The following is a 115,182-nucleotide window of genomic DNA, read 5'->3' on the forward strand; positions in this document are numbered from 1 at the left end:
ACCGCAACGACTTCAAAGGACTCGCGGAACTCGCCAAAGACCCCCGATTCCACCGCGGATACCTCATCTACACCGGCAATACGATCATGAAATGGACCGGCAACCTATGGGCACTGCCCGTCACCGCGCTATGGGACCCGACGGCCTTTCTCGATGCATCTTATCCCGTTCTGAACGTTGAGTCATAAAGCTATTTCGGCTCCGGATGAACGGCATTTTAGTCCATTTCAGCGTGTGGCGAGAAGTGAACGCCGGCCCGTCCTGCCCGGATGGGTTTCCTGAGTTGGCCGACACAAGAAGCCCGGCGTAAAGCTCGGCCTTCTTCTCTGCCGAACAGATTATGGTTTGAGGTCGCCGTCTGCAGCGAGGGATTCCAGGAGGTTGAGGTGTCGTATGCCGTTCTTCTGGCCCGGCAAAACAAATATTCACCCGTGGCTCGGATCGTTGCCGTGTCGTGCGGCAGACCGCGGAATCGTTGTGTCGCGAATACGCGGCGATACGGGACGGGGAGGAACGGTAGTCATGAACGTCATGGTCATGCCGGCCGCCATGCCGCGGCTGGACTCGCGTCTGTCGTTCGACGGGCTGACGCTGCCGGATGATGGCATCGGCCTGTTCGATTTCCCTCCGTCGTTGGACGATTGGGTGTGCGACAAGAAGGTCTGCCAGTATTTCAATGCCGGCGACGAGGCCGAGACCTGCGGCGCGGACCCGGAATACTTCATCCGCGCCAGTCATTGCTGGGACCCGGGATGCCACGAAGCGCACACCTGGTACTACTGCCTGCGAATATATTACATATTTAGTATGATACTTACAAGTATCATACTAATGGAGGTCTTATGTTTGTCGGGCGCGAGCATGAACTGTCGGTGATGCAGAATTTGTGGGAACGGGATGATTTCCAGATGCTCGTGGTGTACGGGCGCCGGCGCGTAGGCAAGACGGCGTTGTTGGACGAGTTCGCACGCGGGCGGGATACGTTGATGTTCACGGCGCGGCAACAGACATCCGCCGCGAATTTAAGGGATTTCTCTCGCGAAATATACCGTTTTTTCGGAGAACCGGCGTCACGCCCAGCGTTCGAGCTGTGGCAGGATGCGTTTGACTTCGTTGCAGACAAGGTTCGTCAGAATAGCTCACGACGCATTCTGCTCGTGTTTGACGAGTTCCCTTACGCGGCGATGAACGAGAAGGCGTTGCCGTCGATTCTGCAGGTGGCCATTGACCACGGTTTTCAGAACGCCAATATGATGATGGTGCTATGCGGCAGCAACGAGGGATTCATGGAAAGCGAGGTTCTCGGCTATAAGAGTCCGCTGTATGGTCGCAGGACGGCGCAAATGCGCGTCAAACCGTTTGACGTGTTTGACACGGCGCGCATGATCTCATTCGCCTCACCCGAGGATATTGTCCGATACTATGCCACGCTTGGAGGAACGCCATACTACCTCAAGCAGCTTCACGCAGACCGGTCGTACGAGGAGAACATCTCACGCCTCGCATTCGATACCAGTGGTTTGCTGTATGAGGAACCGTTGATGCTGCTGAGACAGGAGCTGCGCGATATCGCCGTATACAATTCGGTTATGGATGCCATTGGTTCGGGAGCCACACGTCAAAACGACATCGCCGGCAAGGCTGGCCTGGTCTCGTCATCATCGGCCAGCAAATATCTGAGCGTCCTGTCGGATCTTGGCCTCATCAAGAGGAACGTGCCGTTCGGAGAGGATGCAGCTCATTCCCGCAAAGGGTTGTGGTCGTTTGCAGATCCGTTTTTCGCGTTCTGGTACCGGTTCGTCGGGCCGAACACGGACCGCATCGAGCGCGGAGACGGCGATCTCGTCCTGTCGGATATATCCGGCCCGGCCCTGGACACGTACGTCGGCCAGCAATACGAAACCGTGTGCGGGCAATGGCTTGTACGTGCCAATCGGAAGGGACTTCTGCCGTTCCGAGCAACGACGTTCGGCAAATGGTGGGGCACCGATCCGATCGCCCGCGAACAGACTGACATCGACGCGATCGCCGCCAATCAGCAGGATAAGACGATCATGCTTGGCGAATGCAAATGGAAGAACAATCTCGACGTCGCCCAAACCATCACAACGCTCCGCTCACGCGCCGGGCTCATTCCCGGGTACGACAATCGGTATTACGCGCTCTTCGTCAAAACGGACGAACTCGCCCGGGCCGCCCGTTCACGCAACGAATCGAATCTCACCGTATGGTCGGCAAGAGACATGCTTGACGGAACGCTCGACTGACGGCGCCCCGGTTACCCGGTTAGCCGTCTCCATCCTGGAAGAAGCAGCAACGAATCGCTGAACTCGTCCGGCGGCACCGCCTCGGAGAAAAACACAAACTTGACACGCCACCTGCCCGCGCGTCGCGCGCTCCCGTCGCTCACCCGGCCCCCGTCAGCCAGCCAAGCGTTGCAACGATCACTAGAACCCGCCGTAGAAGGCTGTTGTGCCGAGGCCCACTAGGCCGAGCAAGCCGGTGGTTGTCGCTGCGTTGCCGATTGGAGCGTGCAAAGCAGCCCGCCATCGGCTTTTCACAGACAGTGTGCCATATACAGCGGTATGCGTATGCGTTCGCCGTCGACCTCCATTTGGCGTGGGTGGATCACGTATTCCTTGCCGAGTCGTTTGTTGCCGTAGAGTGCGCGGAATTTGTCGAGGGAGGACGTGCCGTATCGTTTGGTGGATTTGACCTCGACGGGGCTGATGCGCGGTTTCATGGCGGCGTTGTCGTATTCGCGCACGATGAGGAAGTCGATCTCCATCGTTTTGGCCGCGTCCTCGCGGTTGTTGCGTGAGAAGAAGTGGAGTGCGCGGCCGTTCGATCGGAACTGCTGGGCGACGGCGTTCTCGGTGAACATGCCTTCGTTGATCGCGAGCTTGCCGAACAGGATGTCTCGGTAGACGTTGTCCGGCGTGGTCTCGCGGTCGGCGAACATCTGCGAGACCAGTAGGCCGGTGTCGGCCATGTAGCATTTGAACGACGCGTTGTTCGCGTACAGGCCGAGCCCGACCGTCGGATCGGTCGAGTTGCGGCAGATGTTCACCAGTCGCGCGTCCTCGAGCCAGAAGAACGCGGCGTCGTATTCGCGCATGCGCGCGTCCGCGTTGACGGACGCGAGCGTGAACCGTTTCTCGTGTTTGGACAGTTGCCCGGGGATCTGCGCGAAGATGCCGCGCACGCGTCCCGCGTCGCCGCCGGCGAACTTGCCGATGTCGTCGCTGTACAGGCGCAGGATGCCGCGTTTGATGTCGTCCGCTTCGCCGAAGTCGCGGTGTTCGACGTATGCGGCGACGGCCTGCGGCATGCCGCCGACCAACAGGTATTCGCGCCATAGGCGCATCGCGCGCTTGTGCAGCGCGTCCGGCAAGGGGGAGAGCGTGTCGAACGCGATGCGGATGGCGTCGGCGAGGAGTTCCTCGTCCATGGCCCAGCAGAACTCCTCGAAGTCGAGCGGTTCCATGTTGAGCTTGCGCTCCTCGGAGGGGATGACGATGCCGGTCACGTTCTGTTTGATCGAGATCAGCGATCCGGTCTCCACGTAGTCGTACCGGCCGTCGGCCACGAGGTACTTGATGAGCTCGCGCGCCGGAGGATACTGCTGCACCTCGTCGAAGATGATGAGCGACTCCCGGGGGAACAGTCTGGTGCGGTAGTACGTGGACAGCATGAGGAAGAACGTGTCGAGATCGTCGCGTTGGTTCTCGAACAGGTCACGCACGTCGCGCGGCAGACGGGCGAAATCGACGAGGATGTGTGACCGGTACTGCGTGCGTCCGAACTCCTCGACGATGGTGCTCTTGCCCACTCGCCTCGCGCCCTCGACCAGCAGCGCCTCGCGGCCGTTCGCTTTGTGTTTCCAAGCGATGAGCTTGTCGAGCATCCTGCGCCTGAGCATCGCAACCACACTCCTTACACGAAATCGACGACATACGGATCTCTCATTTTACACGAAATCAACGGTATAGGTAGTGCCAAAAATACACGAAATCAACGGTCTGGGATGCGACATGATATGAAAGACCACGCTGATGATGGTATTTGTGGGACGCAGACAGCGACAATGATGCAAATCTGATTGTTGTATTGACTGGTTCGTTGCCGTTGCGCGATGATCGGGATCGCTGGCTTGCGTATATGAATGACGCGATTATCGGTCCGAGCATTCTCAACGATGTGATCGGACTGGAACGCATTACCAAACCTGCGCTCATGAAGGCATTGCTCTCGCTTGGTTCGGCATATTCGGCGCAGGAACTCTCCTACCGCAAAATCATGGGTCAACTCGATGATGTGGGCAATACGACGACCATCGCCCATTACCTTGACGTGCTTTCCGATGCGGGGCTGCTTACCGGAGTGCAGAAGTACAGTGACAAGACCATCAAGCGACGTGCATCCTCGCCGAGGCTGGCGGTGCATGACACTTCGCTGATGACCGTGTCCTATGGACCGACCCGGGATATGCTGCTGACTGATCACAACAAGCGGGGACATCTGGTCGAGAGTGCTGTGGACGCGTACCTGCTGCGTCGGTCTATCAGTGAGGGGTTCGGCGTCAGCCGGTCGGCTTACTGCAGCGAGACGATCGGGCCCCGTCCTGGATGGTGTAGCGGGGCGGCAGCTCGCCGTGCAGCATGAAGCGCTTCGTCTCCATCACCGGCATGCGGCGGGCCATCGGGTCGCGCAGGTACGGGATGTGGATCTGCTCGCGTTTGGGATAGTATTCGTTGACGATGCGGCTGCCGGTCGCATCAGTGACCGTGCAGTGACGACAGATGTTTATGAATTTTTATGATTTTTGTAGAACCGGTGTCGCAAGCGCGTTGGTGCGTCTGGGCGACACGGTGCACGGGCCGGAATTGGATGGCTTGTCGCCCGTCGACAAGACGTATTTGCTCGCTATGGCGCAGGACAACGGCCCCTCTTCTACGTCATCCATCGCGCAACGCATGGGCAAGGACGTTCGCTATGCCAGCCGGTACCGTGCTCGGCTGTTGGAGGCTCAGGTCATCGTGGAACGCGGATACGGCAGGGTTGATTTTGCCGTGCCGTATTTGCGCGAATACCTGCGCGAGCACGCTGCGTACGTGAGAATGACCTCGTCTGAGACTGACTGAATGGTCCTATCGCGATCCGATCGTCGTCACCTATCTGAACCTGTGCGCAAGGTTCGGTCGTTATGTTTGGCACGCCTGAAACGAAGCCGTTTTGCCGGTATGTTGGTGAATTGCCCGGTGGATTGGAGTGCTGGAGAGATGCCGTTATGGGGGTTATTGCCGAGTTTTTCGCAAAGATAACCCCCATAACTAGGTATTGATCCATTGCTGGGAAGGGGTGCTGCCATTCCTTTCCCGAGCAACCAAAACGGTCTGACTTTCAGCTCGGAAAACTAGTCCGGGCAGGACGGGCCGGCGTCCGCTTCTCACCACACGCTGAAGTGGACTAAAACCAGCCGCTTATCCGGGCGCCTTCCATACGCTCAACCCGAGGTCGAGTCCGCCGCATTTGTGAGTATGAAGAGTATGATGCGGTTGTAGACATGGTGGAAGCCGCTACTGGCGGTTTTGGAGCAGCCAGTCGATGATGTTGATCTGACGTATGCCGGCGTGGTTGCCGTTGCCGATGCGATCCATGGTCAGCAGGGTTTTCGGATGGTTATCGTTGATGGTTTGCAGGGGCCGCAGCTCTCGGGCCAGGGTACTTTCATCCATCACGGTGAGCGATACCTGATAATAGTGGTCGCCTTCCGGATCGGGCGTGTAGAAGTCGACTTCCGTGGACCCGACCTTGCCGATGTGTACGGTCTTGTACCGGCGCAACAGTTCAAGATAGATCACGTTCTCGATCCGATGTCCAAGGTCGCCGGAGGTTTTGCCGAGAAACCAGAAGCGAAATCCGGGGTCTCCCAGATAGTACTTTTCCAAGGTCTTGAGATAGGCCTTGCCTTTGATGTCGTACCGGTCGGCGCGGAACAGCAGGTAGTTCTCCCGCAGTGCGGCGATGTACTCACCGATCGTGGTGGGCGATATGCTGGGTCGTATCTGTCGCATCGCGTCGGCTATGCCTTTGATCGAGGTGATGTTGCCGGCGTTGTCGGCGAGGAACGATGCGACGTCGTTGAACGCGGCCATGTTGATCTTTGCATGGCGTCGGGCGATGTCCTTGACGAGGATCGTGTTGAACACCCCGCCCAGATAGTCGGCGATCGCCTGATCGTCGTTCAATGTCGCCGCATAGGGCAGTCCGCCGTAGAGCAGGTATCGTTCGAAGGATCGTTCTGCCGATTCGTTCTCCGGGCGTGTAGTTCGGTATTCGCGGAACGAGAGCGGCAGCATGCGCAGCTCCACGTATCGTCCGGTCAGCAGCGTCGCCAGCTCGCTGGACAGCAGATCCGCATTCGATCCGGTGATGTACAGATCAACGTCATCGCGTACGTACAGTCCGTCCACGCATTTCTCGAAATCCCGGACGTGCTGGATCTCGTCGAGGAACACGTAGTTGGTTCCGCCTTGTGCAAGCCGGGAGACGATGTAATCGTAAAGTGGCCGCGCCTGCGTCGGATACTTCTCCGCCATGCTTTCGAAATTGATCGAGATGATATGATCGGCTGGCACTCCTTCCGTGGCAAGTCGATCCCGATACAGTTTCAGCACGGTGGATTTGCCACAGCGGCGCAGTCCTGTGACGACTTTGATGACGTCTTTGCCTCGCCAGCGTTCCAGCCAGCGCATGTAATCAGGACGTTCAATGCGCATGCGCTTTCCCCTCCTTTGCCGAAAGTTCTCAGTTAAGTGGCATCTTTATGATAGATATAAAATTCTATCAGTTGATTGGGATAAGTCAATATATTTTATTAGTTTTGTAATGTAGAAAACATAGGGGGCTGTTGGCTGATGCTTAATATCTGACCGGTTTATGCCGCAAAGTGTGATTTGGGAGAGGCCATTCTTACGCATGTGGCATGCTTGCGTAGGCGCGGCACGGCGAACCGCTGCCCGTCGCCGCACTATGGAGTCGGCGGCTTTTCTCGACGAACTTCACGCGTGTATTCAATAGAAAGCGGGCAAAATACGCAAGATGACCGACAAAAATAGGCGGTAGACAGTTGATGATGACCGTCTGCCGCCTATTTCTTAATAAGGCTTGGCTGTGTTTCCCGTCGTCTGGCGGACTCCGCGGATGTTGGCGCGGGCAATATTCGTCAGACGGCGGAACCTAGCTTAATGAAGGGATATCAGCCTTCGATCGCGATCTGGTGCTTGGCTTCGACCTGCGGCTGGGCCTGCATCTTCGGAACCTGAATGCACAGCGTGCCGTTCTTGTAGCTGGCGTGAATGTCGGATTCCTTCACGTCCTCGCCGACGTAGAAGCTACGCGAGCAGGTGCCCATGTAGCGTTCGCGACGCAGCCACTTGCCCTCGTCGGAAGCGCAAGCGCACTTGCTGTCCTCACTGTTCTGCTGACCCGCAGCCTCCGGGCCGTGATCCTCGTGCTCGCCGCTGCGAGTCGCGGACACGGTCAGATAGCCGTTGTTCAGCTCGAGCTTGATGTCGTCCTTCTTGAAGCCCGGCATATCGATGTCCACGTCATACGCCTTGTCCGTCTCGCGCACATCCGTCGACATCATGTTCGCCGGCATCACGGCCGCCGCCGAACCATTATCCGTGTTGCGCCAACCCTCGAAGAACGGATCGTCGAACAGATCGGAGAACATCGTGTCATTCATCAAAGCCGGAAACATTGCCATAATCGGTACTCCTTACAAAAGCTGCATGGAGTGGAGCGGTTTGGCTCGCCGGAGCCTCCTCGGAATCCGCCTTGCGGGTCGTTCCGACTCGGCCTGCCGGCTATCGTCGCCGTTCCCGGAACCCCTTCCGGAGCTCCTGCCTTGTCCTTTCACCTCACACAATAGGCGTTCGGCGGAGGATGTTCCCGAGTTTTACCCACAGTGAAAAACTTGAGTGCGTGTCACTCAAGTTTTGCGTGCCGGTGAGGGTTGCCGGTCGGGTTGCGTATGCTGGAATCGGCAGAATACCAAGGATAAGGAGACCGGAATGACGCCGATTGAATTGGCGACGAGGCGGCGGGTGACCGGACTGACATCCGGCGAGTTCGCTCGGCTGTTCGTGACGTTGGAGCGCAAGGTCGACGGCGAATCCGCGCAGTGGGATGCGGCCGACGTGGAATCGTGGGAGATCGTCGGCCCGCCGGTGACCGCAGACCCGCACATCATCGAAACGCTCGGCGCGGCCAACGAGTTCGTCGCCGCGCTGGCGAAACGGTTGTACCGCATGATCATGCCCGCCGAGGAAGGCGCGGTGGTCACCGTGTTTCCCGACGACGCGACGTTCTGGGCCGACCAGCCCGACCTCGGTGGCATCCCGCACGCACTATGGAACATCGCCGCGTTACAGGCGATCGAATGGGTCAAGAACGAGACGGGCGTGGTGCTGACGCTCGACTCGCGCTCTCCGCTGGTGTGAGCGGTTGGTGAGAGCGACGAAAACGGCGAGAGTGGCTGCGGATCGCCGATGATGCGGCGCGCTTGTGGTTGTCGCGGCCTGACCGTGGTCGGTCAGGTAGCGGAAGACGCCTCTTGCGTTGATCCGTGATCGTGCGGCTGACGGATGCGGATCGGTGATCAGTGACCGGTTTCGAGATTGAGCCAGGCGGCCTGATCGGCGGTGAGCTCGATCTCGGTGGCGGCGGCGTTGGCGTCGATGATTGCGGGGGAGGAGCACGACGCAAGCGCGAACAGGTTCATGCCCTGATGCAGCGCCCATGCGATCGCGATCTGCGGCACGGTCGCATGCAACCGTTTTGCAAGGATCTCCGCACGATGCAAACGTTCGAGATTATCGTCGTACAGGAATCCCTCGCGGGCCGCACCGTCCAGCAGACGCTTCGCGGCGGCGCGGTCATCGGAACGAAACCGGCCGGACATCAGACCGCGGCCAAGCACCGAAAACGCGAACACTGGCATCCCGGTCTGCCTATACCACGCGCGGTCTGCCGCGTGTTCCGGCCCGGCGATCGTCTCGCCCACGCCCATCCACGGATTGCGTTCCTGCACGGCCAGACTGAAGTTCGGCGACGACACCGCGATCTGCTGCAAATCATGCAAACGCGCGTATTCATTCGCCTCGTGAATGCGCGCCACCGTCCAATTCGATACGCCGAACGCACGAATCTCGCCCGCCCGGCAGTGTTCGTTCAGCCACTCCACGATCTCGCCGGCCGGCACCCGCGGATCGTCGCGGTGCAGCAGATACACGTCGATGTACGGCGTGCGCAACTGTTCCAACGATTGCGCCAAGTCTGCATCCAGATCGCGTTTCGTCACGCGGTCGACCACACGCCCGTCGCGCATCGCCGGATGACAGCCCTTCGTCTCGATGATGAGTCGGTCTCGGTCGCCGCGCCGCTCCAGCCAACGGCCGAGCTGATCCTGCGCGTGCCCATACTCCTTCGCGCAGTCGAACACATTGATGCCGGCTTCGACCGCATGGTCAAGCAACGCGGACGGGTCGCCATTGCCGTCCAGAAACATGCCGAACGCCGTGCCGAATACGACGCGCGATGCCGGAACGGAGACGCCGGGGATGGATCCATATTGCATGCGAGCCGCCTTTCCTCACTGATCGATCGGGCTTTGCGACCACTGTAGCGCGGAGTTGCGAACGAGGGAGGCGGCGCGGGTAATCTCTCGCCGGCAACGAGAATCGAAAGTGAAGCGCCGAACCGTGAAAGCGCCTGTCGGCGCAAAGGCCGCTCGCAGCGGCAAAAAATGGAGCCCGGGGCTATGCACGGCCCGACGCGAGTATTCAGTATAGCGGGTGGGCGGCATTATCGATGTTGGTGTGTTGGGGCGCTACTCGAGCTTGCCGCGCCGCCACAGGTTCGCGCCGTGACGGAAATCGCGCGACGTGACCATCAGGTTGCTTGCGGTATGCAGCATCCGCGCGGCCCTGGTCGCCGGATGCGCGGATCGGGCCGTGGCGTCCGCCGCGTGGGCGTCCGTCGTCGGTCGATCGTCGGCGTCATGCTCTGTCGCGATCGCGCGTCCGTCGTGCATCTTGGCGGAAGCGTTCAGTCGTTTCGCCTCAACGCGCAATCCCAGCGCGACCACATCGGTGAATGCAGCCGCACGCTCCAACGCCACCGCGAAATCACCCACGAACGCGCCCGCCAGAATCGAATCCGCCGTTCGCGCGATATCGTCTTCGGTCGGCGCATCGTCCACGCCAGCGATCGCCGAAGCCGCCGTGGCCACCGGCTCGCCGAGCCGCCACAGCCGCGCGATCGCCGTATCCTGCTTGCGCATCCACGTGCGCAGCAGATACAGCCGCCACAGAATCCCGGGCAGCGAATCCGGCTCGGCATGGCTCCACAGTTCCGCGATCAGATCGATGCCCTCGTGGTCGACCAGCGTGAGCACGCGAGAAACGACCTCAGGATCGGCCGTGTGATGCACGCGATCAAGCAGTGCCGCCGCCGAGGTGTGGCTGATCTCGCTGATCACGCTCGGATCGGCGCCGCCCGCGATGCCCGCGACGATGGCCGGATCGAGCTGGCCCGGACGGTTCGGGCGCGGCGAACCGGTGGGCGTGAACGCGGTGCGGCTCGCGACGATCGAGCCGGAACCCTGATGCAAGCTAGTAGACAAGTGGCGAAACCTTCTGAATATCGATGATGCGCGGCCCCTCGGGCGAGGAGACGACAAACAACGATACCGCAGTGCCGGTCGGCATGTACGGCGTTTTCGCAATGAGCCGTTTGGCGAGCTGTTTCGACGCGCACAGTTCGCGCAGATGCTCGAACATGCCGCCGATCACCGGCCGATGCATGCACACTGCCACGGTTTCCCGGTGTTTCAGCGCGTAATCGACCTCTTCGAGGAAGCAGCGCCACGCTCGCTCGCCGTCCTCGGCATACGCGTCCTCGGTGAGTGCGTCCAGATGCACCATCGGACGGTTCGTCTGCCACGAGAACACGTGCAGCGTTTCGAGGCAGCGCATCCATGGCGACGTGGCGAGGCGCGTCGGGTTGTAGCAGGCCAGCTCGCGGTTGAGCGCGTACGCGGCGGCGGCCCCGCGTGGCGTGATCGGCCGGTTCTCGTCGGTGCCGTTCCACGTCTTGCGCGCCTCGGCCTTCGCGTGGCGCACGATGATCACGTTCTGCGCGTCCGCCGCGCCTTCCTGCACGCGGTCGACGAACAGCGCGAGCACGTCCTTGTCGGTCGAATGGGAGAGGATCTTGCGCGCCTCGGTGATCGACACCCAAAGGATGTCGTCAATTTCGCCGATGTCGGCGCGACGCACCGGGCCGAACGCGTCGATGAGCTGCTCCGCCTCGACGTCTTCCACCGGCGTGGCCATCCAGTACAGAATATGCTTCGTATCGACCGTGCGGTCCTTGGAATGACGGGTTTTGCTGCCTTCCTCGGCCAGCGGGTACTCGATCTCGCCCAAGTACGGGCCAAGCTCGATCGACATGCCGGTTTCCTCGCCGACCTCGCGCACGGCCGCGTGGCGATGCGATTCGTTGAGCTCGAGCTTGCCTTTCGGCCAGCTCCAGTCGTCGTATTTCGGCCGGTGGACGATGCAGACCTCGATGCGGTCGAGCAGATCGGCGATGCGGTCGGATTCGGGCTGGTCGGGGAGTGCGGCGGTGTCGGAACGGCCGTGCCTGGTCGTCGATGTCGCGGATGCGGCGGACGGCGATGCTGCCGTTGTGGTTGACGATGCGTCGATGTCGTGTGCGCCCTGCGCGGCGGCCTGCGTCGCGGACGGTGCGACCGGCTCCGTAGTCTGTGTGGTTTGCGTGGTTTGGGGAGCGATGCGGTAGAGGATACCTCCGGCCGCTTCCACAATGCGTCTCACTTTGCCCATCCTCCCATTGTATGGCCGTGCGTCAACGGATCGCGAGACGAGTCCGTCGCTTCGATCGCTACGTAGCGTGCTCCGAAACGACGATGGCCGACCCCGTCGTGGGATCGGCCATCGGACATCATTGAATTGTTAGCGCGAACAATCTTAGCACGCCGTGCAATGCGCGTGGTGCAACGCCGCGTACGTTTCGTGCCAAGCGCGTCAGTTGTTCGTGCGCGGACGACGCGTGTGCTTCTTGATGAGCAGTTCCTGGCTGTCGGCCAAGAGGCTGCCGTCCTCGGCGTGGGAGACGTGCAGATACGTGCCGTCCGGCTGCATGTGCCACGACGCGATCGTATCGGACATCTGCAGGTCGACGTACTTGATGAGCTCATCCACCTGCTCCGGGGCGGTGATGCGCACGAGCGCCTCGACACGGCGGTCGAGGTTGCGGTGCATCAGATCGGCCGAACCGATCCACACCTCCGGGCCGGACATCGGGCCTTCGCCGATCTGCGGGCCGTCCGAGTTGCAGAACGCGTAGATGCGGCTGTGCTCGAGGAATCGGCCGAGGATCGAACGCACGCGGATGTTGTCGCTCAGTCCCGGAACGCCGGGCTTGAGAGCGCAGATGCCGCGCTCGACGATGTCGATCTTCACGCCGGCCTGGCTGGCACGGTAGAGCGCGTCGATGGTCTTCTCGTCAACGATCGAGTTGACCTTGATCTTGATCCACGCCTCCTTGCCGGCGCGTGCGGCATCCTCCTCGCGGCGGATGCGCTGGATCAGGCCGGAGCGGATCGTACGCGGCGCGACCAGAAGACGGTGGAAGCTGGACTTCGGCGCGTAGCCGGACAGCTGGTTGAACAGACGGGTCAGATCCTGGCCGACGACCGGATCGCAGGTCAGCAGGCCCAGATCGGTGTACAGACGTGCGGTCTTCGGGTTGTAGTTGCCCGTACCGACGTGGCAGTAACGGCGCAGGCCGTCCTGCTCCTGACGCACGACGAGGCTGAGCTTGCAGTGCGTCTTGAGGCCGACGATGCCGTAGACCACGTGCACGCCCGCGCGTTCGAGCTTGCGCGCCCACATGATGTTCGCGTCCTCGTCGAAGCGGGCCTTGATCTCGACCAGCGCAAGGACCTGCTTGCCGGCGTGCGCCGCATCGACCAGCGCGTCGATGATCGGCGAGTTCGAGCTGGTGCGGTACAGCGTCTGCTTGATGGCTAGAACCTTAGGATCCGCCGCAGCCTGTGCCAGAAAGGCCTGAACCGACGTAGAAAACGAGTCGTACGGGTGATGCAGCAGGATGTCGCGCTCGCGGATGGCGGCGAAGATGTCCTGCGCGCGGCTCGACTCGACCTCGGCGATCTGTCGGTTCGTGGTCGGGATGAACGGCGAGTACTTGAGATCCGGGCGATCGAGGCTCTGCAGCTCGAACAGCAGCTTCATGTCGAGCGGCGCGGGCAGACGGTAGACCTCGTCCGCGCTCACGCCGAGCTGGTCGGCGAGCAGCTGGGAGAGGAACGGGCTGGTCGCGTCGGAGATCTCGAGACGGATCGGCGGCCCGAAACGACGGCGCAGCAGCTCCTTCTCCATCGCGTTGAGCAGGTTCTCGGCGTCGTCTTCCTCGACGTCGATGTCCTCGTTGCGGGTGACGCGGAACGAGCGCGCTTCCTTGATGATCATGCCCGGGAACAGGGATTCCAGGTGGGCGATGATGAGGTTCTCCATCGTGATGAAGCCGTAACGAACCTCGGCGGAGTCGTCCTCGGTCATGTCGTCGACCGGCACGAGACGGTTGAGGTTGCCCGGGATCTTCACGCGGGCGAAGTGCGACTTGCCGGAGGTCGGGTTCTCGACCAGCACCGCGAGGTTGATCGAGTTGCCGGAGATGTACGGGAACGGGTGGGCCGGGTCGACGGCGAGCGGCGTGAGGACCGGGAAGACCTGCTGGCGGTAGTAACGCGAGAGACGTTCCTGCTCGGCGGCGGTGAGCTTGTCCCAGCTCAGCAGCACGATGCGTTCGTTGGCGAGGGCCGGCAGGATGTGGTCGATCACGTAGTGCGCGTGCTCGTCCTGCAGACGATGGGCCTGATCGCTAATCGCGCGCAGCTGCTGACGCGGGCTCAGGCCGCTGGCGGACGGGACGGCGATGCCGGAGTTGATGCGGCGCTTCAAACCGGCGACGCGCACCATGAAGAACTCATCGAGGTTGGATGCGAAGATCGCGGCGAAGTTGGCGCGTTCGAGGATCGGCTGATCCTCGTCCTCGGCGAGCTCGAGGACGCGCTTGTTGAACTTGAGCCAGCTCAGCTCGCGGTCGAAGAAGCGGTCCGGCGGCAACGGCTGCTCGTCAGGACGCGCTTCGCGACGGTCGTTCTTGTCCGTTTCCGCGATATGTTCCGCGATCTGGCTGCGGAGTATCGCCTTTGAAGGTGCGTCAAATATCTGTGCCATACTGCCCTACTTTATGCGTTCGAATGTGCGCAACGCGAGAATATGTCTCATAATTCAACGGGCGTTCACGTTCGGCTCGCCGCGGCGGCTGCGGGACGCGGAGGTTCGCGGGTACGTGGCGGGAAACGCCCTTCGACACAGGTTGAGCGAGCGTTCCCCGCCACGCGCGGGCGGTTGTGCGACACGCCGCGCGGACATGCGAAACGAACAATATGGCACAGGTATCCGGTTCGAAGCGCGCACAGTCGCGCATTATTGCGGTCGGTGGATGTGCGATCGACCATTTCGGCAAAAAAACGAACATGATGTGCTTGCGGATTGCATGCCGAGCGGGCCGCGACTAGATTATGGAAGTACCAAAAGAACTGAACAGAGCAGAGCCCACAATGAGTGTATGGTCGCATAAGACTGTTACGTTGAACGGGCATTGGAAAGACTTACCGTTATGACGATGATGTTGTGCAGAGATTCTGCTCCAGCTGCTTTTGGAGAAAAGGCCCGCTTCGGCGGGCCTTTTCGTGTTTCGGGGCAGATGTCGCGCCGTGCGGATCAGGGCTCCCGGGCTTGCGGTCGGTTTGAGGGGTGAGAGTGGCCGTATGCCCGGGAGGTTGGTTGGCAGTTAGTTCTGTTCCCGGGCTTGCGGCCGGTTTGGGGGTTTGGGGCGGCCGTAAGCCCGGGAGCTTGCCTGGGAATCGGTTCGGTTCCCGGGCTTACGGTCGGTTTCGGGGTTCGTGGCGGCCGTATGCCCGGGTGCCCGTCTGGAAGTGGGTTCCGTTCCCGGGCTTACGCCCGGTTTCGGGCGTGGATACGGCCGTATGCCCGGGTGTTTGGTCGGAATCCGGTTCTCCTCCCCGGGCTTACGCCCGGTTTGAGGTGCGAAACCGGCCGTATGCCCGGAAGGGATGGTCTGAAAGAGGGCGGCAGCGGAGAGGATGGCGGAGGCTGGAAGGGGATGCCGGGGGCGGAAGGGGATGAGGGGGGGGATCCGGAAGTGGATGACGGGGTGGTTCGGGGTGTCAAGGTGTCTCGGGAGAGGATGCCCGGAGTTGCTTTGAAGGGGGCATGGCCGAGGAGGAGAATGGCCCCGGGGCGGCGGAATGCCGCGGAGGACCACTTCCTATTGACCGGATACAGAGGCATATGGCTCCGATATGGCCGAAATGTGGATAACCGGATATTGTCCACAAAAAATGTGGATAACACGCCGGGGTGTGGATAACCCATACCTTTCGACCACATACCCCGTTCTGGCTGGACTCCCGCGTGCGGATACGGTTCAATCGGCGCATGGACACTGCAACGCAACCTCGGTACTACACGCCATCCGCCCAGCCGTCGTATCGGCATCGGCCGGAAGAGCGTCACGCGGAAACGATCGCCGCAGCACGGCCCCAGCCGGCATACGGTCGCGACGGGCCGCCCGGATTGCCATCTGGGGTCTCAGTCGCCACGACATGCCATAACATCGTCGTGTGCACCGCGGCAAGCGGAGGCATCGGTCTGAGCGCACTCGCGGCCATCGTCTCACGGCGGTTGGCCGAGCGGGAACTGCCGTGTGCGTTGGTCGACGTCGATTTCGGCGCCGGGGGAATCGACGTGCTGCTCGGTATCGAAGGCGAGTCGGGCACGCGCTTCGAATCGCTCGATGCGCCGCTCGGGCAGATCGACGGTAAGGCGCTCGGTCGCGATCTGCCGGTCTGGGACGGCGTGCATGTGCTTGCCAGCAATCCGTGGAACGGCGCCGCTCCCGACTGGTGGCAGACACAGGCGGCCATACGTGCGCTGGCTGATACGAACCGTGCGGTCGTCGTGGATGCCGGTCGCGGGGAACTGATCGATACGATGCCGGAACTGGGTGCGGCGGCGCAGCTTGTGCTGGCTGAATTGTCGGTGCTTGGTCTGGCTCGTGCGAAACGCCATATCCGCAGGCTTCAACAAGGTGCGAACATCGAAGCCGACGACGCGCGAGGCGAGCGAGACGTCGGTCGGCGGCGGATGATGGTCGTTGGTGCGCAGCCGCATGGCACTTCTCGTCTTGCCGACGCGGTCTCACTGGATGACGCTGAAGAGTATTTGGGCGTACCTGTCGCAGGATGCGTGCGCGCGAACCCAAAACTGTGTTCCGATGTGCTGTCGGGGCTGGGCATCGGCGCATTGAACCGCAGCGGTCGACGCGTGGCCGATGGCATATGCGATTGGATCGACGGCCTGCTTGCGGGGGCGTCGTCATGACGACGCTGACGTTCGGCCCATTGGCATGGATCGTGGACGATCCGGAGGTGACCGATGTCACCGTGACCTGCGAGGGGATGGTGTGGGCGGATCGAGGTGACGGTCTGCGCGAGTGCCGTCTGCCGATCCCGTTCCGGTCGCCGCAGACCGTACGCGACTATGCGGTGCAACTGTGCGCTCAGCTTGGCCGCCGGTTGGACGACGCATGTCCGATCGCGGACGCATCGTCGGTGGACGGGCTGCGTGTACACGCCGTGATCGCGCCGATCGTGCCACACGGCGCGGCCATATCGATTCGTTTGCCACCGCGCTCGCCGCCGACGTTGGAATCCCTATGTGCCAACGGCATGATGCCGCCCATGTGGCTGCCGATATTGCGGACGCTGATGACTCGCCGTGCGACGATGCTGGTGACCGGTGGCACCGGAGCCGGCAAGACTACGCTGCTGAAGGCGTTGCTCGGGCTGTGCTCGGCGGACGAACGCATCGTCACCGTCGAGGAGGTGCGTGAACTGGGTGCGATCGGTGCGGGCAATCGCGTGTCGCTGGTCGCGCGCGAGGCCAATGTGGAAGGCGCCGGCGCGATCGGCCTTCCGGAGCTGGTCAAGGCCACGTTGCGCATGCGGCCCGACCGTGTGGTGCTCGGCGAATGCCGTGGCGAGGAGATCGCCGATCTGCTGCGCGCGTTCAACTCCGGGCATCGCGGTGGGTTGGTGACACTGCATGCCGACGATGTGTCGCGTGTGCCGATGCGCTTGGCCTCGCTTGGTCTTCTTGCGGGATTGCCGGTGGATGCCACGGCCATGCTCGCGCGTGACGCGTTTGACGTGGTGTTTCACGTGAAACGTGGCAATGGCGGGCGACGGCATATCGGCCAGATCGGCCGGTTGGTCGCTGCCGCCGACGGCAGGCGGGGCGGGGAATGCCCATTGGCGGGCGAGGTGATCGCGGTCTGGGATGGTGCGGGGCAGCCGATGGCCGGTCCAGGGTGGCCGGACTTTGCGCGTCGTTGGCTGCATTGAACCGTCCGGATTGAATCGTCCGGTTCGGCACAGTGGCCGGAACCGTCGGCCACTTCGGCACATGCCGTAAGACCTTGCACGAAAGAAAGGTGCCGTCATGATCGGTATGTATGCCACGTTGGCCGTGTTCACCGCGGTCGCCTGTACGGCAATGGTCGCCTGTCCGCATCGTCCTGCCCGCCGTCGTCTCTGGGATCTTGATAAGCCTGTGCAAGCTGGTGCCGGAACGTCTGCGGCGCGTCATAAGCCGCGCGTCGGCGTCGCCGCTGTAATCGCGGCCGCTTGTGCCTCGATGCGTAGCGGGGCGACGATGGAACAGGCCTTCGCACGGCAGTTGGACGAGAGCGCGCCGTCGACGCCGTTGACCGAATCCCGCATACGTGCCGTTCTCGCGCAACGAGCGATGCCCAAGGAGCGGGAACGGCAGATCGCGCGCGTCGCATCGGACATCGTCGCCGCGAGCCGGGTCAGCGCCGAGCTGGGATGCCCCGCCGTGCAGTGCCTGGAAGCGGTCGGCGCCGCATACCGCAGGACGCGGCTGCTGGACGATCTGCGCGCACAGGCGTTCGCCGTGCCACAGGCCACCGTAAAACTGCTGTCCGTGTTGCCTGCCGCCACCATCGTGTTCGGCGAACTGCTCGGCGCACGGCCTCTGGGCTTCCTCTTCGGCTCGCCGCAGGGGTTGCTGTGCCTGGGGTTGGGAATGGCCTGTTATGGGGGAGGCATGATATGGATGCGCGCGATCCTGCGTGATATGGGAGGTGATTGACATGTGGTACGCGCTGGCGGCGGCGATATGCGCATGTGCGATCGCATGGTGGGGAGTCGGCTGGCGTGCCGGTGCCGTCGCGTCTCGGTTGAAGTCGGAGGGACTGTCTTCGTCTTTTCGGGTGAGTGGTGAGGCTCCTGAACGCGGTGCCGGTTCGGGGGGTTCGCGGCGTGACGGCGGTGCCGCATCGTCCGCAGTGGTGTTGGCCCTGCTAATCGCGGCGGTGCGTCAGGGAGCGGCGATTCCCCGGGCCTTGGACGCGGTGGGCGGATCGGTCGGTGGCGTGACGGGTCATGGCATGCGCAAAGCGGCGTCGTCGTTGACGCGTGGCATCGCATGGGGTGATGCGTGGTTGGGCGCAGGATCGGAGAATGACGACGATAGGTGTCGTCCTGCTGGCAGCGTGTCCGGGACGGTGCCGCCGGAAGGCGCGACGGCTGACATGCTCGCCGTACTGGAGGATTCATTGGAACCGTCGTGGAATGACGGCGTCTCGCCGGTGAGCCGTCTGGAATCTGCGCTGGATCAACTCGATGCCGACGAACGTACCCGCATCGAGGAACTGGCCGGCAGGATGACCGTCCGTCTGCTGATACCCACCGGGCTGTGCTTTCTGCCTGCGTTCATATTCATCGGTGTGATTCCGTCCATCATGTCGTTCATCGTGTGAATGGCTTCGTATGCCGAGTTATCCACACGAAGTTATCCACACCGGCTCGCGACGTCGGAAAGTTATCCACAAAAAATGTGGATAGACACGCCGGCTGTGGATAACCCGGTACCTTTCGACCACATGACCCGTTTTTCGTCTGATCGCATCGCGGTTTCTGGCATAGTAACTGAACCACGACCACGGTGGTCGGGAAACTCGAGTGAAAGGAACGCTATGAGTGACGTAATACCAATCAATGTCGATGGCAAGGCCGGTCTGTTCCTCCACGCCAAACAGCGTGCCGCAGAGTTCTACGAGCAGGGGCGGCGGGAACTGTGCTGTCTGGACGCGAGAATGCGCACACTGGCCGCCGAGCCGGAAAAAGGTGCGGCGACGGCCGAATACGCGGTCGTGCTAGTCGCCGCGACCGGGTTCGCGGCCGTGCTGATCGCGGTGCTGAAGTCGGATGGCATCAAGACGCTGCTGACGAATCTTGTCAGAAAAGCGCTGAATGTCGGGTGACGATCATGACGCGGCGATTGATGCGGGCGGACTTCCCGACGACATGTCGATGCGGCGGGCGCGGAACGCTGTCATGCGGCGGGTGCGGCGTCGCTGCGGAGCGCATGCCTTATGACGATCAGCCGTTGCTGTGGCGCAGACATGTGCGGCGCCCGTCGATGCGGCACGCGTCCGTATTGCTCGCCGCATTGCGTCATGCGGACAGGGGAGCGGCCACGGCCGAATTCGCCGTGGTGCTTCCCGCCGTCGTGGCGGTGGCGGTGCTGTTGCTGTGCCTATCGCGCACGGTGGTCATATCGATGGACTGCCAGGATGCCGCTGCGTCGGCCGTACGGGAACTGGTGGTGGCCGACGGCGTAGATACCGACACCGACCTGCAATCGGTGGTGCGCGCGGTGGCGGGCGGCAATGCCTCGGCGATGGCGTCATACGGCGACGAACAGGTGACGGTCACCGTGCAATGCCCGGTGGTGCCCGATCCGTTGGGCGTGCTGCCGACCCGTGTGACCGGTCGGGCGACAGGGGTGATGCGATGAAAGGAGAACATGATGGATGCAAGGGCATGAATCGTGCCGACTGCGGTTCCGGCACGATGGCCGGCGTCGCGCTGATCATGCTGGTCGGTGTGCTGCTCGGCGTCGTCGCTTTGGCCGGCAACCTGCTGATCTGCCAGACACGTGCGAGAACTGTTGCCGATCTTGCGGCGATATCGGCCGCGCTCACGTTGTACGACGGAGGTGACGATGCGTGCGCGACGGCGCAGGCTGTTGCTGCCGCGAACGATGCCGGGCTTGACTCTTGTGCGGTCGATGGCGAGGATGTACAGATTGCGCTCGCCGTCGCCACGCAGGTGCCGTTCGCTCCATCGGTGACATACCGATCCCGGGCAGGGCCGGTCGAATGCGGGTAGACAGACGGCGGATGCGTATGCGCCGTGTATCGTGCGGTCATGCGGATTCGACATCCGCAAGTCGTGCATGTTTCCGCGAGACGCGTGTCGGTGAGGGATGCCTGACCGTGGGCAACGCCACAACGTGAATTCGTCGGTGACGCTGGCGCGCGCGGCAATGCATGGTTTATCGTGGCGGTATGAGTGATGAACGAGGTCTGCGTCCGGTGGTGGCGATGATCGGCAACCCGGTGTCCGACAAAGGCAGGGGAGCCAAGATCGATGCGCAGGTGATGGAGCTGCTGACCGATGAAGGACGCCGGCATGGGTTCGACGTGATCGACCTGACCGGAACGAGCTTCGATGATTCGCTGGCCAACGCGCGTGCGCAGGCCGACACGTACACGCATCTCGTGGTGGTCGGCGGCGACGGCATGATAGCGCTCGGCGCCAATGCGGTCGGGTGCAGCGGCAAGCCGCTCGGCATCGTAGCTACCGGTTCCGGCAACGATTTCGCGCGAGGACTGGGGCTGCCGGTCAACCGCATCCCGACGGCGGTCGAGGGCATCGTCGGCGCCATTGTGCGTGGCAGTCATATCGATGTCGATATGGGACGCGTGACGTCTCTTCCTGGTGGATATGCGGTCGATGCGGCGACTGGCAACCTGCTGGTGAATACGTCGGACGGAGTCGGTGTCGACGGGCAGACCGGTCATGCGCAGGAATCGGATGGTCATGCGTGGGAAGCGGATGACCGCGCGCAGGAATCGGTCGAGCTGCCGCCGATCGACCGGTACTACGGCGGCATGCTCAACTGCGGACTGGATGCGACGATCAACGACCGTGCCAATCATTCGCGCCTGCCCGGCGGGTCGCTACGCTACTTCGTCGCGGTGCTGATCGAGGTCATGCATCTCAAGCGGTATGGCTACCACATCAAGGCCACGCTGTCCGATGGCAGCATCGAGGAACGCGACATCATATCGCCGATGGTCACCGTCGCCAATTCGCGGCATATCGGAGGCGGATTGGAAGTGTCGCCGTATTCACGGTTCGCTGACGGTCTGCTCGACCTGGTGTGGATCGACCATATGCCGAACGTGTTCGAGATCGCCGATGCGATTTCGAAGGGATACAACGGCCGGTTGCTGGCTTCGCATGTATTCGGCTGGAAGCGTGTGCGCGAGGTTGAAATCACCCGTGCCGTGGACGGCGCCGAGCCGCCGGTGATGATGGCCGATGGCGAGTACATCGGCCATCTGCCGGTGCGGGTCGCGGCGCAGGACCGTGCGTTGCGCGTGCTGGTGCCGCCGGCGGTCGCGCACGATCATGCCGCCGATGACGGCAGCCGCACACTCGCGGCGATCGAACGCGACCATCGCGACCCGGTGACCGGCGAATTCGTTGACTGAGCGGTTCGATATCGAGTCGGAATACGACGGCGCCCCGTCCGATCGGTTATGACCAGACAGGGCACCATCCATGCGTTATCGGCGGTCTATCGTCCTAAGGACTCCTTCAGGTCGCGGTTGACGAACCGGTCATGCAGCACGCAGTATCCGCCGAACACGGCCAGCCACACGAGGCCCGCGATCGCGGAGCCGCGCGTGTCGTCGGCCAGGAACAATGTCGCATACACGAACACGAAGAACGTGATCGCGAGCGTGTTCGTGAACTTCCACGCCGGCATCACAAACCCATCCGGGATGAAGTCGGCCGAGCGACGGTACTTGCGGTGCGCGATCATCGTGAGCACGTAGATGAAGATGATCACGGCGGACGATGCGGATGCGAACAGCACGAACGCGCCGGAAACGCCTGGGATCGCGTTGATAACCGGCGACAGCAGGATCAGTGCCGCGGACACGAGGATCGCGCGTGCCGGCACCTGACGGTTCGACACCTTGCCGACCTTCTGGAACGTCGGCGACTCGGACTCGATCGCCAGCTGGTACAGATGGCGTCCGGCCGAGTACAGCAGCGAGTTCAACGCTGAAGACGCGGCGGTGATCACCACGAAGAACACAAGCGCGGCCGCCCACTTGAGGCCTGCATACTGGAACACCATGATGAACGGCGAGGCGAACGAGCCGTCCGCGTTCGGCTTGAACGTGGTCCACGGCACGATCGCCATGATCGCGAGCAGTGCGCCCACGTAGAAGATGAGCACGCGCACGATGATCTCGTTGACGGCCTTCGGCAGCACCTTGCGCGGGTTCTGCGTCTCGGAGACGGTGACGCCCACGAACTCGATCATCTCGTACGCGTAGAACACCATCTGGAAGCTCATGAGGAACGCGAGCCAGCCGTTCGGCGCGATCGAGAAGTTGTTCGTGATGTTGTCGATGCCCGCATGACCGCCCGGCGAGACGGCGTCCTGTCCGGTGATCTGTACGGCATCATAGTGGTAGCCGATCACGACCATGACCACGGCGGTGGCGATCATCGCGCAGATCAGCGTGATCTTGATCATCGAAAACCAGAACTCCGCTTCGCCGAACGCCTTGACGGCGATGAGGTTGATCGTGACGAGCGCGGCGAGGAAGCACAGCTCGATCAGCCATTTCCAGTGGATCAGGTTGATGCCGAACGTGTCGAAGAATGTGATGAAGTATGTGGAGACGGCCGTGATCTCGCTCATGCCGATGAGCACGAGCACGATCCAGTACGACCAGCCGGCGAATTTGCCCCAGCCGTTGCCGAGATAGCGTTTGATGAAGTTGATGAACGTGTGCTGGCTCGGGTCGCGGTACATGAGTTCGCCGATGGCCCGCATGAGCAGGAACATGATGACGCCGACCGCGATGTATACGAAGATGATGCTCGGCCCGGTCAGCGCGATGGACTTGCCGGAACCGAGGAACAGGCCGGTGCCGATCGTGCCGCCGATGGCGATGAACTGGACGTGGCGGTTGTTCAGACCGCGCGCCATCTGATTGTCTTTGTCGAGGCTCTCGACTGATGTGAGGGTGCCCCTGCCGTCGGATGATGAACCATCTGGCCGGGCGCTCTGGGTGTTGCTCATGTTCTACCTGCGCTTTCAATAACAGGTTCAAACTGTAGCATCGTGCATGTTACGAAAACAGGGGCGGTTCAATGATCCGACGTGACAATATCGTGAGCATTTCGCCAAAAAGTTCAATTCGTTGAACTTTTTGGAGATGGTTGTCTGTCACTCTACGGATTTGAGCGAGACGGCAGGGTCGATGCGGTCAAGGACGGGATTGGTGAAGAACTGCACGAGCAGGGCGAAGACGAGCGTGACCGCGGCGGCGATCGCGTAGCTTTGCCACCGCACGCTCACCTCGAAGTAGATGCCGGGCATGGCGAGTGCCGCCGTGAGCAGTCCGCCTATCCACCGTCCGACCGGTAGTCCGATGATCACGCCGATCACGGTCAGGATCATCATCTCGCGGTTCACGTACCGGTGTACCTCGCGGTCGTAGAAGCCCAGCACCTTGAGTGTGGCCATCTCGCGCACGCGTTCCGATACGTTCGTGTTCGCGAGCGTGAACAACACCACAAGTGCCAATCCTCCGGCCAATGCCACGATGAGCGCCACCACGGCCCCCATGAGCTCGAAGCTGAAGCTGCGCCGCAGGTCGGCCGTGCTCGCGACGCTCAGCACGTCCGCATCCTTGGCGAGCTGTTCTGCATAGGCGATCTGGTCGTCGTCGGAACCGTCATACCGCGCGAACACCGTGTTCAGTTCCACGCCATCGACCACGGTCTCCTCGTCATCGGACGAGTCGGCATTGGTCATGCCGTTGGCGGATCCGCTGTTACCGTCCGTCGTGCCGGCGTGCGTCGAACCGGATGCAGTGCCGGAATCATCGGCCGTGCCGGTATTGTCTCCGGCATCGCCGCCGGTTCCGGTATTCCCGCCGAAGAACCGCTGGTAGTCGGCGGTCATCACATACACGTCCGCGCCGATCACTGATCGGCTGACGTTCACGACGCGAACCTGCTTGCGCTGCGCCTCGCCGTTCTTGAGCGTGATCAGGTCTCCGGCTTTCACGCCCAGCGCGTTCGCCGCGCTCTGCGATACGATCACGCCGTTCGCCCGCCCGTTTTCGAACGTTTCCACGCGGATCGGCGAACCGTCCGAAGCCGAGCGCAGATCGACGATACGGTCCATCGCGAATGTATTCGGCACAGTGACGATCTGCACAGTCTCCGTCTCGTCCATGCCGGTTGTGATCTCGCCGTTCTCGACTCTTGCCAACGCAACAGACGTGGACGAGTCGTCAACCACGCCGTCGCTGCGCAACCGGTCGAGCACCGTCGTCACGTCGTTGTGATCGGCCACGACCATGAGATCGTACCGGTATATGTCGCGATACTGCGTGTTCGGCAGCGCATCCACTGTGTCGCTGATCGCCAGTCCGCATACGATGAGCGCGGTGCATCCGGCAACGCCGCCGACTGTCATGACGAGCCGCGATTTGAACCGCACGAGGTTGCGCACGGTGATCTTGTTGAGGAATTTCATACGTTTCCACACCGGCGTGGCCCGTTCCAGGAGTACGCGCGAACCGGCTCGTGGCGCCTTCGGCCGCATGAGTTCGGCCGGTGTGAGTCGCAGTTCGCCCACGCATGCGACTGCCGTGGCCGCGACCACGCCTACCACGAACAGTGCGATGCCCGCCGACCCGTACAGCCAGTCGTATTCGAACCGCACGCCGGGTACGGTGTACAGTCCCTGCAACACGATCAACAAGAACGCGGGGATGCCAATGAACCCGGCGATCAGGCCCAGCCCGCCGCCGATCAGGCAGGCGAGTGCGGCGAACAGGACATACCGCATCGAGATCGCGACCGGGCCGTAGCCGAGGCCAACGTAGGTGCCGATCATCCCGCGTTCCTCTTCGACCATGCGCGTCATCGTGGTCAGACTCATGAGCACGGCGACGAGCAGGAACACGACCGGGAACGCGCGTCCGATCGATTCGATCGAGCTCAGATCGGATTTGATCGCGCTGAATCCGCCGATCGCGGATCGTGTCTGCACGTACCAACGGGCCTGTGCGATGCCATCGACGCGTTGCTGCTGTTTGGCGAACTCGGCGTCCGCATCCTTCTTGCCCTGCTCGAGCTTGCGTTGTGCTTCAGTGAGCTGTTTCTCGCCGTCAGCAAGTTTGGTTTCGGCCTCTTTGAGCTTCTTGCGGCCGTCCTCAAGCTGTTTGCGGCCGTCCTTGAGCGTTTGCTCCTGCTGGTCGAGCTTCGTGGACTGCGCGTCAAGCTTGGCGGCGTTGGCTTCGAGTTCGGCTGATTTGGCGGCGAGCTGCGTTTCGGCTTCGGCGGTTTCGCGCTCCTGCGCGCTCAGTTGGGCGCTGCGCTGGTCGAGCTGGGTTTGCGCGGGGACGATGGACGTGTTCAGTGTGGATTTGAGGGTATCTCGTTGCCGGACGAGCTGCTCGCGTTGGGCGGTCAGGGTGGTTCGCTGCGTGTTCAGCTGTGCGGTGGCGTTGGCGAGGGTTTCGGCTGTGGGCTGTTCGGACACGTTGATGCCGATCGCCGCGAGCGCGGCGCGGATACGCGACCATTGTTCGGCGGTGTTTGCGTCGGTTTGTGTGACGGTCCGGTTGCGCGTATCGGTTGTGCCGATCGCCTCGGTCGATTCGACCGACTTGGCCGTTCCGGCCGTATCAGTCGTGCCGGTCGTATCGGATGATCCGTCCGGCAGCGCGTCGATGGCTTTGGCGATGCTGGCGTTGGCGGCGAGCGTGTCGTCGATTTTCGCGATGCCCTGATTGGTTGTGACGATGCCTTGATCGATCGGTTCGCGCTGGGTGTTCAACTGTGCTTGTGCCGTGTCGAGTTGCTTGCGCGCGTCGGCCAGCTGCGTCTTGGCGTCGTCGAGTTGCGTCTGCGATGTCTTGATCTGTGCGCGGCCGTCCTCGAGCTGTGTGCGGGCATCGCTGATCTGCTGGCGCGCGTCGGCAACCTGTTGCTCGCCGTCCTTGAGCTTTGTCTCGGTCTCGTCGAGCGTGCGCCGGTTCTTTTCGTATTCAGCGCGGCCGCTCGTCAGTTCGGAACGGTTTTTGTCGATGGTCTGCTGGGCGTCGTCGAACGTGCGTTGCGCGTCGGTCTTGGCCTTGTCGAGCTTGGCCTGCGCGGCGTCGATGAGCTGCTGGCGGCGGGCCTTCTGTCGTTCGGTCTGCACGGTGTCGGTGATGCGGCTCGCCACGTCGCGCACCAGTGCGTCGTACGGTTTGCCGAACGAGTTCTGCGCGGCGGCCCCCTCCACGGTCAGGCTGATCGCGGTGTATACGTTGCCGGTCACGCCGTCGCTCGGTGCAAAGAACGTGTAGTCGGAGGCGAGCGTCTGCCGGAATGCCTTGCTGCCGATGCCGTCGGGGTTGCTGACGTCCTTCGGGTCAAGTACCTCGCCGACGATCGTCAGTTTGGTCGGGAACTGCGGTGACTGTTCGCCGGATGCATCGGATGCGCCGGATGTGTCGGATGCGCTGTCGGCATCCACGGCACCGTCATCCGTTCCCGCATCGCTCGTTGTGCTTGGCGTCACGGTCAGCGTATCGCCGATCGCCATGCCGCTGTCTATCAGGAACTTCTTCGTCACCGCGATCTCGCCGGCTTTCGCCGGCATACGCCCGTTCTGCAGGGATGGCTGGTCGATCCCGTCCGTGCCGATCTCGCTGATCGTCACGGTCTTGTCGGTGCCGTCCACGGCGACCGTGCCGGTCTGACTGCGTTCCGGCTGCACGGCGAGCACTCCGTCGATGCCGCGCAGTGCATCCACGTCGTCGTCGGTCAGTCCCAGCGTCGACATCACCTGGATGTCGTGCAGTCCCTGCGCGTCGTAGAACCGGTCGGCCGCGAGGAACATGTCGCGGCAGCCCGCATAGATGCCGGTTAGCACGGCCACGCCGAGCAGCGAGATCACCGCGATCGATACGAATCGTCGCCATCCGCGCAGCCAGCAGCGTAGCGTGTCCTTCGCGAACGCGGCCGACATTCCCCGGCCGCGTGTCCCTTTTGCACTGGTATAGCCCGCCGAACCGCCGTAATCATACGGTGAATCGGCGTCAGAGACGCCGTCAAGCTGCGCTTCCAGCTCGATCGCGCCGTCATCCGGCATCCGCCGTGCCGCGTCCCTGCCGAATCCGTCTCTGTATTGCCGTCGTCTCGTCATCGCGATCACCATTCGATCTCGCTGATCGGCGTCGGCGCGGGATTCACATCCTCGCTGGTCACGCGCCCCGAACGGAAGCGGATCACCTTGTGTGCCATCGGCGCCAGCGCGGAATTGTGCGTGATGATCATGACCGTCATGCCTTCCGCCACGCAGATGTCCTGCAGCAGTTGCAGCACTTCCTTGCCGGTCTCGTAGTCGAGCGCGCCGGTCGGCTCGTCGCACAGCAGCAGTTTCGGTTTCTTCGCGATCGCACGGGCGATCGACACGCGCTGCTGTTCGCCGCCGCTCAGTTGCGCGGGGAAGTTGTTGAGGCGATCGGCCAGCCCGACCTTGCGCAGCGTGTCGGCCGGATCGAAATGGTCGGGGCAGATCTGCGAGGCGAGCTCGACGTTTTCGAGCGCGGTCAGGTTCGGCACGAGATTGTAGAACTGGAACACGAAACCGATATCGTTGCGACGGTAAGTGATGAGGTCGCGTTTGCGCAGGCTGGTGATGTCTCGTCCGCCGACGATCACGCGGCCGTCCGTGGCCGTGTCCATGCCGCCGAGGATGTTGAGAGCCGTGGTCTTGCCTGCGCCGGACTGCCCGAGGATGACGGTCAGTTCGCCTTGGTCGGCGGTGAACGTCGCCTCGTCCAGCGCGCGGATCGACGAGGAGCCGGCAGGATACTCCTTGACCACATGGTCGAATTCGATATACGCCATCGTGCGCTCCCGTCGTGTCGTCGTTCGTCTGGTCGGCCAGGCGTCTGCGTCGGCCGTGCGTCTGGTCTTCCATTAAACCCTGCCGCGCCGAAAACGGCGGGGTATGCACACGCTGTCAGTACACGGAATCCCCGTACCTGTCGGCGTGGCGCATGACGCCGGGCAGCAGGAAAACGCATGGCGAACAGTTCCGATGTGGCTGGCAGGCGCGAGACAAAAAAAGAGAAAGCCCAGCGAAATTGCCGGGCTTGTAGAGAAGAGAAAGAAGAGAGAAGGGATTCAGTTATATCGGCCTTGCGACCTGATATATAGTTAAACCCCTTTACTTTGGGGTGTCGTGTGTATTCCCTGAGAATTTCATGAGAACGTTAACGATCCGATGGCGCCGGGATCCGCCGGGGTCTGCTCGCGCGTTGCCGACCTGGCCCGCCGTGTCACTCGGCGATCAGTCCAAGCTCCTTGAGTTTGGACTGGATGTCGGTCGCTGACGGCTCGACCTGGAACGCGCCGTCGCTGTACAGCACGACCGGGATGTGCTTCTGGCCGCTGATCTCGACCGCACGGTCGGCCGCGCCTTCCTCGGTCTCGATGTCGTGCCAGGTGAACGCCGCGCCGAAACGGTTGAGCGCCTCCTTCGCGCGCTTGCAGTCGCCGCACCAGTCAGCGCCGTACACGTCGATGTTGCTGTTGGCCATGATGGCTCCTTTCGTCGGGATCAGTCGCGATCCGTATGAATCCGTATGGGTACGAGCATACAGTGGCCGGTCATCGGTCTGCCATATCTCGTCCGCCGCTCGTCTGACAGCGAACCGTCGCGTCGTCGGTCAGCGTATCGCATACGTTTGCGTGTGGAAATCGCAGGTGACAACCGTGCCGTCCGCAAACGTCGAACGCTGCATCAGCGGGTCGCCGCCGACGAAGTCATGCCGTATCAGCTCGCTCATGCCGACTTTCTCGTGCAGCGCGGCGACCGTATTGCACCGCTCGATGTCGTTCTCGGCCTGCGCCTTCTGCTCGGGGCTCATGTCGCCATCCACGCCAACGTATGCAGCGTCGCGGATCAGGTACGGTGCGCCGCCGTTGATGAGTGCGTACAGCATGTAATCGTCGCCGCCGGCCACACGTTCCATCATCCATGGCTCGATCACGCAGTCGTGGTACACGAGGTTGTACAGCGGCACCGGCACGCCCTGGCGCGGCGCGGACGGGTCGCGCATCTGGAAGTCGTACGGCGCGTAATGGCAGAACACGAGGCTCGGCACGGCCCAGTCCGACACCTCCTCCGAACTGGAGAGGATGCCGTGCGAAAGCAGGTATTCAAAGCATTCCGCGCGGCGCGCGTAGCAGTCGCGGCGCGTCATGCGATGCTCGGGATTCGCGCATTCGTCGCCCTCGTTGCAGGTGAACACGTCGAGGTACGCGCAATCGAGCTTCACGCCGTTCGCGGCGATCTGGGCGAAGTTCCTGCGAACGTAGTCGGGCGCGAGCTCAGCGCACAGGAAGGTCTGGTGGCCGCCCGCCCAGATCGACTGCTCGGGATTCGTGCCATCGGTCAGCTGGACCGCGTTGTTGCGGTCGAACGTGGGCGCGGAGAAGTAGTAATCGCGGTACTGGTCGTGCGTGCCGAACAGATCGCCGTGCGCGTGGCAGTCGTCCACGAGCGCCTTCATGCCGGCCCAGCCGCCGGCCTCCTCGCATGCGGGCAGATAGTCCGGGTGGCTGTTGTCGTAGCCCGGTTCGGCCCAGCCGTCGAGGTGCATGTAGATCCTGCCCGCGCCGAGTTCGTGCAGGGTGTCGAGTTGCTTGCGACGGGCTGCGAACGATGTCACGTGCCGGTTCGCGTCCGGTTTCTCGTGATCGTAGTAGCGCGATTCCGGCTGGACGACGGTTTTGATGCCGACGTGCATCCACGAGCAGCCGATCAGATCGCGGACCGACGGATTGCACGCGGCCTTTTCGGCCAACGTACGCAGTCGTCCGCGCTCGTTGACATACGCGCGGTACGTTTTCGCGACGGACGTATGATCGGCGTGATCGAGGAAGCGGTATCGCACGATGCGACGGTAGTCCATGCGGCCGAGGCTCGGCTCGAACCACATGCCGATGCGCGTGCCTACCGCGGTGCCGCCATCGTTCGCAGCGGTGCCGTCGGTGCCGTTCGCCGGGTGCTCGATCTCGTAGCCGGCGTTCCACGGGGTCTCGCAGATCGCGATGTAACCAGGACGGTTTGCGTCGCTGCCGCCGCGGATCTGCGCATACCACGGCATATATCCGCCTGCCGTCTCGAACCGCCCCTTGAATACGATGTCACCGTGCGCCGAACTGACCGCGACTGGCCACGTGTTCGGAATCAGCACGCCCTGCTGGTGCGTGATCAGCGTGACATCGTGCTCGTCCAGCGAGTCGAACGCCATCTCGCCCGGCCACGTCAGCTTCGTCACCGCGAAACCGGTCTCGTCCAGCGGGATCCATTCGAACCTCACGTCGCCGGAGACGCGCTCGACCCACACGTACGTCGCGAATGCGAACGCCGGTGCCGTACTGCCGGAAGCCGCATCGCCGTCCGCAATGTCCGTGGAATCTTTGCCGGCTGCGAATCCGCGATACGTGCTGAACGCGCCTTCGCCGGTGCCGGTCACGCGCAGCTCATGCGTAATCTCGGCCGCCTCGGTGAACGCAAACGTCTGCTCTCCAGCCGTCTCGCCTGTGCCATTGCCATCGCTGTCATCGACGAAGCGGCCGGTGATCGTCGGCACGAATCCGTCCCGCCATGCCCATTGCGTGACCGAACCGTCCGCATCCTCGCGGCGGAACGCGAACCGCAGCGTCTCCTCATCGAACAGCACCGTGGTGCCAGCGCAGGTGAATTGCATTGTCTTTTCTCCGGTCTTGTGCTGTTTCCGATTCAGCGAGTGTTCGCTTCTATTGGGCAGTTGTTGGGTGGTCGATATGCGCCGCGACGAATGCGGCGACGCACATGGGTGGCCGCATTCGCCGGATGACGGATCAGTTGAAGCCGACGACCCGTTCGGCGATCACGTATCCGTGGCGGATCAGCCACCGGCCGACCGGTCCACGCAGGTTGAGCGCGCGCGACATCGCCTTGCGTTTCACGTCGTGGTAGATCGCGGGGGAGTGCGCCTCGATCGCCGCCCACATGCGCTTCTTCTTCTCGTAGTTCTCCGGATCGCGCGACAGGATCAGGAACACCGACGCCACGCAGCTTTCGATCGCGAGGAAGTGGATCATGTACTGGTACAGCCCGTCCGGCACGGTGCCCGGCTCAGGCGTCGCCTCGACCATGCGCTCGTTCACCAGAATCAGCTGGTCGACGCGCTTGATCATCACGTCGGTCTGCACCGACTGGCCTTCACGACCGATGAAGTAGTGGTAGTACGGCATGTCGAGGTACATCATCGTGCGCACCTTGGTGAACGGCTGGTACGCGTAAATGAAGTCGACGTAGAATGTGTGCTCCGGCAGCACCATGCCGGACTCGCGCACGACCGCAGTGCGGAACGTGAGCGCGTGCATGAGGATGTACTCGGCGAGACCGAAGTGGCCGAGATCGTCCCACGTGAGGATTTCGTTCGCGCGCATCGCGTGGCGGAAGTTGACCGTGTGCAGACGGCGTTTGCCAACCTTGTCATACACGTAGTTCGACACGACCATGTCGACCGGGTTGTCCGACGCGCACTGCGAACGCAGCGTGTCCATCATCGTATCGATCGACTGCGAGTCGATCCAGTCGTCCGCGTCCACGACCTTGACGTACGCGCCGCGAGCGTTCGCAATGCCGGTGTTGACCGCGCCGCCGTGCCCCTTGTTCGGCTGGTGGATCGCACGCACGTTGCGCGGCCAGCGCTTGGCGTAGGTGTCGGCCAGCGCCGGGGTGGAGTCGTGCGAGCCGTCGTCGACGATGAGCACCTCGATGTCGCTCGTGTCGCTCGCCTGCAGCAGCGACGTGACGCAGCGTTCGAGATACTCCTCCATGTTGTATGCGGGCACGATGAACGTGAGCGTGGGGGCCGCCGGTCGGATTGCCGCCGGCTGCTGAGCCGACGCGCGGGTTGCCGGATTGCCCTGTGTCGCCGTGGTCTGGGTCATGATCTCCTCGCCGGCGTGCCGTGCGTACGGCAGCCGTCATCGTCCGTTGCCGTCGCGCGAACGGCATCCTGCTTGTTTGTCCTCACCAAACTAGCACTCGTGGCTTATCTGGCACTAGGATTCGGCCTGATCTGCACATTCCGCGGCATGATCGGTCCGTTCATCTTGGTCGGCCGGTCGATCGGATTGCCTGATCTGCTCGGCCAGCTGATTGGAACCGTTCGCCGCAGTCGGCTGTGGCTCGGTGTCCGGACGATGATTGCGCGCGCGCTTGCCCTCGAACCGCAGCGCCGGCTTGGAATCGAGCCGCGACAGGCCGTGCCACGCGAGATCGACGATGTATGCGGCGAGCTGCTCCTTGCTGACCTTCGGCCGGTCGGCCCAGTACTGGCCAGTGAAGACGATCATGCCGACGAGCATCTGCGCGTAGTACGGCACGCCTTTGGTCGACAGTTTCTGCCGCTTGAACGACGCGGTGAGCAGATCCTCGACCTGCAGCGAGATGTCGCCGAGCAGCGAGCTGAACGAGCCGGCCGGATCGGTGCTCGGCGAGTCGCGCACGAGGACCTGGAAGCCGTCCGCGTTCTGTTCGATGTACGTGAGCAGCGCGAGCGCCGCGCGTTCGACGATCTGCCGCGGATGCGCGTCCGGGTCGGTGAGCGTGGCCGTGATCGTACTGGTCAACGTTTGCATCTCGCGGTCGACGATCACCGCGTACAGGCCTTCCTTGCCGCCGAAATGCTCGTAGACGATCGGCTTGCTTACCTTCGCGGTCGCGGCGATCTCCTCCACGCTCACCGCCTCGAACCCCTTCGCGGCGAACAGCGCGCGCCCGACCTGAATCAGTTGTTCGCGGCGCTGGAGTGATGTCATGCGTGACGTATTTCCCATAGTGCCTCAGTCTAGCCGGGCGGCTCGCATATGCCGTGAGCGGGCGCACGCCGCCGCTAAATCGCGCCGTCACTCGCACAGCCAATCGATGACGTTGCGTATGCGAATGCCCTCTTTGGTGACGCCTTCGCTGTACCAGTCGAGCGTGAGCACCAGACGCGGGAACGCATCGTTGAGCCGTTGCAGCGGTGCGAGTTCGCGCAGCCGGGTCTGCTCCTCCGTCATGTTCAGCGTGACCTGTATGTATTGCAGTTCCGCGTTGTGCCGGGCGATGAAATCGATTTCGCCGCCCGGCATGGTACCGATGGAGACCTTGTATCCACGGCGTTTGAGTTCCATGAAGACGATGCCTTCGAGCTGCGCCCCGCGGTCGGCTCCGGTGAATCCGGTGGCCAGATTGCGCAGTCCGTTGTCCACCGGATAGTACTTGCGTTGCGGCCGCAACAGTTCCTTGCCGCGTATGCGTGCCTGTTCGGCGGAGTAGATGATGAACGCCTTTTCCAGCGCGTCGATCTGGTTGTCGATGGTCGTGTATGTCGCGTTCGCGCCGGCTCCCTTGAGCGCTTTGACGACGTTGTTGACCGAGAACAGATTCGCTGATGTGGAGAAGAGATACCGTGACAGTTTTTCCAAGGTTACGATGTCGCGGATGCCGTATCGTTTCGCCACGTCTTTCATGACCACGGATTCGTAGACGGCGGTCAGTATCTCCGTCGCCTTGCGTTCGTCGGGCAGTCCGGTGACGAAGAGTCCCGGCATACCGCCGAACTGCATGTATTGCGAGAACAGCAGGTCCACCGGCTCGCTCGCGCCGGCCGATGTTCGATAGTTCCGGTATTCCGCGAAGGACAGCGGATAGACCGGAATGGTCACGTATCGTCCGGTCAGATAGGTGGCCAGTTCGCCTGACAGCAGCTGTGCGTTCGATCCGGTGATGTAGACGTCGGTATGGTCTCGGGTGTGCAGACGGCGCGCGACCTGTTCCCAACCGGGCACGTCCTGGATTTCGTCGAGGAACACGTAGAACGGGCCGGGTTTGGCGGTGGCCATTGCGGCGGTGAGATCGGCGTGAAGCGCTTGCGCGTCGTAGCCGATCGGGATGTCGAAGGCGTCGAATCTGCGGGAGAAGATGTTGGATTGTGGCACGCCGTCGCGTTCCAGCGACTGGGCGTAATGGGCCAGCAGGGTGCTTTTGCCGCATCGACGGACGCCGGTGAGCACCTTGATGTCCGGGCTGTCTCGGTGTGCGCGAAGCGTGGCGGTCAGTTGTTCTCGTTCGATATACGTCATCGCCTTAAGGCCTCCTTATTTCTACTGTACTAGAAATCTTTGAATAATGCTGTGCTGTTTTTGGGTATGAGATACATAATGATTACGCCGGCATCGACCGCGGCAAGATCGCCTGGGAAGGCGCGGTTTTGGCTGTCCGTTGCGGTTTTTAGGCTGGGGGTATGGATACGAATGTGATTATCGGCATTGTGGCCGTGGTGGCCATCGCCGTGTTGTTGATCGCGTGGGGCGTGTGGAACGACCGCTCGCGCAAGGCTGCGCTCAAGCGCGCCGAGGATGATGCCAAAGCCCGTGCGGATGCGCGGATTGCGGCTGAGGAAGCCGAGGAGCGCAAGGCGCAGGCCGCTGCGGCGGAAAGTGCGCAGGCGGCCGAATCTTCTGATGCCGCACATGAGGGGAGTGGCGCCGCTGCCGTCATTGCAAACGAAGGCGAAGCCGGGAAATCCGCGGAAACGGAACCGGTTCAGACCCCGGAACCGGCCGCCGCTCCGAAAGCCGTGGACACCCCGGAAACGGCCGGCTCGCGCATCCAGCGGCTCAAGGCCAAACTCGCCAACAGCGCGAATCCGTTCGGTAAGGCGCTGTTTGCGATCCTCACCAAGGACAACCTGTCCGAATCCGACTGGGAGGACGTCGAGGATACGCTGCTGCTCGCCGACGTCGGCGCGGAGGCCAGCGAACAGCTGGTCGACGAGCTGCGCAAGGACGCCCGCATCACCGGCAAGGCCGACGCGGCGGAAGTCCGCGCCAGCCTGCGCGACAAGCTCCTCGATCTCGTCGGCCGCGATACTGACCGTCGACTCAACGCGAACAAGGACGGCGCGAACAAGCCGTCCGTCATCATCATGGTCGGCGTCAACGGCACCGGCAAGACCACGACCGCCGGCAAGCTCGCGCGACTGTTCGTCTCCGAAGGCAAGCAGGTCGTGATGGGCGCGGCCGACACGTTCCGCGCGGCGGCCGCGGACCAGCTCGAAACATGGGGCGCGAAGGTGAACGTGCCCGTCGTACGTTCCGACAAGGACGGCGCCGACCCGGCGTCCGTCGCGTTCGAGGCGAGCGCCAAGGCCAAGGAGATGGGCGCCGACGTGCTCATCATCGACACGGCCGGACGTTTGCAGAACAAGGCCAACCTGATGGACGAGCTGGGCAAGATCCGTCGCGTGACCGAAAAGAACCTGCCGGTCGACGAAGTGCTGCTTGTGCTCGACGCGACCACCGGCCAGAACGGCATGACGCAGGCCAAGGTGTTCGCCGAGGCAATCGGCATCACCGGCGTGGTGCTCTCCAAGCTCGACGGCTCGGCCAAGGGCGGCATCGTGATCTCCGTGCAGAAGGAGCTCGGCGTGCCGGTCAAGCTCGTGGGCTTGGGCGAAGGCCCCGACGACCTCGCGCCATTCGACCCCGAAGGCTTCGTCGACGGCATCCTCGCGTAAGACCGCCATCGAAACGTCCGTACAGTGAAACGTCCGCACCCGCGAAATCGGGTGCGGACGTTTTTTCGTAACATGGCCATCCATCGGTTGCCAACGTAATCAAAACCGCACGAATCCGCCGTCATCACTCCACGAGCACATCGCCGCGTTCCACGCGATCATCGTCGATTCGTCCAATCTGCCCCTCCCTCGTTTTACATGCGCGTAACGTTCCGTAACGTTTTCACAACACGTGCGGCGTTCCATACCGTCATGTGAGCTCCCCACAAAGGAGCGAAAAGAGTTACCCCGACCGCTCGGTTCGTGCAACGGGCTGGCGGACAAGACGAAAGAGAGGGAGGTTGACATGGACACTGGAAATGCTGCATGGATGTTGACATCCGCGTCCCTGGTTTTCCTCATGACGCCTGGTGTGGCGTTCTTCTATGGCGGCATGGTTCGTGCCAAGGCCGTGCTGAACATGCTGATGCTGGAGGCCGCCGCGCTGTCGGTCACCGCGATCATCTGGACCCTGTGGGGATGGTCGATCGCGTACGCCGGTACCTCGATCGGCGGCATCTTCGGTGACCCGGCCACCGGTTTCCTGCTCAAGGATTCGATGGTCGCGCAGGACGGCGTCTTCACCGCCGCCAACACCGACGGCAACTACCCGGGCAGCATCGACGTTGCCTTCCAGACCACGTTCGCGATGATCACCGTGGGCCTGATCTGCGGCGCGATCGCCGAGCGCGTCAAGTACAGCACCTGGATGATCTTCGTTGCCCTGTGGATCACGTTCGACTACGCGCCGATGGCACACATGGTCTGGAACCACGGTCTGCTCTCCGGTGACGGCGCGATCTCGCAGGCCATCGGCGCTGCCGCGCACGACTTCGCAGGCGGTACTGTCGTCCACATCAACGCCGCAGTCGCCGCGCTGATCATCGTCCTCATCATCGGCAAGCGCAAGGGCTTCGGCGTCACCCCGATCCGCCCGCACAACGTCCCGTTCGTCATGCTCGGCGCGTTCCTGCTGTGGTTCGGCTGGTTCGGCTTCAACGCCGGCTCCGCGTTCGGCGCGAACGGCACCGCCGGCTACGCCTGGGTCTCCACCACCGCTGCCGCCGCGGCTGCCATGCTCTCCTGGGGCTTCACCGAGAAGATCCGCACGGGCCACTACACCGCGATGGGCGCGGCCTCCGGTATGGTCGCCGGCCTCGTCGGCATCACCCCGGCCGCCGATGTCGTCTCCCCGCTGTGGGCCATCGTGCTCGGCGCGATCGTCGGCATCCTGACCTGCCTCGCCTGCGGTCTCAAGTTCAAGTTCGGCTACGACGACTCGCTTGACGTGGTCGGCGTGCACGGCGTCGGTGGTCTGACCGGCACCGTCCTCATCGGCTTCTTTGGCGAAGGCACCGGCCTGCTGGCCGGCGGTGACTGGAAGCAGCTCGTCGTGCAGGTCATCATCGCGCTCGTCGCGATCCTCTACTCCGGCGTGATCACCGCGATCATCGCGTTCGCGCTCGAGAAGACCATCGGCTGGCGCGTCACCGAAGCCCAGGAGGTCGGTGGAATCGACCTCGCCGATCAGGGCGAACGCGCGTACGATTTTGCTGGAACTGCCAGCTCTGTTCTCAAGGAGGTGAGGTGAGATGAAGCTCATCACCGCTATCATCCAGCCCCATAAGCTCGACGATGTCAAGGAGGCGCTCGCCGCGGCCGGCGTGCACGGTCTGACCGTCTCCGAAGCCAACGGCTACGGCCGCCAGCGCGGCCACACCGAGGTCTACCGCGGTGCCGAATACACCGTGGATCTGATCCCGAAGATCCGCATCGAAGTCCTCTCGGACGACGCCGATGCCGAAACCTTGGTCGACGTGATCGTCAAGTCCGCCGGCTCCGGCACCATCGGCGACGGCAAGGTCTGGGTTGCGCCGCTTGACTCCGTGACCCGCGTGCGTACCGGCGAGACCGGTTCCGCCGCGATCTAACAGACTCCCGGATCGGGTTCGGCCTGTGGCTGGACGATGGTTCGGGCATCAGTAAGACAGATCCCCGCACGCAGCGTTACGCCGTGCGGGGATTTTTCGTTTGTGAGGAGCGGTCATCAATGACTTCGGCGGTCGACAAACTCAAAGCACGGTTCATGGATCTCAGCCAGCCCGACGACGACGGCATCTATCGCGACGGTGCCGCCAAACGCAAGGCTCGCACCGAACTGGCCGTCGGCGCGTTGCGGCAGTTATGGGCCGAGGCGACGGCCGGCGTATCGTTCGACGTGCCGTCAACCGGCATCGGACTGGCCGCGGTCGGTTCGCTCGCTCGCGGCCAGATCGGCCCATCGTCCGACATCGATCTCGTCATCATCTACGAACCGCATGCCGTGAACGATCAACAGCTCAACGAACTCGCCAACAAGATCTGGTATCCGATGTGGGATTCCGGACTTGACCTCGATCATTCCGTGCGCACGCGGCAGCAATGCGAGGCCGTCACCGACAAGGATCTGCCGGCCGCGATGGGATGGCTCGACGTGCTGCCGCTCGCGGGCGACACCGGACTGATCGAAACCACGGCCGCGTCGATTCTCGAACGGTGGCGCAAGGCCGCGCGCAAGCGGCTGCCGGAACTGCTCGAATCGGCCGAAAAACGATTGAACGAGTTCGGCCGGCTGCCGTACCTAAACCAGCCGGACATCAAGGAGACGCGCGGTGGTCTGCGTGACTCGGTGCTCGTCTCCGCGCTTGCCGCGTCGTGGCTCGCCGACCGGCCGCATGGCGCATATGACGCGGCCGTCGAGGCGTTGCTCGATGTTCGCGACTGCATCCATCTGGTCGCGAACAAGGATACGAACCTGCTGTTGCCGCCGTATCAGGCCAAAGTTGCGGCCATGCTCGGCTTCGCCGACCCGACCCTGCCCGAGGGGGAGCGCGAGGCGAAATCCATCGAGGACCTGCAGACACGGCTGGCGCGCATCGGGCGCACGATCGCGTTTTCGCTCGATTCGACGGCATCGCGTGCCGAGCATTCGCTCACGCATGAGAAGCCGCGGTTCTCGTTCTTCCAGATGATGAACCCGAGGGCGGGAGGCAAGCGTGAGGCGCCGACATTCGAAGTGCTGGCGCCGGGAGTGGTCTCGCACGAGCGCGAAGTGGTGCTGGCGCCCGGCGTGGACCCGTCTCGCGATGCGACGCTGGCGCTGCGGGCCGCGACGGCGGCCGCCGAGTTCGAGCTGCCGATCAACCCGGCCACGCTGACGAACCTGCGACGCTGCCCGATCCGCGATTCGGTATGGAGCGGGGAGGCGCGCGACCTGTTCGTACGGCTGTTGGCGTCCGGCCCGGCGTTGCTTGACGTGTGGGACGAGCTTGATTTCGTGGATATTCCGGGGCGTTGGATCCCGGAGTGGCTGGGCATTCGCAATCGGCCGAGCGCGTCGGCGGCGCACCGGTACACCATCGACCGGCACAGCGTTGAAGTGGTGACGCGGCTTGGGCGGGAATCGGCGGCCGGTGCGATGTCGGGGCCGGGCGGTTCGGATAGCGGCGAGCGGTACGACGACGCGCATTACACGGCGTTGCTACTGGCCGGGCTGCTGCACGACATCGGCAAACGGCCGTTCGTGACCGACCATGCGGCCGAAGGCGCGAAACACGTGCCGGTGATTCTGAAGCGCATGGGGTATTCGCCTGACATCGTGCGCTGGGCCACCATCTTGGTGCGCGAGCACCTGACGTTGTCGGAATTCGCGACAGGCCGCAATCCCTCCGACCCTGCGGTGGGGGACGAGCTGGCCGGACGGCTCGACCATGACCCGGTGCTGCTGGACATGCTCTTCGATCTGACGCGCGCGGACGGTTCCTCGCTTGGCGCGACGGCGGGCGAGCAGATCACCAAGCAGTACGGGTGGTCGAAATGGCGCGAATCACTGGTTCGGGCCATGTACAACGCCACGCGCTACCACATGTGAGGTGCGATGGCGGGCAATTATGCCTTCAACGCATCCAGCGGTCGGTGCGGATGCGCGCGCCGTTGAACACGGCCCGTCCGCCGACGAACAGCACGTTGATGATGACCCATAGTACGACCATGCGCGCGGTGTCGCTGGTGATGAGCCGGCCGTCCATCGCATTGACGGCCGCCAGCGCCGGCAGATAGATTGCGGTGGTCACCGTGCAGCCCATCGCCAGATACTGGTAATCGCCCGCGCCGATGAGGATGCCGTCAAGCGCCCACATCCAGCCACCGAGCGGCAGGAACACGGCCAGCACGATGCAGCCCACCGCGATAAGGTGCTGCACTTCGGGCGTGGGGGAGAACAGGGGTGACGCGGCCGATCCGGTGACGGCGAGTCCGACGCCGAGCGCCGCTCCGGCATACACTCCGGCGCGCCCTGCCACACGGGTCATGGCCCGGGCGTTGCCGCGCCGCCCGGCACCCAGTTCCGTTGCGACGAGCGCCTGCCCTGCGATGCCGATCGCGTCCAGCATGTTGATCACGAAGTTCCAGCTCGAATTGACGGCCTGATAGCCGGCCAGCACGGTCACGCCCATGTGCGTGGCCAACACCACTGTGCCCACCATCGAAATGCGCAGCGCCAGCGTGCGCATGAACAACGGCGCTCCGTCACCGGCCGTGTGCATGATGCCGCCCAACCGAGGCCGCCAGCTCGCGCCGTCCGCACGCGTCCACAGCAATGCCGGCACGACGAGGAATAGGCCCATGAACCACTGCGCGATCAGCGTCGCCACACCAGAACCCGTTATGCCCCAACGAAATCCGAACACGAACAGCACGTCGAGCACGGTATTCACCGCCGCGCCGCTCACTGCTGCGATCAGCGTGATCCGCACCTTCTGCAATCCGCGGAAAATCCCGTTCGCCGCATAGACGAGCAGCATGCCCGGCAGTCCGAAGATCACCGCCCGCAGGTAGTTGACCGCGTTTTCCAGCACCGTCCCGCGCGCTCCCATCGCGGCGCACAACGGTTCGGCCGCGGCGAACAGCGCTGTGGAGACGACTATGCCAATGCCCAACGCCAGCCATAATCCGTCGATGCCGGCCTCGAGTCCGTCGCGCCGCCGGCCTGCGCCGATCAGCCGCGCCACCTGCGATGTGGTGCCGTACGCCAGAAACACGCACAGCCCGGCCGTGGTGAGCATAATGGTCGATCCGACTGAAAGTCCCGCCAGCGCCGCGTCGCCGATATGCCCGACGATGGCCGTGTCGATGAGCACGAACGCCGGTTCCGCGATGAGCTGGCCGAACGTGGGTATCGCCAGCGCGAGGATCCGCCGGCCTGTAGACATGCCGTGCGAGGTTGCGGAGGCTCCGGATTCGTTGGATTTCGGGGAACTGGCGGATGCGCGGCCCGTTGGTTCGTCGTCTTGGTTCGTGGTGGTCATATGCCATTACCGTACTCACCTGTATGGCGCGGGCTTGATGCGGGTAGGCGCGTGATGATGTGCCGGCCGCGCCGCAAATGGGTCGGCTTCGGGCATCGGGAGCGAGACCTGTGCGGATGCGGTTGGATGCTCTTCGTGAATGGGATGTGGCTTATATCACAGCGGCGCATAAAAGACAAATCGCATGTCCATCCACAATCGGTTATCCACGGCTTATCCCCATGTTATCCACAGAGTTATCCCCAATATGTGGATAACTCTGTGGATTATGCACACGGTTATCCCCGAAATGTGGATAACTCATTTTTCTTATCCACATTGCACAATCCGTGCGTGTCGCGTCGGGGAATCCAATATGAACGCATGGTGACGGCTACGTTCCGCGCGCTGTGGCTACCGTGCGCGTCCGCCAGTCGAACGACTAATAGTCGTTGTGACTATATCTCGTTGTACCGTATCCCTGACAGATGTGATTCCGCGTGCCGATTGATGAACGATCAACAGGCGAACAACCGCGGAACATACTCAGAGAGAGGTTCTCATGAACGATCTTATGAACGGTGTCAGGAACGCCGTCGACCCACAGCGCGTCGTGCGCGAACTGCTGGACTTCAAGCCGGGCGAATTCACCCTGATCGGCGTGATGCTGCTCGCGCAGATCATCTCCTTCATCTTCACCGGCTCATACACCGCCGCCGACTGGATCGGCCTCGTCTCCGGCATCTGCATCGTCTTCAACCTCATCCTCGTCGACCGCGGCCGCCTGACCAACTATCTGTGGGGCTTCCTCGGCTGCGCGACCTGGCTATGGGTCGCCGTCATGAACCACCTCGTCGGAGACATCTTCTCCCAGATCTTCTACGTTGTCATGCAGTTCGTCGGCGTGTATGTCTGGCAGCGCCAGCTTGACCGCCAGCGCAACGCGGACACGCCCGCGGACGGCAAGAGCGAGTCGGTCGGTTCGGCCGAGGTCAAGGCGCGCAACATCACCTGGTGGCAGGGTCTGCTTGCGATCGTATTCACCGTCGCCGTCTATCTGATCGTCGTGTTCACGTCGCACGCGACCGGCGGCGTGCAGATCTGGCTCGACGGCACGCTGCTGCCGCTCGGCATCATCGGCCAGGTGCTCATGACGTACGGCTATCGTTCGCAGTGGATCGCGTGGCTGCTGCTCGACGTGATCAAGGTCGTCATCTGGTGGAACCAGCTCGCCGCCGGCGGCCCGGGCGCGATGTCGATGTTCGTGCTGCAGGTCGTCATGCTCGTCAACGGCTTCTACGGCACGTGGGTGTGGTTCCACAAGGACAGCGTCGCTGCGGCTTCCGCTCAGTCCGCCCAGTCCGTCCAGCCGGCCGTCGCGAAGGCCTGACCCGCGATGCCAAGCTGCAACCTCACCACTGCGCCGCTCGCCGGTTCGCGCTTCGCGGTCGTCGTCAGCCGGTTCAGCCCGCTGCACGCCGGTCTCGAGCAGCGCATCTACTCGCTCGCGTCGAACTACGACGGCGTCATCCTCGTGCTCGCCTCACGCTCCGACCCGGTCGACGGCATCGGTCTTGACTCGCTGACCGGCATGAGCGCGCGCAACCGCTTCCGTTACCTGCGCGAGGCGTTCAACGACGATCCGGCCATCAGCCCGAAGAAACTCATCTGGAACGACGCCGACACCGCCGCGGACGCCCCGGCATGGATCAAGCAGCTCAAGGATGCCGCGCGTTCCGCGGTCGCGCCGGCATCGCTCGCCGCACATCCCACGTTCACGGTCGTTACCGACATCACCGCCGTTGACCGTACCCTGCGCAACGCGTGGGACGGCAACGAACATTGGTCGGTCGGCGATTTCATCCCCGGCTCCGACGAACTGCAGCGCACGATCTGCGCCGCGCCGCACGAGCGCAAATACTGGCCGGTCATCAACCACACGTTCCGCCGCGAATTCACGACCGTCGTACTCGTCGTCGGCAGCGCGTCGGTCGGCAAAACCACGATGGTCACGCGCCTGTCGAAGCTGTTCGACGCGCCGATCGCCGTCGAATACGCGCGCGAGTTCGAGGAAGCCTGCAACGTGGACGACGACGAGCTGACCGCGTTCGACTACCAGCGGCTCATCCTGAGCAAGTTCGCGCAGAACGAGCAGGCGCTCGCCTCGGACGCGAACCACGGCATCGTCTTCCTCGACACCGACGCGATGGTGACCAAAACCTACGTCGAGCGGTACCTGCCGCCCGAAGAGGCCGCGCGGCTCGACTCGACGTTCGACATGGTGATTTGCCAGGAACGCCCCGATCTGGTGCTCGTGATCCCGCCCGTCACCGAATACGTGGACGACGGGTTCCGCGCGATGCAATGGGCATCGGACCGGTACAAGTTCCACGAAACGCTCATGAAGGTGCTGGGCGAGTCACCGTACGCGGACCGGGTCGTCATGCTGGACGACCGCACGTTCGCCGAGCGCGACGCGCACGCGATCCGGGTGATCGCCGAGCGAACCGGCTTCGAACCGCGTCCGACCACCGCGTAGGCGACGATCCGTTCCGCGTGCGGCCATGAGACGGGGGGCTCGAGGCTGCGCGCGGGCCGGGCATGACGCCGCGCGCAAGGACGGCGCAAGGATGCCGAGGGCGCTCTATACTCGGTGACTATGGCAGACGGAACTACTTGGGATGAAACGCGCGCACCGGAACGGCGCGAATCGGGTAACGGCACCGGCGGCAACGGCAGTACCGCGCCGGTGCGCGACGCGTTGTTCGACCGCGTGCCGCCTCACGACGACGACGCGGAAATGGCCGTGCTCGGCGGCATGCTGATGAGCAAGGACGCCATCGGCGAGGTCTCGCAGATGATCGACGTGACCGACTTCTACCAGCCGAAGCACCAGACGATCTACGACGCGATCATCGGCCTGTTCTCCGCGTCGCAGCCGGTCGACGTGGTGCTTGTGGCGAACAAGCTGCTCGCGGAAGGCAACCTCGAAAAGGTCGGCGGCGCGGACTACCTGCACAGCCTCGTCGCCTCCGTGCCGACCGCCGCGAACGCCACGTACTACGCCGACATCGTGCACCAGCGCGCGGTGCTGCGCAACGTGATCGCGGCCGGCACCAAGATCGCGCAGCTCGGCTACTCGGCGGAAGGATCGCAGGCCGAGGACGTGGTGAACCTTGCGCAGGCCGAAGTGTACGAGATGAGCGTGGGCAAGGTGCGGCAGGACTACTCCGCGATCGGCCCGGTCGTGCAGGAGACGCTCGAACAGCTCGACAAACTGCAGAACGGCCAGATGGAGAAGGGCGTGCCGACCGGATTCACCGACATCGACGACGTGACGCAGGGCCTGCAGCCCGGCCAGATGATCGTCGTCGCCGGCCGCCCGGCCATGGGCAAGTCCACGCTCGGCATCGATTTCGCGCGTTCCGCCGCGCTCAAGCACGGCCTGACCACCGTGGTCTTCAGCCTGGAGATGAGCAAGGTGGAGCTCGCGCAGCGCATCATCTCCGCCGAAACCGGCATCCCGCTCGTCGTGCTGCGCCGCGCGGACGCCGAGAACCTGACCTCCGACCGCTGGACGCAGCTCAACAATTTCTGGGCGCGCATGCAGGACGCGCCGCTGTTCATCGACGACTCGCCGAACATGTCCCTCATGGAGATCCGCGCGAAATGCCGCCGCCTCAAGCAGACCAACGACCTGAAACTCGTCGTGATCGACTACCTGCAGCTCATGACCTCCGGCAAGCACGTGGAAAGCCGCCAGCAGGAGGTGTCCGAGTTCTCCCGTGCGTTGAAGCTGCTCGCCAAGGAGCTCGAGGTGCCGGTCGTGGCGCTTTCGCAGCTGAACCGAGGCCCGGAGATGCGCAACGACAAGAAGCCGCAGCTGTCGGATCTGCGTGAGTCCGGTTCGATCGAACAGGACGCCGACGTGGTGTTCCTTGTGCACCGTCCGGACTTCTACGACAAGGAGGACCGCCCTGGCGAGGCCGACATCATCATGGCGAAGCACCGTAACGGCCCGACCGAAACGTTCCACCTGGTGTTCCAGGGCGACCGTTCCCGCTTCAACAACATGCCGCAGGACTACAACAACCAGGGGGTGTGATCGATGGTCTGGAACTCCTTCGCGACGCCGGCGATCGGCAAGCTCGTGCGGGCTGCGGCCCGCGTGACCAAGCACGGCGGTTCGGCGTTCCCTGGCAGGATCGCCGAACAGATCGACCCGGGATTCCTTGCGCGAACGTTGGCACAACTGCCGCTCGGCGTGGTGCTCGTCTCCGGCACGAACGGCAAGACGACGACCACGCGCATGGTCGCCTCGATGTTGTCCGATCTGGGACTGCGCGTGTTCACGAACCCGACCGGTTCGAACTTCACGCGCGGCGTTGTCTCCGCGCTGCTGGAACGAGTGACGCTCGGCGGCCGGCTGGACGCCGACATCGCCGTGCTCGAACTGGACGAGGCGTATGCCGTGCATTTCGTGCGGCAGGTGCGGCCGCGGTACGCGCTGCTGCTCAACGTGATGCGCGACCAGCTGGACCGGTTCGGCGAGATCGACAACACCGCTCGGCTGCTCGGACACGTGGCCGAGGCGACGATCGGCACGGTGGTGCTGAACCGTGAGGATCCGCGTATCGCGCGACTGGCAGAGCTGGTGCGTGAGCCGGGTGCGAACGTACGCTATTTCGGACTGAGCGACGACTTGCGCTCGTTCTTCCCGTCCGACGACGACATGGCGACGACCGTCGCGGTGGAAGGCGCGGATTCCCATTCCCGGCCCCTGCCGATGAGGGAGGCGTCGGTGCCGCCGACCGGGGGAGAGACTGGCGATGCCGGTCGCGAAGACGGTGCTGTTTCGGATTCCTCGCCCGCGTCCGACGACGGCGGTGCGCAGCCCGCCCGCGAACCGCGACTTCCCGCCGACGTGACGCTCACCCGTGTGGGCGATCACGAGGCCGACTTCCTGATCGCCGGCGAAACCAGTCCGCGTACCACCACCGTCAAGCTCGAAGGCGTCTACAACCTGTACAACGCGGCGGCCGCGCTCGCCGTCGTGCGTGCGGTCGTCGCCGATGCCGAGCGTTTCGTCCGTCCGTCCGGCAAGACGGCCGCCGGATTCGCCGACCGTCTGCACACGTTCGCGCAAACCGGTGCTGATCCCGAGTCCCTGCTTGCCGCCGTATCCCGCGTCACCCCGGCGTTCGGCCGCGGCGAGGTCATCGACGTCAACGGCCAGCCGACCGAACTGCTGCTCGTCAAGAACCCGATGGGCTTCCGTCTCTCGCTTGCCAGCTTCCCGCCGAACGCCGATACCGACACGATGATCGTCATCAACGACGAATACGCCGACGGCCGCGACATGAGCTGGCTGTGGGACGTTGACTTCACCAGCCTGCGCGGAACAGGCGTGAAACAGGTCTCCGGCGTGCGCGCGTGGGACATGGCCCTGCGCCTCGAATACGATCAGGTGCCGGTCGGCGCGGTCGACACCGACATCGACGCCGTGCTCGCCGCCTTCGTGCGCCCCGATCCGGCCCGTCCGCACACGACCAAGCACATCTACTGCACGTACACCGCCATGCTCAAGGTGCGCGCCGCCCTCGCCCGCATCGCCGACGTCGCCGACGCCGGCGTCGGCCAGTAAAACCAGTCGTCCCGGTAAAAGGAAGTCATCATGACCACCATCGACATCATGTCCCTCTACCCGAAAGACATGAACATCTACGGCGACTCCGGCAACGTGCTCACCGTCACGCGCCGCCTCGCGCTGTACGGCTACGAGCCGCGCGTCACCGCGTACAACCAGGGCGACGACTGGCCGGATCGCGTCGACCTGATCCTCGGCGGCGGCGGTCAGGACACCGGTCAGAAGAAGATCATCGACGATCTGTTCCGTCGCGCCGACCTGCTGCGAACGCTTGCGGCCGACGGCGTGCCGATGCTCATGATCTGCGGCCTGTACCAGCTGTTCGGCGAGTATTTCGAGACGATCGACGGCACGCGGCTCGACGGCATCGGCGTAATCGGCGCGTACACGGTCGGCCAGAACGTGCGCATGATCGGCAATCTGGTCGAGCATTCCGATGAGTTCGGCGACGTGATCGGCTACGAGAACCATTCCGGGCAGACGTTCCTGCGCGACGGCGTGCGGGCCTTGGGCCGTGTGGACGCGGAAAGCTGCGGCAACAACGGCGAGGACCACACCGAGGGCGCGCGTGTGCACAACGTGATCGGCACGTACATGCACGGCTCGCTGTTGCCAAAGAACCCGAAAATCGCGGATTTCCTGATCCGCACGGCCGTCGAGCGCCGCTACGGCGCGTTCGAGCCGGAACGGCATCAGACCGCCGAACAGCGCGAGGCGCTGGCCCATCTCAACGCGACCGCCGAGCAGGCCCGTCACGTCGCCGCTTCCCGCCCGCGGTGAAAAAAGAAAAAGGCCGATCCCGGTGGAATGGAATCGGCCTTCGTGGAGCTGATGGTAATCGAAACCACGACCTCTTCGATGCGAACGAAGCGCTCTACCAACTGAGCTACAGCCCCGTGGATGTTGTCTTGCTCCGCAGGACAACTCGCAACACTATAATAGGGTTTTCACTCGGACGCAAATCGGCGTGTGAAGATTTGGTGAGGGTGTATGCCGTCCTGTGTGGCGGCCGGCTCGCCGTCCCTGTCGGCAGGTTCCGTGATCAGACGGATACGATCAGGCAACTCATCCAGCGTGTCCGGGAACGACCGGGTGAACCGCGTGGGCGCGTCCGCTGTGTCTGCCGCATCCGTACCGTCCGGCGTATAGATGCCGACGATCATGCCGGTCACGTAATACGCCGTCGGCAATTCGGTCACCGGTTCCTGCAGATACACCTGCGTCGGATAGGAGGCCAGCGCCTCGTCGCTCAGCTCGAACCGCTGCAGGAACAGCAGCCGCGTGTCCCCGACGCACATGATCGTCTCGGCGGTCGAATACCGGCCGATACCGGGCGTCGCCGCATCGTCCGGGGAGCCGGCCTGCCGAACGGTGATCACGTCGCCGATCGAGACATCGCCCTTGATCGCGTCATACACGGCCACGTCGTGGCTGGTCGTGCCGAGCAGCATATCGTCCGCCCGGTCGGTGCTGGATCCGAGCACGGTGCCGATAATGATCAAGTCGCTGTCGTCGGCCAATGCGTCGATCGAATCGTAGAACCGTGCGCGGCTGTAGTGACCGCCGCCGATGCCCGTGCCGTCCGTCGACGCGCGGATTTTACAGGCGTCCTGTGTGCGAGGGGCGGTCATTGCGACGAGAGAACTGCTGCCGGCGTTTGGGTCTTCGCCGGATTGCGCGGCTGACGAACCGCACCCTGTCAGTCCGGCGACGATCAGCGACGCGCAGATGACCGCCGCAAGACGGGTTGTTGCGATGCGCCTGTTTATGCGGAAGGCCTGTGCGTGGTACTGTGCGTGGATCATGGCCGTATCTCCTTCTTCGGTGAAGTCGATGGTTCCATGATATCGGCGTGTGCTGCATGTCGGGCCGTGAGAGCGTTCACAACGGCTTATTTATAAGGTTATAGATAAGTCGTTGCGCATGATTATGCTGAATGACGATATGCGATTGCGCGCACAGTCCGCGCGACTGACGACGGTCGTCCGGCCAGCATGCGATCGCCGAAAACAGTATCTGCAAGACCGCAACGAGGAAGTCGCCATGTCTGATCACGAACCGCAGCAGCACGCCAATGATCGTCGACCGCAGACCGAGACCCGAGCCGTATCACAGACTATGGGCGGCGGTGCGACCGCTGGGAATCCGTCCGTCTACGACACTCCGTTATGGGATGCGACGCTGCCCATCGAACGGCGTGTGGACTGGCTGTTGAGCGCCATGACCATCGAGGAGAAGCTCGGGTTCCTCGCCACCAGCACGCCGGATCTGCCGCGATTGGGCATCACGCGCTGCTATATCGGCAGCGAGGCCGCACACGGCATCGAGGCGCGGCACGATCAAGGCGCCCATCCCACCGCGCCCGAAGTCACCACGTCGCTGCCTCAGCCGATCGGCATGGCCTCCACATGGGACACGAAACTGCTCAAGGAGGCAGGCGCTGCGGTCGGTACGGAGGCACGCGTGCTGTGGCATCGGCATCCGGAAGGCGGCTTGTTCCGCTGGGCGCCGACCGTCGACCTCGAACGCGATCCGCGCTGGGGTCGCAACGAAGAGGGGTACGGCGAGGATCCGGTGCTCACCGGCGAGATGGCCGGTGCATACGTTCGCGGCATGCAGGGCGGCGGCCCTGAGGAGACGCGCGATTATCTGCGTATCTCCGCCGCGCTCAAGCACTTCTTCGACAACAACGTGGAGGACGGCCGCTGCATTACGAACTCCGTCGTCGATGCCCGCAACCGGCACGAGTACTACTATGAGCCGTTCCGCCGCTGCATCGAACAAGCCGGCGCGACCTCGGTGATGACCGCCTACAACGCGGTGAACGGCACTGTGCAGATGCACGATCCGCGCGTCGAAGAGCTGCTGCACGGCGAATACGGTCTCAATGGGCACGTTGTCAGCGACGGCGGCGCGGTCTCACTCGTGCATGACGCCAGGCACGACACCGATTCGCATGCCGAGACGGTGGCCCGGTCGATCAAGGCCGGGGTGGACTGCATGACCGACGACATGAATATGGTGCATACGGCCGTATGCAATGCGTGGGAGCGTGGCCTGATCGACGAGACGGACGTCGACCGTGCGCTGCGGCGATCGTTCACGACCAAGATCCGGCTCGGACTGTACGACCGACCTGCACACGATGGCAGTGCGCCGGTCAATCCGTTCGATGCGGTGAGCGAGGCGGACATTGATTCGCCGGAGCATCGCGCGATCGCGCTGCGCGTGGCGGAGGAGTCCGTGGTGCTGCTCAAGAACGACGGACTGCTGCCGTTTGCAGTTGGGCGTGAGCCGGATGATGCGGGGCGAGTTGAGGAAAAGATTGCTCCGCTCACTGCGCCCGGTCGAAATGACGGTGAAGCTACGTTTGATCGGGAGGATGAGGTCGATGTCGCGGTGATCGGGCCGCTGGCTGACCAGTGGTTCCAGGATTGGTACGGCGGCGAGCCGCCGTTCCGTTCGACCGTGCTGGACGGCGTGCGGCGCACGTTGCCGGCCGGAACCGTGATCGCGGCCGACGACGCGCTTGACGTGGTGCTGCTGCGGTTCGACGGCCGGTATGCGGCGCTCGGCGATGACGGCGTGCTGTACGCCACCGACGACCGTGAGAAGGCGGAACAGTTCCGGTTCCAGGATTGGGGCGACGGCTCGCTGACGTTCCGGGCCGAATCCAACGGGCTGTATCTGACCGCGGAGGACGACGGCACGATTCACGCCGGCAAACGTATTCCATTCGGCTGGTTCGTCAAGGAAGTGTTCCGTCTGACTGCGGACGGCCGTCTGACCACGTGGAGCGACGTGCCGCTGCAAGCGGATGACAACGGCCGTATTCACGCGGTGAAGGAAACCGATCTGAGCGCCCAACGCATCGGCGTGCCGCAAACGGTCGCAATCGGCGGGCAGGAGACGGAGGATTCCGCAGCGTCGCTGCGCTCTGTTGACAACGGGCAGCGTGCGGCTGGCAGTAATGACGTGACGGTCAATACCGAGACGCCGGAAAACGGCGGTATCAAGCCGTTCTCGATGGATATCGTCGAGCGTGGCCTGGAACGGGCCGCAGCGTTCGCCGGTCGTAGCCGAGTGGTGATCGCCGCGGTCGGCTGCTGCTCGGTCATCAACGGCAAGGAGGACGCCGATCGTCCGTCCACCGCGTTCCCGCCGGCACAGCGCGCGCTGATGCAAACGTTGCTGCAAGCCAATCCCCGCACGGCGATGGTGCTCGTGAGCAACTACCCGTACGACATCGACTGGGAGCAGAAGCACGCGCCGGCGATCGTATGGTCGGCGTCGGGCGGCCAGTCGATGGGCGAGGCGATCGCCCGCGTGCTGTTCGGTGCGGCCACGCCGGCGGGCCGTTTGCCGCAGACCTGGTATGGCGAACGCGTCGCATTGCCCGACAAGAATGACTATGACATCATTGCTACGAAACGCACCTATCAGTGGCATGACGGTGACGTGCTGTATCCGTTCGGACACGGCCTGACGTATGCGCCGTTCGAGTACTCGGACCTGCATGTGACCACGATCGTGGATGGCGACGGCGGTGAGACCGCTGCCTTGCATGCGAGCGTATGCATCACCAACGTTGGCAATACCCCGTCCGACGAAGTCGTGCAGCTTTATGTAAGGCATCCAAGTGAACGCATGGCAAGTGCGATGCCAATGCCGAACCGCAGACTGGTGGCGTTCCGTCGCATGCGCGACGTGCAGCCCGGGGAATGTCGCACGGTCGAGTTCGACATTCCGCGCGAGGAACTTCGCATCTTCGACGTGCGCAAGGGCGGTTTCCGTGTGCCGGACGGCACATACGCGATCGAGGCCGGCGCGTCGAGCGCCGATATCCGAACGACGGTGTCGGTGCAGGTCAAAGGCGAGCGGCCGGTGGCCCGTCCCCGCGGCCGGTGGATTCCCGTCGACCACTGGGACGAATCCGCCAACGCCGATCTGATCGCCGCCGAACCGCTGCCCGGCCAACGTCGGAGCGAAGCCTGCGCGCTGGTGCCGCATGAAGCGCCGCAGGCCCGGCGCGCTCGGGGCGAGATTACACCCGACGAATTGGTGGAGATCCTCGCGAAGGCTTCAGCCAGGACTGACGCCGCGGACTGCGCGGCACCTGCACACGCGGACGATGCCGTTTCCGCAACGGGCGTCGTCGGGCCCATCGGCCTGGCCGGGAAGAAGACCGACGCGTTGCCGTCGCAATCCGTCGCGTCGGCTCGATTCGCCGGATTCGAGCCGTTTGCGCCTGGTGCGAAGCTGCGTCTGTCCGGAATCGGCATCAACGGGATACGGGTGCAAACGGCCGAGTCGATCATCGATCCTGCCGAAGACGATTCTTTCCCATTGCCGGCAGGAGCCGACGAACTGACCCTGATCGTGCCCGTAGGATCCGCCGTCTCCGGTCTGTTGGTCGAATAAACGACGAAAAGTGGGTAAATCTGGACACGAAAAACCATAAGTGGGTATTTCGGTACCATAACGGGGCCCAGAACAGGGCCACGTAGTACCGAAATACCCACTTATGAGTTTTCGAGGTTCCCAACGTCCGGATTTACCCACTTATGGCCGTCCTTAGCCGACGAGTGGCAGAAAAATCTCTCGCTGGACGTACGCCCAGCGAGCCACGCACAGGTCGGCTCGGCCGGATCCCCGTCTGCCCTACTGAATCGAGGCGGACGGCATCGAGTAGTCGGGGGCCTCGCGCGGCTTGGTCGGATCCCCGCTGACGTTGTCGAACGCGCGCAGGAAGATCAGCGACTTCGCGTAGGCCAGCCACGAGAAGCCGAGCACGATAAACGCGATGCGGAACCATCCGGTGAACACGAACAGCGCGGCACCCGCCACGTCGATGGCGAGCAGCCCCAGCGTGTACTTGAAAGCCGCCCACGGCATCATGAACGCGTTCTTCAGGGTCGCCGTGAACGAGTTCGCATACCGCGCCTGCAGCGGCGAATAGTATTCGAACGTCAGCAGAGTCACCACCGCGACGATGATGAGCACCGGCATGGTCAGATATGCGAGGTCGGTGTCGAGCGCGTTCCAGAAAACGAACGCGAACGTGGCGAACGCGAGCAGGATCAGGAAGATCACCGATGAGCCGAGTGCGGGCAGGAACTCGCGCTTGAGTCGTTTGAGATATTCACGGCCTAAATTGATGTCCTCGTTCTCGCCGTACGCGAACACCGTACTATATAGTGCGGCTCGCGCGGGGCCGATCGTCACGATCGGAATGATGGTGACGATGAAGAGCAGGTTGAGGATGACATATCGCAGACACAGCGCGATGAACTGCCAGAATTTATTGTCCGGATTGAAGAAACTCATAGGACTCCAACTTTCGCGTTTCCTTGGAATTCCAAGTATACACGGCATGTTTCTTCAACGATTTGACAAAGAATCGAAGACGCATATAATCTTATTTATAAGTTAATAAATAAGAGCTCTGCGGATGGGGGCGACGATTGAAGTCGCGAGTTCGCAGCAGGAACCGATGCATCAGCGAAACCAAAGGAGGAATGATGCAATCGCAAGAGGAGAGCGGAAGCATGGCAGTGGGCAATGGCTCGACTGCCGCCTCCGGTGTCGCCAAGCGCGGCGCGGGGCGCAAGGCCAACAAGTCCAAGATCGAAACGAACAAGCAGCACGGCATCAAGCTGTGGCTGATGATCGTCCCGTTCCTGATCATGGCCGTCCTGTTCTGCTACCTGCCGCTGTTTGGCTGGGTGTACGCGTTCTTCGACTACCAGCCGCCGATCCCGCTCGAGGAGAGCGAGTTCGTCGGACTGCAGTGGTTCAAGATGCTCGTGCAGAACCCGGCTCAGCTGCGCACCATCGGCCAGGTGCTCATCAACACCTTCGCGATGTCCGGCCTGAACATCCTCACCTCGTTCTTCCCGCTGGTCTTCGCCATCGCCCTGAACGAGATCCGTGCGAAGTGGTTCAAGAATCTCATCCAGACGCTCACCACCCTGCCGAACTTCATCTCCTGGGTTCTGGTCTACGCCGTGGCCTTCGCGATGTTCTCCACCACCGGTATGTTCAACACCCTGCTTGACAACCTTGGACTGATCTCCGAGCCGATCAAGTTCCTCGATTCCGATTCCCACACCTGGCTTAAGATGCTGCTGTGGGGCATCTGGAAGGGCCTCGGCTGGGGCTCCATCATGTACCTCGCCGGCATCGCGGGCATCGACCCCGAGCTGTACGAAGCCGCCCAGGTGGATGGCGCCAACCGTCTCCAGCAGATCTGGCACGTCACCATCCCGCAGCTGCTGCCGACCTACTTCGTCCTGCTCATGCTCTCGATCTCCAACTTCCTGAACAACGGCATGGATCAGTACTACGTCTTCCAGAACGCGTTCAACATGCAGCACATTCAGGTCCTCGACCTCTACGTCTACAACGTGGGTATGGGCAACAGCTCGCTGTCGCTGGCAACCGCCATCTCCATGCTCAAGTCGTTGGTCAGCGTCGGCCTGCTGATCCTGGTCAACTGGCTGTCCAAGCGCACCCGTGGCGTGTCGATCGTCTGATTCGTGTCGAGGAATGTAAGGAAGCATCATGGCTAAGAAAATCAAGCAGGGCGTGGCCCCCGCCCAGCGTCGTACCCGCGGCGAGGAAATCTACAACGTCTTCAACATCATCTTCTTCATCGTATTCGCATTCATCTGCGTCTACCCGTTCTACTACCTGATCATCAACTCGATCTCGAACAACTCGGCCTCCGCGGCCGGCGAGGTCAACTGGATCCCGCAGGGCATCCACTGGGAGAACTACAAGGCGGTCTTCGCGCTCTCCGGCCTGAGCACCGCGGCGTTCATCTCCGTGGCCCGTACCGTGATCGGCACCGTGCTCACCGTCATCGCCTCCGCGTTCCTGGGCTTCATGTTCACGCAGGAGAAGATGTGGGCGCGTAAGTTCTGGTACCGCTTCATCGTCATCACGATGTACTTCAACGCCGGCCTGATCCCGATGTTCATCACGATGAAGAACCTGCACCTGACCAACAACTTCTGGGTCTACGTGCTGCCCGCCATCGTCCAGCCGTTCAACATCATCCTCGTCAAGACCTTCGTCGAGTCGATCCCGCACTCGCTGCAGGAGGCCGCCGAGATGGACGGCGCCGGCACGCTGACGGTCTTCTGGAAGATCGTGCTGCCGATGATGTCCCCGATCCTCGCGACCGTCGGCATCTTCTCCGCGGTCGGCCAGTGGAACTCCTTCCAGGACACGCTGATCTACATGACCGACTCGAAGCTGTGGTCGCTGCAGTACCTGCTGTACACCTACATCAACCAGGCCAACGCGCTGGCCGCCTCCGTGAAGGCAAGCGCGGGCACCGCGATGAACGTGGCGGCACTCGCCACCCAGCAGACCCCGACCTCGATCCGCATGACCGTCTCCGTGATCGTCGTGCTCCCGATCCTGTTCGTCTACCCGTTCTTCCAGCGCTTCTTCGTCAAGGGCATGATGCTGGGCGCGGTTAAAGGCTAAAATCCCCACAACTGAACCCCGGCCGGCTTCCAATGCCGGAAGCCGGCCGCCAACCACACAAAGTTTTTCCCCATCCCAGGAAATCAAGGAAAAGGAACAAGGAGGTTTCCGTCATGGAAATCAAGAAGAAGATCCAAGCGGTGCTGGCCACTGGCCTTGCCGCTGCGATGATGGTGTCGCTCGCGGCATGCGGCGGCGACAAGACCGCATCCGAGGAGGACGACGGCTCGCTGATGACCGTCGACGTCTTCGACGGCCTCGCCAACTACCAGGGCGAGCAGAAGGGCTGGTTCGCCAAGATCATCAAGGACAAGTTCAACATCAAGCTGAACATCATCGCGCCGAACGTGGCCGGTGGCGGTTCCACCCTGTTCGACACCCGTTCCGCCTCGGGCAACCTTGGCGACATCATCATCTACGGCTACGACGGTGGCTACGGCTCCAAGATGGTCAAGGCCAAGCTGCTCGCCGACATGACCCCGTACCTCGATGGCATGGACTACATCAAGGGCCACCAGGCCGCCATCGACGCCATGAACAAGGTCATCGGCCAGGATTCCGGCGTGTGGGGCCTTCCGGGCTCCGTCTCCGACAAGGCTCCGACCGAGGCCTCCGAAGGCCTCGAGCCGACCTTCGGCCCGTACATCCGCTGGGATTACTACAAGGCGATCGGCTACCCGGAGATCGACACCCTCGAGGACCTGATCCCGGTGCTCAAGAAGATGCAGGACAAGGCCCGTGAGACCGAAGGCCGCAACGACATCTACGCCATGTCCCTGTTCAAGGACTGGGATGGCAACATGATGAACAACGCCAAGCAGCCGACCTGCTTCTACGGCTACGACGAGATGGGCTTCGTCCTGGCGAAGGCCGATGGTTCCGACTATCAGTCCATCACCGACAAGGACGGCATCTACGACCGCACCATCAAGTTCTTCAACGCTGCCTACCGCGCCGGCATCGTCGATCCTGAGTCCACCACCCAGAACTACGACACCATGAACTCCAAGTACAAGGAAGGCAAGGTGCTCTTCTCCTTCTGGCCGTGGCTCGGTCAGGCCGCCTACAACACCAACGAGAACAAGGCCGCGGGCAAGGGCTTCATGATCGCCCCGCTCAAGGACCAGAAGATCTTCTCCTACGGCGCCACCCCGACCGGCGGCAAGACCTTCATCGGCATCGGCTCCCAGGCCAAGAACAAGCAGCGTCTGGTCAAGTTCATCAACTGGCTGTACTCTCCGGAAGGCGTGTACGACTCCGGCGCCCAGACCGGTGGCGCTGCCGGCCCGAAGGGTCTGAACTGGAACATCGAGGACGGCAAGCCTGTCCTGACCGACTTCGGCTCCAGCGTGCTGTCCGGTGCTAGCGAGAACGTTCCTGAGGAATACGGCGGCGGCTCCTACTCCGACGGCATCTCCGCCCTCAACTTCCCGACCGTGAACGTGAACGACAACGATCCGGACACCGGCTACCCGTACAACGCCTCGATGTGGCCGAGCGAGCTCGAGAAGGCCAACAACAACGCGCTGAACAAGGATTGGTCCGAGCACATGGGCGGTTACAGCACCACCATGGAGTACCTCGAGGCCAACAAGATGATCGACGTCGCCCCGGGCTCCGCCTACATGACCCCGGACGAGAACTCCCAGATCACCACCCTGCGCGGCTCCGTCAAGACCGAGATCGTGAACGCCTCCTGGAAGGCCTCCTTCGCCTCCTCCGAGGCCGAGGCCGAGAAGATCATGGATCAGATGCGTGAGACCGTCAAGGGCCTCGGCATCGACCAGGTCCTCGAGGTGGACATGAAGAACGCCAAGGACCAGGACGCCGCCCGCAAGGCCGCCGTCAAGGCTTACAAGGCCGAGAACAAGGACTCCTCCTCCGACTCCAAGTGATTCGGCGGTCGGGAATCCAAGTGATTCGCCATCGATAACTCAATAGGTTGCGGACGGTGCCCATCGCCGTCCGCAACCATCAGGGCACCGGATCCGGCAACCGAATCCCGGTGCCCTTTTTGTATCCGGCTGCATCGAACCGCCGTCCGGCCGCGCGTCTGCAAGTCTTCCGCGACCATGCGCAACGGCCAATCTCACGCAAAGGTCACATCACATCATGCTGATTTTCCCCAAGCACGCCCGCATTGTCTTCGCAGGCGACTCCATCACCGACGCGGACCGCGACCGCACCGCCATCCCCGGCGGCTGGGGCTACGGCCACGGCTACGTCAACACCCTGCACAACCTGCTCACCGCGGTCTACCCCGACCGCGCGCTGTGCACGATCAACCAAGGCGTCAACGGCAACGACATCGTCGACCTCGCCGCCCGCTGGGACAATGACGTGATCGGCATGAACCCCGACTACGTCTCCGTGATGATCGGCGTGAACGACGCGTGGCGCTATTACGACGGCCCGCTGTGGCAGGCGCGGCTCAACACGGTCGAGGAGTACGAGCGCATCTACGACGAGCTGCTCGAGCGTACCCGCCGCGAGGCGCCGAACCTCAAGGGCATCATCGTGATGCGGCCGTTCATGTTCGAGCCGAACCCGCACGACCAGATGCGCGCCAAGATCGAGGAGTTCGCGGCCGCGTCGAAGCGCGTCGCGGAACGCCACGACGCGATCTTCGTGGACACGCAGGCCGCCGTCGACCACTGGCTCACCCAGCTGCACGGCTGCCTCGCCAGCCAGGACCGCGTGCATCCGTACGAACGCGGCGCGATGATCATCGCCCGCGCATGGTGCCAGGCCGTCGGCTTCGACTGGAACCGCACCACGTTCGACGACTGACCCGTCCGATCACACGCAAACCACACGGCAATCCACATACCATCCATCCAACAGGAGCATTACGCATGATCGATCTGAACACCATCGACGCCGTCGTCGCTCAGGGCCCGTACACCGACACCTGGGAGTCGCTGTCGCAGGTACAGGTGCCGGGCTGGTTCCCCGACGCGAAATTCGGCATCTTCACCCATTGGGGCCTGTACACCGTGCCCGAATACCGCAACGAGTGGTATTCGCGCAACATGTACATCCAGGGCTACCCCGAGTACGAGCATCACCGCGAGACCTACGGCCCGCAGAACGAGTTCGGCTACAAGGACTTCATCCCGATGTTCACCGCCGAGAAGTTCGACGCGAACGAATGGCTCGACCTGTTCCAGGCGGCCGGCGCGAAGTACTACTTCCCGGTATCCGAACACCACGACGGCTTCCAGATGTACAAGAGCGAGATCTCGCGCTGGAACGCGGTCGACATGGGCCCGCATCGCGACATCATCAGCGAGCTGCGCGAGGCCACGCTGGGCCACGGCATGCACTTCGCCACGTCCAACCACCGCGCCGAGCACTGGTGGTTCATGGGCCACGGCAAGGAGTTCGACTCCGACGTCAAGGAGCCGCTCAAGCGCGGCGACTTCTACTGGCCGGCCACGCCCGAACCCGACAACCAGGACCTGTTCTCCGTGCCGAAGCCGACCGAGGAGTACCTCGACGACTGGCTGCTGCGTGTGTGCGAGCTGATCGACAACTACCGTCCGGAGATGCTGTACTTCGACTGGTGGATCCAGCACAACGCGTTCAAGCCGTACGTCAAGAAGCTGGCTGCGTTCTACTACAACCGCGGCGTCGAGTGGGGCGTGCCGGTCATCATCTGCTACAAGGACGACGGCATGGCGTGGGGCGCCGGCCTGTTCGACGTGGAACGCGGCGGACTGTCGACCGCGACGCCGTACGTGTGGCAGACCGATACGGCCATCGCGCGCAACTCGTGGTGCTACACGAACTCGCTCGACTACAAGAGCCTCGCCGAACTGATCGTCACGCTTGTGGACGCGGTGAGCAAGAACGGCAACCTGCTGCTCAACGTCGGCCCGCGCGCCGACGGTTCGATCGCGCCGCACGACCGCGAGCTGCTCGAGAACATCGGCAGGTGGATGCAGGCCAACGGCGAGGGCATCTACGGCACGCGCCCGTGGCGGTTCGCCGAAGAGGGCACGACGCACGCCGCGGAAGGCTCGTTCGCCGACCAGAACAAGCTCGAATACACGGCGTCCGACTGGCGGTTCACGGCCAAGGACGGCGACGTGTACGCGTTCTGCCTCAACCCGGCCGGCCAGTCCACGCTCACCAGCACCACGTTCGCCGCGTACCACGACGGCATCCGCGCGCCGTTCCACGGCATCATCGACCACGTCGAGCAGCTCGGCGCGGGCGACGTGCCGTTCGAACGCACGAACGACGGCCTGGTCATCACCCCGGCCGCACGACCCGGCATCGAGGAGAACGTGCCGGTCGGCTTCAGGATCGTCATCAAGTAGTCCGTATTGCCGGATCGTGCCGGTGTCTTGCCGGCACGCCGCAACGCTCGGCAACGTCCAGCTTCGTACGGAAGCACCACAGAAGAAGGAACCATTATGACCACCATCACCGAAACCAACAAGGCCAAGGCCCGCGACCTTCTCGCCAAGCTCACGCTCGACGAGAAGGTCGACATCGTCCACGCCGCCGGACTGTTCAAAAGCGGTGCGGCGCCGCGCCTCGGCATCCCGTACTTCCACATGGACGACGGCCCGATGGGCCCGCGCGAGGAGCTGCACAACGACAACTGGGCCCCGCTGTGGAACACGCGCGACCGCGTGACCTACCTGCCGTCCGGCTCCGCCGTCGCCTCCACGTGGAACCGCGCGCTCGCCCGCACTGTCGGCGAAGTGCTCGGCGAGGAGGCCCGCGGCCGCGGCAAGGACGTGATCCTCGGACCGTCGCTCAACATCAAGCGCAGCCCGCTGTGCGGCCGCAACTTCGAATACATGAGCGAGGATCCGTACCTCGCCGGCGAGCAGGGCGAACAGTACATCCGCGGCGTGCAGGAGTCCGACGTGGCCGCCTGCGCCAAGCACTACGCGGCCAACAGCCAGGAGACCGACCGTCTCGAGGTCGACGAGACGATCAGCGAACGCGCGCTGCGCGAGATCTACCTGCCCGCGTTCGAGAAGGCCGTCAAGAAGGCCGGTGTGCTGTCGATCATGGGCGCGTACAACCTCGTCAACGGCACGCAGTGCTGCGAATCGGCGGAACTGCTCGACGAGATCCTGCGCGACGAGTGGGGCTTCGACGGGTTCGTGGTGTCCGACTGGAGTGCAGTCAAGCGCACGGTCGAAAGCGCGAAGGTCGGTCTCGATATCGAGATGTCGGTTACGCCGAACTTCGACGAATACTATTTCGCGAACCCGCTGCGCCGCGCGATCGCCGATGGCAAGGTGAGCGAGAAGGACGTGGACAAGAAGGTGCTGCGCGTGCTCGCCGTGATGGACGCGCTTCACATGCTGCCGGCCGCCGACGGCACGAAGCCCGCACGCAAGGCCGGCTCCTACGCGACGCTCGCGCACGCCGCCAAGGCGCTCGACGTGGCGCGCGAGTCGATCGTGCTGCTCAAGAACGAGAACGGCGCGTCCGGCCGTCCGGTGCTGCCGCTGGACGAAGGCTCGCTGCGCCGCGTGCTGGTCGTCGGCGCGAACGCCGACCGCATCCACTCCAACGGCGGCGGCAGCGCGGTCATCAAGGCGCTGCACGAAATCACGCCGCTGCTTGGCCTGAACGGCCAGCTCGGCGGCAACGTCGAGATCGAATACGCGCTCGGCTACGACGCCAAGCAGGTCGTGCAGGACGATTCGTGGCAGGAGGAGAGCCTTGAGAACTCGGTCGGTTCGGCCGAATCCGACGCCGAACGCGCGGCCGCGCTGCGCGACGAGGCCGTGGCGAAGGCCCGCGAGTACGCGGCGGCTGGCGATCCGGTGATCTTCGTCGGCGGACTCGACCACGAGCATGATCTCGAGGGCCGCGACCGCGAGAACATCGAACTGCCGTACGGTCAGGATGAGCTGATTGAAGCGCTGCTTGACGCCGCGCCGGATACCGTGCTCGTGTTCGTCGCCGGCTCGCCGATCGCGATGCCGTGGGCCGACCGCGCCCGCGCGATCGTGTGGAACTGGTACAACGGCTGCGAATCCGGCACCGCGCTCGCCGAGACGCTGCTCGGCCGCGTCAACCCGAGCGGCCACCTGCCGGAGACGTTCCCGATCGCTCTGGCCGATTCGCCGGCGCACTCGGTCGGCACGTTCGGCCCCGGCCTGCATGTGCGCTACGACGAGGACATCTACGTCGGCTACCGCTACTTCGAGACGCGCCACGTGCCGGTGCGCTTCTGCTTCGGCCACGGCCTGAGCTACACGACGTTCGCGTACTCGGACCTCGACGTGCGCCGCGTGGACGACGAGGTGCGGATCGCGTTCACCGTGACGAACACGGGGGAGCGGGCCGGCAAGGCCGTGCCGCAGGTGTACTTCGGCCTTGAGGGCACCGGCGAGGACCGCCCGGTCAAAGAGCTGCGTGGATTCGAGAAGGTGGCGCTGGCCGCGGGCGAGAGCCGTCAGGTCGAGATCGCGCTGCCGGCCGCCGAGGCGCTGCGTTACTGGGCCGTCGGAGCCGAAGGCAAGGGCGCGTACGGTCCCGGCGCGTTCGCCGTGGCCCCGGCCGCGTCGGTCTACGTCGGCGAGTCCGTCGACGACATCCGTCTGACCGGTCATCTCGACTGAGACCCGTAGAGAGGCCTCTCGTGCTTGAAGCGGTGTGAATCGTCTATAAGCCAGATGATTCACACCGCTCGGATCGGATCCAGCATCATCGGCAACGTGGACGGATGAGTCCGCCGATCTGGACACATGAGGAAAAATTCCTCTGAGCGTCATGCGAAATCCGCAACCGCGGCGTGTCGCGTCTTGTTATTTATAGACTTATAAATAAGATAAAACAAGCAAGGCCGGCAGCCCACGGAAGGGCCGTCGGCAATCTCGCAACGAAGGAGAAGCAACAATGAAGTTCCTCAACGGCGGCTGGCTCGTCAAGGACGGCTTCGACGTCAAGTACGCGGCCAACGTGTACACCACGAACGTCGAGCCGAAGAAGCTCACCCTGTTCTGCCCGTTCGGCGTGCCGATCCACCACCCCGGCCAGACGCTCGACGGCGGCATCCTGACCATCGAGGTCACCTCCCCGCGCGAAGACATCATCACCACGCGCCTGATCAACTTCAAGAAGGACCGCAGCCACTGCCCGAAGTTCGCGCTCAACGAGTCCGATCCGGCCGTCACCATCGACGAGACGGACGACAAGTGGTCCTTCACCTCCGGCAAGCTCACGCTGGAGATCTCCAAGGGCGAGACCATCGACTTCAAGTACGTCTACGACGGCAAGACCATCGCCCACTCCGGCTGGCGTGCCAAGGGCCTCGTCACCGATCCGGAAGGCCGTCTGCACGTCTCCGAGCAGCTCGACCTCGGCGTGAGCGAGAAGATCTACGGCCTCGGCGAGCGCTTCACCAACTTCGTCAAGAACGGCCAGACCGTCGACATCTGGAACGAGGACGGCGGCACCGGCACCGAGCAGGCGTACAAGAACATCCCGTTCTACCTGTCCAACAAGGGCTACGGCCTGTACGTCGACAACCCGGGCAAGGTCAGCTTCGAGGTCGGCTCCGAGAAGGTCTCCCGCGTGCAGTTCTCCGTGCCGGGCGAGGAGATGAGCTACTCGGTCATCGGCGGCAAGGACCTGAAGGGCATCCTCAACACCTACACCGACCTGACCGGCAAGCCGCCGCTGGTGCCGGACTGGAGCTACGGCCTGTGGCTGTCCACCTCGTTCACCACCGACTACGACGAGAAGACCGTGATGGAGTTCGTCGACGGCATGGCCGAGCGCAACATCCCGCTGTCCGTCTTCCACTTCGACTGCCGTTGGATGAAGGAACTCGAGTGGTGCAACTTCGAGTGGGACGAGACCAAGTTCCCCGATCCGGAAGGCCTGCTCAAGAAGCTGCACGACCGCGGCCTGAAGGTGTGCGTGTGGATCAACAGCTACATCGGCCAGAAGTCCCCGCTGTTCGAGGAGGGCGCCAAGAAGGGCTACTTCATCAAGACCACTGACGGCGAGGTCTGGCAGTGGGACAAGTGGCAGGCCGGCATGGCGATCGTCGACTTCACCAACCCCGAGGCCACCAAGTGGTACCAGGACAAGCTCAAGCACCTCGTCGCGCAGGGCGTCGACTGCTTCAAGACCGACTTCGGCGAGCGCATCCCGACCGAGGGCGTCCAGTACTACGACGGTTCCGATCCGGAGCTGATGCACAACTACTACACCTACCTGTACAACAAGGCCGTCTACGACGTGCTCGTCGAGACCAAGGGCGCCGACCAGGCGATCCTGTTCGCCCGTTCCGCAACCGTCGGCGGCCAGCAGTTCCCGGTGCACTGGGGCGGCGACTGCTCGTCCAACTACCCGTCGATGGCCGAGTCGCTGCGCGCGGGCCTGAGCTTCGGCATGTCCGGCTTCGGCTACTGGAGCCACGACATCGCCGGCTTCGAGGACAAGCCGACCCCCGACCTGTTCAAGCGCTGGACCCAGTTCGGTCTGCTCTCCTCCCACTCCCGCTACCACGGCTCCACCGAGTACAAGGTGCCGTGGCTGTACGGCGACGAGGCGGTCGAGGTGTCGCGCGAGTTCACCGAGCTCAAGCTGCAGCTCAAGCCGTACCTTGAGGCGATGGCCAAGGAGACCCACGAGACCGGCGTGCCGATGATGCGTGCGATGGTGCTCGAGTTCCCGACCGACCCGGCCTGCGAGGACATCGACACCCAGTACATGCTGGGCGACGACCTGCTCGTGGCCCCGGTGTTCTCCGAGGACGGCACCGCGCGCTTCTACGTGCCGGACGCCGGCGGCGACCACGCGGGCGAGGCGTGGGCCAACCTGCTGACCGGCAAGACCTACGAACCGGGCAAGTGGTACACCGAGCAGTACGACTACCACACCCTGCCGGTGCTCGTGCGCCCGGGTTCCGACCCGCTGCACGTCAACGCCTGATCAGCCCGGCATCCCCGGCTAAGACGGCATTGACCTGATTTCGCGGCGCGAATCGTTGTGTTCGATTCGCGCCGCATTTCGTACCGTCATCGTTACCTGTCATCGATACCTGTCACCTCGCAACAAGGACGTTTTCCATGACTCTGTTCAACTGCAAGCCGGCGCGTCGCATCGCGTCCGGATTCCACCCCGACCCGACCATCTGCGAGACCCCGCAGGGCACGTATCTGATGGTCAACAGCTCGTTCGAGTTCTTCCCCGGCCTGCCTGTCTTCGAATCCGAGGACGGCATGCACTGGCGCAAGATCGGCGACGCGATGAACCGTCCCGGCCAGTTCCCGTACGAATCGATGGGCAACAGCCAGGGCATCTACGCGCCCACCCTGCGTTACCACGACGGCGAGTACTACCTCATCGTCACCAACGTGAACAAGGGCAACATGATCCTCACTTCTGCCGATCCGCACGCCGGCTGGTCCGAGCCGATCTGGGTCGAGGGATGGCCGGGCATCGACCCGAGCCTGTTCTTCGACGACGACGGCACCGCATACATCTGCGGCAACGAGGGCGGCGAGCCCGACGAGAACGGCGAGCGCGAGCCGGCCGGCATCTACCTGTCGAAGATCGACGTCAACACCGGCACCGTGCTCACCAAGCGCCAGCGCATCTGCGGCGGCATCACCGGCTCGAATCCGGAAGGCCCGCACATGTACAAGCGCGGCGGCTTCTACTACCTCATGTGGGCCGAAGGCGGCACCGAATCCGGCCACATGGAGAACATCGCGCGTTCGACCAGCCCGACCGGCCCGTACGAGATGTACCCGGGCAACCCGCTGATCACCAACCGTTCCACGCACCTGACGCTGCAGGCCATCGGCCACTGCGACTGCGCGCATTTCGGCGACGACCGCACGCTCATGGTGTTCCACGGCACGCGCAACAACGACGAGTACCCGGCGCAGGGCTGGGTCGGCCGCGAGCCGTACGCCGTATGGTTCGAGTGGGAAAACGATTGGCCGAAGCTCGCCGACCAATCGTACGACTGCGAGCTCAACGGCTGCGGCGAATCGCTCGAAAGGGACGTCGAGTGGATCACGCCGGCGATCGACAAGACCGGACGGTTCACGGTCGGCGGCGGCGACAAGCGCATGACCGCCGGTCCGGTGCCGCGCGAGGACGGTTCGCTGTGCGATTCGAACGGCGTGACGGTCGACATCCACGCGGCCGAACAGGACTTCTCGCTGGACGACGGTCCGACGATGGTTGGCACGCGGCAGACCGATTTCCGGTTCGAATTCGGCGCGACGCTGTCCGACGCCCGCGAACTGACCGACGGCGAGACCGGCGTGGCCGTGTACGCGAACGCGAACCACTATCTGACGATCACCGTGCACGCTGCCGACGACGAGGATCTGCTGCGCGTCGAAGCGGTCGCGCACAACGCCGGCCTCGTCTCGGTCGTTGGCTCGGTCAACGAATCCGCCGACGCGACGCTGCGTCTGATCGTGCGCGGCGACGACCGCGGCTACGCGTTCGCCGTGAAGAACACGTTCACCGGCGAGGAGCAGCCGCTCGGCCGCATCCCCGGCAAGGTGTTGAGCTTCGTAAACGCCGGCGGCTTCACCGGCATCCTGCTCGGCGTCTACGCGCACGGCCGGGGCGAGATCACGTTCAGCGACGTGCGCTACACGGTGTGACCCTGCCGGCGGCGTAAGGAAAGGAACGGAACCAATCATGACGAAGCCCTTATTCGACAGCTTCCTGTTCGGCGGCGACTGGAACCCCGAACAGTGGCCGGAAGACACGTGGGAGCACGACATCGAGATGCTCGAGCACGCGCACATCAACGAGGCCACGATCAACGTGTTCTCGTGGGCGCTGCTCCAGGCCGACGAGGAAACGTACGATTTCGGCAAGCTCGACAAAATCGTCGGCCTGCTCGTCAAGCACGGTTTCCGCATCGTGTTCGCCACCGCCACCGCGGCACTGCCCGCATGGCTCGTGCGCAAGCATCCCGAGACGATCCGCACCACGTTCAACAGCCAGCGCCGCGTGTTCGGCGGTCGTCATAACTTCTGCCCGAACTCGGCCGTCTACCGCGAACTGTCGGCCGCGCTCGCCGGCAAGCTCGCCGAGCGCTACGCCGGCACGCCGGGTCTGGTTGCCTGGCACATCTGCAACGAGTACGGCGGTGGCGGCGGCCTGTGCTATTGCGAGGCGTGCGCGGCCGCGTTCCGTGAGTGGCTCAAGGCCAAGTACGGTACGCTCGATGCGCTCAACCACGCGTGGTGCGCGAATTTCTGGAGCCACACGATCCTCGACTGGGACGCCATCGTGCCGCCGGTCGAATTGGGCGACGGCATCGGTTCCGACTGGGATCTCAAGAAGTGCGTGATCTCCGGACTCATGATGGACTACCGCCGTTTCCAGAGCGAATCGCAGCTCGGCTGCTACGTGAACGAGCGCGATGCGGTGCGCAAGTACGATGCGACCACGCCGATCACCACGAACCTCATGGGTCCGTTCAAGGACCTCGACTACTTCGCGTGGGGCCGTGAGATGGACGTGGTCAGCTGGGACAACTACCCGGGCATGGGCATGCCGGCCAGCCGCGTGGCCATGAACCACGACCTGATGCGCGCCGTGGGCGGCGGCAAGCCGTTCATGCTCATGGAACAGACGCCGAACCAGCAGAACTGGTTCCCATTCTGCAAGGTCAAGAAGCCGGGCGAGGTCGCCGCGTTGAGCTGGCAGGCCGTGGCGCACGGCGCGGACACCGTGCAGTTCTTCCAGATGCGCCAGTCGCTCGGCGGATGCGAACGGTTCCACGGCGCCGTGATCGCGCACGACGGCACCGAGGAGTCGCGCGTGTTCCGCTCGGTCAAGGCGCTCGGCGCCGACCTGGCCAAGGTCGCGCCGCAGATCATGGGTTCGGACGTGAAGGCCCGCGTGGCCGTCATGTTCGACTGGGAGAGCTACTGGTCGCTCGAAGGCTGCGTCGGCCCGACCGCCGGCTTCGCGTACCCGGAGGAGGTGCACCGCTTCTACCGCGCGTTCAACAAGCGCGGCATCGCCGTCGACATCATCGAAAGCACGACGCCGGCCGACAAGCTCGCGCAGTACGCGATCGTCGTCGCGCCCGCGCTCATCATGGTCAAGCCGGGCGTCGCCGAAGCGGTCGATGCGTACGTTCGCGGCGGCGGACGGTTCGTCACCGGCTACATGAGCGGCATCCACGACGAGCACGATCTCGTGATCCCCGGCGGCTACCCGGGGCCGTTCCGCGCGCTTGCCGGCGTATGGGCCGAGGAAATCGACGCGATCGAACCCGGCAAGACGATCCCGGTCGAATTCTGCGGCGGCACCGACTGCGCGGGCCGCGCCGACGCGTGCGCCCACTGTACGGGCCGCACCGCGTCCGCCGAGGCGAGCGGTGAGATCGTGGCCAGCATCATGCACCTCGAAGGCGCGCGTGCGCTCGCGGTCTACGGCGGCGACGACTTCTACGCCGGCACCCCGGCCATCACCGTGCACGCGACCGGCGAGGGCGAGACCTACTACGTCGGCACGCCGCTTGACGAGGCCGGCATGGACGCGTTCGTCGAGCCGGTCATCGCCGCGGCCGGCCTGACCGCGCACAAACTGCCCGACGGCGTCGAGTTCGCGCAGCGCGTTTCCGACGACGGCCGCACGTTCACGTTCGTGCTGAACATGACCGACAAGCCGCAGACGGCCAGCGTGCCGGAACTGGCAGGACAGACCGATCTGCTGGGCGACGGCGATGTGCTGGGCGAACAGGTCGAACTCAAGCCGTACCAGGTCGTCATCGTGGCGCGCTGATCCGCGCGCTGGCCGATGATCCGCGGACGATACTGATGACCTGCGGACGATAACCGCGCACGACGGCCGTGATAATGCCGCCGGAACCCGAAACGACACCCGTTTTCGGTTCCGGCGGCATCTTGCTATGGTGCGCAAGTAGAACGGTGGAACGGTGAGCGAAGGAGCTTGGATGGCGACGATCGTCGACGTGGCCCGGCGCGCGGGCGTTGCGGTGAGCACGGTGTCGTATGTGCTCAGCGGCAAGCGGCCGGTCAAAGCGGACACCAAGGTGCGCGTCATGCGCGCCGCCCGTGAGGTCGGCTACGTGCCGGCCGCATCCCGCTCGTCGGCCGGCCGGCCACCAATCTCCCGCGACGGTTTCGCCGCCGGCGTGGCCGATGCCGCCACGCGCACACATGTCATCGCCGTCAGTTCGCCGTTGGATGAGACGACCGTGTACGGCAACTGGTCGCCGTTCGTGTTCAGCGTGGCCAAATGCCTGCGCCAACACGGCTGCAACATGCTGCTGCTCACCGGCGAATGCGCCGACGAGGAGCTCCTGCGCGCCGCCGATTCCGGTGCGGTGGACGGCGCGCTGCTGCTCGGTGTGACTGTGGACGATGCGCGCGCCGCCGTGGCTGGTCTTTCGCGCGTGCCGGTGGTATCGATCGGATGCGCGCGCACCGCGCCGAACATCATGTCGATCGATCTTGATTTCGAGCAGATGGGGCGTAAAGCCATCGATGTCATGGCCAAGGCCGGACATCGGCGTCTGCTGTTCGTGGGCGGTGAGGAGACGGCATACGAGCTGGGCGTCAACTTCCTGATCCGCACGCGCGCCGCGATCCTCGACGCGGCGAAGCGTTCCGGCATCGATGTTCAGGCACTACCGATGCGCGACGGAGGCATGCAGGAGATGCGCGGCATCGCAGCCCGCGCGTTCGCCCGAGATCCGCGGATCACCGGCATCCTTGGACAGTGCGGCCATACGTCGCTGGCACGGCTGAAACGCGCGATCGAGGAACGCGGGCTCGCTGTGCCACGCGACGTGTCGATGCTTGAGCTGGGATCGTTCGGCAACGGCGGCGAATCCGATCCGCCGATTGACGAGATTCCGTTGCAGCCATATGCGATCTGTCGGCATGCGGTGGATCTGCTGATGGACATGATCGATGGCCGCCGCGACGCGGGTTCCGGCGGCGTCAAACTGCTGCCGGTATCGTATCTGCGGCGCGGTTCGATCATGCGGCGGACGGTGCGCTGACGGCGGTCGCGATGGTGGTCGCGACGGCCGTGCGGCAGTCGTTCGATGTGTCTGTCACCGCTGTCCATCATTCGTTTCGATAATCGTCGAAATGATTTCCCCGCGACGGAACCATCCTCATATCATTAAGTTAACTCGTTGTACAAAGTAGAGGTGCGGCGGGAACGCGACGCACAGATGCGTCGACACCAGAGGAAAAGCGAGGAAACCATGAATCGTATCGGCAGGAAACTGATCGCGGTGGCTGGCATTCTGGCCATGTCGTGCTCGCTGGCCGCGTGCGGCGGCGACAAGACCGCCTCCGAGCAGGACGACGGATCGCTGATGACCGTCGACGTCTTCGACGCGTTGGCCAACTATCAGGGCGAGCAGAAGGGCTGGTTCGCGAAGCTCATCAAGGACAAGTTCAACATCAAGCTGAACATCGTCGCGCCGAACGTGGCCGGCGGCGGCTCCACGCTGTTCGACACCCGCTCCGCGGCAGGCAACCTCGGCGACATCATCATCATGGGATCGAGCGACGGTCAGGCCGAAAAGGTCGTCAAGGCCAAGCTCGTCGCCGACATCAGCGACTACATCGACGGCACCGAATATCTCAAGAACTATCAGGGCGCCATCGACGAACTCACCAAGACCGCCAACCAGAAGTCCGGCGTATGGGGCATCCCGACCTCGGTGTCGTCGCTCTCGCCGAACGTGTCCAGCGAAGGCGTCGAACCGACGTTCGGCCCGTTCGTGCGCTGGGACTACTACCAGAAGATCGGCTACCCCGAAGTCGGCACGCTCGAGGACCTGCTGCCCGTGCTCAAGCAGATGCAGGATCAGGCCCGCGCCGACACCGGCGACAACGACATCTACGCGCTCTCGCTGTTCAAGGACTGGGACGGTCAGGCCATGCAGAACGGTTTCCAGTTCCCCGCGTTCTACGGCTACGCCGAAGGCATCGGCTACGTGATCTCCAATTATGACGGCTCCGACTTCCAGTCGCTCATCGACGAGAACGGCCAGTACGTGCGCGCGCTGAAGTTCTTCAACAAGGCGTACCAGATGGGATTGGTCGACCCCGAATCCACCACGCAGAACTACGACACCATGTACTCCAAGTACAAGGAAGGCAAGGTGCTGTTCTCCTTCTGGCCGTGGCTCGGTCAGGCCGCGTACAACACCGAGTCGCACAAGAAGGCCGGCGAGGGCTTCATGATGCTCGACATCGACGACATGAAGATCGCCTCCAAGGGCGCGCAGCCGAACGGCACCACCACGTTCATTGCCGTGGGTGCCAAGGCCAAGAACAAGGAGCGTCTGGTCAAGTTCATCGATTGGCTGTACTCGCCCGAAGGCATCCAGGCGTCCGGCTCACAGACCAATGGCGCGGCCGGTCTCAAGGGCCTGACGTGGGACGTCAAGGACGGCAAGCCGTACCTGACCGACTTCGGCGCGAAGGCCGTGGCCGGCGAGTCGGTGACCGTGCCCGACGAGTACGGCGGCGGCTCCTACACCGACGGCGCGTCCCAGCTCAACGTGAGCACCGTGCTCAACAAGGACACCGACCCGACCACCGGGGCCCCGTACAACTATATGATGTGGGATTCCGAGCTCGCCAAGCGCGACACCGCGCTCGACAAGGACTGGCAGGAGCACATGGGCGGCGCCCGCACCACGATGGAGTTCCTCGAGAACAACGAACAGCTGGCCGTCATCCCCGGTGCCACCTACGCCGCTCCCGATGAGGATTCCGTGATCTCCGCCACCCGCGGCCAGATTCAGACCGAGGTCGTCAACGGCTGCTGGCAGGCCGTGTTCTCCGCCAGCGACGCCGAATTCAACAAGAAGTGGGCCGCCACGCAGAAGACCGTGAACGACCTCGGCTACGACAAGGTCTACGAGGTCGACATGACCAACAGCAAGGCGCTCGCCGCGGCGCGTCAGGCCGTGGAGAAGGAGTATGCCGACCGAGAAGAGTAACAGCCGTTCCTCCTTGATTTCCTTGATCAGGTGCCCCCTGTGGATGATGTTCCGCAAGGGGCACCTTGCTGTTTGCGCGGTGCGTGGTGGTATGTGATGCGGCGTGTGATGCGGGTCGCGTCAGTGATGCGGATACGTAAGCAGAAAATTCTTGGGCTTTATTTATAAAGTTATAAATAAAGCCTGTGAACGGGCGTATAATGTATGCATATATCACGGCCGGAGGCTTGTTATGACGCAGGTCGCCGGCTGCCACGCGGCCGGACGGCGACCCGTACACGGCGTACTGGTAGTGTGCACCGGGCCGCGCAAGCAACGACAAGGAGGTTACGGTGGTGCGCAAGGAGAGCAGCCGGGTGCTGACGTTCGACATCGGGCGTCGTTTCACCCGTCACGCCGTGGTGACGAACGGTCTGCAGGACGTGCCGTCCTCGTTCGCGACTCCGACGGAAAGTTCCGATGACCTGTTCGACGACATAGCGGACGTCGTCAGGCAGCAGCGCGACGACATCGACGGCGTCTCGCTGAGCATGCCCGGCTTCATCGACGTCAAACGCCAACGTTGCATCCTCGGCGGTGCGATCAACGCGCTGAACCGGCAGGACGTCGGCGCCGAACTGCGCCACCGGCTCGGGAACGACCTGCCGATCTGGATCGAAAACGACGCGAACTGCGCGGCCATCGCCGAGAAGCACGCCGGCAACGCGCGCAAACTCAACGATTTCGTGGTCTTCACCGTCACCGATGCGGGCGTCGGTGGTGCGCTGTTTCTCGACGGGCACGTGCGGCGCGGCCGCGACTGGCGTGCGGGCGAACTCGGCATGATGGTCACCAACTACCAGCTCGGCGGCGCGCGCTCGCTGCACGAGTACTCCTCGACCGACGCGCTGAGCCGCAGGTACGCCGAACGGTTCGGCGGCCAGGCGGAAAGCATCGTGCCGTCCAGCCTGATGCGGCGTATCAACGAGCCGGGCATCCGCGAACTGGTCGACGAATGGATCCGCTACATCGCCATCGGCATCTACAACATCGTGGTGTCGTTCGATCCCGAATGCGTGCTGCTCGGCGGATCCATCTGCCAGGAGACGATCTTCCTGCCGCTCGTGCGCGAATCGCTCGAATCGATCCCCTCGTGGAAGGATTTCAACACGCCGATCAAGCGGTGCCGCAACGTGAGCTACGCGGGACTGATCGGCGCGTACTACGCGTTCGTCGACGAGGTCGCGCACGCGCAGCTGACCACGGCCGACTGACCGGCCGATCGGTTGACTAATCGACTGACCGATCGACCGGCTGAATCGACCGGCTGACTGAATCGACGAGTCACGTTGCCTGTCGCGGCCGGTACGGCATCCTTCCATAACGAAAAGACCGCTGGATATCCACGATGATACCCAGCGGTCTTTTCGTCGCCGTCGTATGTTCCGCTCAGTCTTCGCGCGCCTGCAGCGTGAACGGCATCAGGCACTGCCCGCCGGCCGGATCGTATTCGCTCGGATCGCGGAATCCATGCCACGTCGCATCGGGGAAGATCTCGTCGGAGAACGCCAGCCATTCCTCGAGCAGGTTCACGGAATGGTCGGCGAGCCAACGGTACTGCAGGCCGTCCATCGCCGACATCGCCAGCGTGTAGACGTGGTAGAACCGCTCCTCGTCGTAGCCTTCCGGCAGGATCCAGTCCATCGAACCGACCTGCTCCCAGTTGCGCAGGTGGCGGCCGATGAAGAACCGGTGCGCCGGATGCGCGGGGTTGAGTGCCTCGCCGTTGAGCATGGCGAACAGCTGCACCATTTCCGGACGCTGCAGGTTGTACAGCACCACGTTGACGCAGTAGCGGGGGAAGCAGTAGAAATGGTGGCCGTCGCAGTCGGTCACGGTCGAGGTGGTGGCGTTGTATTCGTCGGCCTCCGGCGTATCGTAGCCTTCGGCGAGCACCATGTTGAGCAGCTCGTTCTTTGAATCGATGTAATGGTAGAGCGCGGCCTCGGTGATGCCGATCTCGTCGGCGATATCCTGCAGCGACATGCCCCAGAAGCCCTTGGACGCGATGATCTTCGTGGCGGCCTGCATGATCTGCAGATGGCGCTCCTCGGGACTCATGCGCTTGCGTTTGGTGAACGTGGTGCCCGCGGTCGTGTCGCGCACCATCGAGTGCTCCGTGGTGCGCGAGGCCGCCGGCCAGCTCGCCTCGTCGTTCAGGAACCGTTCCCAAGCCGCAACGGTCATCGTCATCTCCTTTGGATTCACGAACGATTTCTCAGTCTACCCCGACCGGAATGGTTCATAGGCGCATCATCGGCGATGTTGGAAACGATCGTAACTGAGTCGGGAGTGCTGATAGGAACCCGGCCGCGGTCGTCATGTATGCGCGACGACCGCGGCCGGGTTCCGTATGGTATCGGTCAGCCGAAGAGACGGCCGAGCCAGTCGATGGCGAGCTTGGGCCAGATCTGGATGCAGGGGAAGATGTTGCCCTTGCCGCCCCACGCGGTCTCCTCGGTGCCGAGCGCGAGGCCGTGGCCGCCTTCGGGGAACAGGTGCGCCTCGACCGGCACGCCGGCGGCCTTGCACGCGGAGACCATCATGAGCGTGTTCTCCATCGGTACGCAGTCGTCCGGCACGGTATGCCATGCGAACACCGGCGGGGTCTTCGCGTTGATGTGCTGTTCGATCGACAGCTTGTCGAGCCAGGTCTGATCGTCCTTGCGGTCCGGGCCGAGCAGCGCGTCGAAGCTGCCGCGGTGGGCGAGCGGGCCGGACGTGATGACCGGGTAGCCGAGCATGAGCGCGTTCGGACGCACCGCATCCGGATCGTAGCCGTTCGCGGCCAGATCGTCGTCGCCGGCGGTGGTGGCGAGGTTCGCGGCCAGATGGCCGCCCGCGGAGAAGCCGATCACGGCCACGCGATCGGGATCGGTGTGCCATTCGACGGCGTGCGAGCGGATCAGTTGCATCGCCTCAGCCGCCTCGCACAGCGCGGTCGGATACACGCTCGGCATGCACGAGTAGCGCAGCACGAACGCGTTGTAGCCGGCGCCCACGAACTTGAGCGCGATCGGCTCGGCCTCGCGGTCGGAGGTCATCGCATAGCCGCCGCCCGGAATCACGAGCACAGCCGGACGCTGGCGCTTCGGATCGACCTCGTCGCTGTTGTCGATCACATAACCGACGAATTTGGCCTCGGTGCCGTCGATACCGGTGATGGTCTGATCGATGTATTGCATGAATCCTTCTTTCCCCAGGAATTGCGACAGCATGTCATGCCGGCCGGGCGGCTATCGTCTCGGCCGGCATGACATGCTGTATGGCTGAAATGTATCAGCCGATCATCAGAACGTGGCCACGACGTCCACGGTGGTCGAGCCGTCGGTCGGCACCGGCACCGTGGTGCCCTCGACCGTGGCGCCGTTCACCGTGAGCGTGCGCTCGCCGGTGCGCTGCAGCTTGATGCGGTAGGTCACGCCGCGGTACACGCGGGTGACGGTCAGGTCGGTGTACTCGGCCGGCAGGTGCGGCTCGATCGCGAGACCGTCGAGCGTCGGACGCACGCCGAGCAGGTACTGCGACACGTCGACGAACGTCCACGCGGCGGTGCCGGTCAGCCACGAGTTCTTGCCCTCGCCCGGAATCGCGGCCTCGGGGCCGGCGACCATCTGGCAGTAGACGTACGGCTCAACCTTGCGGATGTCGGACTTGTCCTCCAGCCAGGCCGGGCAGTTGCGGCGGTAGACAGCGAACGCCTCCTCGTCGTTGCCGGCGAGCGCGTTGGCGATCGACACCCACGGGTTGTTGTGGCAGAAGATGCCGCCGTTCTCCTTGTAACCGCGCGGATAGGTCGAGATCTCGCCCAGTTCGATGCGGTAGGTCGAGTACGCGGGCGCGAGGATCGCGGTGCCCCACTCGCAGGTCAGACGGTCCTTGACGGACTTGAGCGCGGCCTGCGCCTTGCCGTCGTCCAGGCCGATGCCGGCCATCACGCACATGCCCTGCGGCTCGATGTAGATCTGGCCTTCGGTGTCGGTGTGCGATCCGACCGGACGCGAGTACGCGTCGTACGCACGCACGAACCATTCGCCATCCCAGCCGGCGGTCTTCACGGCCTCGGTCATCGCGTCGATCGCGGTGCGCACGTTCGCGACCTCGGCGGCGACCTCATCCGCGCTCATGCCGCTCGCCTCGCCGTAGTGGGCGAGGATGTCCGCGTACTGGCCGCCGTACAGCACGAACATGCCGCCGATGAACACGGATTCGGCGACGCCCGTGTCGTTGTTCTCCACGGTCTGGAAGCTCTCGCCCGGCGTGGCCGAGAAGCAGTTGAGGTTCAGGCAGTCGTTCCAGTCGGCGCGGCCGATGAGCGGCAGCTTGTGGGGCCCGAGGTGGCTCATCGTGAAGTTCGCGGAACGGCGCAGGTGCTCGAGCAGCGGGACCTCGGAGCCTTCGACGTTGTTGAACGGCACCGGCTCGGTCAGGATCGACGCGTCGCCGGTCTCGGCCAGGTACGCGTTCACGCCGGCGATGAGCCACAGCGGATCGTCGTTGAAGCCGCCGCCGATGTCGGCGTTGCCCTTCTTGGTGAGCGGCTGGTACTGGTGCCATGCGGAGCCGTCCTCCATCTGCGTGGAGGCGATGTCGATGATGCGCTCGCGGGCGCGTTCCGGCACGAGGTGCACGAAGCCGAGCAGATCCTGGTTGGAGTCGCGGAAGCCCATGCCGCGGCCCATGCCGGACTCGTAGTAGGACGCGGAGCGCGACATGTTGAACGTGACCATGCACTGGTACTGGTGCCAGATGTTGACCATGCGATCGAGCTTCTCGTCGCCGGATTCGACGCTGTAGATGTTCAGCAGGCCGTTCCAGTAGTCCTTGAGTTCGGCGAGCGCCTTGTCGACCTCGGCGACGCTGTTGAAGCGCGAGAACAGCTCATGCGCCGGCTTCTTGTTGATGATGCCGACCTTGGCCGGATCGTTCGGGTCCTCCCACTTTTGATCGTTCGGCACCTCGATGTAGCCGAGCATGAAGACGAGGGACTTCGTCTCGCCCGGGTCGACGGTGACGCGCACGCGGTTCGCGGCGATCGGGTACCAGCCGTGGGCCACGGAGTCGTGGGCCTTGCCTTCGGCGATGACCTGCGGGGTGTCCCAGCCGTTGAACTGGCCGAGGAACTCGTCGCGGCTCGTGTCGAAGCCGACGACCGGGGCGTTCACGCCGAAGAACGCGTAGTGGTTGCGGCGCTCCTTGAACTCGGTCTTGTGATAGAGCAGCGTGGCGTCCTCGAGGCGCTCGACCTCAACCTCGCCGGTGGACAGGTTGCGCTGGAAGTTGCTGGAGTCGTCGACGGCGTTCCACAGGCACCATTCGACCAGACCGGTCACGTCGACGGTCTTCGGGGCGCCGTTGATGTTGGTGATGTCGAGGCGGTTGATCTCGGCGTTGGTGTGCAGCGGGACGAACGCGGTCAGCTCGGTGCGGATGCCGGACTTGGCGGCCTCGAAGACGGTGTAGCCGATGCCGTGGCGGCACTTGTAGCTGTCAAGCGGGGTCTTGACGGGCAGGAAGGTGGGGGAGAAGGTGGTCAGCGGCTTGGCGTCTGGGGCGTCGCTGCTCATGATGCTCACGTAGTAGTTGCGCGCGCCGTTGTCGAACGGGACGTTGTTGTAGCGGTAGCGGGTGATGCGGCGCAGCTTGGCGTCCTTGTAGAAGGAGTAGCCGCCGCCGGTGTTGGAGATCAGCGAGAAGAAGTCCTCGTTGCCGAGGTAGTTGATCCACGGCAGAGGGGTGGCGGGGGTCTCGATCACGTACTCGCGGGCGGCGTCGTCAAAATGACCGTAGCGCATGGGTGATGTCCTTTCGACTGCTTCGTTGCGGTGCCGTCGGCTGCGCGGGCGTGCGACGTGCGGTGTCTTCTCCCGATTGGCCTGCGGCGGCGTTGTTATTACTGAATCGTCCCCTAGTATAGCACGTTATTTATAAGGTTATAAATAAGGACGATTCGGGAGTGTTGCGGCGGTGACGGCGGGCGTTCGCCCTTTGCGGGGGCTGGCGTTTGCTCAGGGTTGTTCTGGCGGAAAACGGACGTGCGGAGGCATTCCAGAGGGTGTTTCCCTCTAGGGTTCATTGGTCTTGGTGGAAAACGGACGCAGGATGGCGTCCTAGAGGGCGTTTCCGTCCAGATCGGTACGGTTCCTGGCGGGAAGCGGACGCTGCCGGTCGCTTGAAGGGGCATTTTCCGCCAGATACGGCGTTGTTCTGGTGGAAAACGGACGCACGGGCCGAGCTATGGCGGGATAGGGCGGCATCCGATACGGTAAATGGCGGTTTTCGTTCGCTGAGGGAGCGCTCAGCAAGCGAAAACCGCCATTTGGAAAGGGGCTGGCCGACCGGGCCGGGAGATGATGCGGCCAGACATCAGCGAACGTGCCTGATGGGTGCCGGCGGCCGACCGAACCGTCAGCGGGGCGCATGCCCGGGGATTGCCGTCAGCGGGCGTGCTTGGGGGCCGCCGTCGCATCGGCGGCCGCGTCATCGGCGCCGTCGGCCGGCTTCTTCTTGCCGAACTTGGCCTTGAGCAGGCCGACGATCGTCGGGATCAGCGAGACCGCCAGGATCAGCACGATCACCAGCTCGAAGTGCTTCTGCACGGCCGGAATGTTGCCGAAGAAGTAGCCGAGCAGCGTGAACAGCGACGACCAGATGAAGCCGCCGAGCACCGAGAACGGCGTGAACCGGCGCCAGCGCATGCCCGAGATGCCGGAGATGAATGGCATGAACGTACGAATGAACGGGAAGAATCGGCCGAGGAATACCGCCAGCGGGCCCCACTTCTCGATCATCGCCTCGGTTTTGGCGATGCGTTCCGGGGTCATCGCCTTGACCTTGCCGGATTCGATGATGCGACGGCCGAAGAAATGGCCGATGAAGTAGTTGCACTGGTCGCCGATGATCGGCGCGCACCACACGACCGGCAGCAGGTAATGCAGTGGCAGCGCGACCTGGCCGGTGGTCGCGTCGGGAGCCGCGAACACGCCCGCCGCGAACAGCAGCGAGTCGCCGGGCAGGAACGGGAAGAACACCACGCCCGTCTCGATGAACACGATGAGGAAGATGAAGCCGAGCGTGGGGGCCACGCCCATCGCGATCCAGCTGGCGATGGCCGCGCGCGGATCCTTGAGCAGCTCGATGATGAAATTGATGAAACCCATGAACATCCTGTCAGTATCAATGCAAACGTCAAATCAACAGTCTGACAGCACGATACCAGCCGCCGTGTAAGAATCGGCTAAGCGTGCGGCGGGCGCGACGCGAAGCGCGGTGCCGGTTCCGCGAGCGGGCCGCGACGTGTGTGGGATGCGTGCCGGTCGCCTGCCTCGTTCGCGCATCGTTCAGCGATTTACAAGGAAGTGGGATAGTCTTAAGGGCATGACGGAACTCAATCAAGTTGACAATCATGCGCAAGGTGGCGAAGGTCGGCGGCCGCTGTCCGTATCGGCGTGGCTTGGTCGTTTGCAGTTCCATAATTCGGGCAAATTCCGCGTGCTGCAGCTTGCCGACATCCAGGACGGGCCGAAGGTCTCCAAGGACACGATCGCGCTGATCGCCGCGGCGCTCGACGCCGCGCGACCGGATGTCGTGGTCTTCACCGGCAACCAGATCGCCGGATACGACACCGCGTTCTCGGCCACGTTCCGCAAGCGGCACTGGACTCCTGCGAAACCGGGCCACGGCGACCGTCTGGACGAGACGATGATGGCGGTGCGCGGCGAGATCGCGGCGTTCCTCAAGCCGCTTGTCGACCGTGGCATCCCGTTCGCTGTGACGTATGGCAACCATGATTTCCAGTGCGGGCTGAGCAACGAGGAACTGGACGCGATCTACCGCGAGTTTCCGGGATGCCTGAACGTGGTGCCGCATGAGTGGGAGGGTCGCGTCGGCACGGCGGAGCGCAACGGTGCGGATGGCGGTGCGAACGTTGCCGCAAACGATGACGACGATATGGATGCGAACGTTGCCGCAAGCAACGGCCCGGCAAAGGCGGATGCGAAGGTTGGCATGATCCCGGCAGGCGTCTACGACATGCCCGCGCCGTGCGCCGCGCCGATCTCGGGCATGCCCGACCAGAAGGTGTATCCGTGCGGGGCCGGCACGTTCGCGTTGCCGGTGATGGACGCTGACCGTACGCATGCCGTGCTGGCGCTGGTCGTGGCGGATTCGGGCGACTACTCGCCGGAGGGCGGGTATGGCAAGCCGTCCAAACGCACGCTCGACTTCCTGTATTCGGTGCCGGAGGCGCTGGGTGCGAAGTCGTTGGTGTTCCAGCACATGCCCGTGCCGCAGTACTACGATCTGCTCAAGGCCGTCGAACCGGACGCGCCGGGCGCGATCCAGGGATACCGTGCATACGAGTCGCAGTATTACGTGCTGGACGACGACAAGACGCAGCCAGGCAGTTATCTGGGCGAGGGCGTCAGCTGCCCGGACTATGACAGCGGCGAGTTCGCGCTGCTGCGTGACGGCGGATATTTCGGCATCGTCGCCGGTCATGACCACCGCAACGGATTCGTCGGTGAATCCGAGGGTGTGATGATGGTCGCGACGCCGACCTGCGGGTTCGGATCGTACGGTCCGGCGCCGGAAAAGCGCGCGGCGCGGCTGTTCGAGTTCGACATCCGTCACCCGCATCATCCGCGCACGCAGCTGCTCGAATTCGGCGAGCTGGTCGGCAAACCCAGCTCGCGCAAGGCGTATTCGTACGACATCGCGTCGGTGAAGCCCGACAGCGAAGGCATGAACCTGCTCCACAAGAAGACGCTGTGGAGCAGGATCCGCGAGTGGCTGCGGCGGTAGGGCCGAGGTCGATCAGCGGCCGGAGGAGGCCTTGATGAGCGCGTCGGTCAGATACTTGCCGGCGGCCATCACGAGTGGCGCGTAGCGGCGGCCCGGGGCGTTGCCCATACGGCCGGACGGGCCGGAGATCGAGATCGCGGCGATCACCTGGCCGGACGCGTTGCGGATCGGTGCGGAGATCGAGCATACGCCCTCCTCGCGTTCGTTCACCGACTCGCTCCAGCCGCGCTTGCGCACGGCGGCCAGCTTTGCGGCGCTGAACTTTGCGTGGCGCAGGCCCTGATGCATGCGTTCGGAATCCTCCCACGCGAGCAGGATCTGCGCGGCCGAGCCGGCCTCCATCGACAGCATTGCGCCCACCGGGATCGAATCGCGCAGACCGGAGGCGCGTTCCACGGCCGCGATGCACACGCGCTGGTCGCCCTGACGGCGGTAGATCTGCGCGGACTCGCCGGTGCGGTCGAGCAGCGTCTGCAGGATCGGGCCGGCCGCGGTCAGCAGACGGTCCTCGCCGGCGGCCGCCGCAAGCTCGGCGAATCGCGAGCCGAGCGCGAAACGGCTGTGCTGGTCACGCAGCACGAAACGGTGACGTTCGAGCGCGATCGCCAGGCGGTGTGCGGTCGGGCGCGCCAGTCCGGTCGCGGCGACGAGCTGACCAAGCGTGGCCGGGCCGGACTCGAGCGCGTCGAGGATCTTCACGGTCTTGTCGAGCACGCCGACGCCGGAGTGGATCTCGCCGTCGTTCGCGCGCTCCTCGGCACCGTCGTTCTCGTCGTCCGCGGTCTGGTCGTTCTCTTCGATCTGGTCGGTCATCGTCTCGCCTTCGTCAAGCCGCTCTTCGGGCATGGTTGGTTCGTCTGCTCTGGAGGAAGTCATAGACGACGATTATGCCATCTCACATAGTGAAACGCAAAATGCGGCCGGGCGGGTTGCGAGGTATTGCGCGAGCGAACCCGTTTGAGATGGTCCATTCCATATCTCATATACCGGCCGCCCAGGGCGGCGCCCGGGCGCCAAACCATAGGCTATATACCACGAAGGCCGCGAGAGTACAAGACCCCGCGGAAAAAAATTAGGAGGAATTCCGAATGGGAACGACACTGGCCGAGAAGGTCTGGGCCGATCATTTGGTGCGCAAGGGCAGCGATGGGGCACCCGACCTGCTGTACATCGACCTGATGCTCATGCACGAGGTCACCAGCCCGCAGGCGTTCGAGGGCCTGCGACTCGCAGGACGCAAGCCGCGCCACGTCGATCAGCTCATCGCCACTGAGGACCACAACACGCCGACCGTCGATATCGACCGGCCGAATCCGGACAAGACGAGCGCCCTGCAGCTGAGCACGCTCGAAAAGAACTGCAAGGAGTTCGGTGTGCGTCTGCACCCGCTGGGCGACGCCGATCAGGGCATCGTGCACGCGTTCGCGCCGATCCTGGGACTGACGCAGCCGGGCATGACGATCGTGTGCGGCGATTCTCATACCTCGACGCACGGCGCGTTCGGCGCGCTCGCGTTCGGTATCGGTACGAGCGAAGTCGAGCATGTGATGGCGACGCAAACGTTGTCGTTGAAGCCGTTCAAGACGATGGCGATCAACGTCAACGGCGAGCTGCCGGCCGACGCGACTGCGAAGGATGTCATCCTCGCGATCATCGCGAAGATCGGCACCGGCGGCGGCCAGGGCCACGTGATCGAATACCGCGGCGAGGCGATCCGCAAGATGAGCATGGACGAGCGCATGACCGTGTGCAACATGTCGATCGAGGCCGGTGCCCGCGCCGGCATGATCGCGCCCGACGAGACGACGTTCGAGTACTTGAAGGGCCGTCCGCACGCGCCGGAAGGCGAGATGTGGGACAAGGCAGTCGAATACTGGAAGACGCTGAAGACCGACGACGACGCAGTGTTCGACAAGGTCGTGGACATCGACGCGACCAAGCTCGGACCGTTCGTGACGTGGGGCACCAACCCCGGCCAGGGCCTGCCGATCACGGCGAACGTGCCGGTGCCGAGCGAGATCGCGGACGCGACCAAGCGCGCCGCCGCCGAACGTGCGCTCAAGTACATGGATCTCGAGCCGGGCACGCCGATCAAGAGCATCCCGGTCGACACCGTATTCATCGGATCGTGCACGAACGGCCGCATCGACGACCTGCGCGCCGCCGCGGCGATCATGAAGGGCCATCACAAAGCCAAGTCGATCCACCGCGTGCTCGTCGTGCCGGCATCGTCGCGCGTGCGTCTGCAGGCCGAACGCGAGGGACTCGACAAGATCTTCAAGGACTTCGGCGCGGAATGGCGCAACGCCGGCTGCTCGATGTGCCTCGGCATGAACCCCGACAAGCTCGTGCCCGACGAGCGGTCGATCTCGACGTCGAACCGCAACTTCGAAGGCCGCCAGGGCAAGGGCTCTCGCACGCACCTCGCCTCGCCGCAGGTCGCCGCCGCCACCGCCATCCGCGGCACGATCTCCTCGCCGGCCGACCTGTAACGCGATCCTGTCGATCTTGTAAAAGGACTGATATTCCATGGAAAAACTCACCACTTTGACCGGCGTGGGCGTGCCGCTGCGCCGCTCCAACGTCGACACCGACCAGATCATTCCGGCCGTGTTCCTGAAGCGCGTCACCAAGACCGGCTTCGACGACGCGCTGTTCTACGCGTGGCGCCGCAACCCGGACTTCGTGCTCAACAAGCCCGAGTACGCGAAGGGCCAGATCCTCGTCGCTGGACCGGACTTCGGCATCGGCTCCTCGCGTGAGCACGCCGTGTGGGCGCTGCACGACTACGGCTTCCGCGTGGTCATCGCGCCGCGCTTCGCCGACATCTTCTACGGCAACACCGCGAAGAACGGCGTGCTTGCGGCGATCATGCCGCAGGAGTCCGTCGAGCTGCTGTGGAAGCTGCTCGAGGAGGAGCCGGGCCGCACGATGACCGTCTCGCTCGAGGACCGCACCGTGACCTGCGGCGACGTGACGCTGCCGTTCGAGGTCAACGACTACGTGCGCTGGCGTCTGATGAACGGCTACGACGACATCGACCTGACGCTCCAGCACGAGGACGACATCGCCGCGTACGAGAAGATGCGCGCCGAGAAGTTCCCGTTCAAGCCTAAGACCATCCCCGCCAAGCACCTGCCCGAAGAGCCCATCGCCTCCGCCCGCGAGCCGCAGGGTGAACCGGAATGGCCGGGCCCGATCGCTGATCGCGACTAGCGCTTCAATATTCGATTCCACGCCGTGGCCGGTGCACATGTCCGTTGCGCCGGTCACGGTTTTTGTTATATGAGCGGAACCGGCTATGCGCGGCGGCGTCTAGGATGGAAAGAATGATGATCCGTCGGAAGGGGCGCTGATATATGGACTGGCACGCGTCGGTATACGGTTCCCGTTCGGGATCGGGCAGCTATCGCAGCTACGACGATGATGACGACGATTACGGCACCGCGTACGGCGCATATGACGAGGCCGACGATTACGACGCGTACGGCGAGCCAGTCCGCCGCCGCGCGGGATTCTCCGGCGACACCGCATACGGTGCCCCCACCGTCAGTGACGCGACCCTGCGCAGACGCGGCGGCAAATCCTACGCCCGCGCCCGCGAGGTCATCACCTCGAACCGCATGCACCGGTTCGCCTGCACGCCATCCGGCACCGGCATCCACCTGACCGCGCTCGTCACCGCCGCCGACCGATACGCCGACGACTACCAGGTCTTCGCCGACATCGACGCCGGCGACATCACCGCATCGCACTGCACCTGCCCCGCATACGGTCGGTTCTACAGCATCTGCAAACACGTCATCGCTCTCGTCATGGCCTACAACGAGCACCGCGAATGGTTCCAGCGCATCGACGGCGGCACGCCGGGCGCCGGCATCCAGCCGCCCCGCCCCACGCGCCGCACCTCGCGCGAACTGGCCACCTTCATGCGCCAACGCGACGCGGCCATGCAAGACAAGGCGAAAAGCCGCCAGCTCGACCTGCTCAAGGAGATCGGCAGCATCGCCGATGCGGGCGGCACCAGTGCGGGCGGCCAAACCGGCGCCGTACGCCACATGCCCATCGGCAGCGTGTCCCTGCGGCTCACCCTAGAAACGCGCGACACGGCCGGCTGCGTCATCAAGCTGCGCATCCAGGTTCCCTCGCGCGGCATTTCATACGTGGTCAAGGACATCGCCGGACTGATCGACGCGGTCGCCAATCAGGAATTCATCTCCTACGGCAAAAAACTCGCGTTCATCCACACGCGTGACGCGTTCGACCGGCGCTCGCAGGCCATTCTCGGCATCATCGAACGCGCGCAGACCATCCGCAGTTCGATCGACAGTGATCCGTATGAATACCTTCGCAAGACCGACGCGTCCGGTATGCGGCTGTCGGACGGCGAGATCACCGATCTGTTCGAGGTGTACGCCGGTACGGACGAGACGATCGACTATGCGCCGTCCGCGCGGTATTACATGCCGTCCATGCCGGCGCGAGTGGTGGATGGCACGCCTGATCTGGGGCTGGCTATGGAGCGGGTCGATGGCGCGGATGACGGCAATGCGAACGGTGGCACGAACGGTGGCGCCACGACGGGACGTGGCGGCGGTGCGGCCTCGGGCGTGAATCCGGGTGGCTACGTGTTGCGGCATACGCAGTGCGTGGAACGGTTCATCGCAGGCCAGAAGGCGACGTATCTGATCGTGCGGCCGTTGTCGCAGGCGGTGCTGGACGCCGATGCGAACGATCGTGTGGGCGGTGCGGGACATGCGGCCGGTTCGGCGCGATCGGGCGGCATCGGCGGCCCGTTCGTCAACGGGTTCCCGAAAGACATCACGAACGGCGCGGACGTGGTGGACTGGCTGCGGGCCAACGCGTCGCGCTCGCGAGCGGGGATCCAGCCGGCGACGATCTACCGTTGCGATGCCGGGTTCGTCCGCAACCGCGAACTGCTGGAACTGCTGTGCGGCGACGACGAGCGGGCGTCGCTGTATCTTGGTGCGGCGGACGTGACGATGTTCGCGCGGACGATCCTGCCGTTGCTGACCAACGCTGCTCACGTTGGCAATCCCGGGCAGGACAACGTTGGCGATGACAACGTTGGTGACGGTCATGCCGACAACGATCCCGCCGTGCCGTCCCCGGACATCGACGACGACGCTAGCTGGTCATCGAACGGGCTGCGCATCGACCTGCCGCCGGAACTTCTGCGGCTCGTGCGCGTGCCCTGCCGCATCGCCATCTACCTCGACCGCGACCGAACGGGCATCACCTGCGATGTGCAGGCCCGCTACGGCGACAAGCGCTACCACGTCTTCGACGGCATCGGCAACACGTCCGACGATCTATTGCGGGACAAGGACGCGGAACGCCTGGCGGTGGAGGCCGTGCTGCACTATTTCCCGCGTCCGGCCGGCTCGGTCGCGTTCATCCCCGAATCTGACGACAACGCGATCTACAAACTTCTGACCGAAGGGCTGCCCGTCCTGCGCGGTCTCGGCGACGTGTACGCCACGCCCGCGTTCGACGGACTGTCGGCCATGCCGCGGCCGACCATCAAGGTCGGTCTGTCGGTCAAATCCGGTCTGGTCGAGATCTCGCCGATCGCCGACGAAATCGACCCGGATGAAGTGCCTGCCCTGCTTGCAAGCTATCGCAAACGTAAGCGGTTCCATCGTTTGCGCAACGGGGCGTTCGTCGACATGCGCACCGTCGACACGAGCGCCGTGGACGAGATCGCGTCCGACCTCGGCCTGCGCGCGGCCGACGTCGAATCCGGCTCGCTCACCGTGCCTGCGTTCGAGGCGTACTATCTCGACCATCAGGTCGACGACGCCGGCAAGGACGCGAGCTTCCGCGCATACCTGGACGGTCTGCGCGTAATTGACCCGAACATGTATCACGTGCCCGAGCCGCTGTCCGACGTGCTGCGCTCGTATCAGACTGAGGGCTTCCGTTGGCTCAATGCGGTGTGCGACAAGGGATTCGGCGGCATCCTCGCCGACGAAATGGGCTTGGGCAAAACCGTGCAGCTGCTTTCGTTCCTGCTCGCGCGGCGCGACGAATCGCGGGCGGCCCGGCAACCGAACCTGATCGTGTGCCCGGCGTCGCTCGTATACAACTGGGCCGCCGAAGCGGCGAAATTCACGCCCGGACTGCGCGTCGAAACGGTCGCTGGCTCCAAGGCGGCGCGACGCGCGATATTGGACGGGATACGCCTCGTGCAGTCGCCACAGTCTTCTCGGCAGGGAAGTGCGGTGGACGGCGCCGAGGACATGCCTGACCTGATCGTCACGTCATACGATCTGCTGCGCCGCGACATCGAAGACTATGCGGGACTTGAGTTCTTCTGCATGACGCTCGACGAGGCGCAGTACATCAAGAACGCGGCCACCAAAGCCTCGAAATCGGTGCGCGCGATCGACGCGAGGCACCGGTTCGCGCTGACCGGCACGCCGATCGAAAATCGTCTGAGCGAACTGTGGAGCATCTTCGACTTCCTCATGCCCGGCATGCTCGGCTCCTACGCGCATTTCCGCGACCGGTTCGAAATGCCGATCCTCAGCGGCGACGAGACCGCGCAGGCCAAGCTGCAGGCGTTCGTCGGCCCGTTCATCCTGCGTCGTCTCAAATCGCAGGTGCTCAAGGATCTGCCCGACAAGATCGAAAACATCATCACCGTGCAGCTCGCCGGCGAACAGCGCAAACTGTACGCGGCGCTCGAACAGCAGCTGCGGTCGGCGATCCTCAAGCAAAAACCGGCCGACTTCAACACCGGCAAGATCCAGATCCTCGCGCAGCTGACCAGACTGCGGCAGGTGTGCTGCGATCCGCGGCTGCTGTACGCCAACGCCGGACGTGACGCGGGCGGCGGCGCGACGGCGGGTGCCGGTGCCCCGAACGCGACTCAACCGGCTGCTGGCACGAACGACGCGTCCGTCGCCAAGACGGTTCCCAAGCCATCCTCCAAACCGGGCAAGATCAGCTCCGCCAAGCTCGACGCGATCGCCGAACTGGTCGACTCGTGCCGCGACGCCGGCCGCAAGATGCTCATCTTCTCGCAATTCACCAGTTATCTTGACCTCATCGCCGAACGGCTGCGCGCGAACGGCGTCGTCTACGACACAATCACCGGGGCCACGCCGAAAAAGCGCCGCCTCGAACTGGTCGAGCAGTTCAACCGCGACGAGACGCCCGTGTTCCTCATCTCGCTCAAGGCCGGCAACACCGGCCTGAACCTGACCGGCGCGTGCGTGGTCGTGCACGCCGACCCGTGGTGGAACGCGGCCGCGCAGAACCAGGCCACCGACCGCGCGCACCGCATCGGGCAGACACAGGACGTGAACGTGTACCAGATCGTCGCCAAGGACACGATCGAGGAGCGCATCCTCAACCTGCAGCGCTCGAAAACCGATCTCGCTCAACGGTTCGTGGACGCGGCCTCCAGCGCGTCCGGCCATTCGGTTGCTGCGCTCACCAAAGACGACCTGCTCGCGCTGCTCGGGTGAGTCTCACCGATTCATCCGGGTTCGCAGTCTAGACTGGTGTTATGAGTGATAACAACGCAACGCCGCAGACGCCGTTCGGCAACGATCCGCAGTCCCAGTCCTCGTCTTCCGCATACCCACAGGGCACCCAGTTCGGGTACGATCAAACGCCGCAGGCGTCCCCGGCGGCCGAACCCAACCCCTTCCAGCCGCAGCAACCGGATGCCGCCGGCTATGCTCAGCAGCCGGTTGCGTCTGCCGGCCAGCAATACTCGCAGACGTCGCAGCCGGCCGACGTCGGCCAGCCGTATGCGCAGCAGCCGCAACCAAATCCGTATGAGCAGGATCATCCTTACGCGCAGAATGCGCAGAACGGGCCCGAATTCATCGCGCCCAACCCGTACGCGCAAACAGGTTACGGGTATGCGGGCGGTGCCGCAGGTGGTCCGCAGTCCGGTCAGCTTGGTCAGCCGTACCCGCCGCAGGGGTACGCCTACCCGTATCCGCTGCCGGCGAACCAGCGTTGGAACACGATGTGCATCGTCGGATTCATCTTGGCGTTCGTGTTCGCGCCGGTCGGTGTGGTGCTGTCGGTCATCGCGATGATCCAGATCAGCAGGAGCGGCGAGAAAAGCAGGGGCATTGCGCTCGCGGGCATCATCGTCGGTGCGGTCAACACGGTGATCCTGGTGATGGTGATCGTGGCGATCGCCGTGGGAATCGGCTCGTTCATGGATGCGGTCGAGCGCGGCTACACGTATAGCGACGACTCGTACTCCACGGATTGCACGCTTACGATCGACGGCCAGTGCGTCGGGCTCGACGAACTGTACAAGTATGGCATCGATCCGGATGATCTGGACGATCTGCGGGGCCTGCAAGGGCTGTTGCCGGGTTTGGAGTTCAATGGGCAGTCGACCGGTTGGGATGGTGCCGTGACCGTGACGCGGTGATCGCGTGGCGCGATGAGCGGTGCTGGGTGTGCGCGGCGGGCGGCGCTGAGCATGCACGGTACTGAGTGTGCGTGGCGGGGTGGTGCGACACGCCGATGAGGGCGTCTTCTCGATGATTTCAGGCTGGTTTTCGCGGTGAAATCAGCCTGAAACGCTACGTTGCCCACTGTGATGCGGCGCATGACGATGAGGGCTTAAAAAGCCTGTAATTGTAACGGTTTTAGGGTATTTTGCGACGTGATCGGCGAGCGCGACACGCCGAGAGTTGCGCTCGGCTCGGATATCTGTAATATATCTACTCGTTGCTTCGCACAACGAACAACACGGCCCCGTAGCTCAGTTGGTTAGAGCGCCGCCCTGTCACGGCGGAGGTCACCGGTTCAAGTCCGGCCGGGGTCGCTTGAATAGCTAAGAAACCCGGTTCGCCGGGTTTTTTTCAACTGTTCACTGGCTCTGTAGCTCAGTTGGTAGAGCGAACGACTGAAAATCGTTAGGTCAGCGGATCGATGCCGCTCGGAGCCACCGCCAAAACCCCGCAAGCCCAATCATTCCAAGGCTTGCGGGGTTTTCTGCATTCCGCGCCGAAGTCCGTAAAAACGGACTAATCCGTATTTGATCCGTAGATTCGATGCTAACGGGGTTATAGGCCGACATTCGGTGGCGTAAGGTTCGCGCCCACATTCTCCCGGGCATACGGCCGGTTTGGGGTGCGGAAACGGCCGTAAGCCCGGGAGGAGCGTGGGGGCTTATGACCCTCAGGGCTGCGGCCGCATTCTCCCGGGCATACGGCCTGCTGTTGCGTCTGAAACGGCCGTATGCCCGGGTAGGGGGTGACCGTGACTGCTGCTCCCCGGGCATACGGCCGGTTTGGGGATCCGTAGAGACCGTAAGCCCGGGAGTGGGCCATACCATCCTAGGCAACGGTCTTTCCCCGGGCATACTGCCGGTTCGGAGGCCAAAACTGGGCGTATGCCCGGGCGGAGGCGAGATTTCGGGCTCAGTTCCCGGGCATACGGTCTGCTGTTGCGCCTGAAACGGCCGTAAGCCCGGGAAGGACGTGGGCTTGGCCTCTCTTCTCAGGCCTGCGGTTACATTCTCCCGGGCATACGGTCGGTTTGGGGTGCGGAAACGGGCGTATGCCCGGGAGGGGCGCGCGAGATATGGTGCGGCAAAGATGAAGATGCGGAGAGGACGGAACGGTGCCGCGGGAGGGAGAAAAGATGTCACCACGGCACTCGCGGAGTCCTCTTGTGCCGGATCCGCACAGGCAGATCAGGGTGTATGCCGCCGCGGCGCCCGCGGAGCCTCCCTCAAGGGAGACGCACGTACCGGACGGCGGCCATACGTTTGTGACTGATGTCGCTCATGAATCAGTCCTCCCAGATGTCATCACCCAGCGACTGGATGAACGCGGTCAGTTCGCGGGCCATCTCCTCGTGCTCGGCCACGCGCGGATGGCCCGGCGTGGCGGCGCCGTTGCGCGAATACAGGAAATGGTAGGCGACGGCACCGTGCTCATCCTTGGGGTGCGTGAGGTCCGTGGCGGTGCATGCCGCGGCCGTGCCGGTCACGGCGCGATGCGCACTGTCCGCGGTATCCGCAGCGGCGTACCGGGTCGTGCCGAACGGTTCGCTCGTCGGCTCGCCAATCGTCGCGTTAAACTCGCGTACGGCCTCGTCGATGGCTCGATCCCATGCCGGGTCGTGGCGCAGCACGGTGGTCGTGCAGATGATCGTCGCCTTCGGATATCGCGCGTGGATGCCGCGCAGGAAATCCACGTACCGGGCGCGCCAGTGCGACGCCTGTTCGCCGTGGTAGTCCTCGGCCATGAAATCGACCGGATGGGAGTCGTTCTGCCCGACCGCGACGATCACGACGTGCGGCGTGTACCGCGCGAAATCCCACGGTTTCGTCTCGCCGAGCGCCGGGTTGTACTCGATGCGGTCCCAGATGCTTTCCTGACCGATGTAATCCGGTCCGCAGAACCAGCCGATGCCGTCGATCAGCGCCGCGCCGCCCTGCGACGTGTCGTGCAGCGCCGCGCCGAGATTGCGCGCGGTGATCGCCGCATACGAATACCACGCGTTGCTGTACCCGCTGAGGTCGACGTCCGGGTCGGCCTTGCCGACGTACAGCGCGGCCTCGTTGCGCTCTCCGCAGGAGACGGAATCGCCGAACACCTCGATGCGGCGGGTCGGTGCAGGATCGAGCGGCGGCATGATCTCGGCGCCGGTGTCGAGTCCGAATCCGAGGATCTCGAGGTAGTGCATGCCGTCCTGGCGCTTGAACACGACCGCCTCGTGTTCGATGTTCGGCAGGTTCTCGGCCAGCGTGACCGTGACCGGGCCGTATACGTTGCCGTCGGCGTAGGCGGTGTTGACTGCCGGGTCGGCTGCTCCGGAAGGGATTCGTACGGCGGTCTGCATGCCGTCGATGATGACGCCGATCTTCGTATCGCCGTAATTCCAATGGTTGACGACGGTTGCGGTGAGCGACGTGCCGGTGAAGCGGAACGCGGCCTGCGTGTATGGGAAGACCCAGATCGGACGTTCGGGGTCGGCGTCGTCGATGCGGCCCATCGTACGCAGTGCCGGGTTGCCGGGGGTGATGGTGACGTGATCTGTGGATGCGGTGTCGGATGCGTGACCGTTGTGCATGGCGTACTCCTGGCTCTTCATTGATTTGGATGATGCCAACTGTAGTCCGGTGCACGGCGTCGCGGTGATTATTGACTTGGTCGAATCCAGTATGCGCAACATCTTAACCGGTTAATGGAAGATGTGGTGTCCTGAACGAACATGGAGTAAACTACCAATTGGTCGCTAATGATGGCGGCCGTTGCCGATTCGTCGGATACCCAAACAGATGCGCCCCGCCATGCCCCGTACGATTGGCCAACGTCGAACAAGCGATCACGTGAATCGAGAAAGGAACCACCCATGAAGCTGCCCAAGGACTTCATGCTCGGCACCGCCACCGCCTCCTACCAGATCGAAGGCGCGGTCGACGAGGACGGCCGCTGCCCGTCCATCTGGGACACGTTCTCCCACGCCGGGCATACCGTCAACGGCGACACCGGCGACGTGGCCACTGATTCATACCACCGCTACAAGGAGGACATCGCCCTGCTCAAGGACCTCGGCGTCGATTCCTATCGTTTCTCCATCGCCATGCCGCGCATCCTGCCGACCGACGGCGGCCCGGTCAACGAGAAGGGCGTCGACTTCTACGATCGCGTGGTCGACGAACTGCTCGAGGCCGGCATCAAGCCGTGCGCCACGGTCTATCACTGGGATCTGCCGCAGTACCTCGGCGACAAGGGCGGCTGGCTCAACCGCGACACCGCGTGGCGCGTGGCCGAGTACGCCCGCGTGATGGGCGAGCGTCTCGGCGATCGCGTCGATACGTGGATCACCGTCAACGAGCCATGGTGCGTCTCCTACCTGAGTTACGGCGGCACTGAGCAGGCCCCGGGCCTCGGGGACGGGCCGGCCGCGTTCGAGGCCGTGCATCACGTCAACCTGGCGCATGGCCTGATTGCTGAAGCGCTTCACCAGACGATCACGAAGGAGTACGCCAAGGTCGCGGTCACGCTCAACCTCCAGGTCAACCGCGGCGATGCCGACGCCGTGCACCGCACCGATCTGATCGGCAACCGCGTCTTCCTTGATCCGATGCTGCGCGGCTACTATCCGAACGAGCTGTTCGCGGTCACCAAGGGCCTCTGCAACTGGAAATTCATCAAGGACGGCGATCTCGACATCATCCACCAGCCGATCGATCTGCTCGGTCTGAACTACTACTCGACCGGTCTGGTCGCGATGAGCGACCGCCCGCAGTTCCCGCAGTCCACTGCGGCGAGCGTATTCCCCGGCTGCAGCGACATCGATTGGCTGCCGACCGACGGCCCGCATACCGAAATGGGCTGGAACATCGACCCGAACGGCCTGTACGACCTGTTGGTGCGGCTGCACAACGACTACCCGGAGTACCCGCTGTTCATCACCGAGAACGGCATGGCCTGCCCGGATCGGCTGGTCGAGGAGACGGATCCGGCGACCGGTGAAACGGTTAAGGCCGTGCATGACGACGACCGCATCGACTACCTCACCAGGCACTTCGACGCGGCCCGCCGCGCGATGGAGGCCGGCGTGCCGCTCGCCGGCTACTTCGTGTGGTCGCTGCTCGACAACTTCGAGTGGGCCTTCGGCTACACCAAGCGTTTCGGCATCACCTACGTGAACTACGAGACGCAGGAACGCACCCCGAAGGACAGCTTCAAGTGGTACAGGAAGCTCATCGCCTCGCGCGAACTGCCCGAGCTGTGAGCTGATGCCGCCGGTGGCGGTTTTCTTTCGCTGAGTGGGCATTCAGTGAAAGAAAACCGCCACGCAAGGTTATGAGATGCCTCTGCGATGACGGAGAGGCCCCGTTGTACCACGCGGAATCCGTCCGATGCGGGCTGATGCTTTCTTGCTGTGCGGGCTTCCGATCAGCGTTCCGTCTCTGCCTGATAAATTGAACCGCTTCACTTTTTGTCGTGTTATTGCAAGAAGATGAACTGCCTTGTATTCTATGTCCAATCTATGGAATGCTGTCAGAAGGCGATGACGCCGATTTCGGCAGTCGCGTATTTCCCTAGATTTCAATGGTTTTCGCATGTCTGATGGGGCTTCGCGGGCATCTGCGCCGCGACACGCCTTAACCGGTTAAGAAAATCTCTGATACACTGAATGCAAGACGAGTTCAAGCTATCGATCGTCGCCAATGATGGTGATTGATCGACCCGTCGCCGGAACGGTCCGGTACATAGCGGAGAAGAACAGGCCAATGCAGGCAAGGAAGGATTACAGATGAACAAGTTTAAGCCGGTTATGGCGTCGATCGTTTCACTGGCAGTACTCGCAAGCGTGGGCGCATGCGGGGAAACCAACAGCAGCAGCGGTTCGTCTGATGGCACGGTCACCATCAAGATCCAGAACTACGATACCGGTTTCGGTGCTCCGTCCGGAAAGAACAAGGGTGCCGATCTGTGGAACAAGTACATGAAGGAGCACCCCAACGTCAAGATCGAGGAAACCCGCGCTGCGTCCTCCGATGACGCCCGAGCCGCCTTCAACACCGCTATCTCCACCGGTTCCAACGCCTATGACGTCTACCTCGCCGACATCGACTGGATGCCTTCCATCGTGGCGATGGCCGATAAGTTCGTGGATCTGACTCCGTACGCAAAGGACAACGACTGGACGGACGTGAAGCGAGAAACCGCCACCGTCAACGGCCGTCTCATCGGTGCTGGCACGGACTCCGGCCCCGAGGCAATCTGCTATCGTGCCGATCTTCTTGAAAAGGCCGGTTTCCCGTCCGATCGCGAATCCGTCGCGAAGTGGATCGGCGGGGAGAACGCCACTTGGGAGTCCTACTTCAAGGCCGGCAAGGAATATACGGAGAAAACCGGTCTTCCTTGGTTCGATTCGCTTGCCAGCACCTGGCAGAGCATGATCAACCAGGTCGATGAATCCTACATTTCCCGTGACAGCAACGAAGTCATCGCGACGACGAACGACAAGGTCAAGAGCGATTACGACCAGCTCACCTCCGTCACCGATCTCTCCGCCCACCTGGTGCAGTGGAGCGATGACTGGAACGCTGCGTTCGGAGCCGATGACGGCTTCGCCACCATCCAGTGCCCGATGTGGATGCTGAACACCATTCGCGGCAACTCCGGTGAGGACTTCAAGGGCTGGGACATCGCCGACGTCTTCCCGGGCGAGGGCGGCAACTGGGGCGGCGCCTTCTTCGTCGTACCGGAATCCTCCCCGGTCAAGGAGGAGGCGGCCAAGCTCGTCACCTGGCTGACGGCCAAGGACCAGCAGGTGGACATGTTCACCAAGGCCGATCACTACCCGAGCTCCGTCTCCGCGCGTAAGGATCCGGCCGTGTACGACAAGACCGACGAGTGGTTCAATAACGCGCCGATCGGCAAGATCTACGATAACCAGGCGAACGCCTACAAGATCAATCCGTACAAGGGCGATCAGTACTTCGACATCCAGAGCAAGATGATCGATGCACTCAACCGCGTCGATGCCACCAAGGAACAGACCCCATCCGAGTCTTGGAAGCAGTGGGTCAACGATGTCAAGGCTTTGAGCTGACCATCAATCTTCCCGGGGCCTCGTTCACCTCCTTTGGCGGGGCCCCGGGTTGTTCCTTGGGGGAAATAGGAAAGACAGAGGGACGAATATGGCAAACACCGCTCATGCGACCAGTGAATCTTCGTCGTTGAAAAACAAACTGAGTATCTTCGAATGGAAAACTGCACCGTACCTGTACGTGGCGCCATTCTTCATCCTGTTTGCGGCCGTGGGATTGTTCCCGCTGCTGTACACCGCGTATATCGCCACACGGCAATACAACACGTTGACCGGAGACGGCGGCGTAGCGGTCTGCGGCGCCACCTGCGGCGACAGCAGTCCGAGCGTGTTCGCCAACTTCGCATGGGTGGTCCATCAGGAATCGTTCTGGGATGCGTTGAGGAACTCCTTCTCCATCTTCATCCTGAGCTCCGTGCCGCAGATCATCCTGGCGCTGTTCCTTGCCTGGATCCTCAACGCGAATCTCAAGGCGAAGACGTTCTGGCGCATGGGCGTGCTGCTGCCGTACATCGTCGCTCCCTCCGCCGCAGGCATCATCTTCTCCCAGATCTTCTCCGACAAGCAGGGCGTCATCAACGTGCTGCTGACCAACATCGGTCTCAACCCGATCATGTGGCACGCCGATACGTTCTGGTCGCACGTGGCGATCGCCACGATCGTCAACTTCCGCTGGACCGGCTACAACACGCTGATCTTCCTCGCCGCCATCCAGGCAATTCCCAGCGACGTCCTTGAGGCCGCCGTCGTGGACGGCGCCGGCGCGTGGCGCACCTTCCGATCCGTGGTGCTTCCGATGCTGCGTCCGACGTTGATCTTCGTGATCATCACTTCGACCATCGGCGGTCTGCAGATCTTCGACGAGCCGCAGATGTTCCACAACAGCACCAACGGATACGGCGGTCCGAACCGGCAATACCTGACGCTGTCGCTGTACCTATGGGATATGGGCTTCAACAAGGTGACCATCGGCCAGCCGAATCTGGGGCGTGCTGCGGCCGTGGCGTGGATCCTGTTCCTCATCATCGTGATTCTTGCAGTGATCAACTTCCTCATCACGCAACGTCTTTCGACCGGCAGCAAGATCAAGAATCAAAAGGGCCAGATGGCCCAGATCAAGGCCCAGCAGGACAAGGAATACGAGTTGGCCCAGCGTTCCGGGGCCAATGCGCGTCAGGCCGCCGGCGTCATGATCGGAAAGGAGAACTGAGCCATGAGCAACGGTTCCACCAAGAGCAACGATGAGCTCGGTGTCCCCGCCATTGAACAGCTGTACGGCAAAGGCACGGCAAAAGCCGCGGCCCGCCGTCGCAAGAAGTTGGGCATGACCAGCGAAGGACGACGTGCCGGCTGGGGAACATACCTGATCCTCACGATCGCGGTGCTCATTTTCCTCATTCCGCTGTATGTTGCGGTTTCGATCGCATCGCAGGACAGTACCTCCACGCAATACGGCGCGCAGGCGCTTATCTTGGGAGGCGGCCTGGTCAAGAACATCGTAAGGGCCTTCAACGCCATCAAATTCTGGCAGGCGTTCGCCGGCACCCTGATGGTCTCCACCATCGTCTCGGTCTCCACCGTGTTCTTTAGCACGTTGGCCGGGTATTCGTTCGCCAAGCTGCGCTTTCGTGGACGCGGCGTGCTGTTCACCATCGTGATCGGCACGATGACCATTCCGCAGCAGCTGAGCGTGGTGCCGCTGTACATCATGGCCAACAAGGCCGGTCTGTTCGGTTCGCTCTGGGCGGTGATCATTCCCAGCCTGGTCAGTGCGTTCGGCGTGTTCTGGATGACCCAGTATCTGCAGGATGCGTTGCCGTACGAGCTGATCGAAGCCGCTCGCGTGGACGGTTGCTCCATGTTCCGCACATTCCTGTCCGTCGCCGTTCCGGCCGCTCGTCCGGCTGCATCGATGCTGTTCCTGTTCACGTTCATCGCCCAGTGGACGAACTACTTCTGGCCTATGCTCGTGCTCGGCCCGAACAAGAACAACATGCTGACCGTTGCCGCGGCGAATTTGCGAGGCATGTACTTCACCGACTACACCATCGTGATGGCCGGCGTCATCCTCACCACGTTCCCGTTGCTGCTGCTGTTTGCCATCGCGGGACGTCAGCTGGTTTCCGGCATCATGGCCGGCGCGGTCAAGGGCTGATGCGGTTCTCCTCCTCATGATCGTCTGGCGGTTGGCAAGAATCAGCATCCGCCAGACGATTTTTTTATCTCTACTCGTTCATGTAAGGAACTGTCATGACAGATATCAAGCCGGCCGAAAGCTGTATGCCGGGCGCGAACCGGCTGTTGCGCTGGGGCAACGGCGTTATTTCTATGGTCTTTCTCACTTCTCGCGACGCTCCGGTTAAACTGGCCGGACTATCCGGTCGCGGCATGGGTGAGGTTCAGGAGACGACCGTTCTTCAAAGGGATCCTCGTCCGATCGTCGAATTGCGTGCGACCAACACGGGCGCCTACGACAACCGTCTCGCATACATTGACACGGTCGCCGGCTCGCAGTTGCGTTTCGTCAAGGCCGAGGTTCAGGAACCTCAGGATAACCCAGAGGGTCTGTACCGTCTGGAGATCACCCAGTTCGCATCCTATCGCCGACTGGAACCGTCCGGACGACCGATGGAGAGCACCAATCCCGCTCTGGTGCGCGAATCGGATACCGCGTGTGAGGATGCGCGGGATACCTCGCCGAACCATGACGGGGAGGATGGCGTCACGGTCGTCTCCGTCTTCGAGACCTACCCGAACCTGTCGGCCGTGCGGACGTACACCGTCGTGCGCTCGCCGGAACGTTACCCCATCGAAGCGGTCTCTTCGATGCAGCTGACCCTGCCTATGGATGCGAACGCATCGGTTGTGGATCGGTCGCGCCTGTATTGGGGAGATAATGCCTGGGCCGCCGAAAACGATTGGCATGTCACCGATCTTCGGGATCTTGCCATACGAGACCGTAATCAAGTCATCAATCCCGGAGAATCAAGCTCGCGCTTCGCGATGAGTTCTGCGTCGACTTGGTCCACCGGCGTTCACCAGCCGGCGGGAATACTTGAAGGAGCGAACCCGTCGGGAGATGCGGTGTTCTCCGTCATGTGGCAGATCGAACACAACGGCGCATGGGAATGGGAGGTCGGCGAGAACGACCCCGGCCTGCATGTCGTGGCGTTCGGTCCGGAGTATCAGGATCACCACTGGCTGACGTCTCTGGGACAAGGACACGACTTTACCAGTGTGCCTGTGTCGTTTGCCATTGCACAGGGCGACTGGCAGCATGCGGTTGCGGAGATGACCTTGCAGCGTCGTGCCCTGCGGCGAGCGAAGGCGAAAGAGCTGGGGCGTGAATCGGAGTTCGACCGTACCCAGGGCTTGGTCGTCTACAACGACTACATGAATACTCTGGGCGGCGACCCGACTCTTGAGAAGGAATTGCCGCTCATTGAGGGAGCCGCCAAGATCGGAGCCGACATCTTCTGCATCGATGCCGGGTGGTACGACAGCACCAACGGAGGCTGGTGGGACATGGTGGGGGAGTGGGCGCCCTCCACCAACCGATTCGGGGATGCCGGACTTGCCGCCGTGGCCGATCGAGTGCGCGAATGCGGCATGGGATTCGGACTGTGGCTTGAGCCTGAAGTCGTCGGCGTGAAATCACCGTTGGCGAAGAGCCTTCCTGATGAAGCGTTCTTCACCCGGTACGGCAAGCGGGTCAGCGACTCCGGACGGTATCTTCTTGATTTCCGTTCTGAATTCGTACGTGATCATGTGTCGAGCATCGTGGATCGACTGATTGCCGAATTCGGGGTCGTTTTCTTCAAATTCGACTACAACACCATGCCGGGCGTCGGAACGGATCTGAACGCGGAATCGGTCGGAAACGGGCTGCTGGACCATTGCCGTGCGTATCTGGACTGGTTGGACGATTTGCGTCGCCGCCATCCCCAGGTCATGATCGAGAATTGCGGCTCCGGCGCCATGAGGGCCGATTATGCGCAATTGTCGCGTCTCGACCTGCAATCGACCTCCGACCAGTGCGATCCCATCGTATATGCCGCAATCGCGGCAAGTGCTGGCCTGACGATATTGCCTGAACAACAGGGGAACTGGGGTTACGCTCAGCAGGAGATGAGCGATGAGACCGCCGTGTTCACCCTGGTCACGGGCATATTGGGGCGGCTGTACGTTTCGGGATTCATCAACCGGATGGACGAAACCCGTCTGGGTCTTGTCGGTGATGCCGTGTCGTTGCACCGCGCCGTATTGGAACGTCAGGATCGACTTGTTCCGTGGTGGCCCCTGGGATTGCCTGATTTCAATGATGATTGGCTTGTGTCGGGACTTGCTCAGGCCGGTGAGGACCATGCATCTCAGCCAGGCACGTCATATATGACGGTCTGGAGGAGATCGGGCGAGCCGAGCATTACCGTTGCCGTGCCCCAATCCGCCACCGTCCGTCAGATTTTCCCTGACCCATCGCGGCCGGATCACGCTCCTGATGCAGAACCGTGGAGCGTTGAACGCATTGATGATGGTCATGTCCGCATTACCGCGTCTGAGACACGCGGGCCATCGGCTCGTGTATTTGCGGTCGAAGACAACGGCTGACCAAAAATCATACTGTCATTACCTGAACGATCCACGAACAAACAAGGATGTTTCCTATGACTCATACCCCCGAAACCTTCCGTTCCATCACCGACGGCTGGACCGTTCGCGCGCTCAATCCGCAGGTTGCGCCGGCCGGACTGCGCGATGCGATAGCCGCCGGCATCCCGGCCGTCGTGCCGGGCGAGGTCACGCTCGACTTGTTGCGTGCCGGTCTGATCGACGAGCCGTTCGACGGCGACAACGAGAACCGTCAGCAGTGGATCGGCGACGTCGACTGGCAGTTCGAGACGACGTTCGACTGGCATGCGGATGGAAAGACACGCCATGATCTCGTCGCGTACGGGCTCGACACGATCGCCACCGTGATGCTGAACGGACGGCTTGCCGGCTTCGCGCAGAACTATCACCGCTCGTACCGCTGGGACGCGCGCGGCCTGCTGCGCGAGGGAGCGAACACGCTGACCGTCACGTTCGCATCGTCCGTGCGCGAATCCGACCGCCGCGAGCAGGAACTCGGCTACTATCCGCACACCGAGCACCACGCGTTCAACCAGCTGCGCAAGCCGAGTTACCAGTTCGGCTGGGACTGGGGCATCGACGTGGCGAACGCCGGCATCTGGCGCGAGATTGGCATTGACTCGTGGTCCGGCGTGCGGTTCGCCGCGGTGCGTCCGCTGGTCGACGTGCGTCCCGACGGCACCGGAGTGCTCACGACCACCGTCGAGATCGAACGGGCCGGCGACGGCCGGGTGATGAACTCCGGCGACGCGCACGCCGGACAGCAGCCGGTGCCGGTCATCGTGACCGTGGACGGTCCGGGATTGACTGAACCGGTTACGGTGAACGGCGAGGTCGGGTACGGCCGTGACAGTGAGACGATCACCGCTATCGTGCCGGATGCGCGGCTGTGGTGGCCGCTCGGCTATGGCGAGCAGCCGCTGTACGACGTGACCGTGACCGCCGGTGGCATGGCTACCGGCGGTGCGGCTGTTGACGATGCAGACACCGGCGGCGCGGACGTGGTGGTGGACGATGCGGCCACCACGGATGCGGTCGCGGCACCGGACGCCGTATGGGCCGGTCGTGTCGGCTTCCGTATCGTGCATGTCGACACGCGCGCCGACGCGCACGGCCGGCCGTTCCAGATCTACGTCAACGAGGTGCCGGTGCACGCGCGCGGCTACAACTGGGTGCCGATCGACGCGTTCCTGAGCCGCGGGGACCGCGCGTTCTACGCCGCGCGATTCAAGGATCTCGCCGAAGCCAACTCGAACATGGTGCGCGTCTGGGGCGGCAGCATCTACGAATCCGACGACTTCTACGACTTGGCCGACGAACTCGGCGTCATGGTCTGGCAGGACTTCCCGTTCGCATGCGCCGCCTATCCGGAGGACGCCGCCACCCGCGCCGAAGTCGAGGCCGAGGCGCGCGAGAACATCAACCGCTTAAGCCCGCATCCGAGCCTGACCGTATGGAACGGTTCCAATGAGAACTATGTGGCCTACGCCGAATGGGGCGGCTTCAAGCAGGCGCTGCGCGACGACGATCGCTCCGCGAACAAGTACGGTTACGGCGAAAAGGGCTGGGGCGACTGGTATTACAGCGAGCTGTTCCCGCAGCTGCTCGCCGAACTCGACCCGACGCACGTCTACCTGCCGAGCTCGCCGATGAGCTTCACCCCGTTCGTGAACGCGAACCAGGACAACGACGGCACCATGCACATCTGGGACGTGTGGAATCGCGTCGACTACACGAAGTACGCCGACTATGCGCCGCGCTTCGCCGACGAATTCGGCTACCAGGCGCCGCCCGCGTTCAGCACGCTCACGCGCGTCGTGCATGATGAACCGCTTGACCCGTTCGGCAGGCAGATGCTCGTGCATCAGAAGGCCAACGGCGGCAACATCAAGCTTGCCCGCGGTATGCGCGGCCACCTCACGCCGGGCAACATCGACGACGTGAGCTACGGCGGCGTGGTGAACGGCAGCCCGTCCGACGGCGAGCACAGCTGGCTCATCCCGACCGACGCATGGGACTCGATCGAGGACTGGCACTGGGCGTGCCAGCTCCAGCAGGCGCAGGCGGTGCGGTTCGGCGTCGCGCACATGCGCTCGCTGGAACCGGTGAACGCGGGCGCGCTGGTCTGGCAGCTCAACGACGACTGGCCGGTCGTCTCGTGGGCGGCCGTTGACTATTACGGGCACCGCAAGCCCTTGTGGCATGCGTCGCGCGACTTCTTCGCGCCGCGCTTCGCCACGATCCAGCCGCGCGTGAGCGAGTCGTTCCGTGCCGAGCACAGTTGGGAAGGCTCGCCGGTCGCGCCCGATCACCTCGAACTGGTCGTGCTCAACGACACGCGCGAACCGTGGTCGGGTACATGGACGGTACGCCGCGTGACGCTCGCCGGCGAGACGCTGGCCTCGCAGACGTTCAACGTGACGCTCGGCGCGACGGGCCACGTCAGTCTGCCGATCGCGGCCGACGTGGCCACGTTCGGCGATGCGGCGAACGAGCTGCTGGTCGCCGAGCCGGATCGCCCGACTTCCTCGGCTCCGGCTGAGGGGGCCGTCGGCAAAGCCGACCGGGGGAGCGGCGGCGCGACGTATGCCTGCGATCTCGGCTTCGCCCGCGTGATCCACAACCCTGCCGAGGTCATCGATCAGCGTCTTGACCGCACTCCGTTCGAGGCGAGCGTCGCGCCGAACGCCGACGGGCGCGGCGGTTACGACCTGACCGTCACCGCGCGATCCTACGTGCGCGACCTGTTCTGCATGGTCGACAAGGTCGACCCGACCGCGCGCATCGACGGCGGCATGGCGAGCCTGTTGCCGGGCGAATCGGTGACGTGGCACATCACGGCCGCCGCCGGTCTCGACCCGGCCGCGTTCGCCGCGCCGAACGTGCTGCGCTGCGCGAACGACCTCAAGCGTTGACGGGTCATGGTTCCGGCCTCTTCGTTACGAGGGGCCGGAACGCCGCGTCGTCATTGACGGTCATTGACGATCGTTGACGGTCATTGACGGTGACATGGGTTGCGGCATGTCTTCGGCGGATTTAAGTACAGTATTCAGTAATACTGAAATATTTAAGTAGAACGGGGCGGCGCATGCTGAAGTCAAAGGTGACCATCTCCGACGTGGCCGAGGCGGCAGGGGTATCCACCAGCGCCGTCTCGTACGCCCTGAACGGCAAACCCGGCGTTTCCGTCGAGACCCGCGACAAAGTGCTCAAGGTGGCCGATCGTCTGGGTTGGCGGCCGAACAGCGCGGCCAAGGCGCTGTCGAACGCCAGTGCGAACACCGTCGGACTGGTGATGACCCATACCACGCAGGTACTCTCGGTCGAAACGTACACGATGGAACTGATCGCCGGACTGACCGCCGAACTCGAGAAGGACGGCTATTCGCTGACCGTGCGGTACGCGAACAGCCAGCAGTCCGAACTGGAGGTGCTGCGCGACTGGATCGCGACAGGCGCCGTGGACGGTGTGCTGCTCATGAACGTCGAACTGGGCGATCCGCGCGTCAAATTGTTCTCCGAGCATTCCGGAATGCCGGCGCTGCTGCTGTGCGATTCGTCCGTGGCGGACGGGCTGACCACGTTGTCGGACGACGAGCCGAGCGCCGCGCATCTGCTGGTCGATTACTGCAGCGAGCTCGGGCACCGGCGGATCGCCCGCATCGCCGGCCCTGAGGAACTGACCCACACCTTCATCCGCGACAGTGCATGCATGGAGGAAACGGCCGCGCTCGACATGCAGTACAGCTGCTTCCATACCGACTATTCCCCGGAGGAAGGCGACAAATGCACCGAACGGCTGCTGTCGCTGCCGCAGCCGCCCACGGCCATCATCTACGACAACGATGTCATGGCCGTTTCCGCGGTTCGTACGGCCATGCGACTCGGCGTGCGCGTGCCCGAGGATTTGTCGGTCATCGCCTGGGACGATTCGTTCCTGTGCCGGGTGAACAGTCCGTCCGTCACGGCGCTCAGCCGCAACATCGTCGAACGTGGGCGTCGCGCCGCGCGCATGCTGCTCGATCTGATCGACGGCAAGACGGTGCGATCCGTCGCCGATGCGGCCAGCGAGCTCATCTTCCGCGAATCCAGCGGCCCACTTGCCTCGTAAACGCTTCGCCTTCCATCTGGGAGCACGGTCGGATCGGCGCCTGAACCATATGCCGGGCTCCCCGTCTGTCGTTGGTTTGAACGGGTTCTTCTGTGCGTGCATAGCTACTTCTCATCCTTGATATATAGCCAAATCAAAAATATCAAAAAACAGCCGAACTTCTGATGGGGTGGTGGACCGTTTGGCCAGGATGCGGGTGACGCGCGATGGGTTGCCGCATCGATGCATGACGGGGAGCGATGCGATATCTTAAGCGGTTAATATACTGGCGGGCAGAGCGGCAGACAAGCCGCGGGTACGATGGTGGCGGCGGGGCGCCGATCGGATCGCGTCCGCCGGAAAGGCAAGTGAGGCATCAATGACGAACACGCAGCAATTGATTCAGGACGCGATGGACCGTGCGGTGGAGCGCGGCGAGGTGGCCGGTGCGAACATGCTGGCCGTGCAGCACGGCGAGGAGCGCTGGTACGCCGAATCCGGCATGCGCAGCATCGAACGCGGCGAGAAGATGACGCGCGACACGATCTTCCGCCTGTATTCGCAGACCAAGCCGGTCACCGGCACGGCCGCGATGATCTTGGTCGAACGCGGACTGGTCGATCTCGGGGCGCCGGTCAGCGAGTATCTGTCCGGATTCAAGGGGCAGCGGGTCACCACCGAATTCGCCGCCGCGTCCGGTGCCGACGATCGTCTTTCCAACGACGTCCCCACCGACCAGGCCGGCTCAACCGGTTCAGCCGCCGGTGACGGCGAGCGCACCGTCCCGGCCGCCCGCGAAGTCACCGTCAAGGACCTGCTCACCATGACCTCGGGCATTCCATACGGCGACGCGAGCTTCGAGGTCGGTCGCCTCGTCGGCAAGGTCTTCGACGAACTCGACGGCCGACTGCACGGCCCGAACCCGATGGGCACGGTCGAACTGGCGAACCGGCTCGGCCAGTGCCCGCTGCGCTTCCAGCCCGGTTCGCACTGGATGTACGGCACGAGCGCGGACATCATCGGCGCGATCGTCGAGGTCGTGTCCGGCAAGCGGTTCGGCGACTTCCTGCACGACGAGATCTTCGAACCGCTCGGCATGGCCGACACCGCGTTCTACGTGCCGCAGGGCAAGCTCGGCCGTCTCGCCGCGGTCTACGACAATCCGAACAATCCGATCGACCCGGCGAACGCGGGAGGCCCGCTGCGTGAGGTCGTCACCGACCATCTCGGCGTCGAATACGCGCCGATCGCCGACCCGGCGTACCAGGCCGGCGGCGCGGGCCTGAAGTCCACGATCGACGACTACGCGAAGTTCGCGCGCATGCTGCTCAACGGCGGCGAATACGGCGGCGAGCGCATCCTGCACCCGCTCACCGTGCGCATGATGACCTCGGGCGCGCTGTCCAGGCGGCATTTCCCCGATTTCGAGGAATGGCAGCCGGGATGCAGCTACAACACGTTCATGCGCATCGTCGAGGAACCGGGCAAGTCGATCATGGTCTCGCACAAAGGCGAGTATGGCTGGGACGGTTGGCTCGGCACGTATTTCATCAACGATCCAGCGGCCGATTCGACGTTCCTGCTCAACATCCAGCTCACCAACATCGGCACGTCGCCGCTGGTGCGCAAGGTGAAGAACATCGTCAACACGCACCTGTCGTGACAGCGTGCGGCGGCTGAACGACCGGCGGCTGTCGGCTATCGGTTGGTAACTGGTGGCCGGCGACCGGCGCGCGCCTGATATGGCATGTATATGATCGCATATAACATACTTATGTAATACGTATAAAGGAGTATGTGATATGGATCGCTCGGCAACCGACGCCCCGGCATCGTCATCCCGCACTGTTTCGCAGGCCGCGCTGGCCCGCCTCGGCTATTGCGGCGCGGTCGGCTCGTTCCTGGGATCCTCGGCCATCGTCGGCCTGTCGACCACGATCACGATGTGGCAGGCCGGGCTCGGACTCGACGCCACGCAGGTCGGCGCGCTGAGCGCGGTGCTCAACTTCGCCATCGCGGCCGGATCGCTGCTCGCCGGCTGGCTGTGCGCGCGGCTCGGCATGACCCGCGTGTTCAACTGGATCAACCTGGTCTCGGCGGTCGGGTTCGTGATATGCGCGGCGGCTCCGGATTTCTGGTCGCTGCTGATCGGCGTGACCATCGTGGGGTTCGGCACGGGGCTCGACCTGCCGGTGTCGATTTCGGTGATGGCGCGCGACGCGCAGGATCCGGCCGCCGGCTCGACGCTCGTGACCGTGACCCAGCTCGGATGGCAGATCGGCATGCTGGGCTCGGCGCTGGTCGCCTTCGCGGTGTCGCGGATGCCGGGCGCGACGGGCGGACGCGTGGTGTTCGCGCTGTTCGCGGCGGTGGCCTGTGGGTTGTGGCTGTGGCGCGTGCGTTCGGGGGAGTTCGCGGCGCTGCATGCGGCGGCCGAACAGGGTGAAGACGCTACTGTCATTTCGGCCGAGCGCAGCGAGCGGAGAAATCTTGCCGGAGCCAGAGCGACGGATGGGAATGGAAGATCTCTCGACTCCGGCTTCGCCTCCGCTCGAGATGACAACACAAGTAGTACGACCTCAGCGCGAGATAGCAACAAAGCCGCCGGCCCGTTCGGCATGCCGAAGCAACTCGTCCCCGCGTTCGCATCGCTGCTCGTGTTCTACATCGGCTGGAACCTCGTGGCGAACACGTGGGGCCAGTTCCAGACCTACATGCTCGTCAATGCGCACGCCTCGCAAAGCCTCGCCACGGGCCTCGGCATTATCCTGTACGTGGTGATGTTCGCCGCGAACTGGGTGGTGTCCGCCACGGTCAACACGCGCTGGCGCAACCCGCTGTTCGTCGCGGGCGGCGTGATCGCGCTCGCCGCGATGGTGCTGATGGCTGCGGGCGGCGGATCTCTGTGGGTGATCGTCGCCGCCACCGCCATCATGTATGTCGGTCTGCCGCTCGCCGGCGAGGCGATCTGCAAGGTGTGGACGCAAGAGACGTTCCCGGCCGAATCCCGCGCCGCCGTGCAGGGCTTCATCCTCGGATTCTCGCGCCTGCTGTGCGGTCTGTTCGCGTTCGTCACCCCGGCGCTCGTGCTGCCCGGCACGATCGGCACCACGCTGTGGGGTTTCGTCGCGGTCGTGGCCGTGTTCGTCGCCGCCGGCTGCCTGTTCATGCGCATGCGCCGCGCGGGGTAGTCGCGTATCGCCCCCGTGCCGTCATGAGTGTGCCCGCTGTCGAGGTCGACTAAGGTGGTATGCAATCAGCGTGGCAAAGGATGCGGGCGATGAAGGCAGTCGATTTTAATCACGGATGGGCATACCGGCATCTTGATGCGACCGGCGAGCCGTTCGAGCCGGTGACGCTGCCGCACGACGCGATGCTGGGCGAGCCGCGTTCGCCGTTCGCCACCAGCGGCGTCAATTCCGGATGGTTCGAGGGCCGCGACTACGAGTATGTGAAGCGGTTCACGCCGGGGGAGGACCTCGCCGGCTGCGCGATGATACTGGAGTTCGAAGGCGTGTACCACGACGCCGAAGTGTGGATCGACGGCGAACTGGCGGCAAGCTGCCCGTACGGATATTCGGATTTCGCGGTCGATGTGACCGACCGGTTCGCGGCCGGGCATGAACACGAGATCCGCGTGATCGCGAGGAACGCCGACCAGCCCAATTCCCGATGGTATTCGGGGGCGGGCATCTACCGGCCGGTGACGTTGTGGGTCGGGCCGCGCGATCATATCGCGTACGACGGGGTGAGCGTGCGGACGCTGGGCATCGGCGCGGCGGATGGTTCCGCGCCGGCCCGCGTGCGGTTCGCGGTCGAAACTACCGCTCCCGGCACGGTGAGCGTGGAGGCTGCGGCAATCGGGGCGTCGTCGGGGGTGACGCTCCCCCACCCGGCTTCGCCGGGAGCCCCCTCAACCAAGGGGGCCGAGGCTTCCGCCGGCTTCTCGAGCGCGTCGGCAGACGTCTCTTCGTCAACCGCTTCGGCCGTATTGGAGCGTAAGGCAAACACCGCCGTCATCGACCTCGCCATCCCCGATCCGCGCCTGTGGTCGCCTGACGAGCCGAACCTGTACATCGCCCGCATCCGTTATGAATCGGCGAACATCAACCCAAACACCGCCCATCGCGATGCCGACGAAGCCACCGTCACCTTCGGCATCCGCACCCTCGCCTGGAACGACCGCGGCTTCCAGATCAACGGCAAACGCGTCATCATCCAGGGCGCGTGCGTCCACCACGACAACGGCGTCCTCGGCGCGTGCGCCTATGCGGACGCCGAGGAACGCAAGGTCGCCCTGCTCAAACGCGCCGGCTACAACGCGATCCGCTCCGCCCACAACCCCTGCTCGAAGGCCCTGCTCGCCGCCGCCGACCGGCTCGGCATGCTCGTCATGGACGAGTACATCGACCACTGGTACATCCACAAAACCCAGCACGACTACGTCGACCGGTTCCGCGACCACTGGCGCGCCGACCTCGCGAGCATGGTCGCCAAGGACCGCAACCACCCCAGCGTCGTCATGTACTCCATCGGCAACGAGGTCAGCGAAACCGCACAACCGCGCGGCATCCGGCTCGCCCGCGCCATGACCGAACACCTGCACCGACTCGACCCCACACGCCCCGTCACCTGCGGCATCAACATCTTCTTCAACTTCCTCAGTTCGATCGGTCTCGGCTTCTACTCGGACTCCAAGGCCGCGAAAGAGGCCGCCAAAGCCGAACGCCTGCGCCGGCGCGGCAAACTGCCCGGGCGCCGTCGTCTGGTCGGCAGCGAGTTCTTCAACAAGCTCACCGTCGTGCTCGGCGCGCGGGTCATGAAACGCGCGGCCGTGCTGCCGCCATGCGACTGGGTGACGCGCGGCGCGTTCGCCCAGCTCGACATCGCCGGCTACAACTACGGCATCGAACGCTACCTGCATGATCTGCGAACGTACCCGCACCGGCTCATCCTCGGGTCGGAAACGTTCTGCGAGGACGCGTACCGGTTCCGAGAGCTTGCCAAACGGCATCCGCGCGTGATCGGCGACTTCGTATGGGCCGGCATGGATTACATGGGCGAGGCCGGCATCGGCTCGTGGGAGTACGAGGATTACGCGCCGCTCAGGATCGGGTTCGGCTGGCTGACCGCGGGTTCCGGACGGCTCGACCTGACCGGGCGGCCACTCGGCGAGGCACTGTACACGCGCGTCGCGCTCGAGGCGGGCGGCGATCGCGGGCCGTACATCGCGGTGCGGCCGGTCAACCACACCGACGACAAACATTCGCCGAGCGCATGGAAGATGACCGACGCGATGCCGTCGTGGAGCTGGAACGGCTGCGACGGACGGCTTGCGCACGTGGAGGTGTACGTGCGGGCCGCGTCGGTGCTGCTGCTGGTCAACGGGCGTGAGGTCGGGCGGCGGGTGCTGCGCGACGACTGCGTGGCGCGGTTCGTGTGCGCGTACCGGCCGGGCGTGATCGAAGCGGTCGCGTACGACAAGGCTGGACGCGAGATCGGTCGGCGTTCGTTGCGCAGTGCGAACGATCACACCGAATTGCGGGCGACGGTCGAATGGCCGGTTGGCGGTTGGATGCCGGAGACGGATGACCGTTTGATTGGCGGGTCGGCCGACGGCCGGATCGACGACGGCCAGACCGTCGGGCTCAGTGCCGTCGCGCCCGGCCATCTCGCATTCGTACGTGTGCGGTACACCGACGATCACGGCACCGTCAAGCCGCTCGAACGCGGCCTGCTGCACGCCCGCGTGACCGGCGGCCGGCTGCTTGGATTCGGTTGCGCCGCGCCGTACAACCGCGGCAGTTTCGTGACCGGCGAGACCGGCACATACTACGGCGAGGCGCTCGCGGTCGTGCAGGTGCCTGAGGATGCACGCCCGGGCGATACGGTCGTGTTGAATGTCGCCGACGAGGAATCCCACACGGCAAAGGTTGTCATCGGCGTCGCGTGATCGTTGCGCGCGGCGGTCGGTCTCAGCGCAGGTAGTCCTCGATGTGCAACGTCTGCGCGGCGACCTGCTTGATGACCGCGTCCGGCGTGTCCGGATGCAGTCGGATCAGCGAGATCAGGCCGACGATCAGCGTGTAGAACGTCTCGTGCACGTTGCGGATCGGCAGTCCGTGCAGCGTCTCGAAATCGAGCACGGTCGTCTCGCAGAAGAAGTCCGCGATCCGGTCGGCCGCGTGGTCGATGAACTTGATGTACAGCTCGGCGTTGCCGGCCTGCATGAGCTTGGCGCTGAACGGGCCCTCGTCGGCGATGATCGCGCGGGTGAGCCGCACGATGTCGTCGAGCGCCTTGTCGATGTTGCCGGCCTCGCGTGACTTGTCCCAGTGATCGAGTTTGCCGAGCATCGCGGAGATCGTGTCGTCGATCACCGCGTCGGCCACCTCGTTTTTGTCGGCGAAGTAGTGGTAGAACAGCGAGCGCGTCATGCCGGCGCGTTCGGCGATGTCGCTGATGGTGAGTTTGGAGAAGCCGGTGTCGAGGCACGCCTCGCGGGCGGCCCGTATGATCTGCTCGCGCCGCGCGTCGCCGCGTGATGCTGTGGTGTCGTTGCGTCGTTGCTGTGCCATGCGTCGCTCCTTGTTGGTGATGGCCGGCGATGGCGGATTGCCTCGCTGTTGGAATTGAATCCCTGCCGTAAGTGTATGCCGTAAATTGACGTTGCGTCAACTTGCGTTGGTCCGGGCGTTTGCTGATGATGCGGGTGCGGTTGGCGGGACGGGGTTCGTGGGGCGTGGCAGTCGTGGGATCGGTGGGATGCGGGTGCGGGCATGCGGATGCGAGCCGTGGAAGTCCGCGGCCGGTTGCGCGCAGCCTACGCCGGCCTGACGAACAGTTCGCCCGGAAAGCCGCGGCTGACGACGGCGGTGCGATCGGGACGCAGCACCGCGCACGAGAAGGGGAAACGGCCGGCGAGCGTGTTCGGATCGGCGACGAACAGCGCGGTGGCCAGCCCGTCGGCCAACGCGGTGGGATGGGGGGCCGCGTCGGCGGCGACGGTGACCCAGGTCGCGGCGACGGAATCGGACGGACGGCCGTCGATGGCGTTGAGCAGGTGGTGTAGCCGGAGCCGGCCGGATGCCTGCCAGTGGCGGCGGCTGGGCGCGCTGGCGCAGCAGGAGCCGTTCGATATGGCCGCCGTGCCGACCGCTCGCGTGGCGTCCGCCGGATCCTCGAGCGCGATCGTGACGGGCTGCGAGGGTCGGGCGGTGAGATCGCCGCCCGCGTCGATCAGCAGCTCGGGGGAGCGCTTGGTCTGATCGGATCGGTTCGCGAGCCGTTCGACCGACTGGCCGGGGGAGTGCGTGAGCCGTTCGGCAAGCAGGTCGACCAGATAACCCTTGCCGCAGGCCCCGAAGTCGAGATGCACCGGCCTGCGCGTGATCAGCGTGGTGCCGTGCCGTTCCACGTCGCCTCGCCATGTCGGCCGGCCGTGAACCGCGCCGAGCCGCGCGTTCGCGTCGTCGGCGATCGTGAACGAGTACGCCGCGTCGTATCCGAGCCGGATCAGATCCTCGCCGACGCACGGGTCGATGGCGTCGCCGGTCGCGTCGGCCAGCCGGTCGTAAAGATCGAACAGCGCGCCCGCCCAGTCGGGAAAATCGAACTTGCCGCCATGTTCGGCCCGGCCCATCGCCGTCACCGTCGAGTCGGCGCGGAACCGCGACAGCACGGACTCGTATTCGTCGATGAACGCGGCGATGCGTGGCCGGTCGACCGGTTCGTCGGAACGTATGATCAACCCGGTGCCCAGCGCGCGCGGGAACGCCGCGGTGTGCGGCATGCGGTCACACAGAGTATTCATGATTCCGATTATGGTCGATCGCCGGTGAACGGTGATGACTGTTGTTGATCATTGATATGGGCGGGTGATTCGCACGGGCAGGTGCGGGCGCGGCATGGCCGATGCGCGCGTGCTGCCGGGCCGGCGCGACATACGGCGGCGTCGGAAGACCGTATGCAACGCATGTTCCCCAGTCCCGCAGACGGATGGGTGCCGCCGTGGGAGCCGGGGAACACGCTAAGCCGTTGACGATGTCTCAGTGGCAGACCGGACGCGGACGGTTGCCCGCGTACTGGATGGAGCCATGCACCAGCGCCGCGGTGAAATGCGCCGCGCACATGCCTGAATCAACTGCCTCGTGACTGCAGCCGACGATGCTGCAAACATTGCGTTCCATGATATATTCCCCTTCCTCGGGATCCCCCAGTGGCTTTCTTCTCTGCCGTCTTCTGTGTCGGTAGTATCCACGATACATGCAGATGGTCATATTGTGAACGGCAAATGCGTGATTTCGTGTCGTGACTCACGTTTTTCGGCGTGTTTAGCGCGACAATACCGCAAAATAGTGAGTTTTGTGGCCCGTTGCACAGTTGTCCGCGGCGGTTGTCGACGGCGGAGACGCGATGCGTCGCCGGCGGTATCGATATTGTTTACACTGTAAGATATATTGATGGCGGTCGTTGTCGATTTCATGATGGAAGGTGCGGCTGATGGGATTTGAGCAGGATGCGGTTTCCGAGCTGTGGCGCACCGCCTGGTGCCATCGCTCGGACATGCAGCGCGAGTTGACGCGCGGCGCGCAGGGCGAGATGTTCGCGATCCGGCAGCTGGCCCATCGCGGCACGATGACCCCGTCGCAGCTGGCGGCCGCGCTCAACGCGACGTCCGGCCGCATCTCGACGCTGCTGTCCTCGATGGAGAAAAAGGGCCTGATCACGCGTGAAACCGACCCTGACGACCGCCGCGTGGTGCTGGTGAACCTGACCGATGCCGGGCGTGAACGCGGCCGGAAGGACATGGAGGAGATGCGCGATGCGGTGTGCTGGATCTTCTCGCAGATGGGGGAGCGGCGCACGCGCGAGTTCGTCGATCTGACGCGCGAGTTCATGACGTACATGTCGATCTGCAAGCCCGGCCAGCCACGCCCGACCCCGGAGGAAGTGCGCAGGGCATTCGAGCGTCGGGAGTGAGGCTCCGGCGGTTGTTCTGACGGAGTTTGCCGTGTCGGATGAATCGGTCTTCGGCCGGTCTACTTGGGCGGGCCTGTTGTTGTCATTTTGGACGAGATGTGTTCTCATTCCTGTCATTTCGAGTGAGGCGAAGCCGAGTCGAGAAATCTTTGATGGGTGATGGGGGTAAAGATTTCTCCGCTCGCTGTGCTCGGTCGAAATGACCGGTTCAGATGTTGCGCTCGGTTGAAATGGCATTGTGGACGTTTCGCTCGGTCGGAATGAACATGGTCGGGGCGGCGCGGGTGCCTGATTCTCAGGAAACACGCAGGATTGGATGTAATATCTTACACTGTAAGTAATTTGATACTGGAAACTAACTAATCGACAGATGTCTTCGATAACCAACAACGCATAGGAGGAATCGATGCTTCGCATCATGAAATACCTCTCCAAGGCGGAGATAGGCCAGATGCTCATCGCGCTGGTCGCCATCGTCGGCCAGATCTGGTTCGATCTCGAACTGCCGGATTATATGTCCGACATCACCACGCTCGTCGAAACGCCGGGCAGCGAGATGCGCGACATCTGGATCGCCGGCGGTAAGATGCTGCTCGTCTCACTCGGCTCGGTCGCGTGCGCGGTTGTGACCGGCTTCATCGCGACCCGCGTCGCCGCCAGCTTCGGCCAACGTTTGCGTTCGCTCGAGTTCGCGAAGGTCGAATCGTTCGGCCCGGCTGAAATGAACCGCTTCTCGACTGCAAGCCTTATCACTCGCTCGACCAACGACATCACGCAGATCCAGATGTTCATCACGATGGGCCTGCAACTCATCGTCAAGTCGCCGATCATGGCCGTCTGGGCCATCATGAAGATCGCCGGCGACGGTTTCGAATGGACGCTCGCCACGGCCGTCGCCACGGTCATCCTGCTCGTCGCGATCGTGATCCTCATGGCGCTCGTCATGCCGAAGTTCAAGGCGATGCAGCAGCTCACCGACAACATCAACCTTGTTTCACGTGAAAATCTCACCGGCCTGCGCGTCGTGCGCGCCTACAACGCCGAGGACTATCAGGAGGACAAGTTCACCAAGGCCAACAAGGATCTCACCGACACCCAGCTGTTCACGAACCGCGCGATGGCCGTGATGATGCCGCTGATGAACACCGTGATGAACGGCCTCATGCTCGCCGTCTACTGGATCGGCGCGTATCTGATCGACGCGGCCGCCGCGACCGACAAGCTCACCGTGTTCTCGAACATGGTCGTGTTCTCCAGCTACTCGGTGCAGGTCATCATGAGCTTCCTCATGATGAGCATGGTGTTCGTGCTCTGGCCGCGCGCCGACGTGTCCGCGCAGCGCGTGCTCGAAGTGATCGACACCGAGCCGCTCGTCAAGGATGGCGGCGACAAGGCGGCCGATGTGGCGCGCATCGGCGGCGGTCAGACCGGCACCGTCGAGTTCCGCGACGTGAGCTTCGCGTATCCCGACTCGCGCGAGCCGATCCTCGAACATGTCTCGTTCACGGCCGAACGCGGTCAGACCGTCGCGTTCATCGGCTCGACCGGTTCCGGCAAGACGTCGCTAATCAATTTGGTACCGCGCTTCTACGATGTCTCGGCCGGCCAGGTGCTGGTCGATGGCGTGGACGTGCGCGACTGGGATCTGACCGCGCTGCGCGACACGATCGGCTATGTGCCGCAAAAGTCGGTGCTGTTCAAGGGGACGGTTGCGGGCAACATCAGCTACGGTGACGACGTGCGCTCCGGTACGACTGGCGGCGACCGCGCGGCCGGCGGTGCTGCGAACGATGGCACGCCGTCCGGCGACCGCTGCGAACGTGTGCAGGAGGCGGCCGATGTGGCGCAGGCGACCGAGTTCGTCACCCGCATGGACGGCGGCTTCGACGCGGCCATCGCGCAGGGCGGATCGAACGTGTCGGGCGGTCAGAAGCAGCGCCTGTCGATCGCGCGGGCCGTATACCGCGACCCGGAGATCCTGATCTTCGACGACTCGTTCAGCGCGCTCGACTTCAAGACCGACCGAGCGGTGCGCGACGCGCTCGGAACCCACGCGAAGGGCGCGACCAAACTGATCGTAGCGCAGCGCATCGGCACGATCATGAACGCCGACCGCATCGTCGTGCTCGACGACGGCAAGGTCGTGGGGCAGGGCACGCATCGCGAACTGCTCGACACGTGTGATGTCTACCGTCAGATCGCCGAATCCCAGCTCAGCAAAACGGAACTCACCGCGTGACGTACAACCCCGTCATATCGGCCGAACGCAGGCGAAAGGTTGTCGTTTCGACCGAACGCGAGCACGGTGTTGTCATTTCGACCGAGCGACAGCGAGCGGAGAAATCCTAAGCGCCAAGGGGCTGAAAGATTTCTCGACTCGGCTTCGCCTCGCTCGAAATGACACGTAGGAAAGGACTTATAGGCTATTCGCTGTTTGTGGTGGGTGGTTTGGGTGTGAGGTGATGCCGGTCGGGTAGGTTGGAGGCATGGATACCTCTTGTCTGTTCACCGCCGCGTTGCAGCTTCAGTCTCCTTGGAAAGTGGAGTC

78 protein-coding genes, 3 tRNA genes and 3 pseudogenes are annotated in these 115,182 nt (G+C 63.4%); 56 read left to right on the forward strand and 28 right to left on the reverse strand.

Annotated features, from left to right (window positions below):
* From KIH76_RS07595 to KIH76_RS07605, 3 genes and pseudogenes are all read left to right on the forward strand, one after another.
* Positions 1-188, forward strand: a pseudogene (locus KIH76_RS07595) (hypothetical protein); the annotation flags it as partial.
* Positions 189-522: 334 nt separating this feature from the next.
* On the forward strand, positions 523-876 hold the full coding sequence (locus KIH76_RS07600; protein WP_219070099.1) for a hypothetical protein: 354 nt from the start codon (positions 523-525) through the stop codon (positions 874-876).
* The gene (locus KIH76_RS07605; protein ID WP_214374164.1) at positions 843-2,267 is read left to right on the forward strand and encodes an ATP-binding protein; all 1,425 of its coding nucleotides are present in this window, start codon (positions 843-845) and stop codon (positions 2,265-2,267) included. The genes KIH76_RS07600 and KIH76_RS07605 overlap by 34 nt, the downstream gene beginning before the upstream one ends.
* Positions 2,268-2,557: 290 nt before the next feature.
* Here KIH76_RS07605 and KIH76_RS07610 read toward each other — a convergent pair whose 3' ends face one another.
* The gene (locus KIH76_RS07610) at positions 2,558-3,922 is read right to left on the reverse strand and encodes an ATP-binding protein (protein WP_214374163.1); all 1,365 of its coding nucleotides are present in this window, start codon (positions 3,920-3,922) and stop codon (positions 2,558-2,560) included.
* A 143-nt stretch (positions 3,923-4,065) separates the two neighbouring features.
* Between KIH76_RS07610 and KIH76_RS07615 the strand changes: the two genes are divergently transcribed.
* Both KIH76_RS07615 and KIH76_RS11575 read left to right on the forward strand, forming a co-directional pair.
* Positions 4,066-4,665 carry a DUF4143 domain-containing protein gene (locus tag KIH76_RS07615; protein WP_214374162.1) on the forward strand — a complete coding sequence of 200 codons (600 nt, stop codon included), beginning with the start codon at positions 4,066-4,068 and terminating at the stop codon, positions 4,663-4,665.
* 137 nt (positions 4,666-4,802) lie between these two features.
* Positions 4,803-5,144, forward strand: a complete 342-nt coding sequence (locus KIH76_RS11575; RefSeq protein ID WP_236036902.1) for a hypothetical protein — start codon at positions 4,803-4,805, stop codon at positions 5,142-5,144.
* A gap of 435 nt (positions 5,145-5,579) precedes the next feature.
* Here the strand turns inward: KIH76_RS11575 and KIH76_RS07625 are convergent, their stop codons facing one another.
* Complete coding sequence (locus KIH76_RS07625) at positions 5,580-6,782, reverse strand: ATP-binding protein (protein WP_214374161.1); 1,203 nt, start codon at positions 6,780-6,782, stop codon at positions 5,580-5,582.
* A gap of 479 nt (positions 6,783-7,261) precedes the next feature.
* Positions 7,262-7,774 carry an Hsp20/alpha crystallin family protein gene (locus tag KIH76_RS07630; protein ID WP_219070101.1) on the reverse strand — a complete coding sequence of 171 codons (513 nt, stop codon included), beginning with the start codon at positions 7,772-7,774 and terminating at the stop codon, positions 7,262-7,264.
* A gap of 307 nt (positions 7,775-8,081) precedes the next feature.
* On the opposite strand from KIH76_RS07630, the gene KIH76_RS07635 reads away from it, so the two are divergent.
* The gene (locus KIH76_RS07635) at positions 8,082-8,510 is read left to right on the forward strand and encodes a hypothetical protein (RefSeq protein WP_219070103.1); all 429 of its coding nucleotides are present in this window, start codon (positions 8,082-8,084) and stop codon (positions 8,508-8,510) included.
* A gap of 158 nt (positions 8,511-8,668) precedes the next feature.
* On the opposite strand, the gene KIH76_RS07640 is transcribed toward KIH76_RS07635, so the two are convergent.
* The 4 genes from KIH76_RS07640 to KIH76_RS07655 form a co-directional block, all read right to left on the reverse strand.
* Complete coding sequence (locus tag KIH76_RS07640; protein ID WP_219070104.1) at positions 8,669-9,646, reverse strand: aldo/keto reductase; 978 nt, start codon at positions 9,644-9,646, stop codon at positions 8,669-8,671.
* A gap of 252 nt (positions 9,647-9,898) precedes the next feature.
* Positions 9,899-10,681 (reverse strand): hypothetical protein, encoded by a 783-nt coding sequence (locus KIH76_RS07645; RefSeq protein WP_214374173.1) that lies wholly within the window; start codon positions 10,679-10,681, stop codon positions 9,899-9,901.
* Between the two features lies 1 nt (position 10,682).
* Positions 10,683-11,918, reverse strand: coding sequence for an NUDIX hydrolase (locus tag KIH76_RS07650; protein ID WP_214374157.1), 1,236 nt, complete (start codon positions 11,916-11,918; stop codon positions 10,683-10,685).
* A gap of 201 nt (positions 11,919-12,119) precedes the next feature.
* The gene (locus KIH76_RS07655) at positions 12,120-14,357 is read right to left on the reverse strand and encodes an RNA degradosome polyphosphate kinase (RefSeq protein ID WP_214374156.1); all 2,238 of its coding nucleotides are present in this window, start codon (positions 14,355-14,357) and stop codon (positions 12,120-12,122) included.
* Positions 14,358-15,644: 1,287 nt separating this feature from the next.
* On the opposite strand from KIH76_RS07655, the gene KIH76_RS07660 reads away from it, so the two are divergent.
* The 8 genes from KIH76_RS07660 (at position 15,645) to KIH76_RS07695 (ending at position 21,855) form a co-directional block, all read left to right on the forward strand.
* Positions 15,645-16,589, forward strand: a complete 945-nt coding sequence (locus KIH76_RS07660) for a CpaE-like family protein (protein WP_219070106.1) — start codon at positions 15,645-15,647, stop codon at positions 16,587-16,589.
* A complete protein-coding gene (locus tag KIH76_RS07665) occupies positions 16,586-17,611 on the forward strand; it encodes a TadA family conjugal transfer-associated ATPase (RefSeq protein WP_219070108.1) in 1,026 nt (341 codons plus the stop codon). The genes KIH76_RS07660 and KIH76_RS07665 overlap by 4 nt, the downstream gene beginning before the upstream one ends.
* Before the next feature lie 97 nt (positions 17,612-17,708).
* Complete coding sequence (locus tag KIH76_RS07670; RefSeq protein WP_236036903.1) at positions 17,709-18,380, forward strand: type II secretion system F family protein; 672 nt, start codon at positions 17,709-17,711, stop codon at positions 18,378-18,380.
* Between the two features lie 262 nt (positions 18,381-18,642).
* Positions 18,643-19,050: a hypothetical protein gene (locus tag KIH76_RS07675; protein WP_338023623.1), complete on the forward strand. Its 408-nt coding sequence runs from the start codon at positions 18,643-18,645 to the stop codon at positions 19,048-19,050.
* Positions 19,051-19,266: 216 nt separating this feature from the next.
* On the forward strand, positions 19,267-19,554 hold the full coding sequence (locus KIH76_RS07680; protein ID WP_219070110.1) for a DUF4244 domain-containing protein: 288 nt from the start codon (positions 19,267-19,269) through the stop codon (positions 19,552-19,554).
* 158 nt (positions 19,555-19,712) lie between these two features.
* Positions 19,713-20,090 (forward strand): TadE/TadG family type IV pilus assembly protein, encoded by a 378-nt coding sequence (locus tag KIH76_RS07685; RefSeq protein WP_219070207.1) that lies wholly within the window; start codon positions 19,713-19,715, stop codon positions 20,088-20,090.
* A gap of 26 nt (positions 20,091-20,116) precedes the next feature.
* Positions 20,117-20,464, forward strand: coding sequence for an Rv3654c family TadE-like protein (locus KIH76_RS07690; protein ID WP_236036904.1), 348 nt, complete (start codon positions 20,117-20,119; stop codon positions 20,462-20,464).
* Positions 20,465-20,643: 179 nt separating this feature from the next.
* Positions 20,644-21,855 (forward strand): diacylglycerol/lipid kinase family protein, encoded by a 1,212-nt coding sequence (locus KIH76_RS07695; RefSeq protein WP_219070112.1) that lies wholly within the window; start codon positions 20,644-20,646, stop codon positions 21,853-21,855.
* Between the two features lie 86 nt (positions 21,856-21,941).
* On the opposite strand, the gene KIH76_RS07700 is transcribed toward KIH76_RS07695, so the two are convergent.
* The 8 genes from KIH76_RS07700 to KIH76_RS07735 all read right to left on the reverse strand — a co-directional run bounded on the left by KIH76_RS07700 (position 21,942) and on the right by KIH76_RS07735 (position 34,594).
* A complete protein-coding gene (locus KIH76_RS07700; protein WP_219070114.1) occupies positions 21,942-23,468 on the reverse strand; it encodes an amino acid permease in 1,527 nt (508 codons plus the stop codon).
* Positions 23,469-23,615: 147 nt separating this feature from the next.
* Positions 23,616-27,422: an FtsX-like permease family protein gene (locus KIH76_RS11580; protein WP_420829264.1), complete on the reverse strand. Its 3,807-nt coding sequence runs from the start codon at positions 27,420-27,422 to the stop codon at positions 23,616-23,618.
* Positions 27,423-27,604: 182 nt separating this feature from the next.
* Positions 27,605-28,306: an ABC transporter ATP-binding protein gene (locus KIH76_RS07710; protein WP_214374149.1), complete on the reverse strand. Its 702-nt coding sequence runs from the start codon at positions 28,304-28,306 to the stop codon at positions 27,605-27,607.
* Between the two features lie 434 nt (positions 28,307-28,740).
* Complete coding sequence (locus KIH76_RS07715) at positions 28,741-29,001, reverse strand: mycoredoxin (protein ID WP_219070117.1); 261 nt, start codon at positions 28,999-29,001, stop codon at positions 28,741-28,743.
* Positions 29,002-29,130: 129 nt separating this feature from the next.
* Positions 29,131-31,179 (reverse strand): DUF5696 domain-containing protein, encoded by a 2,049-nt coding sequence (locus KIH76_RS07720; protein ID WP_219070119.1) that lies wholly within the window; start codon positions 31,177-31,179, stop codon positions 29,131-29,133.
* Positions 31,180-31,312: 133 nt separating this feature from the next.
* Positions 31,313-32,347 (reverse strand): glycosyltransferase family 2 protein, encoded by a 1,035-nt coding sequence (locus tag KIH76_RS07725; RefSeq protein ID WP_219070209.1) that lies wholly within the window; start codon positions 32,345-32,347, stop codon positions 31,313-31,315.
* A gap of 180 nt (positions 32,348-32,527) precedes the next feature.
* Positions 32,528-33,286, reverse strand: coding sequence for a TetR/AcrR family transcriptional regulator (locus tag KIH76_RS07730; protein ID WP_219070121.1), 759 nt, complete (start codon positions 33,284-33,286; stop codon positions 32,528-32,530).
* Positions 33,287-33,373: 87 nt separating this feature from the next.
* Positions 33,374-34,594, reverse strand: a complete 1,221-nt coding sequence (locus KIH76_RS07735) for an ATP-binding protein (protein WP_219070123.1) — start codon at positions 34,592-34,594, stop codon at positions 33,374-33,376.
* Positions 34,595-34,755: 161 nt separating this feature from the next.
* Between KIH76_RS07735 and ftsY the strand changes: the two genes are divergently transcribed.
* The 4 genes from ftsY to KIH76_RS07755 all read left to right on the forward strand — a co-directional run bounded on the left by ftsY (position 34,756) and on the right by KIH76_RS07755 (position 39,979).
* Positions 34,756-36,030 carry a signal recognition particle-docking protein FtsY gene (gene ftsY, locus KIH76_RS07740; RefSeq protein WP_219070125.1) on the forward strand — a complete coding sequence of 425 codons (1,275 nt, stop codon included), beginning with the start codon at positions 34,756-34,758 and terminating at the stop codon, positions 36,028-36,030.
* A 346-nt stretch (positions 36,031-36,376) separates the two neighbouring features.
* Positions 36,377-37,660, forward strand: a complete 1,284-nt coding sequence (locus KIH76_RS07745; protein ID WP_219070127.1) for an ammonium transporter — start codon at positions 36,377-36,379, stop codon at positions 37,658-37,660.
* 1 nt (position 37,661) lies between these two features.
* Positions 37,662-38,000, forward strand: coding sequence for a P-II family nitrogen regulator (locus KIH76_RS07750; RefSeq protein WP_152357965.1), 339 nt, complete (start codon positions 37,662-37,664; stop codon positions 37,998-38,000).
* A 119-nt stretch (positions 38,001-38,119) separates the two neighbouring features.
* On the forward strand, positions 38,120-39,979 hold the full coding sequence (locus KIH76_RS07755; RefSeq protein ID WP_219070129.1) for a [protein-PII] uridylyltransferase family protein: 1,860 nt from the start codon (positions 38,120-38,122) through the stop codon (positions 39,977-39,979).
* 25 nt (positions 39,980-40,004) lie between these two features.
* Here KIH76_RS07755 and KIH76_RS07760 read toward each other — a convergent pair whose 3' ends face one another.
* Positions 40,005-41,414 carry an MATE family efflux transporter gene (locus tag KIH76_RS07760; RefSeq protein ID WP_219070131.1) on the reverse strand — a complete coding sequence of 470 codons (1,410 nt, stop codon included), beginning with the start codon at positions 41,412-41,414 and terminating at the stop codon, positions 40,005-40,007.
* A gap of 541 nt (positions 41,415-41,955) precedes the next feature.
* On the opposite strand from KIH76_RS07760, the gene pnuC reads away from it, so the two are divergent.
* From pnuC to KIH76_RS07785, 5 genes are all read left to right on the forward strand, one after another.
* Entirely contained in the window at positions 41,956-42,783 is an 828-nt protein-coding gene (pnuC, locus tag KIH76_RS07765; RefSeq protein ID WP_236036906.1) for a nicotinamide riboside transporter PnuC, read from the forward strand.
* A gap of 6 nt (positions 42,784-42,789) precedes the next feature.
* A complete protein-coding gene (locus KIH76_RS07770) occupies positions 42,790-43,932 on the forward strand; it encodes an AAA family ATPase (RefSeq protein ID WP_219070133.1) in 1,143 nt (380 codons plus the stop codon).
* Between the two features lie 120 nt (positions 43,933-44,052).
* Complete coding sequence (dnaB, locus tag KIH76_RS07775) at positions 44,053-45,498, forward strand: replicative DNA helicase (protein WP_219070135.1); 1,446 nt, start codon at positions 44,053-44,055, stop codon at positions 45,496-45,498.
* A gap of 3 nt (positions 45,499-45,501) precedes the next feature.
* Complete coding sequence (locus KIH76_RS07780) at positions 45,502-47,037, forward strand: Mur ligase family protein (protein ID WP_219070137.1); 1,536 nt, start codon at positions 45,502-45,504, stop codon at positions 47,035-47,037.
* A gap of 27 nt (positions 47,038-47,064) precedes the next feature.
* Positions 47,065-47,820 carry a type 1 glutamine amidotransferase gene (locus KIH76_RS07785; RefSeq protein WP_219070213.1) on the forward strand — a complete coding sequence of 252 codons (756 nt, stop codon included), beginning with the start codon at positions 47,065-47,067 and terminating at the stop codon, positions 47,818-47,820.
* A 43-nt stretch (positions 47,821-47,863) separates the two neighbouring features.
* On the opposite strand, the gene KIH76_RS07790 is transcribed toward KIH76_RS07785, so the two are convergent.
* A tRNA-Ala gene (locus KIH76_RS07790) sits at positions 47,864-47,936 on the reverse strand.
* Positions 47,937-47,987: 51 nt separating this feature from the next.
* Entirely contained in the window at positions 47,988-48,845 is an 858-nt protein-coding gene (locus KIH76_RS07795) for a hypothetical protein (RefSeq protein ID WP_219070139.1), read from the reverse strand.
* Positions 48,846-49,083: 238 nt separating this feature from the next.
* Between KIH76_RS07795 and KIH76_RS07800 the strand changes: the two genes are divergently transcribed.
* Positions 49,084-52,461, forward strand: a complete 3,378-nt coding sequence (locus KIH76_RS07800) for a glycoside hydrolase family 3 C-terminal domain-containing protein (protein ID WP_219070141.1) — start codon at positions 49,084-49,086, stop codon at positions 52,459-52,461.
* A gap of 240 nt (positions 52,462-52,701) precedes the next feature.
* On the opposite strand, the gene KIH76_RS07805 is transcribed toward KIH76_RS07800, so the two are convergent.
* Positions 52,702-53,367: a YesL family protein gene (locus KIH76_RS07805; RefSeq protein ID WP_219070143.1), complete on the reverse strand. Its 666-nt coding sequence runs from the start codon at positions 53,365-53,367 to the stop codon at positions 52,702-52,704.
* Positions 53,368-53,588: 221 nt separating this feature from the next.
* Here KIH76_RS07805 and KIH76_RS07810 point away from each other — a divergent pair, with 221 nt between their 5' ends.
* From KIH76_RS07810 to KIH76_RS07865, 12 genes are all read left to right on the forward strand, one after another.
* Complete coding sequence (locus tag KIH76_RS07810; RefSeq protein ID WP_236036908.1) at positions 53,589-54,575, forward strand: ABC transporter permease; 987 nt, start codon at positions 53,589-53,591, stop codon at positions 54,573-54,575.
* Positions 54,576-54,603: 28 nt separating this feature from the next.
* A complete protein-coding gene (locus tag KIH76_RS07815) occupies positions 54,604-55,536 on the forward strand; it encodes a carbohydrate ABC transporter permease (RefSeq protein ID WP_219070147.1) in 933 nt (310 codons plus the stop codon).
* 113 nt (positions 55,537-55,649) lie between these two features.
* Positions 55,650-57,431, forward strand: coding sequence for an ABC transporter substrate-binding protein (locus KIH76_RS07820; protein ID WP_219070149.1), 1,782 nt, complete (start codon positions 55,650-55,652; stop codon positions 57,429-57,431).
* A gap of 217 nt (positions 57,432-57,648) precedes the next feature.
* Positions 57,649-58,326, forward strand: coding sequence for an SGNH/GDSL hydrolase family protein (locus tag KIH76_RS07825; RefSeq protein ID WP_219070151.1), 678 nt, complete (start codon positions 57,649-57,651; stop codon positions 58,324-58,326).
* Between the two features lie 65 nt (positions 58,327-58,391).
* Positions 58,392-59,861: an alpha-L-fucosidase gene (locus KIH76_RS07830; protein WP_219070154.1), complete on the forward strand. Its 1,470-nt coding sequence runs from the start codon at positions 58,392-58,394 to the stop codon at positions 59,859-59,861.
* A 96-nt stretch (positions 59,862-59,957) separates the two neighbouring features.
* Positions 59,958-62,135: a beta-glucosidase gene (locus KIH76_RS07835; protein WP_219070156.1), complete on the forward strand. Its 2,178-nt coding sequence runs from the start codon at positions 59,958-59,960 to the stop codon at positions 62,133-62,135.
* A 277-nt stretch (positions 62,136-62,412) separates the two neighbouring features.
* The gene (gene yicI / locus KIH76_RS07840; protein ID WP_219070158.1) at positions 62,413-64,458 is read left to right on the forward strand and encodes an alpha-xylosidase; all 2,046 of its coding nucleotides are present in this window, start codon (positions 62,413-62,415) and stop codon (positions 64,456-64,458) included.
* A 137-nt stretch (positions 64,459-64,595) separates the two neighbouring features.
* Positions 64,596-66,155, forward strand: a complete 1,560-nt coding sequence (locus KIH76_RS07845) for a glycoside hydrolase family 43 protein (RefSeq protein ID WP_219070160.1) — start codon at positions 64,596-64,598, stop codon at positions 66,153-66,155.
* Between the two features lie 37 nt (positions 66,156-66,192).
* Complete coding sequence (locus tag KIH76_RS07850; RefSeq protein WP_219070162.1) at positions 66,193-68,298, forward strand: beta-galactosidase; 2,106 nt, start codon at positions 66,193-66,195, stop codon at positions 68,296-68,298.
* 172 nt (positions 68,299-68,470) lie between these two features.
* On the forward strand, positions 68,471-69,544 hold the full coding sequence (locus tag KIH76_RS07855) for a LacI family DNA-binding transcriptional regulator (protein ID WP_219070164.1): 1,074 nt from the start codon (positions 68,471-68,473) through the stop codon (positions 69,542-69,544).
* A 210-nt stretch (positions 69,545-69,754) separates the two neighbouring features.
* The gene (locus KIH76_RS07860) at positions 69,755-71,509 is read left to right on the forward strand and encodes a type 2 periplasmic-binding domain-containing protein (protein WP_219070166.1); all 1,755 of its coding nucleotides are present in this window, start codon (positions 69,755-69,757) and stop codon (positions 71,507-71,509) included.
* A gap of 332 nt (positions 71,510-71,841) precedes the next feature.
* On the forward strand, positions 71,842-72,762 hold the full coding sequence (locus tag KIH76_RS07865) for an ROK family protein (RefSeq protein WP_338023626.1): 921 nt from the start codon (positions 71,842-71,844) through the stop codon (positions 72,760-72,762).
* Positions 72,763-72,937: 175 nt separating this feature from the next.
* Here KIH76_RS07865 and KIH76_RS07870 read toward each other — a convergent pair whose 3' ends face one another.
* The 4 genes from KIH76_RS07870 to KIH76_RS07885 form a co-directional block, all read right to left on the reverse strand.
* A complete protein-coding gene (locus tag KIH76_RS07870; protein WP_219070168.1) occupies positions 72,938-73,735 on the reverse strand; it encodes a TetR/AcrR family transcriptional regulator in 798 nt (265 codons plus the stop codon).
* A gap of 176 nt (positions 73,736-73,911) precedes the next feature.
* Positions 73,912-74,733 carry an alpha/beta hydrolase gene (locus KIH76_RS07875; RefSeq protein ID WP_219070170.1) on the reverse strand — a complete coding sequence of 274 codons (822 nt, stop codon included), beginning with the start codon at positions 74,731-74,733 and terminating at the stop codon, positions 73,912-73,914.
* 105 nt (positions 74,734-74,838) lie between these two features.
* Positions 74,839-77,343, reverse strand: coding sequence for a glycoside hydrolase family 94 protein (locus KIH76_RS07880; RefSeq protein WP_219070173.1), 2,505 nt, complete (start codon positions 77,341-77,343; stop codon positions 74,839-74,841).
* A gap of 642 nt (positions 77,344-77,985) precedes the next feature.
* Positions 77,986-78,708 (reverse strand): DedA family protein, encoded by a 723-nt coding sequence (locus tag KIH76_RS07885; RefSeq protein ID WP_214374123.1) that lies wholly within the window; start codon positions 78,706-78,708, stop codon positions 77,986-77,988.
* A 217-nt stretch (positions 78,709-78,925) separates the two neighbouring features.
* Between KIH76_RS07885 and KIH76_RS07890 the strand changes: the two genes are divergently transcribed.
* Complete coding sequence (locus tag KIH76_RS07890; RefSeq protein ID WP_219070174.1) at positions 78,926-80,350, forward strand: metallophosphoesterase; 1,425 nt, start codon at positions 78,926-78,928, stop codon at positions 80,348-80,350.
* Positions 80,351-80,362: 12 nt separating this feature from the next.
* On the opposite strand, the gene KIH76_RS07895 is transcribed toward KIH76_RS07890, so the two are convergent.
* Complete coding sequence (locus tag KIH76_RS07895) at positions 80,363-81,163, reverse strand: IclR family transcriptional regulator (protein ID WP_420829265.1); 801 nt, start codon at positions 81,161-81,163, stop codon at positions 80,363-80,365.
* Positions 81,164-81,438: 275 nt separating this feature from the next.
* On the opposite strand from KIH76_RS07895, the gene leuC reads away from it, so the two are divergent.
* From leuC to KIH76_RS07935, 6 genes are all read left to right on the forward strand, one after another.
* Positions 81,439-82,842 carry a 3-isopropylmalate dehydratase large subunit gene (gene leuC, locus KIH76_RS07900; RefSeq protein ID WP_214374120.1) on the forward strand — a complete coding sequence of 468 codons (1,404 nt, stop codon included), beginning with the start codon at positions 81,439-81,441 and terminating at the stop codon, positions 82,840-82,842.
* A 37-nt stretch (positions 82,843-82,879) separates the two neighbouring features.
* The gene (gene leuD / locus KIH76_RS07905; protein ID WP_219070176.1) at positions 82,880-83,566 is read left to right on the forward strand and encodes a 3-isopropylmalate dehydratase small subunit; all 687 of its coding nucleotides are present in this window, start codon (positions 82,880-82,882) and stop codon (positions 83,564-83,566) included.
* 143 nt (positions 83,567-83,709) lie between these two features.
* The gene (locus KIH76_RS07915; protein WP_236036909.1) at positions 83,710-87,846 is read left to right on the forward strand and encodes a DEAD/DEAH box helicase; all 4,137 of its coding nucleotides are present in this window, start codon (positions 83,710-83,712) and stop codon (positions 87,844-87,846) included.
* 41 nt (positions 87,847-87,887) lie between these two features.
* Positions 87,888-88,778 (forward strand): DUF4190 domain-containing protein, encoded by an 891-nt coding sequence (locus KIH76_RS07925; RefSeq protein ID WP_214374118.1) that lies wholly within the window; start codon positions 87,888-87,890, stop codon positions 88,776-88,778.
* Between the two features lie 325 nt (positions 88,779-89,103).
* Positions 89,104-89,177 (forward strand) — tRNA-Asp (locus KIH76_RS07930).
* A gap of 50 nt (positions 89,178-89,227) precedes the next feature.
* Positions 89,228-89,300 (forward strand) — tRNA-Phe (locus tag KIH76_RS07935).
* An 848-nt stretch (positions 89,301-90,148) separates the two neighbouring features.
* On the opposite strand, the gene KIH76_RS07945 is transcribed toward KIH76_RS07935, so the two are convergent.
* Positions 90,149-91,435: a GDSL-type esterase/lipase family protein gene (locus KIH76_RS07945; RefSeq protein WP_236036910.1), complete on the reverse strand. Its 1,287-nt coding sequence runs from the start codon at positions 91,433-91,435 to the stop codon at positions 90,149-90,151.
* 282 nt (positions 91,436-91,717) lie between these two features.
* On the opposite strand from KIH76_RS07945, the gene KIH76_RS07950 reads away from it, so the two are divergent.
* From KIH76_RS07950 to KIH76_RS07995, 10 genes are all read left to right on the forward strand, one after another.
* Complete coding sequence (locus KIH76_RS07950; RefSeq protein ID WP_219070178.1) at positions 91,718-93,106, forward strand: GH1 family beta-glucosidase; 1,389 nt, start codon at positions 91,718-91,720, stop codon at positions 93,104-93,106.
* A 525-nt stretch (positions 93,107-93,631) separates the two neighbouring features.
* Positions 93,632-94,936, forward strand: a complete 1,305-nt coding sequence (locus KIH76_RS07955; protein WP_219070180.1) for an ABC transporter substrate-binding protein — start codon at positions 93,632-93,634, stop codon at positions 94,934-94,936.
* Between the two features lie 88 nt (positions 94,937-95,024).
* Positions 95,025-96,143 (forward strand): carbohydrate ABC transporter permease, encoded by a 1,119-nt coding sequence (locus KIH76_RS07960; RefSeq protein ID WP_219070182.1) that lies wholly within the window; start codon positions 95,025-95,027, stop codon positions 96,141-96,143.
* Between the two features lie 3 nt (positions 96,144-96,146).
* Positions 96,147-97,088: a carbohydrate ABC transporter permease gene (locus KIH76_RS07965; protein WP_219070184.1), complete on the forward strand. Its 942-nt coding sequence runs from the start codon at positions 96,147-96,149 to the stop codon at positions 97,086-97,088.
* A gap of 95 nt (positions 97,089-97,183) precedes the next feature.
* Entirely contained in the window at positions 97,184-99,541 is a 2,358-nt protein-coding gene (locus tag KIH76_RS07970; RefSeq protein WP_236036911.1) for a beta-L-arabinopyranosidase, read from the forward strand.
* 56 nt (positions 99,542-99,597) lie between these two features.
* A complete protein-coding gene (locus tag KIH76_RS07975) occupies positions 99,598-102,477 on the forward strand; it encodes a glycoside hydrolase family 2 protein (protein ID WP_219070186.1) in 2,880 nt (959 codons plus the stop codon).
* Positions 102,478-102,650: 173 nt separating this feature from the next.
* Complete coding sequence (locus KIH76_RS07980) at positions 102,651-103,673, forward strand: LacI family DNA-binding transcriptional regulator (protein ID WP_219070188.1); 1,023 nt, start codon at positions 102,651-102,653, stop codon at positions 103,671-103,673.
* Between the two features lie 358 nt (positions 103,674-104,031).
* Complete coding sequence (locus KIH76_RS07985; RefSeq protein WP_219070190.1) at positions 104,032-105,315, forward strand: serine hydrolase domain-containing protein; 1,284 nt, start codon at positions 104,032-104,034, stop codon at positions 105,313-105,315.
* A 139-nt stretch (positions 105,316-105,454) separates the two neighbouring features.
* Positions 105,455-106,843: an MFS transporter gene (locus tag KIH76_RS07990; protein ID WP_219070192.1), complete on the forward strand. Its 1,389-nt coding sequence runs from the start codon at positions 105,455-105,457 to the stop codon at positions 106,841-106,843.
* A gap of 89 nt (positions 106,844-106,932) precedes the next feature.
* On the forward strand, positions 106,933-109,605 hold the full coding sequence (locus KIH76_RS07995; RefSeq protein WP_219070194.1) for a glycoside hydrolase family 2 TIM barrel-domain containing protein: 2,673 nt from the start codon (positions 106,933-106,935) through the stop codon (positions 109,603-109,605).
* Positions 109,606-109,627: 22 nt separating this feature from the next.
* Here KIH76_RS07995 and KIH76_RS08000 read toward each other — a convergent pair whose 3' ends face one another.
* The 3 genes from KIH76_RS08000 to KIH76_RS08010 form a co-directional block, all read right to left on the reverse strand.
* On the reverse strand, positions 109,628-110,230 hold the full coding sequence (locus KIH76_RS08000) for a TetR/AcrR family transcriptional regulator (RefSeq protein ID WP_219070196.1): 603 nt from the start codon (positions 110,228-110,230) through the stop codon (positions 109,628-109,630).
* A 245-nt stretch (positions 110,231-110,475) separates the two neighbouring features.
* Entirely contained in the window at positions 110,476-111,465 is a 990-nt protein-coding gene (locus tag KIH76_RS08005) for an FAD:protein FMN transferase (protein ID WP_236036912.1), read from the reverse strand.
* A 235-nt stretch (positions 111,466-111,700) separates the two neighbouring features.
* Positions 111,701-111,841, reverse strand: a complete 141-nt coding sequence (locus KIH76_RS08010) for a hypothetical protein (protein ID WP_214374111.1) — start codon at positions 111,839-111,841, stop codon at positions 111,701-111,703.
* 313 nt (positions 111,842-112,154) lie between these two features.
* Between KIH76_RS08010 and KIH76_RS08015 the strand changes: the two genes are divergently transcribed.
* From KIH76_RS08015 to KIH76_RS11775, 3 genes and pseudogenes are all read left to right on the forward strand, one after another.
* Complete coding sequence (locus KIH76_RS08015) at positions 112,155-112,634, forward strand: MarR family winged helix-turn-helix transcriptional regulator (RefSeq protein WP_219070199.1); 480 nt, start codon at positions 112,155-112,157, stop codon at positions 112,632-112,634.
* 514 nt (positions 112,635-113,148) lie between these two features.
* Positions 113,149-113,856: pseudogene (locus KIH76_RS11770) on the forward strand (ABC transporter permease); the annotation flags it as partial.
* A 207-nt stretch (positions 113,857-114,063) separates the two neighbouring features.
* A pseudogene (locus tag KIH76_RS11775) lies at positions 114,064-114,873 on the forward strand (ABC transporter ATP-binding protein); the annotation flags it as partial.
* Positions 114,874-115,182: the final 309 nt, after the last annotated feature.

It is taken from the genome of Bifidobacterium simiiventris (assembly GCF_019331715.1).
GTDB classification, from domain to species: domain Bacteria; phylum Actinomycetota; class Actinomycetes; order Actinomycetales; family Bifidobacteriaceae; genus Bifidobacterium; species Bifidobacterium simiiventris.

Excerpts from the sequence above, each read along its gene's own strand:
- KIH76_RS07600 (WP_219070099.1), top strand. The coding sequence starts at position 523 with ATGAACGTCATGGTCATGCCGGCCGCCATGCCGCGGCTGGACTCGCGT.
- KIH76_RS07605 (WP_214374164.1), top strand. The coding sequence starts at position 843 with ATGTTTGTCGGGCGCGAGCATGAACTGTCGGTGATGCAGAATTTGTGG.
- KIH76_RS07610 (WP_214374163.1), bottom strand. The coding sequence starts at position 3,922 with ATGCTCAGGCGCAGGATGCTCGACAAGCTCATCGCTTGGAAACACAAA.
- KIH76_RS11575 (WP_236036902.1), top strand. The coding sequence starts at position 4,803 with ATGTTTATGAATTTTTATGATTTTTGTAGAACCGGTGTCGCAAGCGCG.
- KIH76_RS07625 (WP_214374161.1), bottom strand. The coding sequence starts at position 6,782 with ATGCGCATTGAACGTCCTGATTACATGCGCTGGCTGGAACGCTGGCGA.
- KIH76_RS07630 (WP_219070101.1), bottom strand. The coding sequence starts at position 7,774 with ATGGCAATGTTTCCGGCTTTGATGAATGACACGATGTTCTCCGATCTG.
- KIH76_RS07635 (WP_219070103.1), top strand. The coding sequence starts at position 8,082 with ATGACGCCGATTGAATTGGCGACGAGGCGGCGGGTGACCGGACTGACA.
- KIH76_RS07640 (WP_219070104.1), bottom strand. The coding sequence starts at position 9,646 with ATGCAATATGGATCCATCCCCGGCGTCTCCGTTCCGGCATCGCGCGTC.
- KIH76_RS07650 (WP_214374157.1), bottom strand. The coding sequence starts at position 11,918 with ATGGGCAAAGTGAGACGCATTGTGGAAGCGGCCGGAGGTATCCTCTAC.
- KIH76_RS07655 (WP_214374156.1), bottom strand. The coding sequence starts at position 14,357 with ATGGCACAGATATTTGACGCACCTTCAAAGGCGATACTCCGCAGCCAG.
- KIH76_RS07660 (WP_219070106.1), top strand. The coding sequence starts at position 15,645 with ATGGACACTGCAACGCAACCTCGGTACTACACGCCATCCGCCCAGCCG.
- KIH76_RS07665 (WP_219070108.1), top strand. The coding sequence starts at position 16,586 with ATGACGACGCTGACGTTCGGCCCATTGGCATGGATCGTGGACGATCCG.
- KIH76_RS07670 (WP_236036903.1), top strand. The coding sequence starts at position 17,709 with ATGATCGGTATGTATGCCACGTTGGCCGTGTTCACCGCGGTCGCCTGT.
- KIH76_RS07680 (WP_219070110.1), top strand. The coding sequence starts at position 19,267 with ATGAGTGACGTAATACCAATCAATGTCGATGGCAAGGCCGGTCTGTTC.
- KIH76_RS07685 (WP_219070207.1), top strand. The coding sequence starts at position 19,713 with ATGCGGCACGCGTCCGTATTGCTCGCCGCATTGCGTCATGCGGACAGG.
- KIH76_RS07690 (WP_236036904.1), top strand. The coding sequence starts at position 20,117 with ATGAATCGTGCCGACTGCGGTTCCGGCACGATGGCCGGCGTCGCGCTG.
- KIH76_RS07695 (WP_219070112.1), top strand. The coding sequence starts at position 20,644 with ATGAGTGATGAACGAGGTCTGCGTCCGGTGGTGGCGATGATCGGCAAC.
- KIH76_RS07700 (WP_219070114.1), bottom strand. The coding sequence starts at position 23,468 with ATGAGCAACACCCAGAGCGCCCGGCCAGATGGTTCATCATCCGACGGC.
- KIH76_RS11580 (WP_420829264.1), bottom strand. The coding sequence starts at position 27,422 with ATGTCGGCCGCGTTCGCGAAGGACACGCTACGCTGCTGGCTGCGCGGA.
- KIH76_RS07710 (WP_214374149.1), bottom strand. The coding sequence starts at position 28,306 with ATGGCGTATATCGAATTCGACCATGTGGTCAAGGAGTATCCTGCCGGC.
- KIH76_RS07715 (WP_219070117.1), bottom strand. The coding sequence starts at position 29,001 with ATGGCCAACAGCAACATCGACGTGTACGGCGCTGACTGGTGCGGCGAC.
- KIH76_RS07720 (WP_219070119.1), bottom strand. The coding sequence starts at position 31,179 with ATGCAATTCACCTGCGCTGGCACCACGGTGCTGTTCGATGAGGAGACG.
- KIH76_RS07730 (WP_219070121.1), bottom strand. The coding sequence starts at position 33,286 with ATGACATCACTCCAGCGCCGCGAACAACTGATTCAGGTCGGGCGCGCG.
- KIH76_RS07735 (WP_219070123.1), bottom strand. The coding sequence starts at position 34,594 with ATGACGTATATCGAACGAGAACAACTGACCGCCACGCTTCGCGCACAC.
- ftsY (WP_219070125.1), top strand. The coding sequence starts at position 34,756 with ATGGATACGAATGTGATTATCGGCATTGTGGCCGTGGTGGCCATCGCC.
- KIH76_RS07745 (WP_219070127.1), top strand. The coding sequence starts at position 36,377 with ATGGACACTGGAAATGCTGCATGGATGTTGACATCCGCGTCCCTGGTT.
- KIH76_RS07750 (WP_152357965.1), top strand. The coding sequence starts at position 37,662 with ATGAAGCTCATCACCGCTATCATCCAGCCCCATAAGCTCGACGATGTC.
- KIH76_RS07755 (WP_219070129.1), top strand. The coding sequence starts at position 38,120 with ATGACTTCGGCGGTCGACAAACTCAAAGCACGGTTCATGGATCTCAGC.
- KIH76_RS07760 (WP_219070131.1), bottom strand. The coding sequence starts at position 41,414 with ATGACCACCACGAACCAAGACGACGAACCAACGGGCCGCGCATCCGCC.
- pnuC (WP_236036906.1), top strand. The coding sequence starts at position 41,956 with ATGAACGATCTTATGAACGGTGTCAGGAACGCCGTCGACCCACAGCGC.
- KIH76_RS07770 (WP_219070133.1), top strand. The coding sequence starts at position 42,790 with ATGCCAAGCTGCAACCTCACCACTGCGCCGCTCGCCGGTTCGCGCTTC.
- dnaB (WP_219070135.1), top strand. The coding sequence starts at position 44,053 with ATGGCAGACGGAACTACTTGGGATGAAACGCGCGCACCGGAACGGCGC.
- KIH76_RS07780 (WP_219070137.1), top strand. The coding sequence starts at position 45,502 with ATGGTCTGGAACTCCTTCGCGACGCCGGCGATCGGCAAGCTCGTGCGG.
- KIH76_RS07795 (WP_219070139.1), bottom strand. The coding sequence starts at position 48,845 with ATGATCCACGCACAGTACCACGCACAGGCCTTCCGCATAAACAGGCGC.
- KIH76_RS07800 (WP_219070141.1), top strand. The coding sequence starts at position 49,084 with ATGTCTGATCACGAACCGCAGCAGCACGCCAATGATCGTCGACCGCAG.
- KIH76_RS07805 (WP_219070143.1), bottom strand. The coding sequence starts at position 53,367 with ATGAGTTTCTTCAATCCGGACAATAAATTCTGGCAGTTCATCGCGCTG.
- KIH76_RS07810 (WP_236036908.1), top strand. The coding sequence starts at position 53,589 with ATGGCAGTGGGCAATGGCTCGACTGCCGCCTCCGGTGTCGCCAAGCGC.
- KIH76_RS07815 (WP_219070147.1), top strand. The coding sequence starts at position 54,604 with ATGGCTAAGAAAATCAAGCAGGGCGTGGCCCCCGCCCAGCGTCGTACC.
- KIH76_RS07820 (WP_219070149.1), top strand. The coding sequence starts at position 55,650 with ATGGAAATCAAGAAGAAGATCCAAGCGGTGCTGGCCACTGGCCTTGCC.
- KIH76_RS07825 (WP_219070151.1), top strand. The coding sequence starts at position 57,649 with ATGCTGATTTTCCCCAAGCACGCCCGCATTGTCTTCGCAGGCGACTCC.
- KIH76_RS07830 (WP_219070154.1), top strand. The coding sequence starts at position 58,392 with ATGATCGATCTGAACACCATCGACGCCGTCGTCGCTCAGGGCCCGTAC.
- KIH76_RS07835 (WP_219070156.1), top strand. The coding sequence starts at position 59,958 with ATGACCACCATCACCGAAACCAACAAGGCCAAGGCCCGCGACCTTCTC.
- yicI (WP_219070158.1), top strand. The coding sequence starts at position 62,413 with ATGAAGTTCCTCAACGGCGGCTGGCTCGTCAAGGACGGCTTCGACGTC.
- KIH76_RS07845 (WP_219070160.1), top strand. The coding sequence starts at position 64,596 with ATGACTCTGTTCAACTGCAAGCCGGCGCGTCGCATCGCGTCCGGATTC.
- KIH76_RS07850 (WP_219070162.1), top strand. The coding sequence starts at position 66,193 with ATGACGAAGCCCTTATTCGACAGCTTCCTGTTCGGCGGCGACTGGAAC.
- KIH76_RS07855 (WP_219070164.1), top strand. The coding sequence starts at position 68,471 with ATGGCGACGATCGTCGACGTGGCCCGGCGCGCGGGCGTTGCGGTGAGC.
- KIH76_RS07860 (WP_219070166.1), top strand. The coding sequence starts at position 69,755 with ATGAATCGTATCGGCAGGAAACTGATCGCGGTGGCTGGCATTCTGGCC.
- KIH76_RS07870 (WP_219070168.1), bottom strand. The coding sequence starts at position 73,735 with ATGACCGTTGCGGCTTGGGAACGGTTCCTGAACGACGAGGCGAGCTGG.
- KIH76_RS07875 (WP_219070170.1), bottom strand. The coding sequence starts at position 74,733 with ATGCAATACATCGATCAGACCATCACCGGTATCGACGGCACCGAGGCC.
- KIH76_RS07880 (WP_219070173.1), bottom strand. The coding sequence starts at position 77,343 with ATGCGCTACGGTCATTTTGACGACGCCGCCCGCGAGTACGTGATCGAG.
- KIH76_RS07885 (WP_214374123.1), bottom strand. The coding sequence starts at position 78,708 with ATGGGTTTCATCAATTTCATCATCGAGCTGCTCAAGGATCCGCGCGCG.
- KIH76_RS07890 (WP_219070174.1), top strand. The coding sequence starts at position 78,926 with ATGACGGAACTCAATCAAGTTGACAATCATGCGCAAGGTGGCGAAGGT.
- KIH76_RS07895 (WP_420829265.1), bottom strand. The coding sequence starts at position 81,163 with ATGACCGACCAGATCGAAGAGAACGACCAGACCGCGGACGACGAGAAC.
- leuC (WP_214374120.1), top strand. The coding sequence starts at position 81,439 with ATGGGAACGACACTGGCCGAGAAGGTCTGGGCCGATCATTTGGTGCGC.
- leuD (WP_219070176.1), top strand. The coding sequence starts at position 82,880 with ATGGAAAAACTCACCACTTTGACCGGCGTGGGCGTGCCGCTGCGCCGC.
- KIH76_RS07915 (WP_236036909.1), top strand. The coding sequence starts at position 83,710 with ATGGACTGGCACGCGTCGGTATACGGTTCCCGTTCGGGATCGGGCAGC.
- KIH76_RS07925 (WP_214374118.1), top strand. The coding sequence starts at position 87,888 with ATGAGTGATAACAACGCAACGCCGCAGACGCCGTTCGGCAACGATCCG.
- KIH76_RS07945 (WP_236036910.1), bottom strand. The coding sequence starts at position 91,435 with ATGCACAACGGTCACGCATCCGACACCGCATCCACAGATCACGTCACC.
- KIH76_RS07950 (WP_219070178.1), top strand. The coding sequence starts at position 91,718 with ATGAAGCTGCCCAAGGACTTCATGCTCGGCACCGCCACCGCCTCCTAC.
- KIH76_RS07955 (WP_219070180.1), top strand. The coding sequence starts at position 93,632 with ATGAACAAGTTTAAGCCGGTTATGGCGTCGATCGTTTCACTGGCAGTA.
- KIH76_RS07960 (WP_219070182.1), top strand. The coding sequence starts at position 95,025 with ATGGCAAACACCGCTCATGCGACCAGTGAATCTTCGTCGTTGAAAAAC.
- KIH76_RS07965 (WP_219070184.1), top strand. The coding sequence starts at position 96,147 with ATGAGCAACGGTTCCACCAAGAGCAACGATGAGCTCGGTGTCCCCGCC.
- KIH76_RS07970 (WP_236036911.1), top strand. The coding sequence starts at position 97,184 with ATGACAGATATCAAGCCGGCCGAAAGCTGTATGCCGGGCGCGAACCGG.
- KIH76_RS07975 (WP_219070186.1), top strand. The coding sequence starts at position 99,598 with ATGACTCATACCCCCGAAACCTTCCGTTCCATCACCGACGGCTGGACC.
- KIH76_RS07980 (WP_219070188.1), top strand. The coding sequence starts at position 102,651 with ATGCTGAAGTCAAAGGTGACCATCTCCGACGTGGCCGAGGCGGCAGGG.
- KIH76_RS07985 (WP_219070190.1), top strand. The coding sequence starts at position 104,032 with ATGACGAACACGCAGCAATTGATTCAGGACGCGATGGACCGTGCGGTG.
- KIH76_RS07990 (WP_219070192.1), top strand. The coding sequence starts at position 105,455 with ATGGATCGCTCGGCAACCGACGCCCCGGCATCGTCATCCCGCACTGTT.
- KIH76_RS07995 (WP_219070194.1), top strand. The coding sequence starts at position 106,933 with ATGAAGGCAGTCGATTTTAATCACGGATGGGCATACCGGCATCTTGAT.
- KIH76_RS08000 (WP_219070196.1), bottom strand. The coding sequence starts at position 110,230 with ATGGCACAGCAACGACGCAACGACACCACAGCATCACGCGGCGACGCG.
- KIH76_RS08005 (WP_236036912.1), bottom strand. The coding sequence starts at position 111,465 with ATGAATACTCTGTGTGACCGCATGCCGCACACCGCGGCGTTCCCGCGC.
- KIH76_RS08010 (WP_214374111.1), bottom strand. The coding sequence starts at position 111,841 with ATGGAACGCAATGTTTGCAGCATCGTCGGCTGCAGTCACGAGGCAGTT.
- KIH76_RS08015 (WP_219070199.1), top strand. The coding sequence starts at position 112,155 with ATGGGATTTGAGCAGGATGCGGTTTCCGAGCTGTGGCGCACCGCCTGG.